This is a genomic window from Clostridium sp. AM42-4, assembly GCF_003480105.1.
In the GTDB taxonomy this organism is placed as follows: Bacteria; Bacillota; Clostridia; order Lachnospirales; family Lachnospiraceae; genus Brotaphodocola.
In genome coordinates, this window is sequence record NZ_QUIK01000001.1 from 84,387 (window position 1) to 199,729 (window position 115,343).

Sequence of the window (115,343 nt, forward strand, 5' to 3'; positions counted from 1 at the left end):
TTGCCTTTCGGCAACTCACACGGCCCTATTAAAGTGAAATAAATTGTTATATCTTACAGCAGCTTGTCCACCTCACCCATCAGCGCTTTTCCAAGTGCCTCGGACTTCGCGTCAGCATCCTCTAAGGAGGTTCCCTTGATTCCATAGTAGAACTTGATCTTCGGCTCGGTGCCGGACGGACGGATGCACAGCCATGCATTGTCGTTCATGTCGTAATAGAGCACGTTGGAGGACGGCAGGCCGGTCGGAGTTACTTCTCCGGTTGCCATGTTGCGGATGGTGTCGTTCTTGTAATCTCTTGCGGAGAGTACCTTGTAGTCGCCAAAGCCTTCCGGTGTATTATTGCGGAAGTGCTCCATGATGGACTGGATCTTTGCCAGACCTTCGATGCCGGACAGACCGATGGATTTTACAGCGTCTTTGTAGTAGCCGTATTTCTCATACATCTCTACCATGGCATCCCACAGAGTCATGTTTTTGGTCTTGTAGTAGGCAGCAGCCTCACAGAGGGCAACGGTAGCGGAAACGGCATCTTTATCGCGGGCATAGGTACCGATCAGACATCCGTAGCTCTCTTCCATGCCGAACATATAGTGACCAACGCCGGTGCGCTCTTCTTTTAAGATCTGCTGGCCGATCCACTTAAATCCGGTCAGGCACTCTACCAGCTTGCAGCCGTAGGAAGCAGCCACTGCGTCGATGAGGTTCGTGCTTACGATGGATTTTACAACTTCGCCGTCTGCCGGAATCGCGTTCTTTGCAGCCTTCTGGCTCAGCACGTACTCGCACAGCAGGGAACCGGACATGTTTCCGGTAAGGGAAATGTATTTGCCAGATTTGGTATCTTTTACATAAACGCCAAGACGGTCTGCATCCGGGTCGGTTGCAAGAACGAGGTCTGCCTTCTTCTCCTCAGCCAGCTTTAAGCCGAGTGCAAATGCTTCTGCTGCCTCCGGGTTCGGATAGCTTACGGTTGGGAAGTCACCGTTCGGAAGCTCCTGCTCCGGTACTACATAAACATTCTCAAAACCGATCTCTTTTAAGACTCTGCGCACCGGGATGTTGCCGGTTCCGTGAAGCGGGGTGTAAACGATGGTAATGTCCTTCTGCATCTTGTCGATGGCATCCTGGTTTACAACCTGTGCTTTAACATGTGCGATGTATTTGTCATCGATTTCCTTGCCGATCACCTGATAGAGGCCTGCTGCCATGGCATCCTCTGCGCTCATGGTCTTCACGGTGGACAGATCCTCAATGGCAAGAACCTCTTCGGTTACGCCTTTGTCGTGAGGCGGGGTAAACTGTGCGCCATCCTCCCAGTATACTTTGTAACCGTTATACTCCGGCGGGTTGTGGCTTGCCGTCACGTTGATGCCGGCGATACAGCCTAACTCGCGCACTGCGAAGGACAGCTCCGGAGTCGGACGAAGAGACTCAAACTTGTAAGCCTTGATGCCGTTGGCTGCCAGGGTGCGTGCTGCCTCATCCGCAAACTCCGGGGACATGTGTCTGGAATCGTAAGCAATGGCAACGCCTTTACTGCTGCCTCCCTGTTTGATGATGTAGTTTGCCAGACCCTGGGTCGCACGGCGCACTACATAAATGTTCATGCGGTTGATGCCTGCACCGATAATTCCGCGCAGACCTGCCGTACCGAATTCCAGATCCATATAAAAACGCTCTTTGATCTCGTTTTCATCATGTTCGATTGCCTTTAATTCTGCCTTGGTGTCCTCGTCGAAATACGGATTAGACAGCCATTCCTGGTAAATCTTCATGTAATCCTTCATAAAAAAACTTCCTCCTGTGCTCCCTCATGATTTCATGCTGTAACTGCCAAGTATCTTCACAGTTAACACTATCTTTATTATACCTCAGCAAGGGAAAAAAAGGAAGCCGAAGATGTCTGCATTGTCAATTTATGAACGACAAAACACGACAAAATTCCGATAATTTCAAATTCTTATAATCCTAGCCAGAAAAATCCGGATCTTGAAATACATTCTGCAAAAAACGGTTTCTTGAGCCCTGCTGTGCTTCCAGCGTCTTTAATTTTTCTACATTTTTTTCCGGGATCCAGGCCTTATTCGCATTGTAGTAGTAGTTCAGCTGTTTCCAGTATTTTTCCGGATATAAAAACAGGAAATACAGATAGTTCCGGTCATCCTCCGTCATAGGCAGCACAGCATTATAGGCCTCCAGCATGGCATATCCCAAAAATTCATCCCAGCCATGCTTTTCCATGACTTTCCGCATAAAACGGTACAGATCGCTCATCTGACGTCCCAGATGCATCTGGCTAAACCCGGTAAATGCCGCTGTCTGGCTTTCTGGCAAAAGCAAGATGTGATGCTGGTCTAAATCTCCATGACACAAAAAGAGCCGGTTTCCCGCCTGATCGTGATCCAGCGGCTCCAGCCCTTTTTCTGCATGCAGTGCCTGATGGTAATACTCATCAAAGTTCTGCATGACACGTAATTCAAATTCTGTTTTCTTTCGTTTCGTGCGGATAAAATTCCGCACCCGCTTCATTTCCCGGTTGTGACGCGCCATTTCCTCTGAAAGCGCCGGCAGCACCGTGGAGCCAAGGCTCCATTCCTCCCGCCACAGAATCTTCTGGAGTGTCTTGTGAAGCGCAGCGATCTGGCGAATACAAAAAAGGATCTCCTTCCGGTCACGCAGACTGCATTCGCGCTCAGAAAACCAGTTCTTTAAAACATACTTTACCCCATCCGGCCCAGCTGTCATCAGCCCGTCTTCCCGGTTTTTCACATAACTATCTACCCGGCAGACTGCCATCTGCAATAGCTCCTCCTGCACCGCACTCTCAAACTCCAGGCGTTTTTGTGTTCCCCGGTATTCCTTCAGAAGCCGGAGTCCATCCGGATACTCACAGATCCAGGCCCCACGTCCGCGCCGTACGCTTATTGCTTCTCCTTCGTACTGCTTTAAAACCTCCAGATAACTGTCGATCACGCTCACCCCTCCACTTCATATGCGGCAATCCGGCAGTCCCCCAAAACTCCGGACCAAACCTTCATTGCTGCCACGCCTTTCGTGAACAGTAATGTAACGTTTTCTCCAACCTATGAAATGGATTTCCGGATTATGCCAAGCAGCGTCTCCTTTTCATTATCCTGCGGTTTTTCCAGCACATGCTCTAAAAGCCCGTGCAGCATGGATCCCATCTCTTTTCCTGGCTTTACCCCTGCTGCGATCAGGTCCTGTCCCTTGACGGCAAGCTCTTTTAAGCCCAGACAGTCACCACGCTCACGGATGGTTTCCACCAGCGTGCGGATTTCCGGTCCATATCCGTTTAAATCCATCAGACTGTCCCAGACCTCCGGCTCCATGCGGCTCATCATGCGGCGCACCTCCACCTCACAAGCTTCCGGCACCACACCGGCCCAGGTAACCAGTGTCTTCACCTTGGAGATCGTGTCATTGTCCAGCTTTAAGTCGCGAAGCACCTGCACTGCCTGCTCCGGTCCCTTGCCGCAGCGAAGGAAAGCTGCCCAGCGCACATACTTTTCCTTTGGAAGCTCTGCCGATGTCCGTGCCTGCTTCCAGTCAAGCTGTGCAAACACCGGTGATACATAGGTGCTGATTCCGGTCTCATAAACTTCACGGATCTTTTCCGGGTGGTCGGAGCAAAGAAGCTTGGTCAGCTCCATCTGGATACGCTCCTTGCTGACCTTGGCCAGATTTGGCGCGATCACGGAAATGGCATCAAAGGTTTCCTTTTCAATCTCGAAATCCAGCTGGGCAGAGAAACGGATGGCCCGGAGAATACGGAGTGCGTCCTCCGTAAAACGCTCCATGGCATTGCCCACGCAGCGGATCCGGTGCGCTTTTAAATCTGCCATGCCATCAAAGGCATCTACAATCCCGGTTTTATGGCTGTAAGCCATAGCGTTGATGGTAAAATCCCTCCGCCGCAGATCCTCCAGAAGGTCAGAAGTAAATTCCACCTGTTTCGGATGCCGGCCGTCCTCATACTCCCCGTCGATGCGGTAAGTCGTCACCTCGTAGCCGGTGCGGTCCAGCATGATGGTCACCGTTCCATGCTGGATACCGGTATCGATGGTGCGGCGAAACAAGGCCTTTACCTGCTCCGGTCTTGCCGAGGTTGTAATATCCCAGTCTCCCGGCGTTCTTCCTAAGAGTGTGTCACGCACACAGCCGCCCACCGCAAAGGCTTCGTAGCCGTGGCTGTTTAAGGTCCGGATGATCTGCTCCACATGGGCAGGAATCTGCATGCTGTTCATAGTGTTTGTTCTCACTTTCTTTTCGTTCATAGTCTGTCACGGTTCACAGGCAGGAATTTTCTGAGCTGAATCTAGCCGTGAACAGCAACAATTTGCCATATCATTATAGTTGGCCTTTCCGTAAAATACAAGTTCCTGTTTCCATTATTCCTGTTCACACATTGCGCAAACAAGTATCTTTATCGTTACTTTTTTGTACGCTTGCGCATCTTTCGATTTACAAACACGTTCCCAAATTATATAATGAAAAGACATGCTTCATTTACAGTCAATCTTACAGAAAGGAAAACACGAACTTGATCATAAAGCTTATCGAAACCGTTTACGCCTTTTTATGGGGCGATCTGTTTACCATTCCAGTTATGGGAAGCTCCATCGGCATCTCCCTGATGCTTCTGCTTCTGATCCCGGCCGGAATTTACTTCACCATCCGCACCCGGATTCTTCCAATCCGCCTGTTCCCGGATATGATCCGGGCCCTGAAGGAAAAGAAGGAAACCCCAGACAGTCTCTCTTCCTTACAGACCCTGATCATTTCCACCGCTACACGCGTTGGTATGGGAAATCTGGTCGGAGTTGTGGCTGCCGTATCCTTAGGCGGCGCGGGTGCCGTATTCTGGATGTGGATCACCGCCCTGCTTGGCGCCTCCACGGCCTTTGTAGAAGCTGTTCTGGCACAGAAGTATAAGGAGCCGGACCTGCTTTACGGTGGTTATCACGGCGGCCCGGCTTATTACATTCATCACTTCGTAGAAGAAAAACGGAACAAAAACGCCACCAGCACTGCCTCTGCAGATACCTTTTCCTCAGATGCTTTTTCCGCAAATGACCGTAACTGCAAACGTTCTATCCTTGCCTGCCTGTTTGCCATCTCCGGCCTTATCTGCTGGTGCGGCATCAGCCAGGTCATCAGTAACTCCGTGAGCTCTGCGTTTGCAAATGCATTCCAGATTCCGCCGGTTCTCACGACCGTTGTCCTTGTGGTTCTGGCTGCAGTCATCGTACTCCAGAAAAATGCCACCGTAAAGATTCTGGATATCATGGTTCCGGTCATGGCGGTTGGCTTTTTCCTGCTGACCGTATTTATCATCCTGATCAACCTGCCGAAGCTTCCGTCCGTCTTTGTCCGGATCTTCACCGAAGCGTTTGGCATGCGGCAGGCCGTATCCGGTGGCTTCGGCGCAATCCTTATGAATGGCGTAAAGCGCGGCCTGTTCTCCAATGAAGCCGGATCCGGTTCCGCTCCCTGCGCGGCGGCTGCCGCCCAGAGCAAAGATCCAGTGCAGACTGGTCTGACCCAGTCACTTGGAGTCCTGATAGATACCATCGTCATCTGCAGCTGCACTGCCATGATCATGCTGCTGGCCCCGGAAGAAATCACGGCAGGACTTACCGGCATGGATCTTTTACAGACTGCCATGCACTACCACCTTGGCAGCGCCGGTGTCATCTTTATCGCCGTGACCCTGGCACTGTTCAGTTTTTCCACATTTATCGGCATCCTGTTTTACGCACGCTCCAACGTAGCCTACCTCTTTGGAAACCGCTGGTGTTACCAGACTGCTTACAAGGTACTGGCACTGGTCATGCTGTTTATCGGTGGACTTCAGCAGTATACGGTTGTCTGGGATCTGGGAGATGTAGGAATCGGACTTATGACACTGTTTAACATTGCAGTGCTGTATCCGATGTCAAAAGAAGCACTGGAATTGTTGAAGCAGTATGAAGAGAAGAAATATTCTAAATAATTAAGAAAATATAAGCAACCTGTATTTTTGCAACCGACGCAGCAAATACACAAAGCAATGGAACAGATTGCAAATTGTACGAACACAAGAAAAAGGGGGAATCATTCATGCCGCTGTCCGTCCTGATCGAGATGACCATCTCCGCCATCCTTACCGTGTGGTCACCCGGTCCCAACAATATCCTGCTGCTTTCCACGGCAAGCAAATACGGGGTATCCGGCAACCTGCGCTTTATGACTGGCATCTGGAGCGGTTCCCTCACGCTGATGTGCCTTTCCGGACTGTTCTGCAGCACGCTCGGCACGGTGATTCCAGGTATCCAGCCCGTTATGAAATATCTGGGCGCAGCCTATATCCTCTATCTGGCGTGGCAGACCTGGAAACGGTGCCCGCCGTCCGACCAGGTGCAGGAGAAAAAGCCCACCTGGCTGATGGGCTTTTTCCTGCAATTAGTCAATGTAAAAATCATCATTTACGGACTTACCATGTTTTCCGCGTACATCCTGCCTTACGAATCCAGAAGTTACATGCTCTTTTTCTTTGCCGTTTATCTGATGGTCCTTGGCGCACTCGGAAATCTGATCTGGGCCTTTGCGGGAAATGTGCTGAAGCGGTTTTACACCAGCTGCTATAAGCTGATGAACGCTGTTATGGCATTGCTGCTGGTGTGGTGTTCGCTGCGGATCATAGGTGTGTTGTAATCCACTCCCGCAATCCGGCAGCCACCCTTTTCACCAGACCATGATTCTTCCCACCTGCATTGATCCCAATCACAACCAAATCGTTTCGCACAATGGCAGGAAACTGGAAATCACACTGGTTCTGGTCACCGGCATGGTTGACCGGAATGCCGCGTTCATGGCAAAGACGTGCAATTTCATCGTTCACAGCCGAGTTATTGGTTGCTGCAATAACCAGAAATGCCTGTTCCAGATCCTGTTCTGTAAAAACGCGGCGTTTCCAGGTCAGAAGTCCTTTCTCCGCAAGTGCCGGAACCGGAACGATTCTACATTCCCCGATGGATTGTTGATTCTTGTCTGATTGGTCTGAAAACTCATTACCTTCCTCCGGTGCTACCACCGTCACATCCGCGCCAAATTCCACCAAAGCCGTGGCGCGCCGGGCTGCAATCTTCCCGGCTCCTGCAATCAGTATCTTTTTCCCGCGCAGATCTACAAATAGCGGGAAATATCCTATATCATATTCCATTTTTCGCTCCATGTTACTGTTTCCGCGTCCTGCAAACAAATGTGCCACGCAGCCACCTGACAGACCATCGTTCCCTCCGTGTTGCTCTTTCCACGCTGCACAGCCAGCAGCTGCCGGAATTCTATAACCGCTGTCCCTGCAGCTGCTGTTTTTTGTTTCAGACAGCTTACAGCATGCCTTCCACATCTGCCTGCATCACGGCCGCCATGCCCTCCGCTGTATACTCCACCGCATCTGCGTAAACCGGAAGTCCCAGTTCCTGAAGTGTTTTTGTGGTAGAGGGGCCGATGGAAATGAGCTTTGCAGTCATCTGCACCTTCACCTCCTGCTCCAGCATCGAGGCCAGCGCCTTGGCCGCAGAGCTGCTTGCTACGGTCACATAGTCCACCTCCCGGATCACCCGGTTTAATTCTTCTGCGCGTCGCAGGTCGGTCCAGGTTTCATAACAGCCGATATCATCGTATGCAATTCCTGCCTTTGCCAGTGCCTGCGGCAGTACCACAGAGCCGCGTTCAACGCGGAATAAGGCAACCGTTTCCTCCGGCTTTAAGGCCGGGATCCACTCTGCTGCCAGATCCGCCCCGGAAAAGCTTTCCGGCACAAAATCACTCTGGAAACCATGGCGTAAAAGTGCCTCCGATGTTTTCCGTCCAATGACTGCGAACTTTACATTCATGAGGCTGCGCAGGTCAATCCCCTGTTTTCTTAACATCTCAAAGAAGATATCCACTCCATTTCCACTGGTGAACACGATCCACTGGTAAGTTCCGATTTTCCTAAGCGCCTGCTCAATCTGTTCGTTCCACAGTGGTCTTGTTTCGATCAGGCTTAATGCGATCAGCTCCGCTCCAAGCGGATGAACCGTATCTTCCATCTCTTTTGCAAAGCCTCTGGTTCCGGTCACCAGGATCCGTTTTCCGGAAAGAGCCCCTTTTCCAAACCAGGAAAGGGAATCCTTTAAGTCCACTACCGGGCCTATCACGGAAATCGCCGGGGTTTTTAAACCGGCACGCTCTGCCGTCTCTGCGATATGGGCCAGATCGGCCTTCACGCTTTTCTGGGCTGCCGTGGTCCCTCGCTCCAGGACGGCAGCCGGTGTTTTCGGGTCTTTTCCATTAGCAATCAGATTTGAGGCGATCTTATCCAGATTTTTCAATCCCATGAGGAAAACCAGCGTTCCCTCTTCCTTTGCAAGGGTCCGGTAATCCAGTGCAGACTCTTCCTTGCTGATATCCTCATGTCCGGTGATCACATGGAAAGAAGAAGCCAGGCCGCGGTGTGTCACCGGGATTCCCGCATAAGCCGGTACACTGTAAGAAGATGACACACCAGGTACGATCTCAAACGGAATCTTTCTTTTTGCAAGCTCCAGTGCTTCCTCTCCACCGCGCCCGAAAATAAAGGGATCGCCGCCCTTTAAGCGGACAACTGCTTTCCCTTCCAGCGCCTTTTCCACCAGCAGCGCAGAAATCTCCTCCTGGCGCATGTGGTGATGACCGGAACGTTTGCCTGCATAGATCAGCTCTGCATCCAGCCGGGCCTCATTTAAAATAGAACCAGAGATCAGGTTGTCGTAAACGATCACATCGGCTTTCCGAACGCAATCCAGCCCTTTTTTCGTAAAAAGGCCGGCATCTCCCGGTCCTGCACCAACCAGATAGACCGGTTTGCAGCGGACCGCAACCGTCAGGTCGTGAGCCAGCTTTTTCGCACAATCGAGAGGTTCTGCCTCCAGCACACAGCTCTGGCTCCGGTACTGCGGGTGCACGCCGTCCTGTGCATACATCACATGCATCGTCAGCTTACCGGCTTTTCTATCCAGCCTGCAGTGCGCTCCGCACGGGGCATTGCAGCCACCGCCCAGGATTGTCAGAAACTCCCGCTCTGCCGTAAGCTCCGCCTCTGTCTCCACAGAATGGATGGCCTGCATGATCTCTGCCAGCTCTCCTTCCCGGATTTCCACTGCCAGGATTCCCTGCCCTGCTGCCGGCACGAACTGTTCCCGGTCAAGATGCTCAAAATACAGGGTATCCGCAGCCTCACTTCCCGCACTCAGTTTTTTCCCCTCGATCTCCAGACGCTTCAACCCCGCTGCAGCCAGCAAAATCCCGTCATACTGCCCGCTCTTTAACTTTTCCAGCCGGGTCTGTACATTTCCGCGCAGCAGCTTCACCTGCACCTGCGGGTTCATCTGCTGAATCTGGATCTGTCTGCGCAGGGAGCTGGTTCCAATTACACTTCCCGGCGCCAGTTTCCGGGCCGGAGTGCCGGTTGTCGTGACCAGCACATCGGACGCATCCTCTCGTGAAAGCACTGCTCCAAGAGCCAGTCCTTTTGGAAATTCCATCGGCATATCCTTGGCACTGTGGACTGCCATATCGATTTTTCCTTCCAGGAGTGCTTCCTCCAGTTCCTTAGTGAAGACTCCTTTTCCACCAAAGCTGGTCAGCGAACGGTCCAGGATTTTATCTCCCTTCGTGCTCATCGGCACAATTTCGATCTCTAAAAATGGAAAATGTGCCAGAATCACTTCCCGCACAATTTCCGTCTGGACCATTGCCAACCGGCTCTTTCTTGTTCCGATCCGCAATGTGTTGTTATTCATTTACAATTCCTCTGATTTCTCATTCACTTTTTGTGTTGCCACTCACGCACAGCGCAGACAACAGCGGATTTCCCGCACAGTCATGGCTTTTATTCCTGCAGTAATCCAAGCTTCTCCATGGCATACCAGATGCCGTCCTGCTCCACGGTTTTCGTCAGAAAACTGGCATACGGCTCCAGCTCCGGGCTATGTTTTCCCATAAGCACTGCATTCGGCACATGCTCAAACATGGCCATGTCGTTGGTGCTGTCGCCGAATACATAAGCATCCTCAAGCGTCAGTCCGTAATGCTTTAATACCACGTCAATGGCAGTTGCCTTGCTGAAGCCCTCCGGAACACACTCATAAAAGCCGTCTCCCCGGTCGATCACAGAAATATCCAGATCCAGGTTCCGGAAAAAGCCGGTCCGGTCACTCTGCCCGTCGGTCAGCACACAGAACTTATTTACTTCCTCATCTACCGCTTCCGGCGCAATCCACTCCACCAGCTTTCCGAAATTACTGCGGAGCTGCTGCCCAAACGGCATACGGCCGGAAGCGCTGCAGTAATAACAGGTTCCCGGTCCCTCCAGGAAGATATCCGCGTCAGAATCTACCGCAAGTCTGGCAATGCGCCGGACCTGGGCAGCTGGCATCAGCCGGTTTAAGAGAATGTTGCCTTCGGATTCCACATAGGTTCCGCAGCCGCAAAGCCAGCCATCTGCCTCGGCAATATTGTGGATCTGCTCCGTTTCCCCGTAGGAACGCCCGGTGTTGATAAAAACCAGATGTCCCAGTGAGCGGGCAATGGAAATGGCTTTCTTGGCACTCTCTGGAACCGTTTTTGTTACTTCACTGAGTAACGTTCCGTCAATGTCAAAAAATAACGCTTTTCTCTTACTCACGCTTCATCTCCGCGGAACACGATCGTGCCCGTTTTTTCATCCATACTGTCAACGATCGCAAGGGATTCCAGACGGATTCCCTTAGAACGGATGATGTCTCCGCCTACCTGGAAGCCTTTTTCGATGACAATGCCAGCTCCTACTAACTCTGCGCCGGATACCTCAACCAGGGCAGCCAGTCCCTCCAGGGCCTTTCCGTTTGCCAGGAAATCATCGATCAGAAGAACCTTATCGCCTTTTCCAAGGAACTCCTTGGAAACAATGATATCGTAAACGCGTCCGTGGGTGTAGGACTCTACCTGGCTGGTATAAACATCCCCGGCGATATTTTTGGTCTTGTTCTTCTTTGCAAATAATACCGGCACATGGAACTGCTGTGCAACCACACAGGCAATGCCGATTCCGGATGCCTCGATGGTGAGGATCTTGTTGATCTCACAATCCGCAAATCTGCGCTTGAACTCCTTACCGATCTCCACAAAAAGATCGGTGTCCATCTGGTGATTCAAAAAACTGTCTACCTTTAATACGTTTCCTGCCTTAATCTTGCCATCCTTACGGATTCTGTCCTTTAAGAGCTGCATCTGGATATCCCCCTTGTATTTTTCTGGTTGTCTCTTTTATTTTTCCCTGTAACTTTTTCTGTTACCATTCACACAGATAACTATTTATTTTACTACTGCATTATCAGCAATAAATTCAATTACCTTATAAATCATGGCTCTCTCGTCGATGCCATCCTCCCCGTAAGTATCCTGCAGGGTCTTTAGATCACTTCCATACTGCTGTGCAATGTTCTCACGGTCAGCATCCTCGATCGTGAGACCTTCCTTCTCTGCAATGGCGTCGATCAGAAGCTGCTGCTTAATTCCGTTTTCCGAATCCTTTCTTAACTGGTCTTTAAACTCGTCTTCGGTCATTCCGCTCATCTCTGCATAGCTCTCCAGGGTAAAGCCATAATAGGAGAACATATTTTCGTAGTAGCTGAGCTGGTTTTCGTATAACTGGTCTACTGCTGCCTCGTTCACACTGAATTCAGAATTGTCCATAGCTACCTGGAACGCATCGTTCTGCAGCTGCTGCTCGGCATTCTGCTCCTTCTCACTCTGAAGGGTGGAAAGGGTGTCGGCACGGAACTCATCGACCGTGGAGAAATCAGAAACACGCTGTACAAACGCATCGTCTAAAACAGCTGATTTCTTTTCTTCGATCTTGTTTACGGTTACATCAAATACAACCGCCTGTCCGGCCAGATCTGCATTGCCGTAATTTTCCGGGAAGGTCAGGTTCAGGCTGCGCTCTTCCCCGGTAGTGGCACCGATCAGACCGTCCTCAAAGCCATCGATAAAGGTACCGGAGCCAAGCTCTAAGTCATATCCCTCTGCAGTTCCGCCGTCGAATGCCTCGCCGTCCTTCATGCCTACATAATCAATATTTACCGTATCGCCTTCCTGAGCCGGGCGGTCGGTGATCTCAATGATCTCCGGGTTTGCTGCCAGGATATTCTGGATGCGGGCTTCCACTTCCTCATCGGTTACGGCAGTATCTGCCTTCGTCACCTCAACACCCTTGTATTCGCCAAGCTTTGTTACTTCACCCTTGTCGGTGATCTCAGCCTGGGTCTCGCTTGCTGCAGTGGTTGTCTCAGTTGTATCTGACTTTTTGCCGCAGCCTGCCGCCAGAAGTACTGCTGCCGCACAGCAAAGGGTCAGTTTCACATGTTTTCTCATAATTCTTGTCCTCATTTTGTCTTTCTCAATATTTCCTACAGTTATAACATATCGCAGGCATGAAAAAAAGCATTTCCTTATAATTTTATCATTTTTTTAGACAGACGGCTGCTGTTTGCACAAGCATCCCCAGCAGCCGTAAGTGATACGCATTCCCTATTTATAAAACGCGCAGAACGCTTTGTATGTATTGTATACATCCAGCTTGGAGGAAAGCTCAAACGGCGCATGCATGGAGAGGATCGGCACACCCAGATCCACCACATCGATGTTCATATGCGCTACATACTTGGCGATGGTTCCACCGCCACCCTGGTCTACCGCACCAAGCTCACCGGCCTGCCAGTACACTCCGTTTTCTTCCATGATTCCGATCACCTTTGCCATGGTCTCTGCGCTGGCATCGTTGGAGCCAGACTTTCCGCGTGCTCCGGTGTACTTGGTCAGGACACAGCCCTTGTTGATGTAGCAAGAGTTATTCGCCTCATACACATCCGCAAAGGTCGGGTCGTAAGCCGCGTTGACATCGGAAGAAAGGCAAAGTGCGTGCTCGCACAGATCCTTGACATCTGCCCCCTGCATCTGGGCCAGACGCTCCAGATAATGCTTTAAGAAATCGGAATTCATGCCGGTGTTGCCCTCGGAGCCGATCTCCTCCTTGTCAACCAGCGCCGTTACCGTGGTGTATTCCGGGCGCTGTGCCTGTATTTCTGCCATCAGCGCCGTATAAGCGCAGACGCGGTCATCCTGTCCGTAAGCACCGACCATGCTGCGGTCCAGGCCGATATCGGCAGCCTTGTATGCCGGGACCATGACGATCTCAGCCCGGTAAAAGTCTGCCTCGGTAATACCATATTTCTCATTTAAGAGCTTTAATGCCATCAGCTTCACCGGCTCTTTTACGCTGTCATCCACGAACGGAATGGAACTGATGATCACATTCAGTTCTTCTCCCTTTAAGCCTTCGCTTAGCTTGCGCTCATTCTGCTTTGCTGCCAGGTGCGGGAGCAGGTCACTGACGCAGAATACCGGATCGCCTTCTTCTTCACCAATTGAAATTTTTACGGTCTCGCCGTTCTTCTTAATGACCACGCCGTGCATGGCAAGCGGGGTGGTTCCCCACTGGTATTTACGGATTCCGCCGTAATAATGGGTCTTGAAATAAGCAATATCCGTTTTCTCATAAACCGGATTCGGTTTTAAGTCCAGACGCGGGGAATCGATGTGTGCGCCATTGATGCGGACACCTTCCTTTACCGGCTTTTCACCAAAGGTTGTCATGATGATCGCTTTTTTGCGGTTGATGAAGTATACCTTATCCCCCGGCTGGTACTGCTTTGTAAAGTCAATGGCATGGTAACCTGCTGCTTCCAGGCGGTTTACCGCGGCCTCTACGCACTCGCGCTCGGTCTTTCCTTCATTCAAAAATGCTTTGTATCCTTCGCAGAACGCTGCTGACTCGTCCACCTGCTTTGGTGCTTCCTTTCCGATATGTGGGAAAGAAAACGTCAGCTGCTCTTCTAACAGCTTTCCTGCGGATTTCTCTTTTTCACTCATGATGTCTGCTCCTTCTTCTGTTCCTGTTTGCGCAACGCGTGAACAAGAATCACTTTTTCTTTCATCTACGCATGAATGCCGTTTTCATCGGCATCCAGCACCAGCGTAAACGGCCCGTCATTTAACAATTCTACCTTCATGTCTGCGCCAAAGCTTCCATGCTCCACCTTCGGAACATACTGCCTGCAGCGCTCCACAAAATACTCATAAAGCTGGTTTGCCTTATCCGGCGCCCCCGCCTTGATAAAGCTCGGCCGGTTCCCCTTATGGCAGTCCGCATACAAAGTAAACTGGCTGACCACTAAAAGCTCCCCGCCTACATCGGTCAGGGACAGGTTTGTTTTCCCGTTTTCATCGGCAAAGATCCGAAGCTTGCAGATCTTATCTGCCATTTTATCGGCTACCGTCTCATTGTCCTCATCAGACACGCCAAGAAGGATCAGAAATCCGTTTCCGATCGCCCCGATGACCTCACCGTCGACCTTGACACTGGCCTGTGTCACTCTCTGTAAAACTACACGCATAGTATTCTCCTGTTGTAACGGTTTTCGATTCACCGTTGTTCTGTATTCTATTCTCTAGTCTGAAGCATCGCCCGGCACCATTCTAGCGTAATACCAGCTTCAAATACTCCAGCAGGGATTCCGTTGCCTCTTCCCGGTAGACGATCTCCCTCGCCAGCACCGGACGGTCTGTGATAATGCCGTCTACCCCGAGAAGGGTCAGCCGCTCCAGTTCGCTCTTGGTATTGACCGTCCATGCATAGACTGCCTTACCTTGTTCATGCGCATTCTGCATCAGGGCAGAGGTCACAAAACCGGAACGGATGCTGATAAAATCGACATCCTCATTGGAATAAAAATTTCCGTAAGCCGCAGAGATAATGTATCCGGTACGGATCTCCGGCAGCACCTCCTTCACCCGCTTTAAGTAAGACAGGTTGGTGGAAGTGATCACGCACTGGTTCTCCATTCCGTATTCTTTGATCATCTCCGCCGTTTTTTCCGGCAGCTCGCTGTTTTTTCCTACATATTTGATCTCGACATTCAGACCAATCTTCTGGCTGCACAGCTCCAGCACCTCGCTAAGTGACGGAATCCTGGTGCCCTCATATTCCGGTGAAAACCAGGAGCCCACATCCAGCTTTTCCAGCTCCGCAAAGGTCATCGATGCGATCGACCGGTTCACCCCTGCCACCCGCTTCAAGCTGGCATCGTGCCCCAGAACGATCACCCCGTCTGAGGTCATCTGTACGTCGATCTCCGCACTGTCTGCCATTTCCTCCATGGCTGCCTCAAGCGCCGGAATGGTGTTTTCCGGTGCAGTGACCGAGCTTCCGCGGTGCGCCGTGATCTCCGTTTCGATGAGAAGCTCTTCGGAAAGCTCCGAGCCGTTGCGGACCAGATCATAGATATAAAACATTCCGACACAGACTGCCGCGGTCAGGACAATCACCAGTGTTTTGCGGTTTATGCTTCCCTTTGCCGGATAACCAAAGTCCCATCGTTCTGTGTGGAACCGGCGGTTTCCATACTGGTAATAAGCCACGGAAAGTGCCGCATACACCGCCACAGTTGCAAAAATCGAAGCCAGATAGATGATTCCGGTCTCCAGCCGGCCAGCCGCGGAAAGGAGGATCGCCATAGACAGGCTCTGCCTGAAAAAACGTACCGCACAAATTGCAGCAATGCAGACGGAAGCCGCATACACCGCTATGGCAAACGCGATCACCACAAGCTCCCAGAACATGGCAAGCGAAGCGATCTTCCATTTCCGCTTGTGGGTCATCTGCCAGCTCCGCACTACCCCGCTGTGAAAATGCTTTTGCTCGATCATACAGCCGTAAGCCGTGAGACACCTTGGAATGAGCGCCAGTATCCCAAACAGCAGCAGGATCAGCAAAAATGCCACTGCGACCGGCTGCTTTTTCAGCTCCTGGAAAATAAAATTGGCCGGCTTATAGCGGACGATCGTCCGCAAAATAAACGGCAGATGGATCAACAGATACTGGGCTGTCACAAAAAGCGGCAAACGCCAGTTTCTCTTTAATATCTCATCCTTTAATTTCTGGATTCCGCCCCACAAAATATGCAAAGGGGTCAGCTTCTGATAATAGGCTGACCCCTGAAATGCAGTAATCAGTCCGGCCGTCTCCAGCGACAGCAGCAGGATCCCGGCAAACGCCACCGCGGCAAATATCAGCAGCGTCACCGGCCGTATCAGGAAGTTTCCGATATTAGCCGGTGTCAGATAGCTGTAGCCTGCCGCCTTCAGCGCAAGCCGGATTCCGCGGCTGACAAGCCGCATATAGACCGGTGTTGTGATTCCACGGTATAAAAGCTCGAACAAAAGAATATTTTTCCAGTTCTGCCGTATGATCTGCCAGGTATCTTTTGTCAATCTCTTCATAGATTACTCTTTCGGTTCCGGTTCGTCCTCCTGGGCCTTTCTGGTCTCCAGGATCGACTGATTCAAAGAAAACATCTTTGCATCCAGCATATCGACCATATCGGCGCATGCCTTCAGCTCAGCCTGCAGCGAATCCGGACCGCTTCCTTCAAACTTATAATAGATCTTGTGCTCCAGGCTGGCCCAGAAATCCTGCGCGATCGTGCGGATCTGGATTTCCACCTTGGTTTCCACCGGACCTTCCGTGAGATAAATGGGGATCGTCACCACCATGTGATAACTTTTGTAGCCGTTTGGCTTGGGTTTGCGGATGTAATCCTTCACATAAAGAACCGTAACGTCTTTTTGTCTGGCGATCATGTCCGCGATCTGGTAAATATCCTGGTTAAAAGAACAGATGATGCGGATTCCCGCAATGTCACTGAGTTTCTCTACCATGTTTTCAATGGTGACCTCATAGCCATTGCGCTTCATTTTCTTGACGATGCTGTCCGGAGTCTTGACCCTGGATTTGATGTGTTCGATGGGCGTATGCCCATACATATGGATGAACTCTTCGTTTAAGATCTCAATTTTGGTGTTGATTGCCTTCAGTGCCGATTCGTACAGAAACATGACAGAATTCCATTGATCCAGCTGACTGTAGGCATTTGGGATATATACCAACCCTATCCCTCCTTTGATTGATGCGCTGCAGCCGGAAAAAATCTTAGAACTTCAGGCCCTGCAGCAATGCGCCTAAACCAGTTGTTGCCTCGCCGGTCTCTTTGTAGTCGAATTTTTCTACCGGCTCTTCCGGCTCGCCGTCTGCAGTCAGAGCTTTCATGCTGAGGCTGATCTTGCCGTCTTTTACGCCGGTAACCTTTACGGTCACGTTCTGACCCTCTTTTAATACTACGCCCGGATGTTTGATGCGCTGGCTGCTGATCTGGGAAACGTGTAAGAGTCCGCTTAAACCATTCTCCAGATTGATGAATGCGCCGTAGTCCTTTAAGCTGTCTACGGTACCATTCACAACAGAACCAACTTCAACAGCAGCAAGTTTCTCTGCACGCTCTGCTGCCTTTTTCTCCTCCAGGACTGCTCTTGCGGAAAGAACCAGTCTCTTTTTCTCCATATCTACCGTGATCGGAACCACCTCGAGGTGCTGGCCTACCAGATCTTCCAGCTTCTCAACATAGTGATCTGCTGCCTGGGATGCCGGGATAAAGCCCTGAATATCGTCGACAAATGCAACCAAACCGCCTTTGACAGCCTCTTTTACTTTTACCTTTAATACGGTTTTATCCTGCATCTGCTGTGCAAGCTCTGCCCACTTCTCTGCGTCCGGGCCTTCCTGATCCTGATATGCATTACTGCGGCGTGCGTCATATTCCTTATAAGATGCCTCCAGCTCGCTGGCAAAATCTTCCATTGTTTCTTTTACTTCGCTCATGATGTTTACTCCTTTTCCCGTTCCCTCTGGGAACGTCTCAATACTACTACCCACTTTACCATATTTCCTGTCAATTTGCTATAGTTTTCTGGTTTTCTCCCGAAAAGCGTGTTATAATTTTCATGTTGGAACCGGACCGTCCTGCCCGGATCCGGCAGGCTTATTTTGATTACATCCATGTCATATTTTATCAGGAGAACTTACACTATGATCCACGATATTTTAGATCTTCATACCCATACGATCATGAGCGGACACGCCTACAATACCATGCAGGAAATGCTCCGCTCTGCATCCGAAAAAGGTGTGAAACTTCTTGGCATCACCGAGCATGCCCCGCGCATCCCGGGTGCCTGCCACCCCTTTTATTTTATTAACTTCAAGGTCGTCCCAAGGCAGCAGTTCGGCGTTAAGCTGATGCTGGGCTGTGAGCTGAACATCATCGACTATGAGGGGAACATTGACTTAGAACCCCGCTATGTGAACGGGCTGGACTTTGCCATTGCCAGCATCCACGATCCCTGCTATACCAGCGGCACCGTTGCCCAGAACACGGCTGCCTACCTGGGCGCCATGAAAAATCCGGCTGTTCAGATCATCGGCCACCCGGACGACGGACGTTTCCCAGTCGATTACGAGACCCTGGTCTGCGCCGCAAAGGAGAACCATGTACTTCTCGAAGTCAATTCCAGTTCCCTGCATCCGCAGTGCCACCGCCTGAACGCAAAGGAAAACTATATCACCATGCTGGAGCTGTGCCGCCGCCACAGGGTATCCGTCATTCTCGACAGCGATGCACACAGTGATGCCGACGTCGGCAACCACATCCGTGCCTGGGAACTGCTTCACGAGATTGATTTTCCGGAGGAGCTCGTTGTCAATTCTTCGATAGAAAAGGCGGCGCAATATATTCCTTACCTAAACCAGACACTTTATCTTGGAGGTAACGTCCATGATTAACTTTTTAAACCTGGAATATTTTCTGGTTGCCGCCGAGGAACTGAATTTTACCAAAGCAGCCAAAAAGCTTTTCATCTCCCAGCAGTCCTTAAGCAACCATATTTCCAATATGGAAAAAGAGTTCGATGTCATCCTCTTCAACCGCACCACACCCCTGACCCTGACCTACGCAGGCCAGGCTTTAAAGGAAAAGGCAAAGCAGATGCTGGAGCTGCGCGACGAGACCTACCGGCAGCTCGCCGATATCAAAGACTTCTCGGTTGGTCAGCTGACACTTGGACTTTCCCATACCCGTGGCCGTGTCATTCTGCCGGAAATCCTGCCTGTATTTAAGGATCGTTTTCCGAACATCGACTTAAAGCTGGTCGAGGGCAATTCCTCCGAACTGGCAGACGACCTTCTGCACGGCAACATCGACCTGATCATCGACATGCTTCCATTTAAAGTAGAAAATGTCGAAACCGTACCGATCTGCGAAGAGGAGATCCTGCTCGCCGTCCCGGACAGCGTTCTGGAACATGCATTTCCGGGGCGCTTAAAAGAGATCAAAGCCCAGCTTTCCAAACATACCGACTTAAAGCTTCTGGCAAACTGCCCATTTCTTCTGATCAACAAGGGAAACCGTGTCCGGACCATTGCGGACGAGATGTTTGAGGAAGCCCAGATCACACCGGATATCGTGCTGGAGACCGAGAATATCCAGACAGTCCTGGCTCTGGCCGAAAAAGGCATGGGTATTACCTTTTATCCGCGTATGTTCATCTCCGGCCAGGAGGAATCGCAGGAAAAAGCCAAGTCTGCGTTAAACTTCTACTCCCTGGACTATCCCAAAGCGCACGGAGTTTTAGCTATCGGTTACCACAAAGGTCATTATATGTCGCAGGCAACCAAAGAATTCATACAAACCGCAAAAGAAATGATCTAAGATGCCATGATAAACGGGAATCCCGGATCGAAAATAAGACAAAAACAAGATAACAAAAATGCAGTAAAAAATGCGGAGAAAAGGCTTGACAGTCTGCTCCGCATTTGCTATAATTCAATCATAGTAATTATTACTATTATTTATTGATGAAAGGAGCCGCGATGAAAACATTAAAATACAGCCGTCAGAGGGAATCCATCAAAGCTAGTCTCATGAACCGCAAGGATCATCCGACTGCAGACGCCGTATACGCAAGTATTCGCGAGGAATTCCCGAACATCAGCCTTGGCACTGTCTACCGGAACTTAAACCTCCTTGTAGCGTTAGGGGAAGTCCAGAAGCTCACCTTTGGTGATGGCAAGGACCACTTCGACGCAGACACCAGCCTGCATTATCACTTTGTATGCAGAAGCTGTGGTGCTGTCATCGATCTTCCCATGGAGCCGCTTTCCGATATTGACCAGAAAGCGCAGGCCTGCACCGCAGGCGAAGTGGACGCGCACACCGTATTCTTTTTTGGACGCTGCGCAGAGTGCCTGAAACAGGTACAGCATTAATACCAAACCGTATCTGAATCGCAAATGCGTGTTACCGTTTTGTACCTGACTGGACAATTTCCCGGCAGGTTCTGAAAATTTCGAGCTTCACTGAGAGATCCCGGCAGGTCAGTGCCGGAATCTCTCAACACAATAAAACCTCCAGCCAAAAAACAGCTGGATAATTACAAAATTCACATGTAAAGGAGAACTGAGTTATGAAGAAATGGGTTTGTACTGTATGTGGTTACGTTTATGAGGGAGATGCTGCACCGGAGTTCTGCCCGGTATGTAAGGCACCGGCTTCCAAATTTAAAGAGCAGGCTGGCGAGATGACCTGGGCTGCTGAGCATGTAGTAGGCGTTGCACAGGGTGTCAGCGAAGATATCTTAGCAGACCTGCGTGCAAACTTCGAGGGTGAGTGCTCTGAGGTTGGTATGTACCTGGCTATGGCAAGAGTTGCACACAGAGAAGGCTACCCGGAGATCGGCCTTTACTGGGAGAAGGCAGCTTATGAGGAAGCTGAGCATGCTGCAAAATTCGCAGAGCTGTTAGGCGAGGTTGTAACCGACTCCACCAAGAAAAACCTGGAGATGCGCGTTGCTGCTGAGCATGGCGCAACCGAAGGCAAGTTCGACCTGGCTAAGAGAGCAAAAGCTGCAAACCTCGATGCAATCCATGACACCGTTCATGAGATGGCAAGAGACGAAGCAAGACACGGGAAGGCATTTGAGGGTCTGTTAAAGAGATACTTTGGTTAATCGATAAAGCATCCGCATATATGGGCTGCAAAATAAGTCACTGATCAAAAAACGCCAGAATCGGGCATACCGGTTCTGGCGTTCTTCTTTCTCTGGTTCAGGCCGTTACAGGGCAGATAAAAATGTGCAATAAAAAACGAAGACCGTCTGATTCTATGACAGTCTTCGCTGCTTTAGCTTTGAATTCCTATGAATTTTGCCACCCTCATCTCCAAGCGTATTCCCGCAAACCACAGCTTCGCCAGATACTCCTGCCATGGTGAAACATTCAGATACCGCTTCATGTAATACAGCGTACTCTCTTCCCGGATTTTCTGGCGTTTCATGGCATCGGAAAAAGATTTGCTAATGGATGTGGAATGTTCGTGGTCATAATGCTGGTTTAACAGCAGCACACTGCGGTATCCCGCCTGCTGCATCCTGCGGCCCAGAACCTGCTCCTCCTCATAGAGAAAGATTCCTTTATCGTAGCCTCCGGCTTCCAGAAATTTCTCTCCGTCCACCATCAGCATGGAACCGTGCACGGCTCCCACATATACCGCATTCCTGCCCTGGAAGTAAGAATCCGGGTAATCAAATGATCTGCCAAACAGGCGTCTGCTCACCGGTCCCATGCTGAGAAGCTCCCGTGTAAAGCTTCGGAGCGGCCATCCATTTTTTAAATCCGGATAGCGGGCATCGTGAATCCGGGTCGTCACAATCCCCACCTCCGGATGACGGGCAAATACTGCCAGCATTGCTTTTAAAGACTGCTCGGAAAATACCACATCCGGATTTGCGATCAGCACATGGGTGGCACCGCCCTTCTCTACCGCATAACGGACACCAGTGTTGTTGCCGGAACCGTAACCGCCATTTTTTTGCGCAATCAGGATTTTGATTTTCTTAGTCTGGCTGCAGTTTTCCTGCCCTTCCAACTGTTTCAGCCGCTCCAGCGAATCGTCTGTAGAAGCATTATCCACCACAATAATCTGATGCAAACACTCGTAATCTGCAATTAACCTTACCAGTTTTTCCGTTGTCTCTGCATCATTATAATTTAAGATCACACAACTTAGTCGCATACTCATACTCCCGGCTTTTCCGGCCACTGCGCCCACTCCTTTGTTTCGGGATTTTCTGCGTTTTCCTCATCCACTTTCGGCTGGCGCATTTTCTCCGCTTTCGGGATCGTTACGCACATCGCCAGGGTCTGCAGCATGGAATTCTTATAAAAATGATTATAACGGATATTTTTCAGACGACCTGCCGCAGACTGGTATGGGAGTGCCAAAAAGGCTCGAAGTGTCATGCGCTCGCCCTTATCCATCTCTTTCCAGAACATGCGGCCAAACGCAATGCCCTGATTCAGCATCCGGCGGTAATTCCGCTCCACCTCTTCCCCGCGACCGAGGCGGGCCTGCATCTCCTCAAAACTACCTGCATCCTTTGCGCCCAATACATTATTTCCATGCTGGCGGTATTTGGATAAAGCCCTCGGTATAAATTCAATCACACCAAAGCAAGAGGCGGTAAGCGCGATCCACCAGTCATGCATACAGCAAATTTCCGGCTCCTTCGCACAGCGCTCAAGAAGGGCACGGTTGATCATCGAAGCGCCACCGGTCACCTGATTTTCCACCAGAAGCTCTGCAAAGCTGTTCCGGTCCGGATTCTGATGCGTATAGCCTGCAAAGCTCTCATGGATCTCATACATGTCCTCATCCACCACTTCCATATCCGAGTACAAAAGAATCGGACACTGCTTTCCCAGTCCCTTTTCCAGCACCCGCATCCGGTGCAGCATGACCTTTACCTTGTTGTTTTCCCATACATCATCCTGGTCACTGAAGAAAATGTATTCGTTTTTTTCATCCTTCAGGGCTTCTTTCATCAGCCAGAAAAAGTTTCCGGCAGCACCGCCTGTATGCTCCGTTCTGTGGTGCAAAAAGACCTGTTTCGGATACCATCCGGCATAATCGTTTAACATTTCCCGGGTTCCGTCATCGGAACCATCGTCGGAGATCAGGATCTTTACCGGAACCGTCTGCGCCAGAATCGAATCCAGCTGCTGCTCCAGATACTGCTTTCCCTGATATGTTGCCATCAAAACCGTAATCATTTATTATTTCCTCCGATTTTCCACAAGTTTCATTCCCAGCTTCCGGCTCACCATCCGCCGCACCGGCGGGCAAACGGCTGTCGCATAATCCAGCATATGGTAAGCCAGCATATACATCCGCTTTCCCTCTTCCTTCACGGCTCCTGCCCACGGAGTCTTTGCCAGATACAACTCGTAGGCCCTGCGGTAATGGTTAAAGTTTCCCGCGATCCATGGCCGCTCATCACCCATGTAATGGATGATCGACGGATGCTTTTTCGCGATCTGCAGCTCTCTCGGTGTGACTGCCTTATACGTTTTTCCCTGGCGCACCAGCTCCCGGTACGAAAAGTAGCGATAGTTGGTGAAGAAATTGTAGCGCGGCATCAGCGTATGGATCTGCCCTTTCAGCGTGCCATTAATCACATCCTGGTCGCTGGCAAACAGCTTTCCGCCTTTGCTCTTCCAAAACTCCAGAAGTTTTTTCTGAACTTCTTCTTCGCGCCATTTTTTTAAATCAACCAGAAGAACGCCGGAATTATAGTACGGATCTTCCTCGTCCAGGTCAATGGATTCCTTCACCGCCTGGTAGATCGTCGGCTCCATCACGGCTCCAACGATGTTCCCCTCCAGATTTTCCTTCCACAGATGCTTTAAAGACTGGAGCACCACCGTATCGCAGTCCAGATACAACACCCGCTTCACGGACTCCGGAAGCATATCGCCCATAAACAGGCGCAGCATCACACTGATATCGAAACCACCGGTATCCACCTCATAGCCGATCCGCTCCCGCAGGTCATCCATGTTAACGCAGACCAGTTCCCGTTCAAAATGCGCTGCGATCTCCTCTAACCGCTCCTGGTTTTCCCTGGAAAGGCCCAGTGTCAGGACATAAACCGTAATCTCTGCAAAGTCCCGGTTCCGGTCAAGCAGCGAGTACATTGACGTGCCTAAATGCCTTGCGTAAGCATCATTCGAGGCGTAAACCACATTCATACATTCCCGGTCCATCTTTATTCTCCCATGCACTCTTTCGTGCGCTTCAGCGCAGAAGCAATAACCTTATCCATGTCATAGTACTTATACTCTGCCAGGCGGCCGCCGAAGATCACATGTGCTTCCTTCTCCGCCAGAGCCGCATACTGCTGGTACAATGCCTGGTTCTTCTCGTCATTCACCGGATAATATGCCTCCATGCCCTCTTTCCAGTCAGCCGGATACTCTCTGGTGATCACAGTCTTTGGCTGCGTTCCAAACTCAAAATGCTTATGCTCGATCACACGGGTATACGGGGTCTCACGGTCTGTATAGTTGACCACCGCAACGCCCTGGTGATTTTCCTCGTCAAGCACCTCCGACTCAAAACGCAGGCTCCGGTACTCCAGCTTGCCGAACTGATACTGGTAATACGCATCGATGGTTCCGGTGTACACCACGGTTTCGCCAAGCGCATCGTAATGCTCCTTATGCTCCAGATAATCCACGCCGGTCTCAATATCGCAGCCTTCAAACAGCTTGTTGATGATCACATTATAACCGCCGATCGGGATACCCTGGTACAGGTCATTAAAGTAGTTGTTATCGTAAGTAAAACGCACCGGCAGTCTGCGGATGATAAAAGCCGGAAGGTCCTTGCAGTCTCTTCCCCACTGTTTCTCCGTATAGCCCTTCACCAGCTTCTGGTAGATGTCGGTTCCAACCAGGCTGATGGCCTGCTCCTCCAGGTTCTTCGGCTCCCCGGTCACTGCCTTCTTCTGCTCCTCGATGATAGCCTTCGCTTCTGCCGGAGTGCTGATGCCCCACATCTTGCTGAACGTGTTCATGTTAAACGGCATGTTGTACATTTCGCCCTTGTAATTTGCAACCGGGCTGTTGGTATAACGGTTAAACTCCGCTAGCCCATTCACATAGTCCCACACCTGGCGGTCACTGGTATGGAAAATGTGGGCGCCATAGCGGTGCACATGAATGCCCTCGACATCCTCACAATACACATTTCCGCCGATGTGATCGCGTTTTTCCACAACCAGACAGGTTTTTCCTCGCTTTTTTGCCTCATAAGCCCAGACACCTGCGTAAAGTCCGCTTCCTACCAGTACATAATCATATTTTTTCATAGTAAAATCCACCTTGTCTTTCTTTTGATCTGATAGTTTGTTGCTGTTCACATGCTGCGCAAACAGCAGCGACAGTTTCATTTTTTCTCTGGAAACTGCCATGATTTCTCTGTTATCTAATATACTATAGCTTCCCCAAAAAGTAAATTTGTTACTGTTTTCGCTTTGCCCTGATCCAGAAACTTCCTGCCTGTGAACAGTAACTCGTGGACACCTCTTCATTTTACTGTTATAATGGGAAGACGGAACAACTAAAAAAGCTGCCGTACACATATATGACGCATATATGGGCGGCAACGAAACGTGACATACAATGTAAAACAAACCGTAAATACGAAAGGTGGAAAAAATATATGTGGTTAGCAGATGGCTGGAAAGATTATCAGGTCATTGACTGTTCAAAAGGAGAAAAACTGGAAAGATGGGGCGAGTACCTCTTAGTCCGCCCGGACCCGCAGGTCATCTGGGACACTCCAAAGACACACAAAGGCTGGAAACATATGAATGGTCACTATCACCGCAGCGCCAAGGGCGGCGGCGAGTGGGAGTTTTTTGATCTCCCGGAGCAGTGGACCATCGGCTACAAGGGCCTTACCTTCAACTTAAAACCATTCAGCTTTAAGCACACCGGACTCTTCCCGGAGCAGGCTGCAAACTGGGACTGGTTCGGCGATAAGATCCGCAATGCAGGCCGCCCGGTCAAGGTCTTAAACCTCTTTGCCTACACTGGCGGCGCTACGCTGGCTGCTGCCAAGGCCGGTGCCTCCGTCACCCATGTCGATGCCTCCAAGGGCATGGTCGGCTGGGCAAAGGAGAATGCCGCATCCTCTAACTTAAGCGATGCCCCGATCCGCTGGCTGGTCGATGACTGCGTAAAATTTGTAGAGCGTGAGATCCGCCGCGGCAACCACTACGATGCCATCATCATGGACCCGCCATCCTACGGCCGCGGCCCGAAGGGCGAGATCTGGAAGATTGAAGATGCGATCCATCCGCTTGTAAAGCTGTGTGTCCAGCTCTTATCCGATGACCCGCTCTTCTTCCTCATCAACTCCTACACCACCGGACTTGCTCCGGCAGTCCTCACCTACATGATGAGTACCGAGATCGTACCGAAATTCGGCGGTCACGTGGAAGCCCAGGAAATCGGACTTCCGGTCACCGAAACCGGACTGGTGCTGCCATGCGGTGCATCTGGACGGTGGGAGAAGTAAATAACCATTTGATCCATGAATCACGAAAGGGCCGGAAGCTCCGCCCCGCCGCATGGCGGGTCAGGAGCTTCCGGCCCTTGTTCATTCCGTTAACACAATTGCTGTTTTACGCTTCCGGCTTCTCAACCTGTACGATTGCTGCCTTCTGCATCGGGATACGGCAGTTTTTGTTGTTGCCGAACTCGATGATCACGGTATCATCGGTCATGTCGATGATCACGCCGTAGAAACCACTGCTGGTTAATACGCTGTCACCGATAGCAAGGCTTGCCATCATCTCGTCGACTCTCTTTTTCTCTTTCTTCTGCGGACGGTATCCCATGAAGTAGAAGATACCACCAAAGATTACCACGTATAACACGATCATCATGGTCGGGTTCATGGTTGAAGTTGCTAATAACATGTTGTCCTCCTTGCGGCTGTACCTGCGCCTCGCCCGGGTCAGCCTACTTTCGTTTTTGTTTCAATCCCTTTGTGGAACACCCAAAAGCCATCCACAGATCCCGTTACTGTTCATGCATTACGCAAGCAGGAACCGGATCACTCCTTCGGGCCCTCCTCCATACCGGCAAGCTTCTGTGCTTTGTACTCTGCGTACCGGTGCTGTTCGATCGCGTCGCGGATCTCTTCCATCATTTTATTATAAAAATACAAATTATGCAAGACGCATAAACGCATTCCCAGCATTTCCTTCGCCTTGAACAGATGGCGGATATATGCTCTGGAATAGGAGCGGCATGCCGGACACTGGCAGCCTTCCTCGATCGGACGCGGGTCAAGCTCGTATTTCTGGTTTAACAGATTGAGCTTTCCGTGGTTGGTGTACACATGGCTGTGGCGGCCGTTGCGGGACGGATATACACAGTCAAAGAAATCCACACCGCGGTCTACTGCCTCTAAGATGTTTGCCGGGGTTCCGACACCCATCAGGTAGGTCGGCTTGTTCTGCGGCAGGTACGGAACGGTCACATCGAGGATGTGATACATCTCCTCGTGGGTCTCGCCTACAGCCAGGCCACCTACTGCATAACCATCCAGATCCATATCTGCAATAGTCTTTGCGTGCTGGATACGGATGGAATCTACCACGCCGCCCTGGTTGATACCGAACAGAAGCTGTTCTTTATTGATGGTATCCGGCAGGGAATTTAAACGTGCCATCTCTTTTTTGCAGCGCTCCAGCCAGCGGGTCGTGCGGTCAACAGAGTTCTGGATATAAGAAAGCTCTGCATGGCTCGGCGGACACTCGTCGAAGGCCATCGCAATGGTAGATGCCAGATTAGACTGGATCTGCATGCTCTCCTCCGGTCCCATAAAAATCTTGTGTCCGTCGATGTGGGAACGGAAGGTTACACCCTCCTCCTTGATCTTGCGCAGACCAGAAAGGGAGAATACCTGGAATCCGCCGGAATCTGTCAGGATCGGCTTATCCCAGTTCATAAACTTGTGAAGTCCGCCGAACTGCTTGATCAGCTTGTCGCCGGTCCGCACATGCAGGTGGTAGGTGTTGGACAGCTCCACCTGTGTGCCGATCTGGCGCAGGTCATCGGTGGAAACCGCACCTTTGATGGCGGCCACCGTACCTACATTCATGAAAACCGGAGTCTGGATCGTGCCGTGTACGGTCTCTACCTCAGCCCGCTTGGCACGTCCGTCCGTTGTGATCAGTTTATATCTCATAATTATTTCTCAGCCTTTTTCTGTTTTCTGGTTGTCAGGACATACCAGAGAGCACCGGTTACGCATACGGAAGAATAGGTTCCGCAAACGATACCAACCATCAGCGGCAGGGCGAACTCACGGATAGAGGATACGCCCAGTAAGAACAGGACAAATACCATGATAAAGGTCGTCAGGGAAGTGTTGATACTTCTGGTAAAGGTCTGGGTGATACTTAAGTTTACGATCTCCTCCAGGGTCTGCTTGCTTCCTGCCTTCTTCAGTGCCAGGTTCTCACGGATACGGTCGAAAATAACGATCGTCGCGTTGATGGAGTAACCAACGATGGTCAGCATACATGCGATGAACGTCGAACCAACGGACCACTTTGCAAGGGAATAGAAGGTTACAACAACCAGTACGTCATGTACCAGAGCCAGGATCGCGCTGGCAGCAAAACGGATATCCTTAAACCGGAACCAGATGTATAACAGCATCAGAACGGTTGCGATCGCAACAGCCCATACTGCATCCTTCTTCATCTCTGTGCTGACTGCACCGGAAATACTCTCAGCAGTGATCTTCTCAGCGTCAACACCGAAGTTTTCAACCATGGCATCCTCAAGCTGCTGTCTCTGGTCAACATCCAGGGTCTTAGTCTTGATGATAACCTCATTGGTACCTGAAACCTTCTGGGTCTGCACATCGGCATCGCCGGTGATCTTGGAAACAACCGGAACAACCTTTGCAGAGATGTCATCCAGACTCATATCCTCATTGAAGGTAACATTGGTGGAGGTACCACCGGTAAAGTCCATACCGTAATTTAAGATGTAGCCGGTCTGTCCCTTATGCAGAGCCATGCCAGCCCAGCCTGCAACGATCACAACGATGGAAAGGATGAAGCACAGGTTCTTCTTTCCAAGGAAGTTGATGGCCTTGCCATCCTTCTTGGTTCCGTAGAATTTCGGATTCTCAAAGCCGGCTGCATATAAAGCGTACAGGGCGCCCTTGGTGATAAACAGTGCAGTAAACATGGAAAGCACGATACCGATCGCCAGGGTGCTTGCAAAGCCCTTTACGGTACCGGAACCACGGAAATACAGGACTGCTGCAGCGATCAGGGTGGTGATATTACCATCCAGGATTGCAGACAGTGCCTTGGAGAAACCAGCCTTGATCGCAGATTTGACACTGTGTCCCAGACCGATTTCCTCTTTGATACGGGTGAAGATGATGACATTCGCATCCACTGCCATACCAACAGAAAGGATGATACCTGCAACACCCGGAAGGGTCAGGGTCACATCAAATGCAGTCAGCATGATCAGTACCAGGCCAACATACAGAGCCAGGGCAATGACAGCTGCAACGCCCGGGATCAGGTAAACCACCATCATGAATACGGCAACGATCGCAAAACCGATCGCACCTGCCTTTAAGCTGGTGGAGATTGCCTGCTGGCCAAGCTGTGCACCAACTACGTTAGAACGCAGCTCCTGCAGCTCCAGGGAAAGGGAACCGATACGGATGGTGGCTGCCAGGTTCTCAGCCTCGTTGTAATCGGTCATGCCGTCGATCTGGCACTGGCCTCCGGTGATTGCCTCACGGACTACCGGGTTGGAATAGATCTGGTTATCATAGATAATGGCAATACGCTTGCCCACGTTTGCGGAGGTTGCGTCAGCAAATGCCTTGGTACCCTCCTCAGTAAAGGTCAGGCTTACCACATAGGATTTCTGGCCATTCTGCTCAATGATGCCCGCCTTTGCGGATGCTACCTGGTCACCGGTTAAGATGGTCTTACCGGTTTCATCGGTAAAGATCAGGGAACCTGGCTTACCAAGCTCCTCCAGGATCGCGTTTGCATCGGAAACACCCGGGATATCGATGTTGATCCGGTTATTTCCCTCCTGGTAAACTGCAGCCTCTGTGCTGTAATTCTGTACACGCTGCTGCAGCTTGTAAATGGTATCGGACATTTCCTCCGATGTCGGATTCTCCTCTACTGCCTGATACGTGATGCTGACACCGCCAGCCAGGTCAAGACCCAGCTTGATGTCATCCATCGTATCATAGCCGAAGAATCCGAACAGCCCCACTGCAAAGAGCAGGACCAGCAGGCCAATCAGGCCTTTTACTTTGCTGTTCTTCATCATTCTTCTCCTTTTATTCTTCGTCGGCAAGAGCCGCCTTAATCATGATCGCACACTCGATACGCTTTTTCTGCATCTCGCATCCGATCTCATAAGCATCGGTAATAGTTCCGTGGAAGTTGTAGGAATTGGCTGCGCATCCGCCGCTGCAGTAAAATCTTGCAAAGCAGTTTCTGCACTTCTCTTTTGCGTAGACATTGCAGAGCTTGAACTCATCGCGGATATCGGTTCTGGTGATACCGGTGTCTACGTTGCCCATCAGGAAATCCTCCTGGCCTACAAACTGGTGGCACGGATAAAAATCGCCCCACGGGGTAACTGCCAGATACTCGGTACCTGAGCCACAGCCGGAAAGACGCTTTGCCACGCACGGACCCTGGTTCAGATCGATCATAAAGTGGAAGAAGTTAAATCCTCTTCCTTCTTTTTTGCGCTTAATATACTCAACAGCCAGCTTGTCGTACTCCTCCATGATCTTCGGAAGGTCTTCCTCGCGGATCGCATACGGCTCATCCTCAGAACCGACAACCGGCTCAATGGACATCTGGTCAAAACCAAGATCTGCAAAATGCTTTACATCCTCAGAGAAGTCCAGATTATTGCGGGTGAAGGTTCCGCGCACATAATAATCCTTGCCAGCGCGGCTCTTTGCGAACTTCTGGAACTTCGGAACCGTGATCTCGTAGCTGCTGCCGTGGCCGTTACGGGTCGGGCGCATGTAGTCGTTTACTTCCTTACGGCCGTCCAGGCTCATGACCACATTGCTCATCTCCCGGTTGCAGAAGTCGATGATCTCGTCGTTTAACAGCACGCCGTTGGTCGTGATGGTGAAACGGAAACGTTTGTTGTTCGGCTCCTCTAAAGAACGGCCATACTCAACCAGCTGCTTTACGACTTCCCAGTTCATAAGCGGCTCACCGCCGAAAAAGTCAACCTCAAGGTTGTGGCGGTTGCCGGAATTGGCTACCAGGAAATCCAGTGCCTTTTTACCTACTTCAAAGCTCATGAGAGCACGGCGTCCGTGATACTCACCCTCTTCTGCGAAGCAGTACTTGCAGCCCAGGTTACAATCATGGGCAATGTGCAGGCAGAGTGCCTTCACAACGGTTTTTCTCTTTTTGAAATCCGTTACATAGGTCTGGTAAATATCCTTTGTATACAGCTCCTCGGCATTGATCAGCTCCTGGACCTCATCCAGTGCTTCCTTGACATCCTCTGCCGGATAGGTCTTAGAAAGCTCGGCCTCCGCATTCTTTCTTGCGGTTTCCGGGATCTGTACCGGAGACATTACCTCGCCGATCACCGGCTCTAACAGTGCAACCGCATCGTAAACTACATCATCGACTACATGGACAGAGCCGCTGGCAATATCCATGACGATGTTATATCCGTTATTCTTATACTGATGAATCACTCGATTTCTCCTTCTAAATGAAACTTTTTCTTTCTTCTTATCACCAATCACCGCCATTTTCACACTCAAAAACCACGAAAACAACGCTATGTGTGTAAGTCCCTAACACACACATAGGCAGACGCAGACAAAAGTTCCGGTTTCTCCGGAACCTCTGTCTACCTCTGCCATCGTAAAAAACCGTTATATGCCAGTATCTAACAGACTGATTATCTGTTTGCGTTCTCGCAGCTCTGGTTGCCAACGGTGCAGGAAGTCTTGCATGCAGACTGACAGGAAGTCTGGCACTCGCCGCATCCGCCCTTCTTCATGGACTCCTTCAGAGTTTTATTGTTTAAAGTCTTAACATGTTTCATATTCTTAACCTCCTGTATTGTCGTTGCCTTTTGCTTATGCTCTTTTGGGATCAAATGCCTTTCTGAGTCAGCAAACGCACTACCTGGCGCCTCCGTGACTGCAAATGCACTCTGATCCGAAAAAGGCTGCAATGGCATATTTTCGCGTTGATTATACCATATACAGGGAGTGTCCGCAAGTTGTTTCCAACGACAGGCAGTAATTTGTCAGCAATTTCTTCCTGTTCACAGGTAGGAATTTTCTGAGTTAAAAATCCCGTTGCTGGACATGCATGCGTGAACAGTAACGGTTACAGCTCCGTTACGCCCACTGCTTTCAGGACAGTCTTTAAATGCTCCAGATCTGCCACGGAAACCTTCCCGCTTTTTTTCAATGCAGTAAATGTCTCGGCAAAAATTTCCGGTGCCCTTCCATGAAAAGAAGGAAGACGTTTTTTCCCGGCAAACTCCACACCTGCAATAAAACGTCCCACATTCATTTCCGTAGGCTCCTCCTTTGCTTTTAAGGCGAGCTGCATTTCCCAGTACGGATGCAGTCCCTTAAACGCCCGGAGCGCATAAACTGCAGCAGCAAAATCCAGAAGGAACGCGGCACCTGCTACCGGCAGTTCCCGGACACTTAAGAAAAATACCGCAAAGAATATGACAGAGAGCAAGATGAAAAAATAACAGGTGAAAATATTCTTCCGGTTCCTCTCATATTCCTTTTCCACAATAGTCTGATAATCTGAATATTTCATCTCATTCTTTTCCTTTCTGTGCTACTGGAAAATACTGTATCAGATACTATGCGAAATCAGCCTGGCAGTAAACACATTCCCCATCTTTAAAGGTCATTTGCGGAACAAATACCTGATTGCCCTTAAACTCATGTCCAGCAAGATCCGTGTACTGCATTTCTTTCTCTTTGTGCTTTAAGATCACAACGTCTGCAGTAGTTCCCTCAGCCATGGAAGCCAGCTCCGGCATACCGATCAGCTCAGCCGGCTTTCTGGTCGCGCAGTCCAGAACATCCATCCAGTCCATACCAAAATCCACAAACTTGGAAAGGATACGCGGCAGGGAATGCAGTGGCTGTAAGAAGCAGCTGGAGGAATTGATATCGCTGCTGATCACATCCGGGACAAAGCCCTGGGCTACTGCTGCCTGGCATACCTCCAGGTCAAAATTGCTTCTTCCGTTGGATGCATCGAAAAGCACGCCGCGTTTTCTTGCTTCCAGTAAGCCCGGAAGCACCTTGCCGTCCTCTCCTAAGCAGGTATGATCCTTGCCCTGGTAGATATGGCAGATCATATCGCCCGGACGCAGCCAAGATGCCAGCTCGGACAGTCCGACCGGACAGTCCGTCACATGGACAATGACTCTGGTTCCGGCCTTTTCGGCAATCTCAACTGTGCGGCAGATGGAAGCCTCTACCTTATCTGCCTCAATGATCCCATGGGAGATTCTGGTTTTCAATCCTACCAGGTTTTCCGGATATTTCTTAAAGAATTCCACGATCTTTTTCTCATCCATCAAAGCCGGATCCAGGTTTTCCGGATACTGATTATTAGACTGTCCGCCGGAAGCAACCAGAAGCATATTCAGGAAGCGCACCTGGGAATTTGCCACGATCGTGCGGTAAATATGCTCAAACATTCCAGTTCCTGCAGTTCCACCATCAACTACGCTCGTAATGCCGCTGCAGAAGGAAACAACATCTGCCTGTACACCACCTTCAGAAGCGCCGCGCATGTAATGCACGTGGTAGTCGATCAAGCCTGTCGTGACGATACAGCCTTCTGCATCGATGACCTGTCTGTACGAATGGTTTTCGGAAGGTGCGGCAATTTTTCCATCCACAAGGGCGATATCACCTTTCCATGTCTTATGCTGTGCAGGATCATAAATTGTTCCGTTTTTAATCAAAAAATCCATCTTTTATCCTCCGGCTCTTCTCAAAAGTTAATATCGTTTTAAAAACTGATGCTTTTAAAAGGGAGAGGCATTTCTGCCTCTCCGCATAGGTTTAACACTGTGAATTTCTTTTGTGATACTTAGTTTCTTGCTGCATCAACTGCATCCAAGAATCCCTGTACTACGTCATCGCCAAGGTCTTCCTTAACCATGTCGTATACAACCTGTGCTTTATCTCTTAATACAGCCAGATCATCATCGCTGAACTGTACGATCTCGCATCCTGCATCCTCAACAGTCTTCTTATCCTGCTCGATGGACTCACTTGCAACACCCTTAGCATACTCAGCAGCCTCAGCAGCACACTCGTCTAACAGGGCTTTGGTGTTGTCCGGAAGGCTCTGGTACAGATCATTGTTCATGAAGAATACGATAATGTGGCCTACATGGTTGGTCTCAACAACGTATTTCTGAACTTCCTGCAGGTTGTTACCAACGATGTTCATGTACGGGTTCTCCTGTCCATCAACAGTACCCTGCTGAAGTCCCATGAACAGCTCATTGAACTGCATCGGAACTGCAGATGCACCGATTGCGTTCCAGTATGCAATGTGGTATTTGTTGGTCATAACACGGATCTTCTGCCCAGCCAGATCTGCAACAGATTTGGTCGGAACGTTGGTGGTCAACTCACGGAAACCAGCGTCAGAGAAAGCAAGCATATGGATACCGGATGCCTCACAGTAATCGTTGATCTGCTTCTTTGCATAATCGCCTTCCAGGAAGTTTCTCATATGGTCGATGTTATCGAATACATTCGGCATATCGAACAGAGCCATCTCTTTTACGAAGTCAGTCAGATCAGCGGTCATACCGGTGACCATCTCGATAGAACCGGATACACAGGCCTCATCCTGCTCAGTGGTGTTTGCCAGCTGTCCACCCGGATACAGCTCGATATTGATGCTGCCGTTGGATTTCTCTTTTACCAGGTTTGCAAAGTACTCAACCATCTTATAGTTGGTGGTAGTCTCAGATACAGTCATAGCCAGGTTCCAGCTGTAATCACCGTAATCCTCGGAGGTGTCTGCTGCGGTGTCTCCACCCTCAGCCTTGGTCTCCGTTGCTGCTGCAGCTGCTGTGGTGTCTGCAGTGGTGGAAGATCCGGAATTTCCGGAGGAACATGCTACCAGGCTCATTGCCATGGTTCCTGCAAGTAACATAGATAACGCTTTCTTCATAATAGTCTTCTCCTTTTTAATATGTAAATATTATACTTTCCCTTTTGTTTCGTATTATCCAAGGATGGATGGAAGCCATAAGCTCAGTCCCGGAACAAATACGATGAGTGCCAGACATACCAGGAACGCGATCAGGAACGGAACCGTTGCCTTAGCAAGATTCAATAACGGGATCTTGGTCATGCCAGAAGCAACGAACAGGTTGATGCCCATTGGCGGGGTAACCATGCCCATTGCCAGGTTACAGGTCATGAAGATACCAAGGTGAACCGGATTAATGCCCAGTGCATTTGCGATTGGGAGCATAATCGGGGTCAAGATCATGATGTTCGGGATGTTATCAATGATCATACCACAGACGATCATGATCAGGTTCATTAACAGAAGAATCAGAATCTTGTTGTCTGTTACGGACAGTACCATCTTTGAAATGGACTGCGGGTACTTCAGCAGAGTCATGGTTCTTGCAAATGCGGATGCTGCTGCAATTACGAACAGAATGTTAACATAGGTCTTGGAACCTGCCAGGAAGATCTTCGGGATTTCACGGATCTTGATGCTCTTGTAAACCAGAATGCATACCAAGAAACCGTAGATAACGGAGATAACAGCTGCTTCAGTCGGAGAGCAAATACCAGAGTAGATACATCCAAGGATGATAACCGGAGTCATCAGGGCGAAAAAGCTTTCCTTGAATAACTTCAGGAATCCTTTTTCGCGGATCTTGTTGTAGTTCTCCTGCAGCTTTTCTTTGTCCTCACCGTTCTTTTTGCAGTAGTACCAGCAGTATCCCATCAGGAAGAAACCAATCAGACATCCAGGAATGATACCTGCAATGAACAGAGCAGACGGTGAAGCGTTTGCCGCTGCAGAATATACAATATAGGAAATGGACGGCGGGATGATAACCCCCAGCGCTCCGGCTACCGTAACGATTGCTGTGGAGAATACCACATCATATCCCATGTTTACCAGGAATGGAATGGTCATGGAACCTACTGCAGATACAGTTGCCGGTGCGGAACCGGAAATTGCTGCGTAGAACATACAGGTTACAACCACTGCACACGGGAAACCTGCAGTCTTGTTGCCGATGAAATATCCGAAGAACTCAAAGAGCTGTTTGGAAATACCTCCCTCTGCCATGATCATGCCGGAAACCATAAACAGCGGCACTGCTAACAGAGTGAAGCTGTTCATACCGGAGAACATTGCTCTGGCTACATCGATTGCTCCGTAATTCAGTGTTCCCATCATCCCTGGAAGGATTGCCATCAGTCCGAATACGGCACCAACCGGAAGACTGATTACCAGGAAAATTGCAAGAAGAATAAAGAATAATCCGATTGTCATTGTTCTTTCTCCTTTCCAGTCACATCAAGAAATACTACCTGAACTGCTCTGAGTACAGCCAGTACAAAGCAGATGGTCATAATCCAGTAGAAGTTTGCTACCGGAATCTGTAAAGCCGGGCTGCGCTGTCCGGTCTTTGCGGTAACGGCAATCAGATCAAATCCGCCCTTTACCAGAAGTACAGTGAACGCACCCACGATTACCGTACATACAATGGTGATGATCTTCTGCACCGGTTTGCTGAGCATGGTGGTAAAAGTATCCACACGGATCATAGATCTGTTCCGGATTGTTGCCGGCAAGGAAAGAAATGCGCTGATCGCCAGGCAGTAACAGCAGATCTCATCCGACCAGCTTAACGCATTGTTGAAGCAATAACGCATCACAACATTTGTGAATGAAAGGACTGTCATAATTGCCAGTAACACAGACATACAGCAGATTTCAAAATTCTTGTCGAGCCATTTTAAAGCTACCATTTTTTCCCCTCCTTAAGTAGTATTAAAACTGCTTTTTCTCACTTGACTGTATTCTATCATGCGAGTTAAAATAAGTAAAACAGCTAATAACGATACAGTCCAGAAGTTTTTCTTCTTTTTTGTTCATCTTATGAAAATATATTGAGAATTTTTGTGCATCTTGTCTGAAAACAGATCATATTGTAGCATTTGCCAGAAACTTTCAGGAGGGAATTTATTATGAACTTTAAAATACTGGAATACATTGTCGCGATCGCAGAAACCGGAAATGTCACCAAAGCAGCTGAACGCCTGTTCATCTCACAGTCCGGCTTAAACCAGCAGCTTATCAAGCTCGAAACAGAGCTTGGCACCCCTCTCTTTCACCGCTCCAAAAAAGAAATGCGCCCAACCCACGCCGGGCTCATTTATATCGAAAACGCAAGAAGAATTTTAAAGATGGCCCAAAACTGTATCAGCCAGATCAATGATCTGTCCGACAATCCCCGCGGCACCATTTCCTTTGGACTTCCCTATGAGCACGGAGCTGACCTATTCATTAATATTGCAAAGGATTTCAGCCATGCTTTTCCCAACGTAGCCATCACTCTGACTGAGCAAAATGTACGGGAGATGGAGGAAAATGTCCAGACTGACCGGCTAGATCTGGCCTTTGTCATGATAAAAGACAAGCCTTCTTCCCGCCATTTTGACTATGTACACCTCTGCACGGAACGGCTGGTTCTCGGCATTCCGCGTAAACATCCCATGGCACAATATGCCGCCCCCACGGGAAAACCATTAAACACAATGGACTTAAAACACTTTAAAAATGATCCCTTTGCCTTCATGTTCTCCGGTTCCACTATGCGAAACGTCATTGATCCGCTGTTTGAGGATGCTGGATATCTCCCGAAGATCCGCTACGAAACCCATATGAACAATGTGCTGTACCGACTGGTCAGCAACGGACTGTGCTGCACCATTATGCCACAGTCCTATGTACAAAATGGCAGAGGCTCCGTCTGGTTTTATCCGGAACAGGAACCATCCTGGGACTGGTATATCATCTTCTCCAAAGACCGTATGCTAACTGCGGCAGACAGGTATCTCATCCAGCTTTCTCAGAACTACGCACAGAAAATAAAAGATTACTGGAATCATTATGGTGTCGGCTTTCCTCCTGCTATCCTGCCAGACACTGACTACAGATGAAAAATGCGGCCTGCCAGCTTCCCCATCGTGAAAGCTGGCAGGCCGCATTTACCATCTGTTTTTATTTTTCATTTGTCTTCACTAGCCGAAACTGCGAATAGCTTTTTCCCGGTATCATACCGCCCCGGTAGGATGACAGCTCGCTGACCGTCACCAGCTGGAACCCGCGCTTTACCAGTTCCGGGATGATCATCTCGCTGGCATCTCCGGTGGCATCATACAAATCGTGCATCAAAATGATATCCCCGTCCTTTACCTTCTCAAGCACTGTCTGGATCGTCTGGGACGCGTCCCGGGTCTTCCAGTCCAGCGTATCAACACTCCACAAAATAGCCGGCATGGAAATCGCTCCGGCAATGTTCATACCCGCATCTGTCTTCGCTCCGCCGCAGGGGCGCATCAGCACCGGCGAGATGCCGCAGGCATCGGAAACCACCTGGTTCGTAGCCACCAGCTGATTCGCCAGATCGGTCGGAGACACCTTCGTCATAAGAGTATGGTCAAAGGTATGGTTTGCCACCTCACAGCCCTGCGCTACCATCTGTTTTAAGACATCCGGACTCTTAATAACCTTCTGTCCTACCATAAAGAACGTCGCGCGGCCACCGTTTTCTTTCAGACAATTCAAAATACGCGGCGTCACAGTTGGGGACGGGCCATCATCGTAGGTCAGCGCCACCATAGGGCGGTTCGGGTCAATATTTCCCGCATAAACCGTATCGCCGGTCCGCTTTACCACGGAAATACGCACGCCATCGACCCGTAGTCCCGCACCAACCGTTCCGGCTTCGGCTCCATCGGAAACCCAGTCTGTCCATTTAGAATCCTGGAGCACGCTGTAAAGCACCTCATAATAAGTTCCCAAGTCTCCGGTCAGTTCCATGGCAATGCCCTCAAGCGGGGCCGTACCAGCCGAATCCCCGGCCTCAGCGCCGTCCTCCTGCCAGTCCAGCCAGCCCGTACCGCTCAAATTCACGCGGTAGCGGATCGTGCCGCTCATGCCCTCCGGCTGGCCATTTAATGTCGCACGGATCGCTGTCACATAGGAGGTTGTCGGTGCCATGCTGTAGGAATTATCCGCAAAGAAATGGCTCCAGCCCACTTCACTGACCGCAATGCCGTAGATCGCGCCCACATCCGGCAGGGACTGGACATATGCTGCCCGTTCTTCCGCTTCCTTACTTTCTTCCTCGGCAGCAGACGCGCTCATGCTCTCCTGCAGAGCCGCAGCCTCCACAACCGCATTCTCCGCCTTCCGTTTCCGCACCGCCCCCGAGATTGCAGCCACCAGCACCCCCGTCAGAATGCAGACAGCAAGTAATCCCAGAATCAGAATGCGGCGCCGACGGCGCATGATCTTCATTTTCCGCGCTTTTCTCGCCCGCATCTGCCGGATCTCCCGCTCCGAAAGCGGCCGCCCCGGCTGCCAAGGTGCTTTTCCGCCTGTATTTTTCACAGAATTCCTGCTCGAATTCCGCTCCCTTCCCCCATGTAACTGACTCATATTTCTCCCATACTTTCTATAAAACGATATGTATGAAAACGACCTCCGGTATTTTCTGCATGAAAATATAGGAAGTCGTTTTCTTTTTACATGCCCGGACCTTCTGATATTACGGTCAGGCTATATTATTTTTTACTCTTCGCTATCGTCGATATCGAATACTTCCGGAGCTTCCTCCGCCATATCGTCATCGCCGGAAAGCAGGATCTCGTCATCATCCTCCAGAGCGATCTCTTCCTCTGGCTCAACATCTGTGTTGAGCTTTACGGAACGGTAACGCTTCATACCGGTACCAGCCGGGATCAGCTTACCGATGATAACATTCTCCTTCAGACCAATCAGATGGTCAACCTTACCGTTGATAGCCGCCTCGGTCAGAACCTTGGTGGTCTCCTGGAAGGATGCTGCAGACAGGAAGGAATCGGTAGCCAGGGATGCCTTGGTAATACCAAGCATAACCTGCTTGCCCTCTGCCGGCTGCTTGCCCTCTGCAATCAGAGCTTCGTTCATCTCGTTGAAGTCGAGGACATCCATGGATACGCCCGGCAGCACATCGCTGTCGCCGCTCTCCTCGATGCGGATCTTCTTTAACATCTGACGAACGATCATCTCAACGTGCTTATCGTTGATTTCTACACCCTGCAGACGGTATACACGCTGTACTTCCTGGATCATGTAATCCTGTACGGCACGGACACCCTTGATCTTTAAGATGTCATGCGGGTTTACGCTACCTTCGGTCAGCTCATCACCGGCCTCGATCACCTGCTCGTCCTGAACCTTGATTCTGGAACCGTACGGGATCAGATAGGTCTTGGAGTTGCCGGTCTCCGGATCGGTAACCACGATCTCACGTTTCTTCTTGGTATCTTTCAGGGTTACAACACCACCGAACTCGGTAATGATTGCAAGACCCTTCGGCTTACGTGCCTCGAACAGCTCCTCGACACGCGGAAGACCCTGTGTGATATCTCCACCTGCTACACCGCCGGTATGGAAGGTACGCATGGTCAGCTGGGTACCAGGCTCACCGATAGACTGTGCAGCGATGATGCCGACTGCCTCACCAACCTGTACAGGCTGGCCGGTTGCCATGTTGGCACCATAACATTTTGCGCAGACACCGATATGGGACTTACAGCTAAGGACGGTACGGATCTTTACGGAATCACGGCCCATCTTGTTCAGTGCCTTCATAACAGCAGCAGCACGCTTCGGAGTACACATATGGTTTGCTTTTACAACCACTTCTCCGGTCTCCGGATCAGTGATGGTCTCAGCGATATAACGGCCGGTGATACGCTCCTCCAGGCTCTCGATGGTCTCTTTGCCATCGGTGAATGCCTTGATCTCCATGTACGGGATATCCTTGCCTTCGCAGCAGTCTACCTCACGCACGATCAGATCCTGGGATACGTCTACCAGACGACGGGTAAGGTAACCGGAGTCTGCGGTACGCAGTGCGGTATCGGACATACCCTTTCGTGCACCATGAGCGGAGATGAAGTACTCCAGTACGTCAAGACCCTCACGGAAGTTGGATTTAATAGGAAGTTCGATGGTGTGACCGGTTGTATCTGCCATAAGTCCACGCATACCTGCCAGCTGCTTGATCTGCTTATCAGATCCTCGCGCACCGGAGTCTGCCATCATGAAGATGTTGTTGTACTTATCCAGACCGCCTAACAGGTCTTTGGTCAGCTGGTCATCGGTGGTCTTCCAGGTTTCGATAACCTCTTTATAACGCTCTTCCTCAGTGATCAGGCCACGGCGGAAGTTCTTTGCGATACGGTCAACGGTCTCCTGGGCATCAGCCAGCAGCTTCGGCTTGGATGCCGGCACGGTCATATCCGCGATGGATACGGTCATGGCAGCTCTGGTGGAATACTTGTAACCGATTGCCTTGATATCATCCAGGGTAACAGCAGTCTGGGTAGCGCCATGTACGTTGATGACCTTCTCCAGGATCTTCTTTAACTGTTTCTTTCCTACGTGGAAGTCAACCTCAAGAAGCAGCTCGTTGCCCGGAATGCTTCTGTCTACAAAGCCAAGGTCCTGCGGGATGATCTCGTTGAAGATGAAACGGCCTAAGGTGGATTCTACCACTCCGGTCATCTCGGTGCCATCCGGCATGGTCTTGGTGACTCTTACTTTGATGCGGGAGTGCAGGGTCACAGCAGCGTTCTCGTAAGCAAGGATTGCCTCGTTGACGCTCTTGAAGATCATGCCCTCGCCGGTTGCGCCTGGGCGCTCCTGGGTCAGATAGTAGATACCAAGTACCATATCCTGGGAAGGAACGGCTACCGGGCCACCATCGGACGGCTTTAACAGGTTGTTCGGAGACAGGAGCAGGAAACGGCACTCTGCCTGTGCTTCCTGGGAAAGCGGAAGATGTACTGCCATCTGGTCTCCATCGAAGTCTGCGTTGAATGCGGTACATACAAGCGGATGCAGCTTGATTGCCTTACCCTCAACCAAGATCGGCTCGAATGCCTGGATACCCAGTCTGTGCAGGGTAGGTGCACGGTTTAACATAACCGGATGCTCTTTGATAACATCTTCGAGGACATCCCATACCTCAGACTGCAGACGCTCTACCATCTTCTTCGCACTCTTGATGTTGTGTGCGGTTCCGTTCTGGACAAGCTCCTTCATAACGAACGGCTTGAACAGCTCGATCGCCATCTCCTTCGGAAGACCACACTGGTAGATCTTCAGCTCCGGTCCTACGACGATAACGGAACGTCCGGAATAGTCAACTCGTTTACCAAGCAGGTTCTGGCGGAAACGGCCCTGTTTACCTTTCAGCATATCGGAAAGGGATTTCAGTGCACGGTTTCCAGGACCGGTTACCGGTCTACCGCGGCGTCCGTTATCGATCAGGGCGTCAACAGCCTCCTGCAGCATACGCTTCTCGTTGCGGACGATGATGTCCGGAGCACCAAGCTCGAGAAGACGTGCAAGACGGTTGTTACGGTTGATGATTCTTCTGTATAAATCGTTTAAGTCAGAGGTTGCGAAACGGCCGCCGTCCAGCTGTACCATCGGACGGATATCCGGCGGGATAACCGGGATCACGGTCATGATCATCCACTCCGGCTTGTTTCCGGAGTTGCGGAATGCTTCTACAACTTCCAGTCTCTTGATGATTCTTGCGCGCTTCTGGCCGCTTGCGTCCTTCAGCTCGCGTTTGAGCATCTCAGACTCTTTCTCAAGATCAATGCTCTTTAAAAGCTCGAGAACAGCCTCAGCACCCATTCCAACACGGAAGTTGCCGTAGCCCCACTTCTCGACCTCTTCACGGTACTCTTTCTCGGAGAGTACCTGCTTGTACTGCAGGCTGGTCTGACCTGCATCCAGAACGATGTAGGATGCAAAGTACAGAACCTTCTCCAGTACTCTCGGGGAGATATCCAGAATGAGACCCATACGGCTCGGGATACCCTTAAAGTACCAGATATGAGATACAGGAGCAGCCAGCTGGATGTGGCCGATACGCTCTCTGCGGACGCTGGACTTGGTTACCTCAACGCCGCAGCGGTCGCAGATTACGCCTTTGTATCTGATTTTTTTATATTTACCACAATGACATTCCCAGTCCTTGCTCGGTCCGAAGATGCGCTCACAGAACAGACCGTCGCGCTCCGGTTTTAAGGTACGGTAGTTGATGGTCTCCGGCTTTTTTACCTCGCCGTGTGACCACTCCAGAATCTTCTCCGGGGAAGCCAGGCCAATCTTAATGGCATCAAATGTCAATGGCTGATAAGTTTCATTTGTCTCAGGCATGAGCGTTACTCCCTTCTATTATTCTTCATCAAAGGAATCGTCGGTGTAATCGTCGGATTCCCCTTCGAAATCATCGCTGCTGTCGTCGTTGTTATCGACATCAACCAGCTCTTCACCCTTGAACTCCTGCTTCTGGTAACCATAGTCACCGAAGGATTCGTCGCGGTTGTAATGGCGGTCGCCCTCGATGATGGCACGCAGGTCGGTCTCGCCGTAGTCTACGTTCTCGCCAATCTCAACCTCGGTTCCGTCATCACGCAGTACGCTTACATCCAGGCCAAGGGACTGCAGCTCTTTTAACAGTACCTTGAAGGACTCCGGAATACCCGGCTCAGGGATGTTCTCGCCCTTGATGATTGCCTCGTAGGTCTTCACACGTCCGACAACATCATCGGACTTCACGGTCAGGATCTCCTGCAGGGTGTAGGATGCACCATATGCCTCCAGGGCCCAAACCTCCATCTCACCGAAACGCTGTCCGCCGAACTGTGCCTTACCACCCAGAGGCTGCTGGGTAACAAGGGAGTATGGGCCGGTGGAACGTGCATGGATCTTATCGTCAACCAGGTGATGCAGCTTCAGGTAATGCATGTGACCGATGGTTACCGGGCTGTCGAAGTACTCGCCGGTACGTCCGTCACGCAGTCTTACCTTACCGTCGCGGCGGAGCGGAACGCCCTTCCACAGCTCACGGTGCTCCAGATGGGAACCTAAGTAATCCATAACTTCCGGTTTCAGGGTATCTTTGTATTTCTCTTCAAACTCCTCCCAGGAGGTGTTTACGTAATCGTTTGCAATTTCCAGGGTATCCATGATGTCTACCTCGTTCGCGCCCTCGAATACCGGGGTGGAAATGTTAAAGCCAAGTGCTTTACATGCAAGGCTTAAGTGCATCTCCAGGACCTGTCCGATGTTCATTCGGGAAGGTACGCCCAGCGGGTTTAAGACGATATCCAGCGGACGGCCATTCGGAAGGAACGGCATATCCTCTACCGGAAGTACGCGGGAAACGACACCCTTGTTACCATGACGTCCTGCCATCTTATCGCCGACAGAGATCTTACGCTTCTGTGCAATGTAGATGCGGACACTCTGGTTTACGCCAGGAGCCAGCTCATCGCCGTTCTCTCTGGTAAATACTTTTGCGTCGATGATGACGCCGTAAGCACCGTGCGGTACTTTTAAGGAAGTATCACGTACTTCTCTTGCCTTCTCACCGAAGATCGCACGGAGCAGTCTCTCCTCAGCAGTCAGCTCGGTCTCACCCTTCGGGGTAACCTTACCGACCAGGATATCACCGGCACGGACCTCAGCACCGATACGAATGATACCTCTCTCGTCCAGGTCTTTTAATGCGTCGTCGCCGACACCCGGAACATCGCGGGTGATCTCTTCCGGTCCAAGCTTGGTGTCACGGGCTTCTGCCTCATACTCCTCGATATGAACGGAGGTGTAGACATCTTCCATAACCAGTCTCTCACTTAAGAGAACCGCATCCTCGTAGTTGTAACCTTCCCAGGTCATGAAACCAATCAGCGGGTTCTTACCAAGAGCGATCTCACCGTTGCTGGTGGACGGACCGTCTGCGATGACCTCGCCTGCCTCAACGTGGTCGTTCTTGTAAACGAGCGGCTTCTGGTTGTAGCAGTTGGACTGGTTGCTTCGTGAGAATTTGATCAGATGATAAACATCTTTTGCGCCGTTGTCATCACGCTTGATGATGATCTCGTTGGAAGCGGAACGCTCAACAACACCGGCATGCTTTGCTACTACGCAGACACCAGAGTCGACAGCAGCCTTGCCCTCGATACCGGTACCTACTGCAGGCGCCTCGGTTCTTAAAAGCGGAACGGCCTGACGCTGCATGTTAGATCCCATCAGTGCACGGTTTGCGTCATCGTTCTGCAGGAACGGGATCATGGATGTTGCTACGGAGAATACCATCTTAGGAGATACGTCCATTAAGTCGATGGCTCTCTTCTGGAACTCGGAAGTCTCCTCACGGAAACGGCCGGCTACGTTATTGTTAATGAAATGGCCTTCCTCGTCGAGCGGGGTGTTTGCCTGTGCGACAACGAAGTTATCCTCCTCGTCTGCAGTCAGGTATACCACCTCGTCGGTTACACGCGGGTTAGCCGGGTCGGATTTGTCTACCACACGGTACGGAGCCTCGATGAAGCCGTACTCATTTACCTTTGCATAGGTTGCAAGGGAGTTGATCAGACCGATGTTCGGTCCCTCAGGAGTCTCGATCGGGCACATACGTCCGTAATGGGTGTAGTGTACATCTCGAACCTCGAATCCGGCACGGTCACGGGACAGACCGCCAGGTCCCAATGCGGAGAGACGTCTCTTGTGGGTCAGCTCAGACAGCGGGTTGTTCTGGTCCATGAACTGGGACAGCTGGGAACTTCCGAAGAACTCCTTCACTGCTGCGGTAACCGGCTTGATGTTGATTAAGGACTGCGGAGTGATGCCGTCCATATCCTGGGTGGTCATACGCTCTCTTACCACACGCTCCATACGGGACAGACCGATGCGGTACTGGTTCTGTAACAGCTCACCAACAGCACGGATACGGCGGTTGCCCAGATGGTCGATATCGTCTGCGTTACCGATGCCGCCTTCCAGATGCATGTTGTAGTTGATGGAAGCGATGATGTCTTCCTTGGTGATATGCTTCGGGATCAGCTCGGTGATGTTCTTATGAACCAGTTTCTTTAATGCTTCCTGGTCATCGCCAGCTTCTTCCAGAATAGTTTTTAATACCGGATAATATACTAATTCTGTAACACCGACTTCCTTCGGATCGAAGTCTGCATAAGCTGCCAGGTCAACCATTAAGTTGGACAGGACTTTGTAGTTGCGCTCCTCGGTCTGGATCATAACGTACGGAACTGCTGCGTTCTGCAGAGTGGTTGCCAGCTCTTTGTCGATCTTTGCGCCAGCCTCTGCTAAAACCTCTCCGGTGGTCATGTCCACTACATCCTCAGCCAGGATCTGGCCCTTGATGCGGTTTTTGAAGTGAAGCTTCTTATTGAATTTATATCTGCCGACTTTGGCCAGGTCGTAACGGCGCGGGTCAAAGAACATGCTGTTTAACAGGCTTTCTGCACTATCAACGGATAACGGCTCGCCCGGACGGATCTTACGGTAGAGCTCTAACAGGCCATCCTGATAGCTCTCTGCAGTATCCTTGCCAAAGCTTGCCAGCAGTTTCGGCTCCTCGCCGAACAGATCGATGATCTCTGCGTTGGTGCCATAGCCCAGTGCACGCACCAGTACGGTTACCGGAACCTTACGGGTACGGTCTACACGAACGTAGAAGATATCATTGGAGTCGGTCTCATACTCCAGCCATGCACCACGGTTCGGGATAACCGTGCAGGTGTACAGCTCTTTACCGATCTTATCATGGCCGATTCCGTAGTAGATACCCGGAGAACGAACCAGCTGGCTTACGATAACTCGTTCAGCGCCGTTGATTACGAATGAGCCGGTATCGGTCATAAGCGGAAGATCTCCCATGAAGATCTCGTGCTCGTTGATCTCTTCTTTGTCCTTATTGTAAAGTCTTACCTTTACCTTTAAAGGTGCAGCGTAAGTTGCGTCGCGTTCTTTGCATTCTTCGATGTTATATTTGACTTCATCTTTACATAATGTAAAATCAACGAATTCGAGGCTTAAATGACCTGCGAAATCGGAGATTGGGGAGATATCTTCAAATACTTCCTTCAATCCTTCATCGAGGAACCACTGATAGGAGTCTTTCTGAATCTCAATCAGGTTTGGCATCTCAAGAACTTCTTTCTGTCTTGAGTAGCTCATTCTAACGCTCTTTCCCGATGTTACCGGGCGCATTCTGCTTTTCTCCATTGACGTTTCACCCCTGTTTTCTAATCTAATTTCTGGCATATTTTTGGGCGCAAAAAGCCCAGAACGCCACAATAGTGCACACTCCATAATATCATACGTCTGTCAAGCTGTCAAGTTTTTCCTTGATTTTTTTTGCCGGAAATGCTATACTTTTTGTACAGGTTTGTCCTGTTACATAAAAGAACCTAATGGAGGTATTCCCCATGCAGACTTTTTTAAACGTTTTGCTGGTAATTCTGGTGATCGCAGTGATCGCCCTCGCGGTTCTGTACTTCTTAGGAAGAAAGCTCGAAAAACGTCAGGTAGAGCAGCAGCAGCTTCTGGAAATGTCCAAACAGACTGTATCCATGCTGGTCATTGACAAAAAGAAAATGAAGATCAAAGATTCCGGTCTTCCGAAAATGGTCTACGAGCAGACTCCGAAGTACATGCGCTGGGCAAAGGTTCCGGTTGTAAAGGCGAAGGTAGGTCCAAAGGTTATGACCCTGATGGCAGACGAGCGTGTATTTGCATCACTCCCGGTTAAGACCGAGGCAAAAGTGGTTGTGAGCGGTCTTTACATCACCGAGATCAAGAGTGTCCGCGGCGGAGCAATCCCGCAGGCACCGAAGAAAAAAGGTTTCTTTGCAAGATTTAAGAAAGAGAATTAATCTTGTCCGCATGTCCCACGGGGCAGAAAAAGAGGCAGTGCGTTTTGCGCAATGCCTCTTTTTTTTATGTTTTTTGTTTCTTTTCCTATTGTGCATTTCCCAGATCCAGCTTCGCGCAGTCCTTTGAAGTGATATCCAGGACAATGCGGCAATCCGAGACATGATCATAATTGATGTCGAGCGCATATTCCACCTCAACCTTCAAATGGTCATTCTCCTCCTCAAACCCGATCCGGCTGGTCGTCATTTCCACCAGCAGCTCTCCCATCGGGGTTACATAATGAGTCTGGGTCTTTTTGTCCAGCTCAAACACCATATTCGCAGATACCGGTCCGCTTTTTTTGATCTCCAGCTTCTCCGGAGTCAGCTTCATGGTGTTGCGGATGGCTCCATCCATCCCTTCCATCACCTCATCGTAGATCAGGTAATGCTTATTGTTTTTCCAGAAGTAATCCCCCGAGGTGATCACCTCCACCGTTCCTTCATCGCCCTCCATGGCCTGAAGGCCGCTTAAACGGATCAATACATCTCTTGTCATAATCTCAACTCTCTCATGGCATATCGTTTTGTTTCCCGTTCTGGCAGTTCTCTCCAGTTCTGCGTTTCACAGGCAGGATCAATATTCCTCAATGTTGATCTTCTTTGTCTCTTTCACGTCCTGCGGCAGGATCGAGCTTGCAAAATCCGTAAACTTTTCCGCAAGGTCACTGACATAAAACTGGTGCTTTTCCCCTGCAAACGGTGCAAATGGGTCGCGGCTTAAGCCCTTCTCCGCAAGAAGCCCGCGCAGCTCAATGGCGGTCTCGTAGGCCGGATTTACCAGCGTCACATCTTCTCCCATCAGCCGTCTCAGCGTCGATCGCAGAAGCGGGTAATGGGTGCAGCCCATTACCAGGGTATCAATATACTTTTCTTTCAGCACGCTTAAGTAGCGGGATGCGATCTCATCTGTCACCGGATCATGAAGCCATCCTTCCTCTACCAGCGGACAAAAGAGCGGGCACGACTTGCCAAACACCTGAATTCCCGGCTTCATCTTCTTCATCACTTCCGTGTAAATACCACTGCCGACCGTTGCTTCTGTTCCAATGACACCGATCCGCCCGTTGCGTGTTGCATCCACGGCGGCCCGGGCGCCGGCATTGATCACACCGATGACCGGAATATCCGACTCGGCCGCCACGGTATCCAGTGTCAGGGCTGTTGCCGTATTGCAGGCAATGACGATTGCCTTTACCTCCTTTGTCCTAAGGAAACGGATGATCTGTCTGGAATAGCGGAGCACGGTATCTCTGGACTTGCTTCCGTACGGTACCCGCGCCGTATCACCAAAATAGATGATCCGCTCGTCGGGCAGCTGCCGCATGATCTCCCTTGCTACCGTCAGGCCGCCCACACCGGAATCGAATACGCCCACCGGCGCGTTTTTGTCGATCATGTCGCTTACCTCTCAAACGCCAGGCTGATCAGACGGTCTACCAGCTCTGCCTTCGGGATGCCTGCTGCCTCCCAGAGCATCGGATACATGCTGATGGCGGTAAAGCCCGGCATGGTATTAATTTCGTTGAAGATGACCTCGCCTTCCTTTGTCACGAAGAAATCGACACGGGACAGGCCATAGCCATCGACTGCGTTAAAGATCTTTGCTGCTGCCTCGCGCACACGTTCAGCGGAATCTCCCGGAAGCTCCGGTCCGATGACAGTACGGGACTCTTCATTGTTATACTTTGCATCGAAATCATAGAACTCTGCTGCTGCCAGGATCTCACCGACGCCGGAAGCCTTAACCGGCTTCTGTCCACCGCCTAAAACTGCGCACTCTACCTCATGGCCCACAATAGTCTCCTCCACCAGGATCTTGCGGTCATGCTTTGCTGCCTCCTTCAAGGCTGCTACCAGGCCTTCCCGGTTTTCTGCCTTGCTGACGCCGCGGGAGGAACCAGCGTTGGACGGCTTTACAAAGACCGGATACTGGAAGCGTGACTCAACCTGCGCAACCACTGCATCCATATCCTTTTCCATCTTCCAGCGCATGACCGGAACATAAGCTGCCTGGCGGATACCCAGGTCATCTACAATGATCTTGGTGTAAAGCTTATCCATGGAAACTGCCGATGCCAGCACGCCGCAGCCCACGTACGGGATCTTAGCCAGCTCAAAGATTCCCTGAACGGTACCATCCTCGCCGTAAAGTCCGTGAAGGACCGGGAATGCCACATCGATCTTCTCTTCCCTGGTCACGCCATTTTCCGTGATCATGGCACACTTCTTGGTCGCATCCGGGGAGATGATAACGTCTGCCTTGCTCTCTCTCCACGCCCCGGAACGGATCTCCTCCACACTGTCAGCCTTGACCCAGTGGCCTTCCTCGGTGATACCGATCAGAAGCAGCTCATACTTTTCTTTATCTATCTGGTCAATCACATTTGCCGCAGACACACAGGATACAACATGCTCCGATGACTGTCCGCCGAACAGAACTGCGATTTTTTTCTTACTCATAACAAGATTTCCTTTCTTTATTCAAAATGTCTGATTAATTATAACATACCTGTCAACACTTAAAAAGTGACAGTACACAAAAAAAGATTGATGAAGCGGAGGTTTTTCCATGAAAACTAAATCTATGTCGCGTCCACTCTTTCCACCCTTATTTTTCCTGCTGCTTCTGTTCTTTCTGCTTCTCTCCATGGGAAGCCTGCAAAAAAGCCGGGAAGATCTGGCCGGACGCATCGCACCATCCATCCTGCGGTTTCACATTCTTGCAAACAGCGATTCCAAAGAGGACCAGGCCGTCAAGCTGGAGGTGCGCAGCTACCTGCTGGACTGGATCTGTGACCGGCTGCCCGAAACCGTAAACAGCAAAGAAAGCATGGTTTCCTGGCTGGAAGAAAATCAGTCCGGCCTGGAAAGTGCCGCCGGCCATTTTCTGATGCAAAAAGGGATATCTTACCAGGCGCATCTGTCTCTGGAGCGCACATACTTTCCCACCCGGGTCTACGATGACCTGGTCATTCCCTGCGGAACCTACGACGCTGCGCGGGTGATCCTCGGAAAAGGGAAGGGGCACAACTGGTGGTGCGTGCTCTACCCGCGCTTCTGCTTTCTGGATGAAGTGTGCAAAGAGATCCCCGAAGAAAGCCGGGATAAGCTCCGGGATAAATTAAATCAGGGCGATTACTCCCTGTTAGAGGATCATCGCCCTGATGTCAAAATCCGTTTTTTCTTTTTTCCTTGTCTTGATCCTGTGCTGCCATCACACGGCACAGGCCAAATGGCATAGCAGCTATTCCACGGTTGCCAAGCCTTCAATGCCCCAGTCATAGGCATTCATGGCCGACCACAGATCAAGCTCTGCCGCTTCCTTTGCAGCCTTCTTCTGGTTGTAGCTGATCTGAGTGCCGACGTACTGCATCTCAGACAAAAGACCGTTCTGGTACTGCCGCTGCGCTGCCCCATTGCTCTTTTCAGCAGCCGCATAGCCGGTCTGCGCGGCCTCGTAAGCAGCCTTTTTATCCAGAACATCCTGGTAAAGGCGTTGCATCTCGATCGTCAGCTTCTGCTCACCCTCGTTGATCGTGTTCAGTCGGGCTGCGATCTGGGCGTTGGTCTCGCCCTTAGCAGAGGTTCTCTGGCCGATCAGCGTATAGTTATTGCCGATTGCCTTCTTTGTGTCTGCTTCCAGATTCATGCCATCTAACCTGCCCATATCAAAAGCCGGAAGGTTCTGGATCTGCACACCGCTGTTAGTATCATAGCCAAGCAGCAGACACAGGGTACGATACACGCTGTCCTCCTGGGACTGCAGCGAGGCCAGCTGGGCCTTCGCCCCGATGAGAGACGTTTGTGCGCTGACTAAATCCGTCTGGTTTGCCAGTCCGAGTCCTGCCATCCGCTCATACATATCGCACTGTTTCTGGTACAGGTCCACCAGCGTCTCCAGCGTCGCCTTATTATCCACGATGGTATTGTAGCCGATCATGGCACTCTGGGCACCGGAGACCACCTGTTTTTCATACTGGCGGATCGTGGCCGTGTTGACCTTGCTGGTGTCCCAGTTCGTCACTGTATCCCGGATTCCCTGGACCAGACTGTGGTAACCGCTCTTTAAGCTTTCCATCTGCTTCACCGAACTTTTCAGCTGCGGCATCAGCTTTTTCGCCTGCTTTAACGGCTTTAAAACGTCATCAATATTGTCCATGGATTTATCATAGGTGCTTTCCAGCTCCGTCAGCATATTCTGGTAGTCTTCCTTCGACTCTCCATACTTTCTCCAGGCCTCCGAAATGTTCGGGTTATACTCCCGCACACGCAGGGTAAGCTCATCGTATTCCAGAACATTGTCCTGCAGCTTTGCCAGCGTTTCCGCATCGTATTTTTCAGGCCCCGGCTCTGCTCCGGGACCGGTAGGCGCATACCCGGCAAAGGCCGGAACCACCGATGCAGACGCAAGAACTGCCGCAAGCCCCAAAGCAAGGATCTGATGTTTTCTTTTCATATCACACACGCTCCTTATGAGGTACTTGCAAGACCGTTCACTGCCCAGTCATAGGTTTCCATGGTCTGGAACAGGGTCAGGTCTGCCGTCTTTAAGGCAAGCTCTGCATTTTCTACGGTGATCTGCTGGTTCTCCAGCTGGTTTCTGCTGGCCTTTCCCTGGTCAAACTGCAGCTGCATGCTGTTTAAATTCCGCTTTGCCAGATTCAGGTTTGCTTCTGCCTGGTCATATGCCAGCTTTGCAGTCAGCACATTCTGGTAATTAGTCACCAGGGCAGAGCCGATCTTTCTCTCATTATCCTCGATGGTCTTCTGCAGGCTTTCCTTCGTGTTAGCGCTGGTGGCATTTGCCAGCTTCTTTTTGTTTACCTTTAAGGTGTAATTGTTTTCCAGCGCCTGCGCCTTATCTGTCTCCGGGTTCATTGCCGCGATGCGGTTCATATCCGAAACAGGTACCGCTGTAATTTCCGGGGTATCGTTGTACTTCCATCCCAGCATAACCTGAAGCTTCTGGCGCACATTCTCAATAGCTGCTTTCGAGGACTCCACCGTGCGCTCTGCATTCTGGATGTTTTCCTGCGCATTTAAAACATCTACCTGCGTACTCATGCCAAGGGCTGCCTGCGTCTGTGTGGAGGTTAAGGAAATCTCTGCCTGACGCTTTGCAAGCTCTGCCTGCTTTAATGCCAGCTGGTCCTTCTCATAACTGATCATGTTGGACTGTGCCACCGTCACCAGCGTTTTTTCTGCGGACTTATAATTCAGGTAGACGATCTCACTGTCCTGCAGGTTATCATCTGCCTGCGATTCCATATTCTTTGCCTGGACCTCTGCCATGACAACCGAACCGACCATCATACCGTATGTCGCCTCGTCGCTGTCCGGGTAAGTAATGCTGGAATAGATTTCATCGGCCATATCACGGTATTTGGATGATACATCGTCCTTGGTATCACCATATTTCCGCTTAAACTCCGCCAGGTCCAGATTGTTGGTCTGCACGGTGGCGTTGTATTCCTGGATCAGGCCTTCCAGTTCATCGTACTCAATCGTATTGTCCCGTAATTTTGCCCACTCCTCAGCGCTGCGGGCGAACTCCGGGCTGGCGGCAAACGCCGTTACCGGCGCTGCCGTCACCATGACTCCGGCAAGTGCCAGAGACAATGTCTGTTTGAATCGTTTCATTATAAACATCCTCCGAAGCCGTCTGGCTTATTAATCGTAATGAGGTTCCGGTTTCTTTTTCGGGCTCATGACCTCGTAGTAGATCGGCAGCATTAAGAGTGCCAGAATGGTAGAAGCTACCAGTCCGCCTACATCTACCAGGGCAAGACCCTGCATGCTCTTACCACTGTCGCCGTAAGCAAATGCCATCGGGACCATGGATACAACGGTGGTTAAGGTTGTCATCAGGATCGGGCGAAGACGGGTCGCACCAGCCTCAATGAGGGCTGTGTCACGGTCCATTTTGGTCCGGTACTGGTTTACGGTATCAACATACAGGATACCATTGTTTACTACGGTACCGACTAACATCAAAAATCCAAGTAAGGATACCATACTGATTGGGCAGTCTGCAAGGAATAACAGTCCAAAGGAACCGATCAGGGAGAACGGGATGGTGGTCATGACCATCAGGGAGAACTTCGGTGACTCAAACTGTGCTGCCATGACAACGAAGATCAAAAAGATCGCGGTGATGATGGCGGTACCCAGGTTGCCGAACTCCTCCTTCATGCTCTCATCCTGGGAGTTTAAGGCACGGGTGATGGTCGGGGTCAAATGCTTGCTTACAACTTCATTATATAATTTGTTCTCGATCGCATCGATCTGGCGCGCATCGTCGGTCGGTACATCGCCGGTGATGGTCACCTGATACTGCTTATCTTTTCTGGTAATGGTATTCGGGCTATCCTGGAATACCACATCGGCTACATCAGCCAGGGCTACGGAACCGCCTGCGTTGTTCGGAAGCACAATGCCCTTTAACTTGTCGATGGTGTCGTACTCATCATCTGGGTACTCTACCATAACACTGACATCGTCACCGTCTACGTTTAAGGTTGTTGCCTCTTTACCACCCAGCATGGCACTGACCGTACCTGCGATCTGAAGCGGGGTAATGTTCTCTGCGTCCGCCTTCATGGCATCGATGTTCAGCTTAACAACCGGCGCCGCGTTCTCCAGGGTACTGTGCACCTTAGATACCTCCGGGCGCTCCAGAAGTTCTTTGGTGATCTGGTCAGATGCATCCTTTAATTCATCGTACTGTGTACTCTGCAGGATGTACTCAATGCCACTGCTGCTGGAGGAGGACATGCTGGAGGAGGATGCGATATCCATGGAGATGTTCGCACCTGCGATCTGGTTTAAGAGCGGCTTCCACTCCTTAATAACCTCGCTGGTCTCACGTTTTCTGTCATCCTTTAAGTAGGCAGTCAGGGTTGCACCTGTGCTGGTCATGGAGGACATACCGCTTCCGCCGGACGTCAGCATGTAGGAATCCAGGTCTTCGTCGGCTGTTACGATTTTCTCGACCTGTGCGTAGATCTTATCTTCTTCTTCCAGAGTCAGGCCCGGACGGGTCTCAATGGAAACGGAAATCTCACCGGTATCATCGGAAACCATCAGCTCCATGCGCAGCTGTGAAGCCATCCAGAAGGCAGCCACCAGAAGTGCGATGGAAGTAAAGATCACGGTTTTCTTTTTCGGAAGAAGAACCTTCATAATGCTGCGGTAACCGTTCTGCATCGCACGGATCAGGCCTCCCACCGGGGACTCCTCCTTCTCCTGCGGACGGTAGAAGCAGTAACACAGCGGAACGATGGTCATTGCGCTGATGAGGGATGCCACCATACAGAAGATGATGGTAAAGCCTAACGGTTTAAACATCTGTCCGGTCAGACCCTGTAAGAGAGCCAGCGGAAGGAATACAACGCAGGTGGTCACGGTACCACCGATGATGGACTGCAGCACGATGCCGCTTCCTTCCAGGGCAGCTTCCCGGTAGCCCACAATGCCTTTTCCTTTCGTTGAACGGAAGCAGCTCTCCAGCACTACGATGGAGTTATCTACCATCATACCTACACCAAGTACCAAGCTCGATAAGGTAACTACGTTTAAGGAGAAGCCCATAACCTGGATCAGGATCAGGGCAGCCAGGATGGAGATCGGGATCGAGGTACCAACGATCAGGGATGCCTTGATCTCACCAAAGAACAGGAAGATGATCAGCATGGAAACCACAACTGCCATCACCATGGTCTGCATAACACTCTTTAAAGAAGAAGTGATGTTGTCACTGGTATCGTTTACGGTAACGATCTCCAGGTTTTCATCGGCATCCATCAGGGTTTTGATGGTCTGCTTTACGGACTTGGAAACATCAACCGCAGATGCACTCTGCTGTTTCTTGATGCCGATGGAAATGGTATCCTCACCATTGTAGCGCGCGATACTGTCCGCATCCTCCTGAGCCGTCTGGACATTCGCAATATCAGATAAGTAAATGACATTGCCATTTCCAAGGTTCAGCGGAATGGTCTTTAATAATTCCTCTGTGTCATACTCGGTTCCGGCACTGACAGAAAGCTTCTGTCCACCCACGATGGTATCGCCGGACGGGTAAGTAAAGTCTGCACTTCCGATGGAGGATGCCACGGAAGCAAGGGTTAAATGATACTGTTCCAGCTTTTCCGGGATCAGCTCTACCTGGATGTACTCCTTCTGGCCACCACTGATGCTGACATCGGTAACGGTGGTGATCTTCTCAAACTCCGGAACGATCTTGTTGTTAACATAGTTATAAAGATTGGACTCTGCCTTGTTATTGATCACGAGAGACACGGTATCCATCTCATCGATGTTTAACTCCATGATGACCGGAGCATTGCAGTCGTCCGGAAGATCGCCCTCTATGGCGTCCATCTTTTTCTTTAAGTCGTCGTATGCTTCGTCAATATCTTTACCATAGTCATACTGGATGATGACCAGGGAAACGTTCTCCATAGAACGGGACTGGATCGTATCGACACCACTTAAGGAACCGATCTCGTCCTCAATCTTGGTGCTGACCAGATCATTGACGTCTTCCGGGCTGGCACCCGGGTATACGGAATATACAATAAGAACCGGCATATCCATGCTCGGCATTAGCTCCAGCTTAGATCCAAGCACGGACTGAAGACCGAACACGATCAGGCACAGGATTACCATGACCACGGTAACCGGCCGCTTCAGGACTGATTTTGTTAATCCCATTGATGTTTTCCTCCTTCTGCTTTACCCTTAGTTACCTTTTGTCTCGGCAGCTGCCTCAGTGCTTTCTGCATTTTCGGTGGTCTCTGCATTGTCTGCTGCTGCGCCCTGTGCATTGCTCTCAGAATCCGTGGAAGCTGCTGCATTTGCGTCTGCCTTCTGCACCTGAGAGCCCTCATACAGCTCAGAGCTCCAGGTGGTAATGATCTCATCGGAAGCATTGATACCAGAAAGAACCTGTGCCTTCTCAGAATCGTAAAGGCCAATTTCAACCGGAACATAATGCACTGTTCCATTGTCATAGGTATAAACGTAAGCGTCACCGCCGGAGTAGTAAACTGCGTCAACCGGAATGGTCAGCACATTGTCTGCGCGATCAGAAATGACAGACAGCTTCGTGGTAGATCCGGTCGGAAGCGCATCGCCGTTGTCCACAGATGCCTTGATCTTAAACAGGCCGGTGGAATCGTCGATCATGCTGCTGACCTCGTTGATGGTACCCTGGTAATCGGTTCCGTTTTTATCGACCGTAACCGGGTCACCGACATGCAGCTCAGAAGCGATCTTCTCCGGAACAGAGAAGGTAATGGACTTGCTGCCCTCGCCGGAAATAACAGCCAGCAGAACCTGGGATGCTACGTTGTCATGGACCTCGACGTTGCAGATCTCCACCTTACCGGAGATCGGTGCAGTCACATTTGCAAACTCCACCTGGTAATCGTAATTCAGCTTTGCGGAATCATAAGCGATCTGTGCATTCTTTGCCTGGGTCTGCGCCTGCTCAAATGCCACACTGGCGATATCGCCTGCCGCAAACAATGCCTGCTGGCGGGCCAGGTTGGTATTGGCATCGCCTAAAGCCTGCTGTGCAGATTCCATCTGGAGTCTTGCTGCCTCCACTTGCTTGGTATCGATCTTGCAGATCGGCTGTCCCTCCTGGACCATGTCGCCTGCTTTCACAAACACGTCGGTAATCTCACCGGCTGCCTTCGGGTAAATATAGACCACATCTGACGGCTCAACCTTGCCCACCAGGCTGCGGTACAGTTCAATGCTTCCGGTCTTTGGACTTTCCACATTTACAACCGGGATCAGGGTTTCTTCTTCGGTCTGCTTGCCGCGGGTCAGGCTAAGACCTGCCACAACCGCAATCGCCGCAACTACCACTCCTGCAATTACTACTTTCTTTTTCATAGCTGTCTCCTCTTATCCTCGTCTTTTTGTAACTGTTCAGTACCTTCACAGTTACGTCTTTTTTACTTTTATGGGTTATTTCTGCTGCCGGGCACGCTTACGTGAACAGCAGCTTACTTTTTTAACACGCCATACTTTAACACTTCCATCGTATCCCGGTAGCGGGTCCGGATTGCTTCCAGATCAGCCGGATTCTGATAGTAAGCCCGGATAGCCAGAAGAAGGGATACCATACCAAGCTGCATAACGGTATCGAGTTTCTGTTCCGACTGCACTGCAAAATCCTCCAGGCGGATTCTCTTTAACAACCATTGTACGGGGGACTCCTCTGGTTTTATTCCTCCCATCGGCGGTTTGCAGCCAAATTCAATACCAAATGCACTGGTATTCTCCTGGTAGGAAAATACATGCTTCACCACCTCGATCATTTCCTTCGACTCCGTCAGCTGGCGGATCGTAAACTCAAACAGCCAGTCTAACATGGTAAAAAAATCACCGCCATTACGGTTCAGCTCGCTTTCGCAATAATCCTTGAGCTGTGCTGCATGATCCTCAAAAATATAGCGGACCACATCCTGCTTGTCCTCGAAATATGTGTAAAAGCTTCCGCGGGAAATATCCGCATTCTGAATGATCTGGTTAATAGAAGCCTTATCAAACGGAACTCTTGCAAATTCCTTGATGGCTGCTTCCCGGATGATCTGCTTTTTCGCTTCCGGAAGACGGTAAAATCGCTCCGTAGGCATGCTTTGCACCTCCTTTTTGTCATTTTTATGACAAGCTGTCACTTTTTCACATGACAATATGTCACATTATAATGACAAGCTGTCATCTTGTCAAGTATCTGAATGCGATTTTATAATTTCTTTATGGTTTTCTTACGGAGTTCCCATGCAATTGTTTTTCCCAAAAATAAAACAACGACAGAAACTGACGCATCTTCTGCATCGGCTTCTGCCGTTATTTTCTAATATTCCCTATTCATTTTTACCCTATTTCAGGTATTTATCGAAGAATGCAACCTGCAGCTCCTTGGTGCTGTCCTGGAAGAACTCTCTGGTTCCATGGCCAGCGCCTGGGATCACATAAAACTCTGCCTTATCCTCCATGCCTGCTTCCACGATCTTCTGGTAGAGCACCTCACTGCTGATCGCTACCGGCACAAGCGGGTCGTTGTCGCCGTGAAGGATCTGGATTGGGCACATACCCGGATTTACCATATTGACCGGACTTGCCTTTGCCCCACGCTCCTTCATGGTAGCCGGGTCTCCGCCGATCAGGCAGCCTCCGTGTGTTTCCTCAATGCAATGCCAGCGTGCGGAAGGATTTGAAAACTGTTTTTCCTCGTTTTCCATCAGAGCCTTGATATCAACCGGTCCAAACATGTCACTGCAGGCCTGAACCTTAGAAGAATAACCGCTCCACTCTTCGCTGTCAAAGCCATCCTGGTTCATGGCCGCTGCAGCTGCGAGGTGTCCGCCTGCAGACCGGCCAAAAATGCCGATACGCTCCGGGTCGATCTCGTACTCCGCTGCATGGGCGCGAAGGAAACGGATCGCAGTCTTGACATCGATCAGCTGATCCGGGTAATGTCCCTGGGCACTGCTGCGGTAATAAATAGAAGCAACCACATAACCCGCGTTGGCAAACTCGGTCATCTCGCCAAGCATCATATTCTTATCTGTGCCTTTCCAGCCGCCGCCTGGTACCCATACCAGAGCCGGCTTCGGGCTGTGGTCCTCTTTCGGATCATCTTCACCCACAGCAGCACGCATCTCACTGTTTCCGTTCTGGAGCAGGACAGAAAGCTTTAATTCCAGCGGGTTGCCCTCCAGGTCTTTTACTGTAGAATATACGATATTATCAACCAGTGTTAAGGTCTTTTTCTTTGTACCCGGATCAAATACTTTTTTCATGATTCATTCTCCTCTTTTCGATGCAGGATTCTTTTCGCTGCACCTTCATTTTCATGCAGCATCGTGCATTCTCTTTCCATTATATTTCATGCAGGAAACCTGCACCCTCATCCGGATGCAGGTTTCTTTCTTCTTAACCGTAGATCGGGAAGAAAATATTAATGCCAATGATCAGTGCAATCAGCGTAAGAACCAGCAATGGCAGCGTAAACCTCAGTGTTTTTAACGGGTTCTGGTTTCCGATACCAAACGCCATCATGGTTCCGGAGCAGCCGGTCGGCATTACGAATGCCAGCCATGCAGATACGCAGCAGCAAAGAACAACTGCTTTTACGTTCATGCCGCCTGCCAGTGCAGTGGAAGCTGCAATCGGGCTCATCAGTGCCATGGTTCCCATGTTAGACATGAAGTTGGTCATCAGTGCGCAAGCTACGCAGAATACGATACTTACAAACAGTCCGCTCGGATGTCCGCCAAGGATGTTTAATACGGTCTGGCCGATCAGCTCGCCGACACCGGTTTTGGAAAGTGCGGTAGAAACAACGCTCATTCCGGCAACCATCCATACCATATCGCAGGTCAGGGTCTTCATAACCTCCGGGATCTCCAGTACCTTAAATACGATCAGGACCAGAAGTCCTGCAGACGGGATCACGTTGGTGATATCGCTGCCAAGCTGGTTGGTGAACATGAAGCCAAGCATGATCACTGCAAACACACCAAAGATCATGTACTCATCCTTCTTAGAGATCGGAGCTGTGTCCTTTACATCCTTCACCTGGCTCTTATCAATGGACCCATTCGGGATCAGGCGGTAGCACAGAATGCAGTAAATAGTTCCCACGATCAGCGGAAGGATTCCTGCTTTGAAGAAATCGGTGATCCCAAGACAATCCTCCGGACCAACCAGACCCTGATAATAGGAAGTAATGGTTCCCGGCATGGTTGCACCCATACCGATCGGGAACTTGGAAGTTGCCAGACAGTTGATGGTAGCAACCAGGAATAACAATCTGGACGGGGAATACTCGCTGTCATCATCAAAGGTCTGGATAAACAGGAGCATTACGGAAATGCAGGCAACCTGGCCCATCAGCTGGGACAGGATAATGGTCATTCCACATAAACCTGCGATCAGAAGAAAACCGCTCTTACCCTGAAGCTTGCCCATCACGCCTCTTAAACGGTGGATCAGGCTTGTCTTGCCGAGTGCGCTCGCAACTACGATCATCGGCGCGATCATCAGCGTAGTGCTGCTGGAAAGGCCGGAAAAGGCCGTCTTTAAATCTAAAACTCCGGTAAATACAAACAGAACACAGCAGATCATTGCTGTTACACCATATGGAAGCACATGGGTCAAAAGCATTACAACCATGAATACCAGGATACATAATGCCATAATCATCTGTACATTCATCTCAATTTCTCCCTCATTACATTTTTAGATAAAAAAGGATAGACTTTCTGCGCAGTTCATGATCATTGGCCTTACAGCACAGTACCTTTTGCTCTTTTATCTCTTTTGTTTATGTAGAGATTGTACCATTCTGTTATCTAATAAACAATCCATTTCTCGCTATATATATTATTACAAAAAACTATACATTGTTGACTTTCCAGGTGGGATACAGTATGCTGAAAGCATCCCAAAACACGGTTGTCCTGAAATTTCCAAGCTGTAAGCAAAGCGGAGACGGCTGCAGGCAACACAAAGGCAAATCGCAGGCTCTCATTGCCAAAGAACGAAAGGACCAGCACATGCAGATCAAAAATATGTCCTACCTCATTGCCCTCGCGGAAGAGGGTACTCTTTCCGGGGCCGGAAAGCGCCTCGGCATCTCTCAGCCGACCTTAAGTGTTTTTCTGTCCGGCTTAGAACAGGAGCTGGGAATGGATCTGTTTCTCCGAGACAAAAAGAAACTCATCCTGACCCCTGCCGGCCGGATCTATCTGGAGGCAGCAAAGCGCATTCTTGCCACACAAGAACGGACACTCCAGTCCATCCGCCAGCTCTCGGCCACGGCGCCCATAGAGCTTCTCATCGGCGTTACCCCACTGCGCGGTTCCGAGATCGCCTCCAAGGTGTTTTCCCAGTTTTCTTCCCGGTATCCCTCCATCCGCGTCAGCCTCCGCGATGGCTATATGCGGGAGCTTCGCCAGATGGTCCTTGAAGGCGTACTCTCCTTTTCCCTGGGAACCTGCTTTGACACAGAATCCGCAGACTTCGACTACATTACCCTGTTCCGGGAAGAGATCGTAGTCGCAGTTCCTGCCTTCCATCCGCTTGCCCTGCACAGCAGGCAAACGAGCAGCGTTTTGGATTCCCACAGTGAATTTCCACAGGTTAAGCCCGAAGAACTTTCCGATTCCCCCTTCATTCTCATGACCCCAGGCAATACCATCCGCAATATATCGAGTTATATTTTTACCCAGGCCAGGTTCACCCCCACGGTCGTATACGAGAGCAGCAATACCACCGTTATGCGCAATATGGTCCGCGGCGGTTCTGGAATCGCGTTTCTTCCCCGCTCTGCGGCCCAGTTAGATGATCCGGAGATTGCCTACCTGTCGCTCTCTCCCCGCTACTCCTTAGATCTGTGTATTATATTAAGAAAAGGAAAGGTGCTGTCCGAGAGTGAGCGCTATTTCATCTGGCTGATGATCATGGCCGACAAAGAGGTTCCCTATTATACGCTGGATCTTAACGAAGCCGGCAGATCCATCTGGAAAGAATTCCAGAGCGGACAGCTGCTCTGATAAACAGCCAGAAAAGCTGCTTTTGCCTTTTCATCAGACACCTGACACGAAACAGAAAGGAAACTACCATGAGATTTCAGACATTAGAGTATATCATTGCCATTGCCGAGGAGCGCTCCATGTCCCGGGCTGCCGACCGGCTCCTCATCTCCCAGCCCACTTTAAGCCGACAGCTCAAACGTCTGGAGGATCGCCTGGAGACAAAGCTCTTTGTGCGCGAACACAATGAGATGCGCCTGACCGACGCCGGGAAGATTTATGTAAATGGAGCCCGTTCCATCCAGAACATCCACGAGCACGCCTTAAGCGATATCCGCAAGCTCTCCCAGTCTGGAAAGCGCCAGATCACCTTAATCTACAACAATATTCTGCTGCCCAATTTTTCCGTGGACATCCTGCCCGCCTTCCGAAAGCTCCACCCACATACGCTGATCAGTACCATTGACGGAAATGCCTCCATTGCCAAAGACTATCTCTCAAACGGTATGGCCGATCTGGCTGTGGCTGCCACCGGGGAAGCGGCCCACACCATGCTGGAATTTCTCCCACTCCGGGAAGAAGAGCTGATGCTGGCTCTTTCCGTTTCCCATCCGCTTATTCCGTTCTTCGAGCAGCATGGAGCCGACCTCTCCCAGCTTTCCAGAGAGTCTTTTATCTTAAACCAGCACAACAGCTTTTTCCGCACTCTGGAACGAAACATTCTGTCCGGTCTTTCATTCGCTCCCGATATTCTCTGCGAGATCAGTGATATCAACGCAGCCGGAAACATGGTCGCACACCAGAAAGGGATCGCCTTTCTGCCCCGCTCCGCCGCCGGGCAGCTTCATGGCTGCCGCCTGTTTTCCTTGCAGCCACCGGTCCTTTTCCAGATTGTCATTGCTTACCCGAAAAGCAGTATCCTGACCGGTCCCGTGAGAGACTTAATCCTGCTGCTCTTGCAGGATGCAGAGTCCCATATCAACGGTGTCCGAACAAAATCAGCAGCAGTTTTCTAAAGAATCAGAAGTCATAATTTCCTAAACATTCAGAAGCTATGCCGCTCTCACCTGCTCCATACATCATACGAAATAAAAAGCCGCCCGCGCAGATTTTATTCCACGCGGGCGGCTTTTTTATCATATGTAATTAAGCGTTAGCTTTTTTTGCTGCTTCTTTTTTCTTGGTGTTTCTGTCATCGTAGATTGCGTATGCAATGGAGATGATGATCAGAACCCAGATGAACAGACCGATCGGTCTGGAGAAGAATACACCAAGGCTTCCGTTTGCTGCGGATACTGCCTGAATGAAGTAGTTCTCAAGGTCCTTACCAAGGATGAAACCGATTAAGTAGCAGGATGCCGGGATCTTGATCTTACCGAAGATATAGCCAACAACACCGAAGATGAGCAGTGCCCATACATCGAAGATACGGCCATTCTTGGTTGCGTATGCACCTACGATACAGATCATGATGATAACCGGGTACATTCTCTGACGCGGAATGTAGATGATCTTGCTGATCCACTTGATCGGGTAGAACATGCAGATGAACATTAAAATGTTACATGCAAGTAATGCAAGCAGGATGGTGTTCCAGGTCTCCGGGTTCTGGGTAATGAACAGCGGACCTACCTGTACGCCCTGCAGCATGAATGCACTGATCAGGACTGCAGTTGTGGAGTCACCAGGGATACCAAGGCTTAATAACGGGATTAATGCACCACCGGTCAGACCGTTGTTGGAAGACTCGGATGCTACCAGACCCTCTGCAACACCGGTACCAAGCAGTTCCGGATGTTTGGAGAAGTTCTTTGCCTGTGCGTATGCCAGAATGGAAGCAGCGGAACCGCCTACACCCGGAAGTACGCCCATGAAGGTACCGATTAAGGAAGAACGAAGCAGGTTGATGCCCTGACCCTTGAAATCCTTGAAGGAGAAGGTGGACTTGCCGTCCATCTCGCCGTCTACTTTGTCAATCTTGAAGCGCATGCCTTCCTCTGCCTCTTCGAAGATCTGAGCGATCGCGAACAGACCGATCAGAACCGGGAGCAGCTGGAAGCCGTCCTGCATTTTGGACTTGAACATAGCCGGAACCATACGGTAAGCGTTGTTTACGCTGAACATACCGATCAGGCTGGTTAATACGCCAAGGAAACCTGCGAATACACCACGAAGCATCTGACCCTTAGACAGAGCTGCGATAACGGTCAGTGCAAACAGGATGATCAGGAATTTCTCAACTGCGCTGAACTTCAGTGCTGCTGCACTTAAAAGCGGGGTGAACAGCCACAGGCAGATCAGGGAAATAAGACCGCCGATGAAGCTGGAGAAAATACCGATCTTAAGTGCTCTCTCACCCTCGCCGCGTTTTGCCATCGGGTAACCATCGAAGGTAGTGGTGATGGAAGACGGGGTACCTGGGATGTTGATCAGGATAGCCGGAACAAGTCCACCGGAAATACCGCCGACATACAGGCCAAGTAACAGATACAGTGCCATTTCAAGATCATAAGCATAAGTCATAGGCAGGAAAACTGCTACTGCCATGGTTGCTGTCATACCTGGGATCGCACCAAACACGATACCGGCAACAACGCCGAGTGCTGCAATCAATACATGAGCAATTGAAATCATTTATGTTTTCCTCCCTTCCTTAATATAAAGTGAATCCGAACTGCGGGAATGCCATGGTGCAGATACCGCTCGGCAGGGTGATGTTAAATACAACACCGAACAGAACAGCGATCACGATGGAACTTACCAGCGCAATGATAGCACTAACTAACAGAGACTTTGGTGCAACTCCTGCATAAAGAACGTTGAACAGGAACACGAAAACGATACTGGTTACAGTGAAACCGATCACATTCAGACATGCGATGAAGCCAATGAATAATACCAGAGTACCAAACAGCTTCACATAATCGCAGTTGTCGATAAAGAATTTTCCCGGTTTCTTAAAGAACGGCTCACCGTTTTTCACACGAGCCATACCTTCGGTCAGAATGATTGCTGCCAGAAGTACAACCAGAATACCCATAACAATGTGCGGAACGATCCAATGCTGGGTTGAGTATACGATCTGAATCATAGTTATCCCTTTCCTTTTGTTTACCTACATGTTAAATCTTTGGATGCGCGGCTGCTTTTGCAGCCATCCACCCTTGCGCCGAGTGCGCATCCTCGCGGAGCATTTCTCTATTTCATAGGAAACAATTTCCTATGAAATAGAGAAAATATGCCCTGCACACACTCCTGTAAGCCTGCGCAGGGCACTTTTTTAGTTTCTTGTGTTGTCCTGATACAGACAGATTACTGAGTCAGAGTATCCAGAGACGGAGCCTTCTCGATCAGGGCTTTACACATCTCACGCTTGTTGTAGATGAACTCCTTGGAAGCCTCTACGCCAACCTCGTCTGCGCTCAGTGCGTTGTAATACAGTTTCTGCATGTCTGCTACGAATGCCGGATCCTCGGTAACTTTCTTCATAGCTGCCTCGTACTCAGCCAGTACGCTTGCGTCCATATCTTTCGGGAAGTACATGCAGAAATCTTTTGCGAACTCAAACGGCTCACCATCAAAGGTAACGCCATCTTTTGCCATGGAGTCGATCTCTAAGCCCTCAACCTCGCCGCAGGAACCGAACATGGTCATCTTTAACTGGTTCTCAACACCATCTTTGGTGTACTGCTCAAATGCAGAAGTATCGCCGTAGATAACGTCTGCGTTACGATCCCACAGTCTCTGCAGTTTCTCAGCGGTGGTACCACCAACGATTGCTTTGATACGTCCAGCAACTTCATCGCCGTAGGTCTCCTGAACATACAGGTAGTAAGCAACGAATGCCAGATGAGAGGTTGCGCCGGACTCGATGTTGAAGGATACGGTAGCATCCGGGTTGTCCTGCAGATATTTGGTGATATCGCTTAAGTTGTTCCAGCCTTTCTCAGCTGCTGCACCGAAGCATGCGCCCGGGTTCTGGCCGATACGCGGACCAACAGTCATGTTCTCCAGAGCATACTGCTCATCAACAGAACCGAACAGAACGCTTAAGAAAGTCATGTCGTGGAACATCATAACAGTCTTGCCGTCGCCCTTTGCGTTCTGCATCTCGTCCAGGGCTGCTGCATTACCGATCGCATCAACTTTACCGTTGAAGCCCATCTCCTTGCTTAAGTAACGGGTTACCAGATCAGCGATCATGTAAGAGTCGCCGGAAGTAGAGGTAGAACCAATTACGACACGAACGTTCTGTCCCTTTAAGCTGCTCTCACCGCCGCCTACGTTTGCTGCCTCGGTAGCTGCCTCGGTAGCTGCTGCCTCGCCGCCCTGTGCTGTCTCAGATGCTGCAGCGGTGGTCTCGGTAGCTGCTTTGCTTCCGCAGCCTGCCATGGACATAACCATTGCTGCAGCTGCTACAACTGCTGTTGCTTTCTTAAATACTTTTCTCATTTTCCTTCTCCCTTCATAAATGTAAAAATGAAAAGTTTATAATATCTTCACCTTTCTGTGGCCTGCCTCACGGACCGCACCACCAGAAAGGGGATATTCCGGTTAATCGATGACTTTATTCTTTCTTAACAAAGTTTATCATCTTTTAACGATATATTTATCATATCGCATAGTCTTTTTTTCGTAAAGTATTATATTTTTAGGTTTCTCTAAATTTTTCTTATGGTATTTTAACGTGCCATACAGAAGATATTCAGATAGACCCTCGAATCCGTACAGATTCTGTTAATAATTATATTCCCTTTTGTATTCAAAGTAAATTTAATTATTTTACGAGTTCCGTTAATTTTTTTAATCGAAATAGTTTCAATATATGACAAAGGCCGTGTGAGCTGTCTTTCGGCAGCTCACACGGCCCTATTAAGGTTCAATCAATTGTTATATTGTTTATGCATTCTTTGCCTGTGCTTTTTTCTTGGTGTTTCTGTCATCGTAGATCGCGTATGCAATGGAAATGATAATCAGTACCCAGATGAACAGGCCGATCGGTCTGGAGAAGAACACACCAAGACTTCCGTTTGCTGCGGATACTGCCTGAATGAAGTAGTTCTCAAGGTCCTTACCAAGGATGAAACCGATTAAGTAGCAGGATGCCGGAATCTTGATCTTACCGAAGATATAGCCAACAACACCGAAGATGAGCAATGCCCATACATCGAAGATACGGCCGTTCTTGGTTGCGTATGCACCAACGATACAGATCATGATAATAACCGGGTACATTCTCTGACGCGGAATGTAGATAATCTTACTGATCCACTTGATCGGGTAGAACATGCAGATGAACATTAAAATGTTACATGCAAGCAGTGCAAGCAGGATGGTATTCCAGGTCTGCGGGTTCTGGGTAATGAACAGCGGACCTACCTGTACGCCCTGCAGCATGAATGCACTGATCAGGACTGCGGTTGTAGAGTCACCAGGGATACCAAGGCTTAATAACGGGATCAGCGCACCACCGGTCAGACCGTTGTTGGAAGACTCGGATGCTACCAGGCCTTCTGCAACACCGGTACCAAGAAGCTCCGGATGCTTAGAAAAGTTCTTTGCCTGTGCGTAAGCAAGAATGGAAGCAGCGGAACCGCCTACACCCGGAAGTACACCCATGAAGGTACCGATCAGGGAAGAACGGAATACGTTAATGCCCTGGCCCTTGAAATCTTTGAGGGAGAATGTGGATTTTCCGTTCATCTCGCCATCCACTTTGTCAATCTTAAAACGCATACCCTCCTCTGCCTCTTCGAAGATCTGGGCGATCGCGAACAGACCGATCAGAACCGGGAGCAGCTGGAAGCCGTCCTGCATTTTGGACTTGAACATTGCCGGAACCATACGGTAAGCATTGTTTACGCTGAACATACCGATCAGGCTGGTCAATACGCCGAGGAAGCCTGCGAATACACCGCGGAGCATCTGGCCCTTGGACAGAGCTGCGATAACGGTCAGTGCGAACAGGATGATGAGGAATTTCTCAACTGCGCTGAACTTCAGTGCTGCTGCACTTAAGAGCGGGGTGAACAGCCACAGGCAGACTAAAGAGATCATGCCACCGAAAAAGCTGGATAAAATACCGATCTTTAATGCTCTCTCACCTTCGCCGCGTTTTGCCATCGGGTAACCATCGAAGGTGGTGGTGATGGAAGACGGGGTACCCGGAATGTTGATCAGGATTGCCGGAACCAGTCCACCGGAGATACCGCCGACATAAAGACCAAGTAACAGATACAGTGCCATATTCAGATCATAGGCGTAGGTCATAGGCAGGAATACTGCTACTGCCATGGTCGCAGTCATTCCAGGGATTGCTCCGAATATGATACCTGCAACCACGCCGAGAAGCGCGATAAGTACATGAGCCAATGAAATCATAATCAAGCTCTCCTTTCCTTAATATAATGTAAATCCCCAGTCCGGGAACGGCATGGTGCACACTCCGCTCGGGAGAGTAATGTTAAACATTACGCCAAACATTACGGAAACCACCACAGAGCTGATCACTGCAATGATAATGCTGACCAGCAGGGATTTTTTCGAGGTTCCTGCATACAATACGTTAAATAAGAAAACAAAGATAATGCTGGTCACGGTAAAGCCGATCACATCCAGACATGCTATGTAAGCAATAAACAGGATCAGTGTGCCAAACAGCTTTACATAATCGCAGTTATCAATGAAGAATTTTCCAGGTTTCTGAAAGAACGGTTTGCCCTCTTTTACACGTGCCATTCCCTCTGTAATGATGATCGCTGCCAGAAAGACGATCAGGATTCCGATCACGATCTTCGGCACGATCCAGTGCTGTGTCGAATAAACAATATGGATCATAGATAGTTTCCCCTTTCTGCTTGTCTGCCGGGCAGTATTCCCGGCAGTGCATTTCTTTAAAAGCAATGCCTGTGGCTGTCATTTTTCCGGCAGGCACGGCATGTCATTTTGGTTTACTGGGTCAGGGTATCCAGGGACGGAGCCTTCTCGATCAGGTCTTTACACATATCACGCTTGTTGTAGATGAACTCCTTGGAAGCCTCTACACCAACCTCGTCTGCGGTCAGGGCATTGTAATACAGCTTCTCCATATCTGCCACAAATTCCGGGTCCTCGGTTACTTTCTTCATAGCTGCCTCGTACTCAGCCAGTACATTTGCGTCCATATCCTTCGGGAAGTACATGCAGAAGTCTTTTGCAAACTCAAACGGCTCACCATTGAAGGTAACGCCATCCTTTGCCATGGAGTCGATCGCTAAGCCCTTTACCTCACCGCAGGAGCCAAACATGGTCATCTTTAACTGATCCTCAACACCATCCTGGGTGTACTGCTCAAAGGAAGAGGTATCGCCGTAGATCACGTCTGCGTTACGATCCCACAGTCTCTGAAGCTTCTCAGCAGTGGTACCGCCAACGATCGCTTTGATACGGCTTGCTACGTCATCGCCGTAGGTATCCTGAATATACAGATAATAAGCAACAAATGCCAGATGGGAGGTTGCGCCGGACTCGATGTTGAAGGATACGGTAGCATCCGGGTTGTCCTGCAGATATTTCGTTACATCACTTAAGTTATTCCAGCCTTTTTCAGCTGCTGCACCGAAACATGCGCCCGGGTTCTGGCCGATGCGCGGACCAACCGTCATGTTCTCCAAGGAATACTGCTCATCTACAGAACCGAACAGAACGCTTAAGAACGTCATGTCGTGGAACATCATAACCGTCTTACCATCGCCCTTTGCATTCTGCATCTCATCCAGGGCTGCTGCATTACCGATCGCATCAACCTTGCCGTTAAATCCCATCTCCTTGCTTAAATAACGGGTTACCAGATCTGCGATCATGTAGGAGTCACCGGAGGTAGAGGTAGAACCGATCACCACGCGGACGTTCTGGCCCTTTAAGCTGCTGTTTCCTCCCCCTACATTTGCGCCTGCATCTGCTGCTGCAGTCTCAGACTGTCCGCCTGCTGCGGTGGTTGCTGCGCTTTCTGTTTTGCCGCCGCAGCCTGCCATAGAAAATACCATTGCTGCGGATGCCGCAACTGCGATTACCTTTTTGAATGTCTTTTTCATTTTCTTTCTCCCTTCCTGTTAAGAAAATTTAATATCTTCACCTTTCCAGATAACTGTGCTAGAATGAATACACAATTTTTGAAAGGGGATATTCACAAATGATTTCAGAAGATCTGACACTTGTTTCGCACGCCTACCGGCGTTACCGGCTGTGCGTACTCTTCATGCTTTTTTTCCTGATTGCCACACTGGCCATGTTTTTCATCACGCGCCCGCTGGTCTTCGTTATGCTTGCCATTGCAGTGGTATTCCACCTGTTTGTGCTGCGTCCGAACCAGAAGGCTTACACCAACGCATATTCAAACGCAAACTTAAAGCTGACCGTCTGCAAAAAGCTTGGAACTGACAAGATTCTGGAAAAAGCACACCAGAACATCACCGAGGAGACCTTAGAGCAGGCCCGCCTGATGCCGGTCCACAGTGAAAAGGGCGGTGCCCCGCTTTTTCGCTGGGAGGTAAGCGGAACTATCAAAGGTGTTCCTGTCACCCTGTGCGATGCCACCATCCCGCAGAGCTTTAAACTCGCCGCAAAGGGCAAACCCCGTGTCCACTTCGATGCCGGTGTCTGGGCCCATATCACACTGCCATCTGACTCCGGACTGCATTTTAGGGTACTGGACGAAACCTCGGTCCCGACCCCGATCCGCATGGAGTACTTTGCAAACAGCATCAGCTACGAAAATGCCCCGTTAGAGGATGAGGACTTAAAGTCTCACTGCGTGCTCTACCGTCCAAAGGGAACGGACCAGCAGCCTTCCTACTCCTTCTGTAAAAGCTTAAAGTCTCTTATGAAGTACACTCCCGGATACGTTGCGGTAAGTGTCCACGGTTCTTCGATGGATGTCTTCATCCGCGGACGGTTTTTAACCCGTGCGCTTTCCCTCACAGAGAAGCCTACAGAAAAAACGATCAGCTTCGATCCATTTCCGGAGCTTTCTTACCTGGTTGATCTTGCCAGATCTGTCTCTTAAAAGACTAATGTTACTCTGCAAATCCTGTTGCTGTTTGCGCAACGCGTGGACAGTAACAGGTCTGACAAGATTTCTTAACACCCATCTTTACATTTTTTTAATGCCAAACAAATTTTTCTTTACGCATTTTTAATAGTTTTGCACAAATTCTTGTCATTTTCTTCGGCATATTTTGATTATATTGCATAATACTTTTCTCGTAAAGTATATATTTTTTAGTTTTCTCTAAATTTTTCTTATATTAAATTGTCACAGCAGGTTTCCTGTGCTATAATTCCTATTGAAAATATTTCCCATCACGGTCCACGCATGCGTGCCCGGCAATACCTTCCGAAAAAATAGAAGCATCAGGCAGAGCCTGTCTGATATGGAGATTTCATATGGATTTAAAACAGATTGAATATATTTTAAAGATTGCAGAAGAAAACAACATTACCCATGCAGCAGAAAAGCTGTTCATCACACAGCCCGCGTTAAACCAGCAGCTCTTAAAGCTGGAAAAAGAGCTTGGCACCCCGCTGTTTCACCGTTCCCGCTCAAACTGGAGGCTAACCGAAGCAGGGGAGATCTATGTAAAGAACGCAAAACAGATCCTGCAGATCAAGAAAAATACCTACGAGCAGATCCGGGATGTGGCTAACCGGCAGAAAGGCATGCTCTCGATCGGCTTTACGCCGGGACGCGGCGTTGCCATTTTCGGAAATGTCTACCCGATCTTCCACCGGGAATTCCCGGAGATCACAGTTGTCCCAGTCGAAAAGCGGGTAAAGGAAATGCAGACCATGATTGCCGGGGACCAGCTCGATGTGGCCTTCATGACGTTAAACGAATACGACCGCACCAAGGACAACTACATCAACCTCTCCAGCGAGGAGATCCTTCTGGCTGTCCCGGACGGACACCCAATCTGCCAGTCAGCTGTTCCCTGTGCCGGACACCCATGGCCGGTCCTCGATCTAAGCCTGCTCAAATACGAGCCATTTGTGCTCATGGACAAGAAATCCACCATGTGGAGCCTGGTCGAGCATATTTTCCAGGAATCCGGGTTTGAGCCGAATATCTTATTCGAAACCCAGAACAACAACACCATTCTCACTATGATCCGTGCGAGGATCTGCTGCGGTCTCATTCCGGCCTACTACGTTCAGGGAGACCTAAGCGGCATTTCCATCTTTTCCATGCCGTCACACCCCTGCTGGCAGATTGCCGCAAGCTATAAAAAAGGGCGCTACTTAAGCCAGGCGGCCCAGCGCTTTATCGAGATTGCAAAAACCTTTTATATCTGTTAGTACGGCACCAGTTAATGTCACATTTATCGATTTTGTATCATTTGTAAATTTTGTATCATTTGTAAAAAAAGATGGGACCACCACATCATATGGCAGTCCCATCTTTTTTCATTTCTTATTCGATTACTTATTACATGCGCTGTTTTTCTCTGCATCTCGTTGCCGTTTCCCAGCGCAGCGTTCCTTTTTTATTTTGCAGAATAGGAATTAGCGCATCTGGCGCATTGCCTCGTGCAGGCATGCATAGCTCTCCTCGCTCTTCTCAACATACGGGGAGTCGATCAGGTAATCCTCAAGAATCTTTAAGTTCTCATCGGTACTCTCTACGCCGAGCTCATCGAAGGTCAGCGGCATATCCATGGACTTCATGTAAGCCTTTAACTGGTCCTTCTCCTCGATCAGATGATTGTAGTACAGCTGTGCAAACAGGCCAACTGCAACGATCTCGCCGTGAAGTGCCTTCTTTGCCTCCTGGGTGAAGAAGGTACGGGTTCCATCGTAGATCATGTGAGCCAGGGCAGACTGGCTGAAGCTCTTGGTGATGTTTGCGATGACACCGGTCACTGCGATATTCACGAAAGCAACCTCCTCTAAGATCTTGGTTACTTTATGCTGGCGGTTGTCCTCGATCGCCTGCTGGCCATATTTTTCCAGAACCTCATAAGTATTCTCAGCCATCTTGAATGCCATGTACAGATCGTATGGGTTGTCCTCCAGTCTCATAACCGGCTTTCCGTTCTGGATCTCGATCCGTTTTGCCATTGCATCCAGGATACCTGCTGCATTGTAGCGGATTGGGCACTGCGCGATCACATCCATATCAACCAGGACTGCATCGATCTCATGCTCATATCTCCAGCAGTTCTTCTTTGCGCCTTCCGGTGTGTACATAACGCTCATCGTGGTGAACGGTGCGCAGGTAGACATGGAAGTCGGGATGTTGACTACGCCAAGACCTGCAGACTCACCAACAGCCTTTGCAAAGTCCATGATCTTGCCGCCGCCGATGCCGACAACCTCATCACAGCCCGCTGCAAGAGCCTTATCTCCGTACTCTTTTGCGCCCTCGTAGCTGCATGCTCCCTCGTAAATCTCGACTACGTATTCCAGACCTGCTTTCTCAAATCCCGGGATCAGGCGCTCTTTGACTGCTGCAAATGCGCGCGGACCTGCAACGATATAAGCTTTTTTACCAAAACGCTTTACTTCCTCGCCGCACTGCTCTAAGAGCCCCTGCTCCTGACGGTATCTTCCTGCTCCAAATTTGATTGCTGTGTCTAATACGATTTTTTCCATTTTCCTCTACCCCTGTCTTTTTGTTTTGTAATACTTTTTGTTTCTGGCTTCATTATAGCGTCCGGCGTACTATAAGTAAAACTCATAGTTTTTAGAATTCTCTAAATAATTCTTTGTCAGTACAAAAAGGAGACCCTGCTTTCGCAGAATCTCCTCAGTTTTACTGTGTGTCACTGACAATTTACAGCTATTTTCTGCCCTCACACAGTTACAGGCAATTCTATTTTCTATCAGCCGTATGCCTTAGCCCAGCCCAACCGGGGTAATGACATTGCCGTTCTCATCGAACTCCAGCGGCTTCGGCTCGTCCAGAGCCTCTACGCCCGGGTACTTGCCATTCTTAACATCCTCGTAGTAGGACTCAGACAGCATGATCTCACCAATATGAAGGCTGTTTGCGATACGCACCATTCTTGCGTGTTCGCGGTCGATCTTGTTGCAGGTGCGGACACAGATCTGCATTGCTTCTTTATCGTTGGCAACGATGCATGGAATCCGCGCGGATGCCAGTACGGTACTGGTAATGCAGTTCGGATACATCTTCTCGACATCCATCTCATCGAAGATCTTCTTGGTAATGGCAGAAGCCAGACCACAGCCCAGTGCGTTTCCGTGAGACTCCTCACTTAAATTCAGGAAGCAGGTACGCTGAACCTTGATACCACCGGTTGCGTATGGGGTAGAGAAGGTTCCGGTGATGTTCGGGTCTACGCCGGTGCCGCTGAAGTTCTTGCCAACCTCATCGACTACCAGGACATCGGTCTCCTCCACAAGAAGCTTTGGCATATTGGAGAAAGCGAACTTCAGAAGTTCCGGCTCTCTTGTCATAATGTCTTTTGCCAGGATTGCCTCGATCTTGCAGGTCTCATCGTATGCATTCTCGATGCACGGGATCGCAAACAGGATCTTTGCCTTTTCCAGAACCACCTTTGCCATGGTCGGGATGTTCTTGGAGATAACATCCATACCATCGGTATGTACCAGGGAAGCGCCTTTCTGCTTGCCCAGACCCACGGTCATCATCTTGCATGGACCGCTCTCATACGGGCCGCGGAATGCATTGTGCGGTTTTAAACGGCAGGAAACGATAATACCGTCTGCCTCATATGCGTTCTTATCCAGATATACGGTTCTGCCGCGCTCGGAAACACCAAGCTCTACCACCTCCATGGAGGACTTGATCGGGCAGCCCATGGTCTCCGGAGTGATGTTGTAGCCTGCCAGGATTTCTAACTGTCCCTCTGCGGTTGCGCCGCCGTGACTTCCCATAGCCGGAACGATAAACGGATGTGCTCCCTTTGCCTTTACAAAGTCAACGATTGCCTTTGTGATAATGTCTACGTTGCGGATTCCGCGGCTTCCTGCGGTAATGGCGATCTCCATCCCCGGTTTGATCAGGGAAGAAAACTGCTCCTGCCCCATCTCGCGGTTTACCACTGCCGGAATATCCTCCGGGCGGATGAAATCACGCGGGAATGTCTGTCTTGCGTGGAACATTTTCGGAATGCTCACATCGCGCAGTAACTCAGAAACCTTGCCGTTTGACTGAATCTCTTTCATAGTACCCTCCTAATTTATAAAAAACACTTGTGACAGTTCTTATTTTTTCTGATACGTTTATCATATCAGCCCTATATAAGAAAGTAAATTTAAACCTTCTTGTGTTTTATTTAGTTAATCTTAATGTAAATCTTGCCTGTCGCCGTAAATCCGATTATACTGAAACTATCCATTTCGCATATCATTCCATACAGAAAGGAGTCCTGATTCTCATGAACCTCAAGGAAATCGAATATATCGTCACCATTGCCGAAGAACAGAAACTGAACCGGGCCGCGGAAAAACTCTTTGTTACTCCATCCGCCCTGACCCAGCAGGTGGCAAACCTGGAACGGGAAATCGGCGCTCCGCTCTTCTACCGTTCCCGCAATGGCTGGACCCCCACAGAAGCCGGCAACGTCTACCTGACATCTGCCCGGGAAATCTTACAGATCCGCCGCGAAACCGACAAACGGCTTCAGGATCTGGTAAACGCGCACCGCGGCACGCTCACCGTAGGCATCACTTCGGAGCACGGAAGCACGATGTTCACCCATATCTACCCGCTGTTTCACCAGGACTACCCGGAAGTCACCATCAGCATTTATGAGAACAGCGTCCGTGACCAGCAGCAGATGCTGCGAAACGGAGAACTGGATCTTGCGTTTCTCACCCTATCCGAAGACCAACGCACCGATGACATTTATACACCGTTGGCAAAAGAAGAACTCCTTCTGGCCGTCCCCGCCTCACATCCGGCCTGCCGGTACGCCCGTGAAACAGAAAAGAGCCGCTATGCAGAACTCGATCTTTCCCTTCTGCAAAGCGACCCCTTCGCCATGATGTACAAGCAGTCCACAATGTTTCGCATGCTGGCAAATCACTTTGAGACATGCGGCTTCTCCCCAAGAACCCTGTTCTATACCCAGCGTTCCGTCAATGCCCTGGAAATGGTCTCCGCCAACATCTGCTGCACCGTGGTTCCTGCGTTTTTCGCCGCCGGTGCCCACCGCAGCACCTTTGAAAATGTGGCATTCTTCTCCATGCCCTCACATCCGGTCTGGGACGTCACCGTCAGCTGCAAGCGGGGCAGCTACTTAACCGATGCCGCCCACGCCTTTATCAAGCTGGCAAAAGAATACTGGGGGGCACTGGAACTGCGCTGAGGCAATTACCGCGCAAGCCGATATCCCGGACTTCATCCACCGCAGGGCCTTTCTTTGGCTTCTAGGCCTGCGGTGCCTCCATAAGTTCCCCGCGCATATATTTGTCCATCGCGTCAGCCACCATCTTGGCATAAGCCGTTGCCTGCACCACGGTCTTGGCACCCAGCACGACATCTCCTGCCGCAAAAATGCCCGGATGCGTGGTCTCGCCAAAACTGTTGGTCACCAGAAGTCCATTCTCGGATGCTTTCAAGCCCTCAGTGGTATTGACCAGCTTGCTCTTCGGTCCCTGGCTGATGGAGATGATCACGCTATCCGCATGAACCTGAACCGGCGTCGCATCTACGCCGGTCTGTTTGCCTTCTTCATCAAATAATACCTTTTTAAACACCGGGCCGTCATCATTGATTTCTACCGGCTGCCAGCCAAACGCAAGCTGCGCGCCGTCTAACTTTGCGTAAGCCGTCTCGTCTTCGCTTGCCTGACTGGTCAGTCCGCGCGCATACAATGTTACGCGGCGGCTTCCTTTTCGAAGCGCGGTTCTCGCCACATCCATGGCAGAGTTTCCCATGCCAATGATTGCCACGCTGTCTCCCAGTTCATAAGAATCCGGGTTTGCCAGATAATCAATCGCAAAATGCACATGTCCCAGAGACTCTCCCTTGATACCCAGAGTCTTCGGTCTCCACACACCGGTACCAATGAAAATACTCTGATAACCGTCACGGAACAGATCCTTGATCTCCAATGCTCCGCCAATGGTGGTGTTCGGACGAATCTTAATGCCGATCTCACGAAGCTTTGTTTTATAACGCTCCAGGATCGACTTTGGAAGACGGAATGCCGGAATACCATACTGCAGCACACCGCCGATCTTATCTCTGGAATCAAAGATCGTCACGCCATATCCCTTTTTTGCCAGCAAGATCGCAATCGTAATTCCTGCAGGACCTGCGCCAATAACTGCCACTTTCTTGCCATTCTTCGGCTGGCACGGAATCTGCATTTTATCAAAATAAGTATCGGAAACATAATTTTCAATGCTGCTGATGTGTACCGGCTCGCCTTTGCGTCCCAGAACACAATGTCCCTCACACTGGTTTCCATGGTTACACACCAGGGAACAGATCATGGACATCGGGTTATTCTCAAACAGCATCTCCCCGGCCTCATTTAAGTTTCCTTCTTTAAACGCCTTGATCATCATCGGGATCGGGGTATGGATCGGACATCCCTGCATACACATCGGTTTCTTACAATTCAGACAACGGTTTGCTTCATTAATTACATGTACTGCCATAACATTCTCTCCCTTTCATCTTGACCAGTAATCAGACAACTGGCCTGTTTTTCATTTTTATACTCATATTCTCAACTTCAGTCTTATTCTACACCTACTGTATTCTGTATACAAGTTAAGTTAAAAAGGCATCAAGTATTTTTGAATTTCGTACAATGTGCAGAATTCCTATGCCGGGAATGCACGAAAAAATGGCCTGAAACCGTTGGTTCCAGACCATTTTTTCTAATTTGCAACAGAATTTTTCAGCTGTTAATTAACAAACAGATTCCTTCTCCATCTATCTCCCAAAGAAACACTTCGTTCTAATGATCAGAAGTGCCGGTGATCGGCATGTTCATATAATAGGAAGTGCCGTCACTGCCTCTGGAATAGCTGCTCATGAAGTCATATAACGTATACACTTCATCCGGCAGCATTGCGTGGATTTTATCTTTTACCCACTGTTCACGCACTAAGGTAATGCCCTGCGTATTCTTAAAATCGTAACCATGGAAATTACCATTCTGATAAGTATAGGTGTTGGACTCATCTGCCGAAATATCATAGCGCACGCGCCACTCTCCAATGCAGGCAGGAACTTTTCCGTAGTCCTTTCCGCCCTCAACAAAATACTTATCTTTCTCACCGACAGACCACATATACGGCATAACCAGGGATGTGTTGACATTGGCAGTTTCGCTCGGCATAACACGCGCAGAGGTCGCTGCGCATGCAGCAATCCATTCCGGATGTGTTAAGGCGATCGTAGAACTCATGAAACAGCCCATAGACTGTCCGCTCACATAAATACGACTTGCGTCAATGGAATAGTTTCTCAGCATATAGGCACGCATTTCAGAGAAGAATGGAAGATCATCCACCTTCCAGGTTGTACTTGCCTTAAACTTACTGTCACTTCTGCATCCCGTTGGGAATACCACAATGAAGTTTCTCTCTTCCGCTACTTTGTCCCATCCGGAACGTGCCGCAAATTCCTCACCAGAACCGCCGCCTCCATGAAACGCAAATACAACCGGCACATTCTTCATGCTTCCATTCTTCACTGCGGTCGGAACATAAACATAAAACTCGCGAAGCGTTCCATTGGATTTCATGGTTTTCCGTTCAATTCCGCGCTCCGCATTGGTGCCAAATGCCCGCAGCGCGTTGATATCACCGCTGTCCTGACGGCGTGTCCGTTTCAGGAAATTGTTATACAGATTACTTGTAAATTCCGGTTTCTGCGTCTGATCCAGACCAAGCGTTACCATAACCTTGGAGCAATCCTGGTAAGTAATCTGATTGGTCTTTGCCAGATAGCCGACCGGCTGATAAATCATGGATGCATACTGATTGGATGAAACCTCGTTTCCACAGGAATTAGCCTGTTTCCAGAACTCAACCAGTTGATTTACCGGCTGTGTAACAGACTCTGCGCCAATCCACATCGGAACTGCCACTTCACTCTTCATAACTCCTTTTGCGTTGCTTGGCGCGGACTTGGCTGCTTCCAGCAAACGCACATCAAAGTTATCTACACCAAATGCGGCAAAACCGGCAAATAATTCCGACTTATCCAGGGCAGCACTCATAACGGTATTTGCGCCATCCCCATAGCCTGCCATATAAAAAGCCGAATCCTGTGTCTGAAGATATTTGCGGCCATCCATGAACTCTACAACGGCATCCGTATACGCAGACTCATCCGCTTTCCAAGCGCCATTTTCCGCTGTCATCAATACAAGGCAGATTCCATTTTCATCCGCTACCGCTTTCCAGCCGGAATCAAGAATAAACTGGCCGGCTTCCGCTCCAGACGGCACTGCAATGGCTACTTCCGGCTGTCTGTATCCTACGGTTTTCGGCACATACTGATACGCGGTTCGGTTGCTTCCATTCTCCAAAGCAAGATCCACGGAATAATACCCGCCTGCCAGCGCCGTTCCCAATGGATTGTTCGGATCCACTGTTACCGTCTCCTGTACTACAGAAGTGAGCGGTACCGGATCCTGCAGCTGATTGCCGCTTGTGACGGTTGCCCCAAAGGCTGTCAGCGGGAATGCCGCCATGATCAATGACAATGTTGCTGTAAATACTCTTTTTGCTTTCATAACCTTCTCCTTCCCAATACGTTCTGTTCCCAGTTTAAAAAATCTCGCCTGAAAAAGCAAATCATAAACCGTTATCCATTCATCACGAATTCTTATTTCTTATTTTTTCTAATGATATTCTTAAAAAACGGATCATTCATTTGCATTCTAACCTGTTAATATATATATGTACATTTAGACTGTAATCCACTACAGATATTTTTTAGAAAACTTCAAAGCAGGGAACCAACATTCAGAAGAACCAGAACAGGAAGGGATATTATGGAATTCAACCAGTTAGAATACGTTGTAGAAGTTGCGGATACAGGCAGTTTTTCCAAAGCTGCGGAACACCTTTTTTATTCTCAGCCTGCTCTTACCCAGCAGATTATCAAGTTAGAGAAAGAACTCGGTGTCCAGTTGTTCCACCGCTCGCACGGAAATGTTACCCTGACGGAGGCCGGAACTGTTTTCGTAAAATACGCCCACTCCATCCTTTTGAACAAAAATGACGCACTGTCTGTCATGAATGATTTTTCCCAGAATCAGACCGGTTCTCTTTCCGTCCTCCTGCCCATGGAGCGCGGAACAGAGATCATGACAGCCATTTTCCCGGATTTTCACAGAAAATTTCCCCACATCACGATGAATGCCATCCAAACCAGCGTGCATCGTCAGTTAAACCGTATCATCCGCGGGGCCGCTGATCTGGGTTTTGTCCTGCTTCCAGACCATTCAGAATTAAATGGGATTGCGTATCATGCACTGACAGAAGAGCAATTTCTTTTTGCCGTTTCCAGGGAAAATCCGCTGTCCCAGGGCGCCGCGGCAGGCAGCACCGCCCTTGCGGATCTTTCTGTCTGCGACTGCAGCCAGCTCTCCCAGGCATCTTACATTTTAACATCACCCTTTACTTCATCCAACAAGATGATCCTAAACTACCTTGCAGAATTGGGCATAACCCCCAATGTCATTCTGCATGTAAATGCCAACCAGTCAATTCTGGAACTTATCCGGAATAACGTTGCCTGCAGCATTCTTCCCGCCTGGTACCGTTCCTTTGATGATGAAATTGCGTACTTTCAGCTTCCGCAGAAGCTGAGCTGGTCCATGTACGCAATCTGGAAAAAAGGATACTACCGGACCAATGCTTCCTTTTTGACCGAAAATCTGATTATGAATTATCTGTCTAAAAAATAAGGTTTCCCCCTCTTTTAAAAAAACGGACCGAAAAGCTGCTGCGGCGGCTTTCCGATCCGTTTCCAATCCTTTTTCTATTTTCTCTAACTAGTTAACCGGAACAAATGTTTTCATAACATCTTCTTCATTGTTGATGATGTCACCGGTCTTCTTTAAGTTTACCGTATAGCTCTTGCCCTGCTCCAGGGAAGCAGCAACTGCCTCTGCCTGCTCTTTGGTCATGGCGCCGGTACGGATAATCTCTGTCCATCCGGTTCCGCGAAGGGAATCTACCGGACCGCTCAGCAGCTCAACACCCTGGTTTGCTTCCTGATTGCTGTAGACATTTCCATCGTAGCCATCATTCACATGCGCAGCGATCTGAACATACCACTTGTCCGGGTCATAGACATAACCGTCTTTTGCAAACGCAAAACCTTTTACTACATTCCAGTTGCTCTTGGCAATTCCGGTATCTGCAGATTTTGTCATGATCTTTGCACTCTCCGGTACTACGCCCTTATTCAGGAATACATCGTATCCATGCATAACCAGAATATCTGCCTGATCACTGATCTGAATGGTTGTCTGGCCGCCATTATGCTTGTACGGACCAGCATCCTCCAAGGTACTGTCTTTCAGCTTCGGACTTGTGATATCAGTCTTGATCTGAATTCCGTCATAGGTATAGAAAGGACTGCTGTTGCCATTTGCTTCGTAATCCTTCATATACTGTTTGGTATAGTCACTGTACAGCATAGCAGAAGCTCTCTTCTCACAGAAGTTGATGATCTCTTCCCGGCCTTCTCTCATGAAATGAAGGAAGCTATAATTCTGACCAGTTGCCTTATTGTACTCTTTCATAACTTCTGCAGTTTCCGTATACGGATACTGATTGGTATGCTGGGCAAGATTGTAAACGCCATCTGCCTTCCGGCCCTTCTGTCCCGGAACATCCATATTGCTGAAGACGCTCTCAATGTAACGCAGAGAACTTACAAAAGCAGTTCTCCGGAATCCGGCTGTTTTTGCGCTGTCCAGACCATTGATGCCGTAACCGCCCATATACGCGAACATGATGTGGTCACCAGGTTTATAGTCACTGTATTTGCGGACATAACCCTCGGAATCTGCAGCCGCATTGCCCGGCTCATACTCATAAGTCAGTTTTGCGTCTTTCATGGTTTCCTGCACCTGTACATCGAATACAGCAGAACCACAGCCCTGGGAATGACCAGGTGTCAAAGTCACCATCATGGATAATCCGTCGCCCAGCTTATTCCAGGTATCATTCGGATACCAGTTTGTGATGATGGAGCGGACAGACTGGTCATCATAGATTCCCTTGATCTCCGGGAAGTTATGAACATCAAAACCAATCGTATCCTCATAACTTTCGTAAACGATCGGGCTGATCTCATTATTCACATTATTTTTTGAACGCACAATGGTTTCCCACTCATCATACAGAGAACCATAGTGATCGCCATGTCCATGCGGAACCAGAAGCATATCCAGATCACGAGGATCGTTGCCGGTCTTCTCAATGTTCTTCATGTACTGATAAGCGTTACGCGGCCATCCTGTATCAAACTGAACCAGGAAGTTTCCGCCATTTTTATCGGTACCTCCTTTGAAGATCGGACAGTTGTCTTCAATATCTCCAATTGTCCACATCTTATTTCCAACAACTTCAATCGGACTTGCTGCCACAAGGAACGGTGCATTCGTCGGTTTTGGACTTCCCTGCTCTTTTGTAGAGAAATCACTTCCAATCCGCACGATTTCCGGCTTAAGTCCTACAAACTTGCTGACATCCTCATGTCCCTCATATTCATAAATCTCGGTTACCACAGCATCTCCGGAATTCTCACCGAAATGCTCATAATCCTGATCAAAGATTACCACAACCTGTGTACGCTTCTCTGACGGCGTATCATAAATAAAACCGTTTTTCAGTTCTGATGCAGTCAATACCTTCGATACGTCTGCCGGCGCGCTGCCCTCCTGCTCGGTATCCGGCACAACAGCCTCTCCGTTGAAGCTGATCTTCGTTGCGGAAAAATCCCCATCCGTCTTAATGCTGTATACTTTTACATTATCTGCAACCTTATAGGTTTCATTGAATACATCTGTTGTCCGGTTTCCATCGCCAACTGTGATGGTACGGTCAACTCCGTTTTTATTCAACAGCCATCCCATCGCTACCATTCTTCCGGCCGTACCGGTCAATGCGCCGGTTTTTCCGGAATCATCGCGGTAGATGTCGGAATAATTTACGCCTTTGTTTGAAACCGTGCTGCCAATTGCAGTCAGATCTCCGCCATATTTTGCGGTATCAAAGTTCAGTCCGCTCTGGAGTACTCTCCGGATATCAATGACCTGTCCTGCTTTGTTCAGGCAAATCTCAACAAAACTGCCTTTCGTACACCGGTTGACAATGCTTCCTGCCTGAGATGCTTTCGTCATGTCGTTCGAAGAGCCGTATCTCACTGCTGTGGTATACTCTGCCTCTTTGGTTTGTCCTGCTGGCATGATCCTGATACTGATAGTATGGTCGCTGTTTTCTGCTGCATCCTCTGTAACCCAGCCATAAACACTGTTTGCTACCACCATATCATCTGCAAGTCTTGTCACAATTCCGCTGGTTACCGCAGCTACTGCCGGAAACGGCTGTACGGAAGCCAACGCACCAATTGCCATCGAAGCACTCAGTGCAACCGATAATGCTTTTTTCATTCTTTGCTTTCCCATAATACCCTCCTGATTAATCTTGTTACCATCAGTTTAAGAATTTTGTCAGGAAAAAGCAAATCACGGTTCGTTATTCTTTTATTGTAAATCCTTATGCATTCATATTTTTTATAATGCTCTAAGAAAAATTTATTTCTCTGCTTCCACAGTCCTGGTCACAATGACATTGCTGCCCAGTCCCAGCACATTCTCGATGACAACCTCGCCCTCATGAACCGGCGCAGTGCGTTTTACCTTGCGGATCTCGTTCATGACATCGAAGATCTTTGCTTTCGGGATCGGTGCGCTTAATCGGACACTGGCAAGCGGCATCTCTCCGCCCTCCACCAGAATGGAGGTTGCAATGTTTCGCATCGGGTTTACCAGCTCCTGCTCAACATATTCATGACCCCGTTTGCACTTATTGCCGGTAATGGTATATGGTGCTTCATTTCCCTCCGCAGTGATCTCGCAGCCCTGCGGACACATAATACAGGTAAAGGTTCTTAACATACCACTCTCACCTCCAGGTTATCCTTTTCGTTCAGCTCTTCCGGTTTCAACGCGATCTGGATCATCTCAGCCGGAAGTGCCTTCGGGAACTTCTTCTGTTTTACCAGATGGTCACCCTGCCACAGCTCTACGGTACAGTTTCTCACCGGTTTTCTCATACGGAAGGACACGGTCACATTGCCGGTTCCGCTGAAACGGGCCGGGGTTAACTGACCTACCATGTTATCTCCGGTGATTGCAAGTCCGCACTCCGGAAGAGAACCCTCTTTGATGTAGCGGGCTGCTCCGTCTGCCAGCTCCTCTGCCTCCATGGAAACGAAATCTACCAGGTCATGCACATGGAGCACGTTTCCTGCTGCAAACACACCAGGAACGGTGGTCTGGAAGTTCTCGTCAACGGATGCGCCTTTGGTGCCCAGGTCTTCTTTCGCGCCAGCCATCCAGGTCAGCTCGTTCTCTGGGATCAGTCCGACAGAAAGAATCAGGGTGTCACACGGATACTCCTTCTCGGTTCCCGGAATCGGCTGCAGCTTGTCATCCACTTCGGAGATCACAACGCTCTCCAGGCGGTCCACACCGCGGATCTCGGTTACGGAGTGGCTTAAGTGCAGCGGAATGTTGTAGTCGTTTAAGCACTGCTCAATGTTTCTCGGAAGTCCGCTCGCATAAGGCTGGATCTCAAATACGCCAAGTACCTTCGCTCCCTCCAGGGTCATACGTCTCGCCATGATCATGCCGATATCGCCAGATCCGAGGATCACGACATTTTTACCCGGCATGCGGTTCTTTAAGTTGATGTAAGCCTGTGCCACACCTGCTGTATACACGCCAGCCGGACGGGTACCCGGTGTGCTGATGGCGCCGCGGGTGCGCTCTCTGCAGCCCATAGCCAGGATCACAGCTTTCGCCTGGATCTCCAAAAGTCCCTCCGGAGATGCCGCGAACACCTGCTTGTCCGGTGTCAGCTCCAGGACTGTGGTATCTGTCATGTACGGAATGCCCAGCTCTTTCACCTGCTTTGCAAAGCGGGAAGCATATTCCGGTCCGCTCAAGGTCTCGCCGAAACGGGTCAGACCAAAACCATCGTGGATACACTGGCGCAGGATTCCGCCCAGTCCCTTTTCCCGCTCTAAGATCAAAATATCATGAATACCCTTTTTCCAAAGCTCCAGGGCTGCCGCAAGGCCAGCCGGGCCGCCGCCGATAATTACTACATCTACATTTCTCATTTTACGTCCCTGACCTTTCCTGTGAAAATATAAGAATCACGTTTGGAATAGCGTACCTCTTCCGGAGCAAGATGCTTCTCCTGCTCAATCATCTCGGTAATGCGGGTCTCGCAGTAGCCGCCCTGGCAGCGTCCCATGGTCGCGCGGGTGCGGTTCTTGATGCCGGTTACCGTGCAGACACCAAGAGGATTGCGGATCGCATCCAGGATCTCAGCCTTTGTCACGGTCTCACAGCGGCAGACCACCTCGCCGTACAGCGGATTCTCTTTGATTGCCTGCTGCTGCTCTTCATGGCTCATCTCGTGGAAGCGCTTCTTCACCGGACGTACCGGGTTAAAGCTTTCGTTCTTCTGCGGCTGCTCCTTCTGAACTAACAGTGCTACTGCACGTCTTGCTAACGGCAATGCGCAGGTCACACCCGGAGACTCAATGCCGACCAGGTTTACGGTATGCGGATGCGCATCATCGGACTCTAACAGGAAATCCAGGATCTCGCCAGTCTCCGGATTGTAACGTTTCCAGCGGATACCGGCAAAATTGCGGATAAAGTATTCGCGCTTCATCTGTTTGAACATCTTGCTTCCGTCACGGAACAGTCCGTCCATATGCTCCTTGGTCACCACATAGTCCTCGCGGCCTTCTGTCACATAGGAGTCCGGTCCTACCAGCACGTTTCCGTCAACCGTTGGGGTTGCGTGGGTGGAGAAACCGCCCTTGTCATTCGGCGCCGGGTAAACCGGGATGGAAAGGAACTTTCCTGCCTTTTTATCCAGCACATAATACTCACCCTTAAAGCCCTTTACCGGGTAATTCGGGTAACCCAGCATCTCAGAAATCTCAGATGCGTACATACCGGCGCAGTTGATGACCCACTTCGTCTCAAAGGTGTCGGTCTCAGTCGTTACTACCCAGACATCCTTTGCCTCATCTCTCGTGATGCCGGTTACCTTCTGTCCAAAATGGAATTTCACACCGTTCTGGCATGCATTCTCAGCCAGACCGATGGTGTACTGCATCGGATCGAGGATACCGGAAGACGGCACATACATGGCAAACTCACCGCCTGCGTTCGGATCGATGCGGTTGATCTCGTCCTTGTCGATCATGCGCATACCCTTGACACCGTTCTGCTCACCAATCGCTTTGTACTTTAAGATATTCTCGCGGTCATGGTCGGTAAAGCCGACAACCAGTTTTCCGGTCCGCTTGAACGGAACACCCAGCTCCTTAGCCACCTGGTCAAACTCCTGGTTTCCTTCCACCGCACACTCTGCCTTTAAGCTGCCTGGTTTGTAGGTAAATCCTGCGTGGAGCATACCGGTGTTGCGGCTGCTGTTTCCGCATGCCACATCCAGCTCCTTCTCCAGCACTGCCGCGTTTAACTGATAGCGTGATAACTCACGTGCCACAGCCGAACCGACAACTCCCGCGCCGATTACGATCACATCATAGGACATCATACTGATCCATCCTCACTTTCTCACTTCGTTCCTGCAAAAATCCACTGCGCTCACCGCTGCCCCGGATTTTCACTGTTCCAGCTGCGCTGCCTTTCCAGCACAGCTTGTCTTATTGATAATCACATTGTATAATAACCAGGTATGTCAGTCAAATTTATATAAATAATACTTATATTAGTTTTTCTAACATTTGTAATTCCATATAACATCACCCGGGTTCCTGCGCCAGATTTCTGCGCAGCCTGTATTTTTATTATAGGAAAGGAAATATGATCTTGGATACCAGACAACTAGAATATATCATTCAGATCAGCGAAGAACACAGCATCACCAAAGCTGCCGAAAAGCTTTTTATCACGCAGTCTGCCTTAAACCAGCAGCTGCAAAAGCTGGAAAACGAACTCGGCATCGCCCTGTTTGTCCGGAACCGCTCCGACTGGCAGCTGACTCCGGCCGGGGAAATCTATGTGCGGACCGCCAGACAGATCCTGAATTTAAAGAAAGATGCTTACAGCCAGATTGAAGATTTAAAAGAAAGCGGCAGCCGCCGCATCACCCTGGGGCTCATCCCGGAGCGCGGTGTCAACATGTTTACAGCCATCTACCCGGAGTTTCACCGGAAATTTCCGGACATCCGCATTGAGCCCGTAGAATGTAATGTCCGCACCATGCAGAATCTGATCACACGGGGAGAACTCGATCTGGGCCTCATCACCCTGGTCCAGGCCCAGAAGGATGCTAACCAGTATTTCCTTATGAAAGAGGAAGAAATCTTTCTGGCCATTCCAACCTCGCACCCACTTGCGCAAAGCGGAAGCAGTGAAGCAGCCCTTGCGCCCCAGATCAGTCTTTCCCGCTTTGCACAGGATTCCTTCATCCTCATTGCACGCCGCTCTACCATGTATCAGCTGGAGGAAGCACTGTTTTCCCAGGCCAAATTCCAGCCACAGGTGCTCTTTTCCACCAGCAGCAACGTCAGCAAATACCGCATGGTACTGGCCGAGGTAGGGTGCGCACTGCTTCCGGAAGTATTCGCCAAACCAGATCCAGGAATCCGCTATTTCCGCCTGGAGGAGCGTCCCAGTTGGGAAGTTACCATGTGCTGCAGAAAAGATGCCTACTTAAGCCATGCAGAGGAATATTTTCTGGAGTTATGCAAGAAATACTGGGAAACATAAATGCAATCTGGTAACTGCCGCAAAATGTCCACCGTCAATCACGATATGCACTGAAGCAAAAACGCCAGGTTCCGGCGATTTGTCGGAACCTGGCATTTCTTTTTATTAAAACTTCTATTGAATATTTGCGCTTGATTAGCGAACCAGACACGGTTTCTTGTTATCGAAGGTCCAGCCCGGGATTAAGTACTGCATACCAACAGCGTCGTTACGAGCGCCCTTACCGTAGCACTTATCCATGTACAGCTGATGAGCCTTCATAACCTGGTCACGGTCAACCTCTACACCAAGACCCGGCTTCTTCGGCAGGTCGATGCAACCGCCAACGATCTGCATCGGCTCTTTGGTCAGGCGCTCACGGCCCTCCTGCCAGATCCAGTGGGTATCGATACCGTTCATCTTGCCCGGGATTGCAGCTGCACACTGTACAACCATAGCCAGGGAGATATCGAAGTGGTTATTGGAATGGCAGCCCCACATCAGACCGAAGTCGTTGCACAGCTGGCCAACACGTACGGAACCTTCCATGGTCCAGAAGTGCGGATCTGCTAACGGGATATCTACGCTCTGCAGAGCGATTGCGTGGCACATCTGGCGCCAGTCAGTGTTGATCATGTTGGTAGCGGTCGGCATCATGGTTGCTTTTCTGAACTCAGCCATAACCTCACGGCCGGAGAAACCATCCTCTGCACCACACGGATCCTCACAGTAAGCAAGAACCTTCTTTAAGTCCGGAGCAACTTCCAGAGCCTCTTTTAAGCTCCAGCAGCCGTTCGGGTCAAGGTCAACACGTGCCTCCGGGAATGCTTCCTTGATTGCAGCTACAGCCTTAACCTCTTCCTTCGGAGCTAAAACGCCGCCCTTTAACTTGAAGTCTACGAAGCCGTATTTCTCGTTGGTAGCCTTTGCCAGTGCCACGATAGCCTCTGGAGTCAGAGCCTCCTCGTGACGCAGACGGTACCAGTCGCAATCTGCATCCGGTTCTTCCTCGTACTCAAGGTCAGTTTTCTTGCGGTCTCCTACATAGAAGAGGTAAGAAAGGAACTGAACCTTCTCACGCTGGATGCCGTCGCCCATCAGAGCAGCTGCCGGAACGTTTAAGAACTTACCAAGTAAGTCAAGAAGCGGAGCCTCTACTGCGGTAACTACATGTACGCCTACACGCAGGTCGAAGGTCTGAAGACCACGCTTGTCGTCTTTGATGTTAGCTGCCAGCCAAGCACGGATTTTGTTTAAGGTCTGCTTGTAATCGCCGATGCTGCTGCCGATTACGAGATCTTTGATCTGCTCTAATGCTGCAGTGATCTTCTCACCACCAGGAACCTCACCGATACCCTCGTTACCGGTGCTGTCGGTCAGGATGACGATGTTACGGGTGAAGTACGGAGCGTGTGCGCCGCTTAAGTTCAGCTCCATGCAGTCATGTCCTGCAACCGGGAAAACTTCCATCTTTGTGATTGTTGGAATCTGATTCATTGAAATACCCTCCTTAAAATTATATGAAAAATTTATTGAGTTCTTATTTCTCTTGCTGATGTTATCATAGCACCTGCAAGCAAATAAGTAAAATTAATAGTTTTTATGTTTCTCTTAATATTTTTATTTGTTTTATTTCTGCTGCAAACCTGTTATAATCGGTTCATGACAATTCTGTGGCCTGACCGCCACATCTGTTTATGGATTCTATTTACAATCGCGGCGTACCGCAGAAAAGCACCGTATTTCAACCTACATTATATATGGAAGAAACTCCGGTCCTGCGTATCTGCATGAGGAGGTTTACATGGATACCAAACAAATTGAATATATCTTAAAGATTGCGGAAGAAAACAACATTACCAAAGCCGCAGAAAAACTTTTTATCACCCAGTCTGCTTTAAATCAGCAGCTACTCAAGCTGGAAAAAGAACTGGGCACCCCGTTATTCCACCGTTCCCGCGCCAACTGGCGCCTGACGGAGGCCGGGGAAATCTACATCGAAGGAGCCAAAACTGCCCTTCAGATCAAAAACACCACCTACAACAAGATTTACGATGTTGTCAGTGCCCGCAAAGGCCACCTGACCATCGGCCTGACTCCGGGACGCGGCCTGCGCATGTTCACCGCCATTTACCCCGAGCTGCACCGCAACTACCCAAACCTCGATGTACGGCCGATCGAAATGCGGGTACGCGCCCAGCAGGAGGCCATCGCAAGGGGAGAGGTCGATGTAGGCCTTATGACCCTCCGGTCCATTGACCGCACGATCGATACCTACTACCCTTTAAAAAAGGAAGAGCTGGTACTCATGATCCCGGCAGCCCACCCGCTCGCAGAAAAAGCCGCTGCGCCCGGGGAGCCACTTGCCACCATGGACCTGACTGCCCTGCGCTATGAGCCCTTTGTACTGATGGATAAATCCTCCACCCTGCGTTCTGCATGCGACACGCTGTTCGAAAAAGCCGGCTTTGTTCCCAATATCCTGTTCGAGACCAATAACACCGGCGGCATTGCCGCTATGGTGCAGTCTACCTTGTGCTGCGGTATCATCCCAAGATACTATACCCTCGGACTGGGCGATGGGGTTGCATGCTTTTCCCTGCCGGAGCGCCCTGCGTGGGAAATCGCCATCTGCTGCCAGAAGCACGGCTACTTAAACTCCGGTGCCAGAGAATTCATCCGTCTTGCACGGGAATACTGGGAGAACTCCGCACCGCTCTATTAAGCACGTTCCAGACGCCTTGCGAAGCAGTCCAGCTAAGATACACTATTAATTTTTTTAAGAGATGGCTTAGTACAGTTAATTTTACTTATGTATTAAATTTGGTTATAATGCCTCTTGTCTTTATTTTATCACTTACCGCAGTTCCTTTCAACACAAGGTTTGCGGCCGCATCCCCCAATATTTGGTGCGATAAAAGCCCTGGTTCCTAAAACCATGTTTCTGCTGGAAAATTTTTCCTGGTCTTCTGGAACAGACAGGGACAAAAAAGTGAGCAAACTTGTTACTGTTAGGCAACGCCAAAACGGTAACAGCACATTACAGAAAGAGGTATAAATATGTCACATGAAACCCAGATGCTGCTTGGCCTGTTCTTAGGCATCGCGATCATGATCTTCCTGGTTATGAAGACCAAGACCCACACCTTCATCGCGCTGCTGCTTGCTGCACTGATCACAGGTCTGATCGGCAAAATGTCCCCGTCTGATGCCATTACCGCAATTCAGGATGGCTTCGGAAACACCTTAAAAAGTACCGGTATCATCATTGGCCTCGGCGTTATGATGGGCGGTATCCTCGAAAAGACCGGCGCTGCAGAGCGTATGGCTTATTCCTTCATCAAGAAAATCGGAAACGGAAAAGAGGAGCTTGCCCTTGGTATCACCGGATGGCTGGTATCCATCCCGGTTTTCGCAGATTCCGCAATCGTAATTTTCGCACCGTTATGTAAGGCAATGTCCCGCGTAACCGGTAAATCCGTTATCGCTCTGGCTCTGGCTCTGGCCTGCGGTCTGCAGTGTACTCACGTAATGGTTCCGCCGACTCCGGGTCCGTTAACCGCAGCCGGAATGATGGGCGTAGATGTTGGCCAGATGATCATCGCAGGTGCCCTGATGTCTGTTCCGATCCTTATCGCAGCTCTGCTGTATGCACACTGGGTCGGCAAGAAAATCTACCAGATCCCGCGTGAGGATGGTACCTACGACCGCAAGGAGTTCAAGAAAGAGTACTTAAAATCCATGGATCAGTTAGATGAAATCATGGGCAGCAAAAAGCTTCCGGGCCTGGGCGAGTCCCTTGCTCCGATCCTGATCCCGCTTGTTCTCATCCTGAGCAAGACCGTATGCGACTTCGTAGGCGTTGACAAAGAAAGCTTCGTTTACAGCATCATCACCCTGGTAGGTTCCCCGATCGTAGCCCTGGCTCTTGGTACCACCATTGCTGTTTACGGCATCGGTAAAGATATCCCGAAGGATGAGCTGATGAACATCATGGGCGACAGCATCAAGGATACCGGTATGATCATGCTGATCACCGGTGCAGGCGGCGCTCTCGGAAACATCATCAAAGTCAGCGGTATCGGCGATGTACTCGGCGCAACCGTAGTTTCCTGGCCGATCCCGGCTATCCTGATCCCGGTTCTGATCGGTGCCCTGATGCGTCTTGCACTTGGTTCCGCAACCGTAGCGATCACCACCGCAGCATCCCTGACTGCTCCGCTCATCACCACCCTGGGCTTAAATCCGGTTCTGCTGGCACAGGCTTCCTGTATCGGCGCGATCGCATTCAGCTACTTCAACGACAGTGGTTTCTGGGTGTTCAACGGTATGTTCGGTCTGAGCGAGATCAAAGACCAGCTTCGCTGTAAGACAGCCGTATCCTTCATCATGACAGGTGTCGGTATCGTTGAGCTGCTGATCTTAAATATGATCTGGAAATAAAATATTGCTTTATCATGAAACAAAAAAGAACCTTGCCCGATGGAAATATATCCATCAGGCGAGGTTCTTTTTTGCATCTTGTCATTTTTAATTTTTTAATACGCGGCGCGCACTGCAAAATTTTTCCGTGCTCCATCCACCTTGAAATACCTTACACTGTGGCGGTATTTTAAAGAAATGGCAGTTGACCGTCCTTGATCACCATTTTCAATTCCAGGTCTTCATCCAGCAGTACGATATCTGCTTTTTTCCCTTCCGAAATGGAACCGTAGGTGTCATACACACCCAGGCACCGGGCCGGGTTGGCTGTTGCGCAGGCCACTGCCGTTTCCAGCGGGATCTTCATAACCTTCACTACCGTGCGCATGCAGTCCATCAGATTGGTCACGGAACCGGCCAGTGCACCGCCATCCACCAGGGTTGCCCGGTTTCCGTTCACGCTGACATCCAGGCCGCCCAGCGTGTAAGTACCGTCCGGCATTCCGGTGGCCCGCATGCTGTCACTGATGAGGATCATCCGGTCCGCTCCCATCATGGCAAAGGTAGCCCGCACCACCGCCGGATGAATGTGTACATTATCACAGATCAGTTCCACCATTACATGCCTGCTGTCTGCCACCGCACCGATGACTCCCGGGGCCCGATGGGTAAAGGCCGGCATTGCATTGTACAGATGCACTGCATGGTTTGCCCCGGCCGCAAAGGCTGCCATGGCCGTATCATAATCTGCATTGGTGTGCGCCAGGGAGATATCCACGGAATCTTTCATTTCCTGAATAAAGGCAACTGCCTCGCTGCTCTCCTCCGGCGCAATGCCAATGAATTTCACCAGACCTTCAGATGCTTTCAGGAAACGTTTTGCAATTTCCACGTTGCAGGGAACAATGTTTTTCTCATCCTGCGCACCCTTCTTGACCGGGCTGATGAACGGGCCTTCCATATTCAGGCCGAGAAGATCTGCCTCCGGAAATTCCAATTTTCCTTCTGGCATCCCGTCTGCTTCCTGTTCTGCCTTCTGCACACTCTGGCCTGCTGCCGCATTCGCCGCCCTGTGTTCGTCCTGCGCCCGCTTATAAGCCGCCGCATTCTGCAATATCTGCTCCAGCTCCTCCACCGGCAGCGTCATGGTAGCCGGAGCAATGGCTGTAACTCCAACAGATGCCTCATACTGTGCAATCTTTTTCAGCGCCTCCGGTGTTCCATCGCAGACATCTGCCCCCACGCATCCATGGAAATGCAGGTCAATAAGACCCGGAATGGCGTAAGCGCCTTCCCCGTCCACCACGACCTCTTCCGCTTCTTCATCTTCCGAAGATCCGTTTACTGAAGGCTCCGTTTCCAGAGCTTCTGCGGCAGTCTGTGTCTTCTTCCCATCTGCACGCACCTCTGTGATCCGGTCTCCCAGAACCACGATTTCGCCAGGTACAAATTTCTGTTCTTCTGTGTAAATCTTTACATTTTTAATGATCATGCGTATGCACCCCCTATGGGCGTAGTATAGTTGACTCTGCGCAGAATTACAATAGTTTTTGCTGAACTGTTTTTTCTATTGTATTTCCGCCAAAAACCGATATACTTAAGGTGGAAGGGGTATTTTATAATGAATAAGGGGGTATTACTTACTATGAACATCTGCAAAGCAAAAAACTATCAGGACATGAGCCGCAAAGCGGCCAACATCATCTCCGCACAGGTTATCATGAAACCGCACTGTGTATTAGGTCTGGCCACCGGTTCTTCCCCGATCGGCACCTACAAACAGCTTATCGAGTGGTATAACAAGGGCGATCTGGATTTTGCCCGGGTTAGCAGTATCAATCTGGACGAGTACAAAGGCTTAAGTCCGGAAAACCCGCAAAGCTACCGCTATTTTATGAACACCAACCTGTTCGACCATGTCAACATTGATAAAACCCGCACATTCGTGCCTAACGGTCTGGAACCGGACCCGGAAAAAGCCTGCGCGGCATATGAAGAAATCATCCGTCAGTCCGGCGGCATAGACTTACAGCTTCTCGGACTTGGCCGCAACGGCCACATCGGTTTCAACGAACCGGCAGACTCCTTCGCCCGCGAAACCCACTGCGTCAACCTGACCGAAAGCACCATTGATGCCAACAAGCGCTTCTTCGAGTCTGAAGATGATGTTCCGAGACAGGCCTACACCATGGGCATCGGAAGCATCATGAAGGCCAGGAAGATTCTGGTGGTAGTCAGCGGCGAAGACAAAGCCGATGCATTAAAAGCCACCATCTGCGGACCTATCACTCCGCAGGTACCGGCATCCATTCTGCAGCTGCATAATGATGTCACGATTGTGGCAGATGAAGCGGCCTTAAGTAAAATGGAGATCTAAATCAAATATGGGATGAAGTCCACTGTGATACATGATCGCAGCTGAACCTCATCCCATATGTTATTTTTCATTTAAATAAGATTACCAGTTTAATCTGCTTTCCTGATTCCCAGAATCTTCTCGGCCCGCTCCACTTCTTCCTTCGTCGGAGCCGGTACACTTTCCAGCGTGTACGGAATTCCCAGATTCTGCCACTTGAACAGTCCCAGACTGTGATACGGCAGGATTTCTACCTTTTTCACGGTCTTTAATTCATCAAGCATACCTCGCATAGCCTTAAGATCATCTTCCTGGTCGGTGAGCCCAGGTACCAGCACATGGCGGATCCACATATCTTTTCCGGTGTCGGAAAGATACCTTGCCAGATCCAGAATGTTGTCATTCGCAACACATGTCAGTTCTTTATGGCGCACGCCATCCATCTCTTTAAAATCCAGCATGACCAGATCCGTCAGTTCCATTAATTTCCGGAACTTACCAAAGAACGGCTCTTCTCTGGTAAACGGATTTCCTGCCGTATCCAGTGTCGTGTGAATGCCTTTTGCCTTCGCCAGCTTAAAAAATTCCAGCAGAAAGTCGATCTGCAAAAGCGGTTCTCCGCCGCTCACGGTAATACCGCCGTTATTTTTCCAGTACGTACGGTAGCGGTACACCCGGTTGAACAGATCCTTTGCGGTCCATTCTTCGCCGCCGGACATACTCCAGGTCTCCGGGTTATGGCAGTAACGGCAGCGCATTCTGCAGCCCTGCAAAAATACCACGGTGCGGACACCCGGTCCGTCTACCAGACCAAAGGTCTCCAGGGAATGCACATGACCCACAAGTGCTTTGTTCTCTTCCATGAACTCTCCTCCTGTATTGTTTCTATGATTATAGTATCTCCCGAAAAGTAAAAACACTCCGGTATAGGGAAATTTTCGTTCCCCCCGGAGTGTTTTTTATCAGACTTCCGTCCGTAAATTACATGCTTGCGTGGCAGGTTCTGGAGATTACATCCATCTGCTGCTCTCTGGTTAAGTCGATGAACTTAACAGCATAGCCGGATACACGGATGGTGAAGTTTGCATACTCCTCTTTCTCCGGATGCTCCATAGCGTCGATCAGCTTCTCGGTACCAAACACGTTTACGTTTAAGTGATGAGCGCCCTGATCGAAGTAGCCGTCCATAACCTGTACCAGGTTGTCGATACGCTCCTGAGCGTCGTGACCCAGTGCGTCCGGATTGATGGTCTGGGTATTGGAGATACCATCCAGAGCCCACTCGTACGGAAGCTTTGCAACAGAGTTTAAGGAAGCAAGAAGTCCGCTCTTCTCTGCGCCGTAAGACGGGTTTGCACCAGGAGATAACGGCTCGCCTGCTCTTCTTCCATCTGGCATGTTACCGGTTGCCTTACCATATACTACGTTGGAGGTAATGGTCAGGATGGAGGTAGTAGCCTCGGAATTTCTGTAAGTGTGGCGTTTCTTTAACTTCTCAAGGAAGGTCTTTAACAGCCATACTGCGATATCATCTGCACGGTCATCGTCGTTACCATAACGCGGGAAGTCACCCTCAGTCTCGAAGTCCATGATCATGCCTTCCTCATCACGGATTGCTTTTACCTTTGCGTACTTGATTGCGCTTAAGGAGTCAACAACGTGAGAGAATCCAGCAATACCGGTAGCGAAGGTACGGCGTACATCGGTATCGATGAGTGCCATCTCAGCTGCCTCATAGAAGTACTTGTCATGCATGTACTGGATCAGGTTTAAGGTATTTACATACAGACCTGCCAGCCAGTCCATCATAACATCGTATTTTCTGATGACCTCATCATAATCAAGATACTCGGAGGTGATCGGTCTTAACTCCGGACCAACCTGCTCTCTGCTCTTCATGTCGCGGCCGCCGTTCATAGCATACAGCAGGCACTTAGCCAGGTTTGCACGTGCGCCGAAGAACTGCATCTCTTTACCGGTCTGGGTAGCAGATACGCAGCAGCAGATGGAGTAGTCATCGCCCCATACCGGCTTCATCACGTCATCGTTCTCGTACTGAACAGAGCTGGTGTTAATGGAGATGTGAGCTGCATACTTCTTGAAGTTCATCGGAAGGGCGGAGGAGTACAGAACAGTCATGTTCGGCTCCGGGCTCGGTCCCATGTTCTCTAAGGTATGCAGGAAACGGTAGTCGGTCTTGGTTACCATGGAACGGCCATCTACGCCGATACCACCGACTTCCAGGGTAGCCCATACCGGGTCACCGGAGAACAGCTGGTTGTAGGACGGGATTCTTGCGAATTTAACCATACGGAATTTCATTACCAGATGGTCGATCAGCTCCTGTGCCTCAGCCTCGGTGAGTACACCGTTTGCAAGGTCACGCTCAATATAAATATCAAGGAAGGTGGAGATACGGCCGACACTCATTGCGGCACCGTTCTGGGTCTTAACTGCGGACAGGTATCCGAAGTACAGCCACTGAACAGCCTCTTTTGCGGTCTTAGCCGGCTGGGAGATATCGTAGCCGTAGGACTGAGCCATAACCTTCATGTCTTTCAGAGCTTTGATCTGCATGGACAGCTCTTCTCTCTGACGGATTACTTCATCAACCATGGTTCCATCGCCGCAGTTTGCGAAGTCATTCTGCTTCTCCTGGATCAGGAAATCGATACCATACAGAGCCACACGGCGGTAGTCGCCTACGATACGTCCACGGCCGTAGGTATCCGGAAGTCCGGTGATGATCTTGTTGTGACGTGCCTTTTTCATCTCAGGAGTGTAAGCATCGAATACACCCTGGTTGTGGGTACGGCAGTACTCGGTAAAAATCTTGTGCAGCTCCGGATCCGGCTCATAGCCGTAGTTCTGGCAAGCCTGCTCAGCCATCTTGATACCGCCGTAAGGCATGAATGCTCTCTTTAACGGCTTATCGGTCTGAAGACCAACGATCTGCTCTAAGTCCTTATCAGCCTCGCTGATGTAGCCCGGGCCATGGGAAGTGATGCCGGAAACGATATGGGTATCCATATCCAGAACGCCGCCCTTTGCGCGCTCCTCTTTCTGCAGACCCTGCAGGATTCCCCACAGTTTGTCAGTAGCCTCAGTCGGGCCAGCCAGGAAAGACTCATCGCCATCATACGGCTTATAGTTCTTCTGAATAAAGTCACGAGTGTTTACTTCCTCTTTCCAGAGGCGGCCATCAAAACCATCCCACTGCTCAAAGTTCGTCATTTGGTGTTTTCCTCCTTAAAATTGTACTGTGTTCACACAACCTGTGTGTGAAACAATTGTCTGTATTTTTGCATACTGTATACATTACTGCCAGAAAAAAATATAACCTCTCAAATATTTCGCTATCTGATTAGTCATATCGTCTGTCCGTCACGGGCCGCTGCCTGTTTTTGCAGACCAGCAACGCCTTTGTATACATCAATACCGCCATGATTTGTTAAATTCATAACGATTCATTCTATAGCAGGCCATTCATCTGACCTGCATATAGAATATCATATTTTTTCTAAATTGCAAGCGGTATATTTGCGTTTTTTTCTCAACTTCCGGGAAGTATCTGTTTTTGTACAATCAGTTTTTTTGTTAGAGTAAATAACTTTTTTTCTGCAAAATCCGGTGTAAAAATCCTACAAACTACGCCAGGCTCTCCCTGACCAGCTTTGCTGCCTGGATCACTACAGTTGGCACAAATGCGCATACCCCTACTGCAGTCACCTGGCGCAGGCTCAGATCAGCAGCCGCAAACAATACCTGCAGACCCGGCAGAAACAATACGGCTGCCAGAAGCAGCACCCCCGCCTCAAACGCCATAATGCTCCACATATTGCTGCGCAGTCCAAGGCGCAGCACCGAACGGCTGCTGCGACAGTTAAAGCCGTGAAACAGCCGGGCAAGCGTCAGGGTAGAAAAAGCCATGGTACTTGCTGTTCCCGCCCCTCCTGTTTCCCTTCCCATATGGTAAGCCGCCATGGTGCCTGCCGCGATCAGCAAGCCCTGTGCAAACAGGCGGATGAAAAAAGGAAGCGTCAGGATCCGCTCCTGCGGATTTCTCGGCGGCTGCTCCAGTAAACCTTCCTCCTGCGGCTCCATGCCAATCGCGATGGCGGGCAGGGAATCCGTGAGAAGATTGATAAACAGCAGATGGACCGGGGCAAAGGGCATCGGGAAATCCAGAACCGACGTATACAGCACGCACAGAATTCCTGCCATATTCCCGGAAAGCAGAAACTGGACCGCATTCCGGATATTCCGGTACACATTCCTGCCGTTGGCCACCGCCTTGATCAGGGTCGCAAAATTATCATCTGTCAGGATCATGGACGCCGCATCCTTGGAAACCTCGGTTCCCATCAGCCCCATTGCCACGCCGATATCGGCTTTTTTTAAGGCCGGGGCATCGTTCACACCGTCTCCGGTCATCGCTACAATCCGTTTTTTCCCCTGCCAGGCCTCCACAATGCGGATCTTATGCTCCGGTGAAACCCGTGCATAGACAGCAATGGAAGAAAGCTTCTGATTAAGCACCTGATCATCCATCTGGTCTAATTCCTGCCCGGTCACCGCCAGATCTCCCGGTTCCAGGATCCCCGTTTTTTCTGCAATCGCCAGCGCGGTCACCAGATAATCCCCCGTGATCATCACCGGGCGGATCCCCGCCCGCTTTGCCGCCAGAACCGCAGGCTTCGACTCAGGCCTCGGCGGGTCCGCCATCGCCGCCATTCCCAGAAAGATTCCCGAATCCTCCAGCTCCAGGCTGCAGGCCTGCAGCTGCTCCAGCGGATGATAGGCCACCGCCAGTACTCGCAGCCCCTGCATGGCCCAGTTTTCATTCTGCTTTAAGACCTGTCGTTTTTGCTCTGCCAGAAACGGCCTTATCCCGTTTTTCGTCAGGATTTTTTCTGTCCGCTCCAGAATAACATCCGGTGCTCCCTTCATAAACAGCACACAGGCTCCGTCACAATGGTGCATGGTACTCATCCGCTTTCTTGCAGAGTCGAACGGAAGCTCCCCAAGCCGCGGCATCTCCTTCCGCACTGCTTCCGGGGAAACTCCCGCACGGAGAGCCATCGACAGTAGCGCTGTCTCAGTTGGGTCCCCGGTAAACACATCTCCCTGCACAGCGGCATCATTGTCCAGCACGGCTCCATACAAAAAATACCGATGCACCGGGTCGTATACCTTAAGCTGCGGCGGTGTCAGCTCCCGCCCATCCACAAATACCTGCTCCACAGTCATGCGGTTCTGCGTCAGGGTCCCTGTCTTATCGGAACAGATCACCGACACACATCCAAGACTCTCCACCGCCTTTAAATCCTTAATGATGGCATGCTCCTTCGCCATCTGCTGGGTCCCCATGGCCTGCACGATCGTCACGATAGAGCCAAGTGCCTCCGGAATGGCAGCCACCGCCAATGCCACCGCAAACATCAGCGATTCCAGGACCGGGGTTCCACGGTACAGACTCAGCCCAAACACCAGCGCACAGATTCCTAAGATCAGCGCAGCTAGACGTGCGCTGAATTCGTCCAGACTGATCTGCAGGGGTGTTTTCTTCTCCTGCGCTGCATTCATAAGGCGGGCGATCTTTCCAAGCTCCGTATCCATCCCCGTCGCAGTCACCACAAACGCTCCCCGGCCTCCTGTCACCAGAGAGCCCGCAAAAACCATATTCTTCTGGTCCCCCAGGGCAATCCCGGATTCTTTTTCCTGTTTGTCCCCGGCATCTTTTTCCCGCCCGGCCTCCACCGTTTTTTTCAGCCTGGCTGCTATAGCATTCTCCGGTCCATCGCCTGCTTCGCCTTCTGCCTCTTCGGCCGCCCTTCCTGTCACCTTTTTCAATCTGGCTGCTGCAGCATTTCCCCTAGCACCGCGAAAACGAAGTGCTTCTGCACACTTCTCCACCGCCAGGGACTCCCCCGTCAATGAGCTTTCATTCACCTGGAGATGATAGCATTCCAGCAGCCTTCCATCTGCTGCCACCAGACTGCCCGCATTTAACAGGACTACATCTCCCGGCACCACCTTTGCCGCCGGAATTTCCTTTGGGACTCCATCACGCAATACCTGTGCGGCTGGTGCGGACAGCTTTTTCAGACTCTCCAGTGATTTTCTGGCCTTCTCATGCTGGACCGTCCCCAGCACCGCGTTCATAAAAAGCACCGCAAAGATCACCACTGCGCTCTCCCCGCTGCCGGAAACCACAGAAATTGCGGCTGCCGCGATCAGGATCAATACCAGAAGATCCTGAAACTGCTCCAAAAACACCTGCCAGAGCTTCTTCCCGGAATGCTCCTGCAGGATATTTTCCCCATACTGTCCGCAGCGCACCTCCGACTGCTTCCAGGAAAGGCCACTGTGGCTGCTTTCCATTCCGCGCAAAACCTCCTCTGGTGTCATCCGATACCATTCTTTCATTTTGCCACCGCGTTTTTCTTTTCCGGCCACGGCCTGCGACACCGTTACTGTCCATGAAGCGTAACACGGCACCTGCCAGCAGCACTCTTACTTTTTATCATATGCGGCGGGCAGAGCATTCATCCCTTTTTACCATTCTTTCTTTCCCAAAGCTTCCTCCACACCTGTAACAATGCCATCACCAGAAGTCCACCAAAAAAGAAGATTGCTCCAATGCTCACTGCAACCAGAAGAATTTTGGTTACCTTCTCTAAAAACTCCTGCAGTCTGGATTTTTGCCGTTTCGATTCCAGTTCTGCTTCCTTTTCTTTCTCTTCTATCTGCACCATTGTCTCCTGCCGGAGCGGTGCTTCTGTCTCTTCCTCAGTTTCAGGTACTTCGGCTTCCTGCACCAGAAGCTCTGTTTCCTCTCCCTGCACTGCACGCTTCAGCTCATTCCAGCGCTGTGGATCCACATATCCCTCATACACCACGCGGTAATCCCGGAGCAGACGGCTGCCATGCCCCACAGCATCCCGGCAGATCACGCCTTCTTCATTCACATAAGCCTCCCCGGACCAGGATAGCCCGGATATCTCGTACTCATCTGCCGGAAGATCCATGCTTTCCAGTAATTCCTCGCCATACTCCTCGACGATATCTGTTAGATTTTCCGCTTTCAAGGTCTGTTCTCCAAGCCAGTACTCCTCTGCCCCATAATCATAAAAGGTCAGTGGAAACGAAAAGTCATCCTGCCAGTAAGCATTCTCCTCCATCTGCTCCACAGCCCGGCATGCCACCAGCTCCTCCTCATTTCCTGCCAGAACGGAAACATCGATTTCAGACGGCAGATCTGCTTCCCCCTCAATTGCCTCATAGGTCACCTCACGGCGCACCATCTCTGCGTGAACCTCCAGACACCCGACCACTGCCATCTGGACCAGAACCAGGCCCACCCACAGCGCAGTCTGTATTGCTTTCACATTTTCCTTTGTCATGCTCTTCCCCCGGATCAGTCTCCATTGCTATTTCCTCATGGTTTCCTTACCCGCATTCTACTTCGGGCCGGAACACGCGTCAAGCGCATTCCGGCCCGGTCCACACATTCCATGCCGCAAAATTCGACAATTCTTTTTTTCATCTACTGGCTTTCTCTGGCCCTTTCTCGTTTTCTTTGGCTTTTCCTGGTCCTCTCTGCATTCCTCTGGCTCACCCTGATTCTCTCTGCGTTCCTCTGGCTCCCCCTGCTTCTCTTTGTTTTTTCTGGTTCTCTCTGTTCCCTTCTTCTTTTTTCTGCCTTTCTCTACAGTTTCTTCCGCAATTCAGGCTTCGTACACCATATGGTACAGCCGCTCTAACTCCTGAAACTGGGCCAGCTCCCGCAGCTCCTCAAGTCCGTCCAGAATTCCTTCCAGATACCAGCGGTGGGATTCGCGGTGTTTTTCGTTAAACCGCTGCCAGATCTCGTCGCCGATCACCATGTAATCGCGGGCCGTGCTGCGCATATTGCTCAGCTTGTCTCCCAGAGTCAGCAGCTTCACCTCCCGCGGTGCCCGCTTCAGATGCGCCACCGTGTTGGCTTTGCGCTCCTTCCAGGTCAGTGATTTATCCTCACTCTCTGCCTGCACCAAAGATAATACCCGCGCACCAAACTCACCTTGGATTTCATCCGGTGTCACGCTGGTATCCTCCAGCACATCATGCAGGTACGCCGCCGCAATGACCTCCGGGTCATCCGTCATCTGTGCCACGATCAGCGCCACCTCCATTGGGTGATAAATATAAGGAATCCTGCTCCCCTTCCGCATCATGCCCTCATGGGCCTTTGTCGCAAATGCTGCCGCTCTCCGAATCATCTGCTTATCCCCATTCTTATTTTCAGTTACTGTTCACACCTGTGTACCAGCAACCCTTTTATCCAGTTTCATAGAATCCGTTACTGTCCACGCACTACGCAAACAGCAACTCCCCTGCCACTTCTGTATTACTAATTGCTATGATTCCATTTTATCACACTCCCACACTCCCCGAAAGGGGAAAGTTGCAAATCCCATCAAATGAATTTAGAACCCCAAAAAATCTGAAAATAATATAGAAGCTCTTTCGTTCACACAGACAGGCCCGGTAAATCAGAGGTAAGGCAGAATCATGGAATCGTAAGAAAAGTTGCCTTGTAAAAACACTATTTTTCTGCTATGCTATTGGACAGATCATCGGGCATTTTGCCTTGCGATAAAAGGAGATTTTATGGAACAGAACCAACAGCCTGCGTCCCACCGCGACCGCCGGTACCGCAGGAAAAAACAAAGTGAATGGCCACATATCCTCTTATTTTATGTGCTTCCATTCATCGTATTCAACAGCATCTTATTTTTCTGCTTAACAGCCAAACCAAAACTCAGCGTTGTCGTGGAGGACACCAACGACTATCTTTCCACTAACGTTGTCCTGACTGTCAGATCCTTTTTCCCGACCAAGTCCATCAGCATGACACTGGACGGCGAAGCACTGGAGCTGGAAAAGGGCAAACACCGCACCTACACCGCAACCGTTTACAAAAACGGTTCCATCGAAACCACTGTCGTGAACTTAAACGGCATGCCATCCACCGTGTTTGAGCATGTCAATGTGCTGGATGACAACCCGCCGGAGTTCTCCCAGACCGATATCCAGGATGGCATCGTTACCATTACCGTTGCCGACAGCCAGTCTGGCATCAACTTCGATTCGATCTATGCACTAAATTCCGCCGGTGAGCGCGTGGAGCCATCCAGCGTAGACCGCGCCAGCAACACCCTCTCCTTCGAGATGGACCCGGCCGGACTTCATGTTTATGCCCGCGACAAGGCCGACAATGAAGTACAGGGCACCTTCACCTCCCACAAGGAAGGCAGCGTAGAAACCCTGGAAGGCGGAGCAGTCGACCCGGAAGAGGCTGCAAATGACAACAGCGTGGCAGAAGAAACTACCGCAGTGTCCGTACAATAAACAATACCGCACAGTACATATCAAAGGGGCGAAAGCTCCCGCAGCCGCTATATCTGACGGCTGCGGGAGCTTTCGCCCCTCGTTCGTTAAGTAACGATATGATTTATTTTCTGACACGTCCGTACGTCTCTGCCAGCTCCCGGCACCTTGCAAGAAGCTCCGGAGTCAGATCATCCTTCTTCATACGCCAGCGCCAGTTTTTCCCAAGAGTAGACGGCTCGTTGATGCGGGCCCGGTTGCCTAACCCCAGATAATCCTGAACCGGGATCACTGCCAGCTTTGCCACACTGGCCAGTGCCAGACGGATATAGTCCCAGTGGATCTCGCCCTCCGGTGTATGGGAATTCCCAAGATAGCGCACGGCAAACGCCTTTGCCTCCGGTTCCAGGCTGCGGTACCAGCCCTGCAGGGTCATATTGTCGTGGGTCCCGGTATAGACCACACAGTTTTTCGGATAGCGGTGCGGCAGATACGTACTCTCGCCGCTGGCATCGAACGCAAATTCCAGAACCTTCATGCCCGGGAAACCTGTTTTCTTAACCAGTTCCAGAACCGACGGAGTCAGAAAGCCCAGGTCCTCCGCAATGATCGGAAGCTTTCCAAAGCGCTTCTTCATAGCTTTAAACAGCGCATAGCCCGGTCCCTTCTCCCAGTGGCCAAACTCCGCAGTCTTGTCCTTTGCCGGAATGGAATAATACTCATCGAAGCCGCGGAAATGATCCACACGCACTACATCATACAGGCGGAAGCTGTACTCCATGCGGGCCAGCCACCACGCATAGCCCGTCTTCTTGTGATAATCCCAGCGGTACAGCGGATTGCCCCAGAGCTGTCCCGTCTCAGAAAATGCATCCGGTGGACACCCGGCAACAGCCTCCGGCTGTCCATCCGCAGAAAACTGGAACAATTCCGGATGCGCCCAGCTGTCTGCGCTGTCCATGGCAACATAGATCGGGATATCCCCAATGATCTTCACACCCTGTTCATTTGCATAGCGCTTTAGCTGTGCCCATTGCTCCTGAAACTCGTACTGCAAAAATTCATAAAACAGGATTTCATCCTGACAAAGCTCCTGATACTTTTTCACGGCTTCCGGCTTTCTTGTCCGGATATCTTCATCCCACAAAAGGAAGCTTTTTCCCTCAAAATGATTTTTCACCGCCATGTAAAAGCAATACTCCCTGGTATCTGCGGTAAGCGCATACTCAAACAGCTCCCGCAGCTTCTTTTCGCCGCGTCCTTTCTTTTTCTGCTGCTTTTTCCAGCGCTCAAATGCCTTTTTCAAAAGCGGGAAACGGTTAAAATACTGCTTCTCGTAATCAATATCCTGCGCATCGGAACCGAGGTCTGCCGCATCGCATTCCGCTTTCATCAGCAATCCCCTGGCAATCAGCACTTCCAGATCGATAAAATACGGATTCCCCGCAAATGCGCTGAACGACTGGTAAGGAGAATCCCCGTAGCCGGTCGGCCCCAGCGGCAAGATCTGCCAGTACCGCTGACCGGCCGCCGCCAGCTGGTCCACAAAATCATACGCTTCCTTTGAAAATGCACCGATTCCATACTCCGATGGCAGACTCGCCACCGGAAGCAGCATACCACACGCCCGCTTCATACCCATTTCCTCCTGTTTCTTTCACTTTCAAAATTCTGTAACTGTTTCGTGCCTGCTCACCGCTCAGACCTGGCGCACCCGCGCCGAGAATCCCTTAAACCTCCATACAAATACTACCAGACGGAAGATCCAGTCCACAAACATCGCATACCAGATTCCCAGGACACTCATATGAAGTCCCTTTACAAACACATAGCCAAGACCAATGCGGAACATCCACATGGAAAAGACTGAAACCATCATTGTAAATTTTGCATCCAGACCGGCACGCAGTGTATTCGGCAGTGCAAAGGCCAGCGGCCAGAGCACCATGCCACAGGAATGCGCCAGCAAAAGCTTCTGCGCCAGGTCCGATGCCTCCGGAGACAGATTATAAATTCCGACCACAAAGCTCCGGAACACCGCCATCGAGGTACAGATCACAAGCAGCAGCCCGTAATTGACTGCGATCACCTTCTTTGTATGCCGCTTTGCCTGCTCCGGCTCGCCCGCGCCCACGCACTGCCCCACAATCGTAATGAGGCCCAGTCCAAGCGCCACACCTGGCAGATACTGGAATGTCACCAGATTCGTTGCCACCGCATAACCGGCGATCGATGCCGTTCCCAGCGTCGAAACCAGACTCTGCAATGCAATCTTTCCAAACTGGAACATGCCGTTCTCCAGTCCGCTCGGAACTCCAACGGCCAGGATCTTGCCGATCATATCCAGCTGCGGGACCAGCTGGCGGAAGCTGTATACCCGGATGCTGTTCTTCGGGCTGCGCACCAGGATCACCATTACCACCGCCGCAAACATACGGGAAACCAGCGTCGGGATCGCCACACCCTCCACTCCCATGTGAAGTCCGAATACGCAAAGCGCATTGCCCGCCACATTGATGGCATTCATCGCCAGAGAAACCTTCATGGAAACCTTCGAATTTCCCATAGAGCGGAACAAGGCCGCCCCGGAATTATAAAGTGCCAGAAACGGATACGACATTGCCGTAAACCAGAAGTAAGTCTGTGCGTTATCCATGACCGATGCTTCCACCGAGCCAAAGATCAGCCGCAGCAAATGCCGGTTCCCAATAAACGCCACTGCCGCGATCAGCAAAGAAAGCGCCGCCGTGATCAGTACCAGCTGCCCCGCCGCCCGGCACGCCTGCTCCGGCTTTTTCTTTCCAATATACTGGGAGCAGACCACCGCTCCACCGGTTGCCATAGCCGACAGCACCTGAATGATCAGCACGCTGATGGAATCCACCAGCGCCACGCCGGAAACCGCCGTTTCCCCTACTGCCGCCACCATGACAACATCCGCCATGCCCACTAAAACAGCCAAAAGCTGCTCTACCAGAAGCGGGGCAAACAGATGGACCAGATCCTTCCTAGAAAACATATCCATGAATTTATCCCCTGAGTTTCTATAATTTATAAACAAATCTATAAACAGATATCTCAATGATACCTATTTTGCCAAAACTTTACAAGTATTACTTTTCAGAAAAGCAATTCTGGGATATACTAGGAATGTTGTTTACGCTATATAGATAATCAGAAAGAGAGACCCTATGATCAATCCAATGAAATTAATGAAAATGAAAAATGCATGGTCCCGCTTCGCGGCCAACCATCCTAAATTTCCGCTCTTTTTAAATGCTATCGTCAAACGTGGCGTCCAGGAAGGAACCATTTTTGAATTCAAGGTCACCTCACCGGACGGCCAGGAGCTCGTAACCAATATGCGCCTCAGCGCAGACGATATCGAACTGTGGAAGGAACTGTCCGAGGCCATGCGGTAGGCATGGCAAGCAGAATTTCCGAAGCCATGCGACAGGCAACGACAAACAAAACTGCCCAAGGCCATGCGGCAGGCAATGACAAACGAAACCGCCCAAGGCCATGCGGCAGGTGATGGCCGCATGCCAGACAAAAAGGAGGATACCATGGCCAGAATCCGCAATCGCGCCACCGGCGCCTTTCCAACCTGCACTATAAAAATACTGGCGATGCTTCCCTCCGTCGCCATTGCTGCTGCCATTTTTTATTTCTCCAGCCAGCCAGCTGACCAGTCCACCCTTATGAGCAACGGTGTCACCCAGATGCTTTTATCCATCGCAGATAAGCTCCATCTGCTGGAACTTGAACAGATCAATGTGCCTGCCATCTGCGAATTTCTCAGCATGCCGGTGCGAAAATGCGCCCACATCACCGAATACACCGTACTCTTCCTCTCCCTGGTCTTCGGTCTGCGAACCTGGGGACTGCATGGAAAACGCCTGTTGAACGCAGCACTCGCCGTCACCTTTTTCTATGCCTGCACCGATGAATTTCACCAGCTGTTCGTGCCGGGGCGGGCCGGACGCTTCAGTGATGTGCTGATCGACAACATTGGGGCGGCTGGGATCAGGCTGATGGTGCTGATTTTTTATCGCTAAAGAAAAAAACTACAAGGAATACTCCTGTATTGCCGCAACAATGGCACTGCGCTGCCACTTTACTGTCACCCGGCAATTGATCTGCATCCACTTCGGCGCCGGACTGTCATCGCGCGGGCGCACCCCGATCAGCGGTTTATGGAATTCATTCGCAAATTCAATCGCAAAATCCGCCCATTTTCCATACTCCCCATACATTTCTGCAAAAAGCACCACACAGCTGCACTCCGAAATGCGGTGACGCAGAAGAAGCTGGCGCCGCTTCCATTCCTGTTCATCCAGCCCATTATTAAAGCTCACCGAATCATCCGTCCATTTAAAATAATTTGTCGTATTCAGCCACCCACACACCGTATCATAAAGCTCACGGCAATTTTTTGCACGACTGATCACAAGATGTCTATTTTTCAGTACCGGCATCCTCATCCCCCTTTGCCCCCAATTTTCCTCTTTGACAATCGTCTGTTAAATAAAAAAGAATACACATCCCAGCGGAGCGTTTTTGTTCCATAAGACGCAGATTCCCCTGAAACGCAAAAAGACAGTTCACTACGGACTGTCTTTTGTAATGTAATGCCTTTATTCTACTGTACTTTTCTGAAAAGAGACACCTTGCTGTCAACTTTCCCTGTTATTTGTCACCTTTTGTGTTACTGCTCGTGCGGTATGCCCGGCAATGCATATTTTCCTGCATTTCCTGACGTGAAAAGAATATGCCTTGGCACATTCTCGCGCTGAAACACGATTGTTTCAACAACGCAGTTTCCGCTCCGGGAAGTTCCTCCCTGTATACAGTAACTACCCTACATATTTAAAATGGCAACACCTGCAAACAGATTCTCTGATTTCAGAATTCCTACCAGCCAGCCTCCATGCGGGAAGCAATCTTCTCCCGGTATTTCGGGCTGATGCGGAACACCTCGCCATTCTTCATGCGGATTGCCTGACTCTTCACCGCATCCACATATTTTAAATTCACCAGATAGCTGACCTGAACCCGCACAAAATTATAATCCTGCAGGATCTTCTCCATGTCATCCAGCTTACCGCGGACCAGCGGCTTGTTGCCATTCGCCATATACACATCGATGTAATGGTTGCGGCTCACCAGATACATGATATCATTTACGTCCCACACATGGTACTTTGCACCCTCCGGCACGATCACCTGTGTCGCAGCAATCTTTCTTTTATAGGAAATGATTGCCTGCTCCAAATCCTCATCCAGGTTATTTTTTCGGACGAAATAAAGCGGATTTGTGTCAAACGAAGCAAACACCTTATCGTCGTATGCGGAAACAAAAACCACTTCCCCAAAGCGGCCGGAATTCTTCCACTCTCTTGTAATATTGATTCCATCCTGCTCCGGCAGGACAATATCCATAAATACCAGCTGATACGTTTTCTCACAGGATTCCAGCTGTTTAATGCTATTCATACGGTCTACCTCAAACTCCAGATCGTATTTCCGAAATAAAGCTTCCACCTTCAGCTGTACAAGTTCTGCCAAAATTTTATTATCATCAAAAATTAACGCATTTCTCATAGCTACTCTTTATCTCCCCAGTAAAGCTCCTATCCTGTTACTGTTCACGCATACGCGCCCAGTAACCCTATCCCTTATTAGTGAAACGAATTCATTATACTAAAGGGAAATATTTTTGTAAAACGGATTTCAAAGATTCAGAACATCGCACAAAGGAATGTAGGAGAAATGCGGGAAAACTGGGGGATTTTGCCATATGAAATTTGTCAAAAAATGTCGTGCATCCTATCTGCGTGGGATTCCGAAATAGCATAGGCGTACATCTGGAACAAATGCATATGAAAAGTGTTACACTTCCTGCTTCCTTTGCAGACTTTCAATCCCACTTCTTACCAGAGAATCAAGCAACCGTTCCCCAGATTCATTCATCTCCAGCCAGAGCCTGTAACCATTCTTCTCCCCATCTTTAAAATCATAAAGTTCTCCGCCTCGGGCGATCAGCTCCCGGGATTTTCCCTCATGTTTATAATCCCGATACTGGATCCGGTAACGCTGTGTCCAATTAACCAGGCAATAATATCCCTCCTCGTGGACTGCATTCTGTATGATCTCTTCCCATCGTGCAACCGGCTCCGGTGATTCCTCACCAAAAACCTCAAACCAATCTCTCTCAAAATCATATGGAACCCTTGTTATCTCACTATATCTATCCCAAAGAAGTGTTCCCATCTCCTGGGCACGATCATCGAAGATCCGAATTTCACATACTGGATCAAACGACAAGCTTCCATCACGGATGTCACCTCCGGTATTTCTGATAATATAGTGATTATCCGCCCCCGTCAGTTTCTGGTCCCAGGCAAACGAAGGCTGCTTTTCCTGCTCTAGGGCCAGTCTTTCCTGTGCCAATGCTTGTCTTTCCTGCTCCTGTTTCACGGATGCTGATATGCTTACATGGTAATTGCCCCATGTGAGCAGAAGAGCAAAAATAGCTACCACGGTTCCTATTGGACCAGCATTTTTCTGAAAAACCTTCCATAGTTTTTTGAAAGACTTTTTTGTATTTCCTTTTTTAATCCGTTCCTTCCGGGTATTTTTCATAAACCACCTCTTTTATGGTCTTCGCGCCTTTCAACGCCTCATAGTACTTCTGCATTCTTCTGGAAAAAGAAGCATTTCTGTTTGATGTTTCTACGTCCAGTGTAACACTGCCCATGATTTCTTTATCCATAGTTGGCCCTCCATCGGATAAACCTGGTTATGATTTATCGATTTTCTAAAAAACCGCATGATTGAACGATACCTGCCAGCGTTCTCCACACTTAGGTACCGCAATTCAATCAGCGGTGAAGTGATTAAATCTATTTAAAATTGTCCACAGCGATGGAATGTATATCTACCAATCCATGTTTCCACACAATCCATTTTTCACTAACCATCTTTTCTCATGCACACGCAACGCCAGTTGCAATCGCAAGAAGAATAAGAATTGCAATATAAGTCCATAAAAATTTTTTATCTTTTGCTTTATTGACTAATACAAGGATGATTCCCATTAAAATTACAATACTAAGAGCCAGCGTGAGATTCATCACCAAAATAAAATGTGCTGTAATTTCAGCTTTCTGAAAGGCCTGATAGTTGATCGTCAAAAGCCCAAACACTGAAACCAGAATTCCCATAAGCGTTAATACATTGGCATAAATTTTATGGGAAATTTCTTCCACATCTTCTTTTGCTTTTTCTACCTGATTAATCGTTTGTTGTTCGTACTCTTCTTTGTAATTTCCTAATCCTCTATACTTTTCTTCATCCTGAAATGAAGCACCTGGCTGTTTATCATATGACATATCTGGAATGTCAGATAACTGTTCAAACATAATCTGAGCAATTTTCATTCCCTTATGAAGTGAAAATATACTTTCAGAGATATTTCTTACCCGTAAAAAAGCATATGTGTGATGACCAGGCTGATAATGCGGTCCCGCAACAACCAGTCCCTGCCTCATTAAAGAATTTTTTTCTGCAATACGCCCCAAAATATTATGCGGAATAAGCAGCCTTTCCTCTGTCTTTACAAATACGGTTTCTCCTGGCTTTAGTTCATATATTGGATGAGTTTTCTCTTCTTTATCATATATAACGTCTATAGTCAGGTCATAAGACACTCCATTTAGATTGGATTTCTTATACTCTTTAGGATCAATCAATTCTCCTTTTTCCCGAATCCTCTCGTCTATGTCTTTATCCACTAGGATCATGACTTATCACCTCACTTTTTAATGCACTCATTATAGCACTTTCCCACAAAGCCTACAAGCCATTCTTTTACTCCATCCTTACTGCCAAAAGACGCACGGGTCTTCGGCACTCTTACCATCAAATGTGTCCTTTATTACGATTGAACCAACTACTACTTTGAAATTGAACAGGAAGATGGCAGAAAAAATACGGAAAGAGCAAAGCGCACCGCCCAAATCCGATTGTGCAGATGGGCCTCTTTACTGACGGAGACGGAATCCCGCTTGCGTTTAGCTTATTTCCCGGAAATCAAAACGAGCAGGCATCTCTGAAACCTCTTGAGAAAAAAGTAATTGATGAGTTCGGCTGTGAAAAATTTATTTTCTGTTCAGATGCAGGACTTGCTTCCGAAAGCAATCGCTTTTTGAATCATACCCAAAACCGTCAGTTCATCGTGACACAATCTATTAAGATTTATCGAAAAAGAAGCTGTTACAGAAGACGAAGGAATCGCAGATATCTTATATTTTCTGGATGAAGAAAAGATTGCCCAGGAGGCTCAATACAATGGTCTCTATGCTGTCTGTACAGATTTCTTTGAGGACACACCAGAATCCATCCTGAAGATCAGCGAGAGCAGATGGCAGATATAAGCCTGTTTCCGGATCATGAAAACTGATTTTTCCGCAGGACCCATTTATGTTCAGCGAGAGGACCGAGTCCGTCAAGTTACGGCTGCAGCGGATCAATTTTTTGATTCGCAGAGCAATCTTTAAATTAGAAATGCTCTGTGAATAATTCAGGATAAATTATAAAATCAATTGTTCGCCATTATATCAACATTGTATTTTTAACTTTTTAGATAGCTTAAAAAATCGTTCTGTAACAGGCATATTTACTTCTTACCAACTAATTTTTCAATATCATTGATGAAAAATGATAACATATCTCCTTTTCCAAGTTTTTTTCTTTGTCCAACATCTTTTCTGATTTCGTATATGATGTCTTCTAACAATAAAAGAGTTTCTGGATTGGCTTGTTCTATTGATGCCTTTCTATATTTCAGCCATTTTTTTACTACCTTATTAGATCCCCATAATGTTAATCCTTTGGAAAACTCTGCTACCATTTTACTCATTTCAGCTTCCGTCATACGCTCATTTAATGGCTTTTTCGTATCTGCCATAATCGTGTAAACCATACTTATAAACTGCTCATACGGTACTTCTCTTTTATCATACAAGTATTTTTTTACATTATATCGATAGTCAATAATTTTCGCTATTACAGATGTAAAAACAACACCTATTATAGATACTGTACCTGTTATCATTGCTACAATAATAACTTTATCTGTTGTACTTACAAACTTTTTTAAGAAAATAACTATTTTATCAATTCCTTTTCCACAGCTAGAAAGAACAAACCAGATCAACCATATCGTGATAAGCACAATCAACACTAGTAAAGCCAATCCCATCATAAAATTAATTCTGGGATGTCTCTGTGAAAATGGCAATTGTTCTTTTATTGTGCCTGAGTCTTTTTTTCTGTTTTTCATATTTTTTATTCACAGTCTCCGTTCATGTGTAAAATTACCTGTTTTTTTTATTTTCTATTAAGCTTTATGGTTCTATATTAACAAAACATTTGTTCTTTTTCAAGTCTAATACCTCATTTTCATGTATTTTTTAATTCCCGTTTGCAAAACTGCTATTATAAAGACTTGTCCTTTGCCGTCGCAAACGCAACCGAATCATCAATTTCCATTTCCAGACAAAGACACCGAACCAGAAGCGAGCCTGTAAAATCATAAAATTTTTTTCAAACCATATCTGTTAGAAAAAAAATATATAGTAAAACAAAAAAACACCGCTGAAAAAGCTATATAAAATAAGGCTTCCAGCGGTATTTTTCAAATTTGGGCTATCAAAGAAAAGGGCGGTTTACACGCAATTATTTGGAGAAAAACAGCACTTTCTAAAGTCAGGTACAAAAAACACTATCTAGCTCTCAGCTATCTGATTATCATACCATTTTTCCGACGATTCACCCCCTTTTCTTTCCGCTTCTCAAACTATCCAATTCTTCCTGTATCCTATCTTCACTGATTCCGTACTCTGCATCGGCATATTCTTTTTTCTGTTTTCTCTTCAATAAAAATGTTACGATGTTCCGCTGATCTTCTTCTGATAAAAGTTGAAACAGTCGCTTCTTTACTAAATTTTGCGCTTTGTGATCAGCATCCTCCAGTGAAATAAATGTTTCCAAACATTTCAAATCAATATGCCTTGTTTGCTTAACTGTCATGCCAATTTCTGCAGCTCCAGAGGAACAGCAATAACTAATAATTTTTGCAAAAGACCAGTTGTCTGAGATTAGTTTCTTTTTCCTATCTGATACGATCTCTGGAGCAATCTGTTCTAGCAACCACAAGAAATTCAGCCCATCTTGCTGTTCTAATGCAATTCCAGAATCCAAGGCTTCTACTCCCCGCGATTTAAAAATTTTTTCCAGTTCCGAAACATGCTCTAATATCAGCAATGTTTCTCTTTCTGATTCTTTTCTATCCGTAAAGCGCCCGTGTTGCTGCTCTAGCTTCTGAAGTATCAAAGCCAGCGTAGGAATCTGGATCTTTTTATTTTCAAATATCTGCCTTAAAAGAACATATCGTTCTGGCTCTTCCATTCCTTTTAACAGTGCCTCTACACAGGATATCAAGCGCCATGCAAACGGATAACTGAACAGACCTGTTTCTTTTACTTTAAACAAATGCCACTGTTCCATCAAGCATCTTATTATAAGTTCGCTGCGTACCAACGGT

93 protein-coding genes (1 of these 93 only partly in view) are annotated in these 115,343 nt (G+C 49.6%); 23 read left to right on the plus strand and 70 right to left on the minus strand.

Annotated features, from left to right (window positions below; genetic code table 11):
• Positions 1-53: 53 nt before the first annotated feature.
• The 3 genes from DW922_RS00425 to DW922_RS00435 all read right to left on the minus strand — a co-directional run bounded on the left by DW922_RS00425 (position 54) and on the right by DW922_RS00435 (position 4,268).
• On the minus strand, positions 54-1,790 hold the full coding sequence (locus DW922_RS00425) for a phospho-sugar mutase (protein ID WP_118725451.1): 1,737 nt from the start codon (positions 1,788-1,790) through the stop codon (positions 54-56).
• Between the two features lie 181 nt (positions 1,791-1,971).
• Positions 1,972-2,976, minus strand: coding sequence for a spore coat protein CotS (locus DW922_RS00430; RefSeq protein ID WP_118718273.1), 1,005 nt, complete (start codon positions 2,974-2,976; stop codon positions 1,972-1,974).
• A 110-nt stretch (positions 2,977-3,086) separates the two neighbouring features.
• A complete protein-coding gene (locus DW922_RS00435; protein WP_347560238.1) occupies positions 3,087-4,268 on the minus strand; it encodes a CCA tRNA nucleotidyltransferase in 1,182 nt (393 codons plus the stop codon).
• A 296-nt stretch (positions 4,269-4,564) separates the two neighbouring features.
• Here DW922_RS00435 and DW922_RS00440 point away from each other — a divergent pair, with 296 nt between their 5' ends.
• Together DW922_RS00440 and DW922_RS00445 are read left to right on the plus strand one after the other, a co-directional pair.
• A complete protein-coding gene (locus tag DW922_RS00440; RefSeq protein WP_118725452.1) occupies positions 4,565-6,016 on the plus strand; it encodes an alanine/glycine:cation symporter family protein in 1,452 nt (483 codons plus the stop codon).
• Between the two features lie 107 nt (positions 6,017-6,123).
• Complete coding sequence (locus DW922_RS00445) at positions 6,124-6,717, plus strand: LysE family transporter (protein WP_118725453.1); 594 nt, start codon at positions 6,124-6,126, stop codon at positions 6,715-6,717.
• Here DW922_RS00445 and DW922_RS00450 read toward each other — a convergent pair.
• The 10 genes from DW922_RS00450 to DW922_RS00495 all read right to left on the minus strand — a co-directional run bounded on the left by DW922_RS00450 (position 6,701) and on the right by DW922_RS00495 (position 17,845).
• On the minus strand, positions 6,701-7,237 hold the full coding sequence (locus DW922_RS00450) for a bifunctional precorrin-2 dehydrogenase/sirohydrochlorin ferrochelatase (protein WP_207666278.1): 537 nt from the start codon (positions 7,235-7,237) through the stop codon (positions 6,701-6,703). The genes DW922_RS00445 and DW922_RS00450 overlap by 17 nt on opposite strands.
• Before the next feature lie 154 nt (positions 7,238-7,391).
• On the minus strand, positions 7,392-9,830 hold the full coding sequence (hemC, locus tag DW922_RS00455) for a hydroxymethylbilane synthase (RefSeq protein ID WP_118725455.1): 2,439 nt from the start codon (positions 9,828-9,830) through the stop codon (positions 7,392-7,394).
• An 89-nt stretch (positions 9,831-9,919) separates the two neighbouring features.
• Positions 9,920-10,714 (minus strand): HAD family hydrolase, encoded by a 795-nt coding sequence (locus DW922_RS00460; protein ID WP_118541333.1) that lies wholly within the window; start codon positions 10,712-10,714, stop codon positions 9,920-9,922.
• Positions 10,711-11,298 carry a xanthine phosphoribosyltransferase gene (locus DW922_RS00465; RefSeq protein ID WP_118725456.1) on the minus strand — a complete coding sequence of 196 codons (588 nt, stop codon included), beginning with the start codon at positions 11,296-11,298 and terminating at the stop codon, positions 10,711-10,713. Before DW922_RS00465 ends, DW922_RS00460 begins: the two co-directional genes overlap by 4 nt.
• 84 nt (positions 11,299-11,382) lie before the next feature.
• On the minus strand, positions 11,383-12,444 hold the full coding sequence (gene tig / locus DW922_RS00470; protein WP_182436763.1) for a trigger factor: 1,062 nt from the start codon (positions 12,442-12,444) through the stop codon (positions 11,383-11,385).
• A 156-nt stretch (positions 12,445-12,600) separates the two neighbouring features.
• Positions 12,601-14,001, minus strand: coding sequence for an aminopeptidase (locus DW922_RS00475; protein WP_118725457.1), 1,401 nt, complete (start codon positions 13,999-14,001; stop codon positions 12,601-12,603).
• A gap of 65 nt (positions 14,002-14,066) precedes the next feature.
• Entirely contained in the window at positions 14,067-14,525 is a 459-nt protein-coding gene (gene dtd, locus DW922_RS00480) for a D-aminoacyl-tRNA deacylase (protein WP_118718283.1), read from the minus strand.
• An 82-nt stretch (positions 14,526-14,607) separates the two neighbouring features.
• Positions 14,608-16,410, minus strand: coding sequence for a glycerophosphodiester phosphodiesterase (locus DW922_RS00485; protein WP_118725458.1), 1,803 nt, complete (start codon positions 16,408-16,410; stop codon positions 14,608-14,610).
• 3 nt (positions 16,411-16,413) lie between these two features.
• Positions 16,414-17,076: a GTP pyrophosphokinase family protein gene (locus DW922_RS00490; RefSeq protein ID WP_118541321.1), complete on the minus strand. Its 663-nt coding sequence runs from the start codon at positions 17,074-17,076 to the stop codon at positions 16,414-16,416.
• Positions 17,077-17,119: 43 nt separating this feature from the next.
• Positions 17,120-17,845 carry a S1 RNA-binding domain-containing protein gene (locus DW922_RS00495; RefSeq protein ID WP_118725459.1) on the minus strand — a complete coding sequence of 242 codons (726 nt, stop codon included), beginning with the start codon at positions 17,843-17,845 and terminating at the stop codon, positions 17,120-17,122.
• 207 nt (positions 17,846-18,052) lie between these two features.
• On the opposite strand from DW922_RS00495, the gene DW922_RS00500 reads away from it, so the two are divergent.
• The 4 genes from DW922_RS00500 to DW922_RS00515 all read left to right on the plus strand — a co-directional run bounded on the left by DW922_RS00500 (position 18,053) and on the right by DW922_RS00515 (position 21,027).
• On the plus strand, positions 18,053-18,805 hold the full coding sequence (locus DW922_RS00500) for a phosphatase (RefSeq protein ID WP_347560239.1): 753 nt from the start codon (positions 18,053-18,055) through the stop codon (positions 18,803-18,805).
• Positions 18,798-19,730, plus strand: coding sequence for a LysR family transcriptional regulator (locus DW922_RS00505; protein WP_118725460.1), 933 nt, complete (start codon positions 18,798-18,800; stop codon positions 19,728-19,730). The genes DW922_RS00500 and DW922_RS00505 overlap by 8 nt, the downstream gene beginning before the upstream one ends.
• Positions 19,731-19,891: 161 nt before the next feature.
• Positions 19,892-20,287, plus strand: a complete 396-nt coding sequence (locus DW922_RS00510) for a transcriptional repressor (RefSeq protein ID WP_118725461.1) — start codon at positions 19,892-19,894, stop codon at positions 20,285-20,287.
• 197 nt (positions 20,288-20,484) lie between these two features.
• A complete protein-coding gene (locus tag DW922_RS00515) occupies positions 20,485-21,027 on the plus strand; it encodes an NADH peroxidase (protein WP_118531709.1) in 543 nt (180 codons plus the stop codon).
• A 173-nt stretch (positions 21,028-21,200) separates the two neighbouring features.
• Here the strand turns inward: DW922_RS00515 and DW922_RS00520 are convergent, their stop codons facing one another.
• The 4 genes from DW922_RS00520 to glf are packed head-to-tail and all read right to left on the minus strand — an operon-like array spanning position 21,201 to position 25,227.
• The gene (locus DW922_RS00520; protein WP_182436764.1) at positions 21,201-22,091 is read right to left on the minus strand and encodes a glycosyltransferase family 2 protein; all 891 of its coding nucleotides are present in this window, start codon (positions 22,089-22,091) and stop codon (positions 21,201-21,203) included.
• A gap of 2 nt (positions 22,092-22,093) precedes the next feature.
• A complete protein-coding gene (locus tag DW922_RS00525; protein WP_118725463.1) occupies positions 22,094-23,128 on the minus strand; it encodes a glycosyltransferase family 2 protein in 1,035 nt (344 codons plus the stop codon).
• Positions 23,129-23,131: 3 nt separating this feature from the next.
• A complete protein-coding gene (locus tag DW922_RS00530) occupies positions 23,132-24,121 on the minus strand; it encodes a glycosyltransferase family 8 protein (protein WP_243031953.1) in 990 nt (329 codons plus the stop codon).
• Positions 24,122-24,123: 2 nt separating this feature from the next.
• Positions 24,124-25,227 (minus strand): UDP-galactopyranose mutase, encoded by a 1,104-nt coding sequence (glf, locus tag DW922_RS00535; RefSeq protein ID WP_118725579.1) that lies wholly within the window; start codon positions 25,225-25,227, stop codon positions 24,124-24,126.
• 353 nt (positions 25,228-25,580) lie between these two features.
• On the opposite strand from glf, the gene DW922_RS00540 reads away from it, so the two are divergent.
• On the plus strand, positions 25,581-26,441 hold the full coding sequence (locus DW922_RS00540) for a class I SAM-dependent methyltransferase (RefSeq protein WP_118718289.1): 861 nt from the start codon (positions 25,581-25,583) through the stop codon (positions 26,439-26,441).
• 106 nt (positions 26,442-26,547) lie between these two features.
• On the opposite strand, the gene yajC is transcribed toward DW922_RS00540, so the two are convergent.
• From yajC to DW922_RS00590, 10 genes are all read right to left on the minus strand, one after another.
• Positions 26,548-26,823, minus strand: a complete 276-nt coding sequence (yajC, locus tag DW922_RS00545) for a preprotein translocase subunit YajC (protein WP_118718374.1) — start codon at positions 26,821-26,823, stop codon at positions 26,548-26,550.
• A gap of 158 nt (positions 26,824-26,981) precedes the next feature.
• Entirely contained in the window at positions 26,982-28,121 is a 1,140-nt protein-coding gene (gene tgt, locus DW922_RS00550; RefSeq protein WP_118541299.1) for a tRNA guanosine(34) transglycosylase Tgt, read from the minus strand.
• A gap of 2 nt (positions 28,122-28,123) precedes the next feature.
• The gene (gene secD / locus DW922_RS00555) at positions 28,124-30,256 is read right to left on the minus strand and encodes a protein translocase subunit SecD (protein WP_118725464.1); all 2,133 of its coding nucleotides are present in this window, start codon (positions 30,254-30,256) and stop codon (positions 28,124-28,126) included.
• 13 nt (positions 30,257-30,269) lie between these two features.
• The gene (gene scfB, locus DW922_RS00560; RefSeq protein WP_118725465.1) at positions 30,270-31,670 is read right to left on the minus strand and encodes a thioether cross-link-forming SCIFF peptide maturase; all 1,401 of its coding nucleotides are present in this window, start codon (positions 31,668-31,670) and stop codon (positions 30,270-30,272) included.
• Positions 31,671-31,879: 209 nt separating this feature from the next.
• The gene (gene scfA / locus DW922_RS00565) at positions 31,880-32,026 is read right to left on the minus strand and encodes a six-cysteine ranthipeptide SCIFF (protein ID WP_118531699.1); all 147 of its coding nucleotides are present in this window, start codon (positions 32,024-32,026) and stop codon (positions 31,880-31,882) included.
• 290 nt (positions 32,027-32,316) lie between these two features.
• Positions 32,317-32,766 (minus strand): hypothetical protein, encoded by a 450-nt coding sequence (locus tag DW922_RS00570; protein WP_118718290.1) that lies wholly within the window; start codon positions 32,764-32,766, stop codon positions 32,317-32,319.
• A 46-nt stretch (positions 32,767-32,812) separates the two neighbouring features.
• Positions 32,813-33,943 carry a metallo-dependent hydrolase gene (locus DW922_RS00575; RefSeq protein WP_118725466.1) on the minus strand — a complete coding sequence of 377 codons (1,131 nt, stop codon included), beginning with the start codon at positions 33,941-33,943 and terminating at the stop codon, positions 32,813-32,815.
• A 119-nt stretch (positions 33,944-34,062) separates the two neighbouring features.
• Positions 34,063-35,163, minus strand: a complete 1,101-nt coding sequence (locus tag DW922_RS00580; protein ID WP_118725467.1) for a TRAP transporter substrate-binding protein — start codon at positions 35,161-35,163, stop codon at positions 34,063-34,065.
• 54 nt (positions 35,164-35,217) lie between these two features.
• Positions 35,218-36,516: a TRAP transporter large permease gene (locus DW922_RS00585; protein ID WP_118725468.1), complete on the minus strand. Its 1,299-nt coding sequence runs from the start codon at positions 36,514-36,516 to the stop codon at positions 35,218-35,220.
• Entirely contained in the window at positions 36,513-36,995 is a 483-nt protein-coding gene (locus DW922_RS00590; protein WP_118718294.1) for a TRAP transporter small permease, read from the minus strand. Before DW922_RS00590 ends, DW922_RS00585 begins: the two co-directional genes overlap by 4 nt.
• A gap of 219 nt (positions 36,996-37,214) precedes the next feature.
• Between DW922_RS00590 and DW922_RS00595 the strand changes: the two genes are divergently transcribed.
• Entirely contained in the window at positions 37,215-38,189 is a 975-nt protein-coding gene (locus tag DW922_RS00595; protein ID WP_118725469.1) for a LysR family transcriptional regulator, read from the plus strand.
• 61 nt (positions 38,190-38,250) lie between these two features.
• Here DW922_RS00595 and DW922_RS00600 read toward each other — a convergent pair whose 3' ends face one another.
• The 3 genes from DW922_RS00600 to DW922_RS00610 form a co-directional block, all read right to left on the minus strand.
• Complete coding sequence (locus DW922_RS00600; RefSeq protein WP_195714967.1) at positions 38,251-39,645, minus strand: polysaccharide deacetylase family protein; 1,395 nt, start codon at positions 39,643-39,645, stop codon at positions 38,251-38,253.
• 180 nt (positions 39,646-39,825) lie between these two features.
• Positions 39,826-43,479 carry a DNA-directed RNA polymerase subunit beta' gene (rpoC, locus tag DW922_RS00605; protein WP_118725471.1) on the minus strand — a complete coding sequence of 1,218 codons (3,654 nt, stop codon included), beginning with the start codon at positions 43,477-43,479 and terminating at the stop codon, positions 39,826-39,828.
• Between the two features lie 18 nt (positions 43,480-43,497).
• Positions 43,498-47,355, minus strand: a complete 3,858-nt coding sequence (locus DW922_RS00610; protein WP_118725472.1) for a DNA-directed RNA polymerase subunit beta — start codon at positions 47,353-47,355, stop codon at positions 43,498-43,500.
• Between the two features lie 203 nt (positions 47,356-47,558).
• On the opposite strand from DW922_RS00610, the gene DW922_RS00615 reads away from it, so the two are divergent.
• Complete coding sequence (locus tag DW922_RS00615; RefSeq protein ID WP_118718299.1) at positions 47,559-48,005, plus strand: hypothetical protein; 447 nt, start codon at positions 47,559-47,561, stop codon at positions 48,003-48,005.
• An 85-nt stretch (positions 48,006-48,090) separates the two neighbouring features.
• Here the strand turns inward: DW922_RS00615 and DW922_RS00620 are convergent, their stop codons facing one another.
• The 3 genes from DW922_RS00620 to DW922_RS00630 form a co-directional block, all read right to left on the minus strand.
• On the minus strand, positions 48,091-48,543 hold the full coding sequence (locus DW922_RS00620) for a DUF1934 domain-containing protein (RefSeq protein WP_118725473.1): 453 nt from the start codon (positions 48,541-48,543) through the stop codon (positions 48,091-48,093).
• Positions 48,544-48,621: 78 nt separating this feature from the next.
• Complete coding sequence (gene murI, locus DW922_RS00625; RefSeq protein WP_195714968.1) at positions 48,622-49,443, minus strand: glutamate racemase; 822 nt, start codon at positions 49,441-49,443, stop codon at positions 48,622-48,624.
• Between the two features lie 5 nt (positions 49,444-49,448).
• Complete coding sequence (locus DW922_RS00630; protein WP_118725474.1) at positions 49,449-50,507, minus strand: D-alanine--D-alanine ligase family protein; 1,059 nt, start codon at positions 50,505-50,507, stop codon at positions 49,449-49,451.
• Between the two features lie 109 nt (positions 50,508-50,616).
• On the opposite strand from DW922_RS00630, the gene DW922_RS00635 reads away from it, so the two are divergent.
• A complete protein-coding gene (locus tag DW922_RS00635; RefSeq protein WP_118718301.1) occupies positions 50,617-51,288 on the plus strand; it encodes a stage II sporulation protein R in 672 nt (223 codons plus the stop codon).
• A gap of 3 nt (positions 51,289-51,291) precedes the next feature.
• On the opposite strand, the gene DW922_RS00640 is transcribed toward DW922_RS00635, so the two are convergent.
• The 7 genes from DW922_RS00640 to DW922_RS00670 form a co-directional block, all read right to left on the minus strand.
• Complete coding sequence (locus DW922_RS00640; RefSeq protein ID WP_118718302.1) at positions 51,292-52,503, minus strand: TolC family protein; 1,212 nt, start codon at positions 52,501-52,503, stop codon at positions 51,292-51,294.
• Between the two features lie 14 nt (positions 52,504-52,517).
• Positions 52,518-53,687: a TolC family protein gene (locus DW922_RS00645; RefSeq protein ID WP_118725475.1), complete on the minus strand. Its 1,170-nt coding sequence runs from the start codon at positions 53,685-53,687 to the stop codon at positions 52,518-52,520.
• 30 nt (positions 53,688-53,717) lie between these two features.
• Positions 53,718-56,762 carry an efflux RND transporter permease subunit gene (locus tag DW922_RS00650; RefSeq protein WP_118718303.1) on the minus strand — a complete coding sequence of 1,015 codons (3,045 nt, stop codon included), beginning with the start codon at positions 56,760-56,762 and terminating at the stop codon, positions 53,718-53,720.
• A gap of 27 nt (positions 56,763-56,789) precedes the next feature.
• Entirely contained in the window at positions 56,790-57,953 is a 1,164-nt protein-coding gene (locus DW922_RS00655; RefSeq protein ID WP_118725476.1) for an efflux RND transporter periplasmic adaptor subunit, read from the minus strand.
• Positions 57,954-58,066: 113 nt separating this feature from the next.
• Positions 58,067-58,699, minus strand: a complete 633-nt coding sequence (locus tag DW922_RS00660; protein ID WP_118718304.1) for a TetR family transcriptional regulator — start codon at positions 58,697-58,699, stop codon at positions 58,067-58,069.
• A gap of 246 nt (positions 58,700-58,945) precedes the next feature.
• Entirely contained in the window at positions 58,946-59,869 is a 924-nt protein-coding gene (locus DW922_RS00665) for an alpha/beta hydrolase (protein ID WP_118725477.1), read from the minus strand.
• 133 nt (positions 59,870-60,002) lie between these two features.
• Entirely contained in the window at positions 60,003-61,286 is a 1,284-nt protein-coding gene (locus DW922_RS00670; RefSeq protein ID WP_118725478.1) for an SLC13 family permease, read from the minus strand.
• A gap of 215 nt (positions 61,287-61,501) precedes the next feature.
• Here DW922_RS00670 and DW922_RS00675 point away from each other — a divergent pair, with 215 nt between their 5' ends.
• Complete coding sequence (locus DW922_RS00675; RefSeq protein WP_118725479.1) at positions 61,502-62,626, plus strand: LysR family transcriptional regulator; 1,125 nt, start codon at positions 61,502-61,504, stop codon at positions 62,624-62,626.
• A 68-nt stretch (positions 62,627-62,694) separates the two neighbouring features.
• Entirely contained in the window at positions 62,695-63,621 is a 927-nt protein-coding gene (locus tag DW922_RS00680) for a LysR family transcriptional regulator (protein WP_118725480.1), read from the plus strand.
• 130 nt (positions 63,622-63,751) lie between these two features.
• On the opposite strand, the gene DW922_RS00685 is transcribed toward DW922_RS00680, so the two are convergent.
• From DW922_RS00685 to DW922_RS00710, 6 genes are all read right to left on the minus strand, one after another.
• Complete coding sequence (locus tag DW922_RS00685; protein ID WP_118718310.1) at positions 63,752-65,239, minus strand: tripartite tricarboxylate transporter permease; 1,488 nt, start codon at positions 65,237-65,239, stop codon at positions 63,752-63,754.
• Between the two features lie 19 nt (positions 65,240-65,258).
• Positions 65,259-65,696, minus strand: coding sequence for a tripartite tricarboxylate transporter TctB family protein (locus DW922_RS00690; protein ID WP_118718311.1), 438 nt, complete (start codon positions 65,694-65,696; stop codon positions 65,259-65,261).
• Positions 65,697-65,917: 221 nt separating this feature from the next.
• Positions 65,918-67,057, minus strand: coding sequence for a hypothetical protein (locus tag DW922_RS00695; RefSeq protein WP_118725481.1), 1,140 nt, complete (start codon positions 67,055-67,057; stop codon positions 65,918-65,920).
• A 447-nt stretch (positions 67,058-67,504) separates the two neighbouring features.
• Complete coding sequence (locus tag DW922_RS00700) at positions 67,505-68,986, minus strand: tripartite tricarboxylate transporter permease (RefSeq protein WP_118718312.1); 1,482 nt, start codon at positions 68,984-68,986, stop codon at positions 67,505-67,507.
• 18 nt (positions 68,987-69,004) lie between these two features.
• Entirely contained in the window at positions 69,005-69,442 is a 438-nt protein-coding gene (locus DW922_RS00705) for a tripartite tricarboxylate transporter TctB family protein (RefSeq protein ID WP_118718313.1), read from the minus strand.
• A 113-nt stretch (positions 69,443-69,555) separates the two neighbouring features.
• Positions 69,556-70,677: a hypothetical protein gene (locus DW922_RS00710; RefSeq protein WP_118718314.1), complete on the minus strand. Its 1,122-nt coding sequence runs from the start codon at positions 70,675-70,677 to the stop codon at positions 69,556-69,558.
• Between the two features lie 98 nt (positions 70,678-70,775).
• Here DW922_RS00710 and DW922_RS00715 point away from each other — a divergent pair, with 98 nt between their 5' ends.
• Positions 70,776-71,648: a hypothetical protein gene (locus tag DW922_RS00715; RefSeq protein ID WP_118718315.1), complete on the plus strand. Its 873-nt coding sequence runs from the start codon at positions 70,776-70,778 to the stop codon at positions 71,646-71,648.
• Positions 71,649-72,028: 380 nt separating this feature from the next.
• Complete coding sequence (locus DW922_RS00720; protein WP_118718316.1) at positions 72,029-72,937, plus strand: LysR family transcriptional regulator; 909 nt, start codon at positions 72,029-72,031, stop codon at positions 72,935-72,937.
• A 207-nt stretch (positions 72,938-73,144) separates the two neighbouring features.
• Here DW922_RS00720 and DW922_RS00725 read toward each other — a convergent pair whose 3' ends face one another.
• Together DW922_RS00725 and DW922_RS00730 are read right to left on the minus strand one after the other, a co-directional pair.
• On the minus strand, positions 73,145-74,233 hold the full coding sequence (locus DW922_RS00725; RefSeq protein ID WP_118718317.1) for an iron-containing alcohol dehydrogenase family protein: 1,089 nt from the start codon (positions 74,231-74,233) through the stop codon (positions 73,145-73,147).
• A 243-nt stretch (positions 74,234-74,476) separates the two neighbouring features.
• Positions 74,477-75,793, minus strand: coding sequence for a lactate racemase domain-containing protein (locus DW922_RS00730; RefSeq protein WP_118725482.1), 1,317 nt, complete (start codon positions 75,791-75,793; stop codon positions 74,477-74,479).
• A gap of 212 nt (positions 75,794-76,005) precedes the next feature.
• Between DW922_RS00730 and DW922_RS00735 the strand changes: the two genes are divergently transcribed.
• A complete protein-coding gene (locus DW922_RS00735; RefSeq protein ID WP_118725483.1) occupies positions 76,006-76,938 on the plus strand; it encodes a LysR family transcriptional regulator in 933 nt (310 codons plus the stop codon).
• Positions 76,939-76,999: 61 nt separating this feature from the next.
• On the opposite strand, the gene DW922_RS00740 is transcribed toward DW922_RS00735, so the two are convergent.
• Together DW922_RS00740 and DW922_RS00745 are read right to left on the minus strand one after the other, a co-directional pair.
• Positions 77,000-78,238 (minus strand): NAD(P)-dependent oxidoreductase, encoded by a 1,239-nt coding sequence (locus tag DW922_RS00740; RefSeq protein WP_118718320.1) that lies wholly within the window; start codon positions 78,236-78,238, stop codon positions 77,000-77,002.
• 305 nt (positions 78,239-78,543) lie between these two features.
• The gene (locus DW922_RS00745) at positions 78,544-80,331 is read right to left on the minus strand and encodes an alpha/beta hydrolase-fold protein (RefSeq protein WP_118725484.1); all 1,788 of its coding nucleotides are present in this window, start codon (positions 80,329-80,331) and stop codon (positions 78,544-78,546) included.
• A gap of 261 nt (positions 80,332-80,592) precedes the next feature.
• On the opposite strand from DW922_RS00745, the gene DW922_RS00750 reads away from it, so the two are divergent.
• Positions 80,593-81,510 (plus strand): LysR family transcriptional regulator, encoded by a 918-nt coding sequence (locus tag DW922_RS00750; RefSeq protein ID WP_118718322.1) that lies wholly within the window; start codon positions 80,593-80,595, stop codon positions 81,508-81,510.
• 87 nt (positions 81,511-81,597) lie between these two features.
• Here the strand turns inward: DW922_RS00750 and DW922_RS00755 are convergent, their stop codons facing one another.
• From DW922_RS00755 to DW922_RS00770, 4 genes are all read right to left on the minus strand, one after another.
• Positions 81,598-84,243, minus strand: coding sequence for a hypothetical protein (locus DW922_RS00755; protein WP_118725485.1), 2,646 nt, complete (start codon positions 84,241-84,243; stop codon positions 81,598-81,600).
• 129 nt (positions 84,244-84,372) lie between these two features.
• Positions 84,373-84,735: a DUF1667 domain-containing protein gene (locus DW922_RS00760; protein ID WP_118542411.1), complete on the minus strand. Its 363-nt coding sequence runs from the start codon at positions 84,733-84,735 to the stop codon at positions 84,373-84,375.
• A complete protein-coding gene (locus DW922_RS00765; RefSeq protein WP_118725486.1) occupies positions 84,729-85,964 on the minus strand; it encodes an FAD-dependent oxidoreductase in 1,236 nt (411 codons plus the stop codon). Before DW922_RS00765 ends, DW922_RS00760 begins: the two co-directional genes overlap by 7 nt.
• Positions 85,961-87,424 (minus strand): NAD(P)/FAD-dependent oxidoreductase, encoded by a 1,464-nt coding sequence (locus DW922_RS00770; RefSeq protein ID WP_118542407.1) that lies wholly within the window; start codon positions 87,422-87,424, stop codon positions 85,961-85,963. The genes DW922_RS00765 and DW922_RS00770 overlap by 4 nt, the downstream gene beginning before the upstream one ends.
• Before the next feature lie 269 nt (positions 87,425-87,693).
• Between DW922_RS00770 and DW922_RS00775 the strand changes: the two genes are divergently transcribed.
• Entirely contained in the window at positions 87,694-88,602 is a 909-nt protein-coding gene (locus tag DW922_RS00775) for a LysR family transcriptional regulator (RefSeq protein ID WP_118725487.1), read from the plus strand.
• Between the two features lie 135 nt (positions 88,603-88,737).
• Here DW922_RS00775 and DW922_RS00780 read toward each other — a convergent pair whose 3' ends face one another.
• Positions 88,738-90,078, minus strand: coding sequence for an enolase C-terminal domain-like protein (locus DW922_RS00780; protein WP_118718327.1), 1,341 nt, complete (start codon positions 90,076-90,078; stop codon positions 88,738-88,740).
• A gap of 307 nt (positions 90,079-90,385) precedes the next feature.
• On the opposite strand from DW922_RS00780, the gene DW922_RS00785 reads away from it, so the two are divergent.
• Both DW922_RS00785 and DW922_RS00790 read left to right on the plus strand, forming a co-directional pair.
• Entirely contained in the window at positions 90,386-91,306 is a 921-nt protein-coding gene (locus tag DW922_RS00785; protein WP_118718328.1) for a LysR family transcriptional regulator, read from the plus strand.
• A 335-nt stretch (positions 91,307-91,641) separates the two neighbouring features.
• Positions 91,642-93,024 carry a gluconate:H+ symporter gene (locus tag DW922_RS00790; protein WP_118725488.1) on the plus strand — a complete coding sequence of 461 codons (1,383 nt, stop codon included), beginning with the start codon at positions 91,642-91,644 and terminating at the stop codon, positions 93,022-93,024.
• 169 nt (positions 93,025-93,193) lie between these two features.
• On the opposite strand, the gene nagA is transcribed toward DW922_RS00790, so the two are convergent.
• Entirely contained in the window at positions 93,194-94,495 is a 1,302-nt protein-coding gene (nagA, locus tag DW922_RS00795; protein ID WP_118725489.1) for an N-acetylglucosamine-6-phosphate deacetylase, read from the minus strand.
• A 153-nt stretch (positions 94,496-94,648) separates the two neighbouring features.
• Here nagA and nagB point away from each other — a divergent pair, with 153 nt between their 5' ends.
• Positions 94,649-95,380: a glucosamine-6-phosphate deaminase gene (gene nagB / locus DW922_RS00800; RefSeq protein WP_118725490.1), complete on the plus strand. Its 732-nt coding sequence runs from the start codon at positions 94,649-94,651 to the stop codon at positions 95,378-95,380.
• A gap of 89 nt (positions 95,381-95,469) precedes the next feature.
• Here nagB and pflA read toward each other — a convergent pair whose 3' ends face one another.
• The 5 genes from pflA to DW922_RS00825 form a co-directional block, all read right to left on the minus strand.
• Positions 95,470-96,222 (minus strand): pyruvate formate-lyase-activating protein, encoded by a 753-nt coding sequence (pflA, locus tag DW922_RS00805; protein WP_118725491.1) that lies wholly within the window; start codon positions 96,220-96,222, stop codon positions 95,470-95,472.
• Between the two features lie 118 nt (positions 96,223-96,340).
• Positions 96,341-98,593: a formate C-acetyltransferase gene (gene pflB, locus DW922_RS00810; RefSeq protein ID WP_118725492.1), complete on the minus strand. Its 2,253-nt coding sequence runs from the start codon at positions 98,591-98,593 to the stop codon at positions 96,341-96,343.
• Between the two features lie 414 nt (positions 98,594-99,007).
• Positions 99,008-101,788: a cation-translocating P-type ATPase gene (locus DW922_RS00815; protein WP_243031954.1), complete on the minus strand. Its 2,781-nt coding sequence runs from the start codon at positions 101,786-101,788 to the stop codon at positions 99,008-99,010.
• Positions 101,789-101,907: 119 nt separating this feature from the next.
• Positions 101,908-102,765 (minus strand): hypothetical protein, encoded by an 858-nt coding sequence (locus tag DW922_RS00820; RefSeq protein WP_118725493.1) that lies wholly within the window; start codon positions 102,763-102,765, stop codon positions 101,908-101,910.
• Positions 102,766-103,089: 324 nt separating this feature from the next.
• Complete coding sequence (locus DW922_RS00825) at positions 103,090-103,623, minus strand: HD domain-containing protein (RefSeq protein ID WP_118725494.1); 534 nt, start codon at positions 103,621-103,623, stop codon at positions 103,090-103,092.
• A 391-nt stretch (positions 103,624-104,014) separates the two neighbouring features.
• Between DW922_RS00825 and DW922_RS00830 the strand changes: the two genes are divergently transcribed.
• A complete protein-coding gene (locus DW922_RS00830; protein WP_118725495.1) occupies positions 104,015-104,755 on the plus strand; it encodes a hypothetical protein in 741 nt (246 codons plus the stop codon).
• A gap of 103 nt (positions 104,756-104,858) precedes the next feature.
• Here DW922_RS00830 and malQ read toward each other — a convergent pair whose 3' ends face one another.
• On the minus strand, positions 104,859-106,370 hold the full coding sequence (malQ, locus tag DW922_RS00835; protein WP_118725496.1) for a 4-alpha-glucanotransferase: 1,512 nt from the start codon (positions 106,368-106,370) through the stop codon (positions 104,859-104,861).
• A gap of 63 nt (positions 106,371-106,433) precedes the next feature.
• Positions 106,434-107,759, minus strand: coding sequence for an MATE family efflux transporter (locus tag DW922_RS00840; protein ID WP_347560240.1), 1,326 nt, complete (start codon positions 107,757-107,759; stop codon positions 106,434-106,436).
• A 166-nt stretch (positions 107,760-107,925) separates the two neighbouring features.
• Here DW922_RS00840 and DW922_RS00845 point away from each other — a divergent pair, with 166 nt between their 5' ends.
• Positions 107,926-108,156 carry a hypothetical protein gene (locus DW922_RS00845; RefSeq protein WP_118725497.1) on the plus strand — a complete coding sequence of 77 codons (231 nt, stop codon included), beginning with the start codon at positions 107,926-107,928 and terminating at the stop codon, positions 108,154-108,156.
• A 75-nt stretch (positions 108,157-108,231) separates the two neighbouring features.
• Positions 108,232-108,792 carry a VanZ family protein gene (locus DW922_RS00850; protein WP_195714970.1) on the plus strand — a complete coding sequence of 187 codons (561 nt, stop codon included), beginning with the start codon at positions 108,232-108,234 and terminating at the stop codon, positions 108,790-108,792.
• Positions 108,793-108,801: 9 nt separating this feature from the next.
• On the opposite strand, the gene DW922_RS00855 is transcribed toward DW922_RS00850, so the two are convergent.
• From DW922_RS00855 to DW922_RS00885, 7 genes are all read right to left on the minus strand, one after another.
• Positions 108,802-109,212: a hypothetical protein gene (locus DW922_RS00855; protein ID WP_118718338.1), complete on the minus strand. Its 411-nt coding sequence runs from the start codon at positions 109,210-109,212 to the stop codon at positions 108,802-108,804.
• A 436-nt stretch (positions 109,213-109,648) separates the two neighbouring features.
• A complete protein-coding gene (locus DW922_RS00860; protein WP_118725499.1) occupies positions 109,649-110,338 on the minus strand; it encodes a LytTR family DNA-binding domain-containing protein in 690 nt (229 codons plus the stop codon).
• A 288-nt stretch (positions 110,339-110,626) separates the two neighbouring features.
• The gene (locus DW922_RS00865) at positions 110,627-111,187 is read right to left on the minus strand and encodes a hypothetical protein (protein WP_147353348.1); all 561 of its coding nucleotides are present in this window, start codon (positions 111,185-111,187) and stop codon (positions 110,627-110,629) included.
• A gap of 163 nt (positions 111,188-111,350) precedes the next feature.
• Positions 111,351-111,509, minus strand: a complete 159-nt coding sequence (locus DW922_RS17405) for a hypothetical protein (protein WP_154106734.1) — start codon at positions 111,507-111,509, stop codon at positions 111,351-111,353.
• Positions 111,510-111,723: 214 nt separating this feature from the next.
• Positions 111,724-112,539, minus strand: a complete 816-nt coding sequence (locus DW922_RS00870; protein ID WP_118725501.1) for a hypothetical protein — start codon at positions 112,537-112,539, stop codon at positions 111,724-111,726.
• Positions 112,540-113,414: 875 nt separating this feature from the next.
• Entirely contained in the window at positions 113,415-114,080 is a 666-nt protein-coding gene (locus DW922_RS00880) for a hypothetical protein (protein WP_118725502.1), read from the minus strand.
• Between the two features lie 488 nt (positions 114,081-114,568).
• On the minus strand, positions 114,569-115,343 hold the 3' portion of the coding sequence (locus DW922_RS00885) for a hypothetical protein (RefSeq protein WP_118725503.1). Its footprint extends 665 nt past the window's final position; the window shows 775 of its 1,440 coding nt (coding positions 666-1,440); its start codon lies off the right edge, out of view; it ends in the stop codon at positions 114,569-114,571.

Coding starts and splice junctions, on each gene's coding strand:
- hemC (WP_118725455.1), bottom strand. CDS start 9,830: ATGAATAACAACACATTGCGGATCGGAACAAGAAAGAGCCGGTTGGCA.
- DW922_RS00525 (WP_118725463.1), bottom strand. CDS start 23,128: ATGATTACGGTTTTGATGGCAACATATCAGGGAAAGCAGTATCTGGAG.
- DW922_RS00435 (WP_347560238.1), bottom strand. CDS start 4,268: ATGAACAGCATGCAGATTCCTGCCCATGTGGAGCAGATCATCCGGACC.
- DW922_RS00705 (WP_118718313.1), bottom strand. CDS start 69,442: ATGATCCATATTGTTTATTCGACACAGCACTGGATCGTGCCGAAGATC.
- DW922_RS00595 (WP_118725469.1), top strand. CDS start 37,215: ATGAACTTTAAAATACTGGAATACATTGTCGCGATCGCAGAAACCGGA.
- DW922_RS00820 (WP_118725493.1), bottom strand. CDS start 102,765: ATGACAAAGGAAAATGTGAAAGCAATACAGACTGCGCTGTGGGTGGGC.
- DW922_RS00830 (WP_118725495.1), top strand. CDS start 104,015: ATGGAACAGAACCAACAGCCTGCGTCCCACCGCGACCGCCGGTACCGC.
- DW922_RS00840 (WP_347560240.1), bottom strand. CDS start 107,759: ATGGATATGTTTTCTAGGAAGGATCTGGTCCATCTGTTTGCCCCGCTT.
- DW922_RS00665 (WP_118725477.1), bottom strand. CDS start 59,869: ATGAAAAAAGTATTTGATCCGGGTACAAAGAAAAAGACCTTAACACTG.
- DW922_RS00630 (WP_118725474.1), bottom strand. CDS start 50,507: ATGAGTAAGAAAAAAATCGCAGTTCTGTTCGGCGGACAGTCATCGGAG.
- DW922_RS00645 (WP_118725475.1), bottom strand. CDS start 53,687: ATGAAACGATTCAAACAGACATTGTCTCTGGCACTTGCCGGAGTCATG.
- DW922_RS00640 (WP_118718302.1), bottom strand. CDS start 52,503: ATGAAAAGAAAACATCAGATCCTTGCTTTGGGGCTTGCGGCAGTTCTT.
- DW922_RS00610 (WP_118725472.1), bottom strand. CDS start 47,355: ATGGAGAAAAGCAGAATGCGCCCGGTAACATCGGGAAAGAGCGTTAGA.
- DW922_RS00580 (WP_118725467.1), bottom strand. CDS start 35,163: ATGAAGAAAGCGTTATCTATGTTACTTGCAGGAACCATGGCAATGAGC.
- DW922_RS00700 (WP_118718312.1), bottom strand. CDS start 68,986: ATGATTTCATTGGCTCATGTACTTATCGCGCTTCTCGGCGTGGTTGCA.
- DW922_RS00715 (WP_118718315.1), top strand. CDS start 70,776: ATGATTTCAGAAGATCTGACACTTGTTTCGCACGCCTACCGGCGTTAC.
- DW922_RS00650 (WP_118718303.1), bottom strand. CDS start 56,762: ATGGGATTAACAAAATCAGTCCTGAAGCGGCCGGTTACCGTGGTCATG.
- DW922_RS17405 (WP_154106734.1), bottom strand. CDS start 111,509: ATGGATAAAGAAATCATGGGCAGTGTTACACTGGACGTAGAAACATCA.
- DW922_RS00770 (WP_118542407.1), bottom strand. CDS start 87,424: ATGATGTCCTATGATGTGATCGTAATCGGCGCGGGAGTTGTCGGTTCG.
- tig (WP_182436763.1), bottom strand. CDS start 12,444: ATGAGAAAACATGTGAAACTGACCCTTTGCTGTGCGGCAGCAGTACTT.
- DW922_RS00825 (WP_118725494.1), bottom strand. CDS start 103,623: ATGATTCGGAGAGCGGCAGCATTTGCGACAAAGGCCCATGAGGGCATG.
- DW922_RS00735 (WP_118725483.1), top strand. CDS start 76,006: ATGAACCTCAAGGAAATCGAATATATCGTCACCATTGCCGAAGAACAG.
- DW922_RS00725 (WP_118718317.1), bottom strand. CDS start 74,233: ATGGAAAAAATCGTATTAGACACAGCAATCAAATTTGGAGCAGGAAGA.
- secD (WP_118725464.1), bottom strand. CDS start 30,256: ATGAAGAACAGCAAAGTAAAAGGCCTGATTGGCCTGCTGGTCCTGCTC.
- dtd (WP_118718283.1), bottom strand. CDS start 14,525: ATGCGTGTAGTTTTACAGAGAGTGACACAGGCCAGTGTCAAGGTCGAC.
- DW922_RS00855 (WP_118718338.1), bottom strand. CDS start 109,212: ATGCCGGTACTGAAAAATAGACATCTTGTGATCAGTCGTGCAAAAAAT.
- DW922_RS00575 (WP_118725466.1), bottom strand. CDS start 33,943: ATGGATTTTTTGATTAAAAACGGAACAATTTATGATCCTGCACAGCAT.
- DW922_RS00685 (WP_118718310.1), bottom strand. CDS start 65,239: ATGATTTCAATTGCTCATGTATTGATTGCAGCACTCGGCGTTGTTGCC.
- DW922_RS00745 (WP_118725484.1), bottom strand. CDS start 80,331: ATGAAAGCAAAAAGAGTATTTACAGCAACATTGTCATTGATCATGGCG.
- DW922_RS00780 (WP_118718327.1), bottom strand. CDS start 90,078: ATGAATCAGATTCCAACAATCACAAAGATGGAAGTTTTCCCGGTTGCA.
- DW922_RS00485 (WP_118725458.1), bottom strand. CDS start 16,410: ATGAAGAGATTGACAAAAGATACCTGGCAGATCATACGGCAGAACTGG.
- DW922_RS00655 (WP_118725476.1), bottom strand. CDS start 57,953: ATGAAAAAGAAAGTAGTAATTGCAGGAGTGGTAGTTGCGGCGATTGCG.
- rpoC (WP_118725471.1), bottom strand. CDS start 43,479: ATGCCTGAGACAAATGAAACTTATCAGCCATTGACATTTGATGCCATT.
- DW922_RS00515 (WP_118531709.1), top strand. CDS start 20,485: ATGAAGAAATGGGTTTGTACTGTATGTGGTTACGTTTATGAGGGAGAT.
- DW922_RS00880 (WP_118725502.1), bottom strand. CDS start 114,080: ATGAAAAACAGAAAAAAAGACTCAGGCACAATAAAAGAACAATTGCCA.
- DW922_RS00740 (WP_118718320.1), bottom strand. CDS start 78,238: ATGGCAGTACATGTAATTAATGAAGCAAACCGTTGTCTGAATTGTAAG.
- DW922_RS00750 (WP_118718322.1), top strand. CDS start 80,593: ATGGAATTCAACCAGTTAGAATACGTTGTAGAAGTTGCGGATACAGGC.
- DW922_RS00585 (WP_118725468.1), bottom strand. CDS start 36,516: ATGACAATCGGATTATTCTTTATTCTTCTTGCAATTTTCCTGGTAATC.
- DW922_RS00635 (WP_118718301.1), top strand. CDS start 50,617: ATGAAAACTAAATCTATGTCGCGTCCACTCTTTCCACCCTTATTTTTC.
- malQ (WP_118725496.1), bottom strand. CDS start 106,370: ATGAAGCGGGCGTGTGGTATGCTGCTTCCGGTGGCGAGTCTGCCATCG.
- pflB (WP_118725492.1), bottom strand. CDS start 98,593: ATGACGAACTTTGAGCAGTGGGATGGTTTTGATGGCCGCCTCTGGAAA.
- DW922_RS00850 (WP_195714970.1), top strand. CDS start 108,232: ATGACAAACGAAACCGCCCAAGGCCATGCGGCAGGTGATGGCCGCATG.
- DW922_RS00500 (WP_347560239.1), top strand. CDS start 18,053: ATGATCCACGATATTTTAGATCTTCATACCCATACGATCATGAGCGGA.
- DW922_RS00730 (WP_118725482.1), bottom strand. CDS start 75,793: ATGAAAGAGATTCAGTCAAACGGCAAGGTTTCTGAGTTACTGCGCGAT.
- DW922_RS00570 (WP_118718290.1), bottom strand. CDS start 32,766: ATGAAATATTCAGATTATCAGACTATTGTGGAAAAGGAATATGAGAGG.
- glf (WP_118725579.1), bottom strand. CDS start 25,227: ATGAAAAAATATGATTATGTACTGGTAGGAAGCGGACTTTACGCAGGT.
- DW922_RS00620 (WP_118725473.1), bottom strand. CDS start 48,543: ATGACAAGAGATGTATTGATCCGTTTAAGCGGCCTTCAGGCCATGGAG.
- DW922_RS00520 (WP_182436764.1), bottom strand. CDS start 22,091: ATGCGACTAAGTTGTGTGATCTTAAATTATAATGATGCAGAGACAACG.
- DW922_RS00450 (WP_207666278.1), bottom strand. CDS start 7,237: ATGGAGCGAAAAATGGAATATGATATAGGATATTTCCCGCTATTTGTA.
- tgt (WP_118541299.1), bottom strand. CDS start 28,121: ATGAGATATAAACTGATCACAACGGACGGACGTGCCAAGCGGGCTGAG.
- DW922_RS00425 (WP_118725451.1), bottom strand. CDS start 1,790: ATGAAGGATTACATGAAGATTTACCAGGAATGGCTGTCTAATCCGTAT.
- DW922_RS00815 (WP_243031954.1), bottom strand. CDS start 101,788: ATGAAAGAATGGTATCGGATGACACCAGAGGAGGTTTTGCGCGGAATG.
- murI (WP_195714968.1), bottom strand. CDS start 49,443: ATGATCGACAAAAACGCGCCGGTGGGCGTATTCGATTCCGGTGTGGGC.
- DW922_RS00710 (WP_118718314.1), bottom strand. CDS start 70,677: ATGAAAAAGACATTCAAAAAGGTAATCGCAGTTGCGGCATCCGCAGCA.
- nagA (WP_118725489.1), bottom strand. CDS start 94,495: ATGATCATTAAAAATGTAAAGATTTACACAGAAGAACAGAAATTTGTA.
- DW922_RS00870 (WP_118725501.1), bottom strand. CDS start 112,539: ATGATCCTAGTGGATAAAGACATAGACGAGAGGATTCGGGAAAAAGGA.
- yajC (WP_118718374.1), bottom strand. CDS start 26,823: ATGAACCCGACCATGATGATCGTGTTATACGTGGTAATCTTTGGTGGT.
- DW922_RS00670 (WP_118725478.1), bottom strand. CDS start 61,286: ATGAATGTACAGATGATTATGGCATTATGTATCCTGGTATTCATGGTT.
- DW922_RS00505 (WP_118725460.1), top strand. CDS start 18,798: ATGATTAACTTTTTAAACCTGGAATATTTTCTGGTTGCCGCCGAGGAA.
- DW922_RS00465 (WP_118725456.1), bottom strand. CDS start 11,298: ATGCAGCTCTTAAAGGACAGAATCCGTAAGGATGGCAAGATTAAGGCA.
- DW922_RS00720 (WP_118718316.1), top strand. CDS start 72,029: ATGGATTTAAAACAGATTGAATATATTTTAAAGATTGCAGAAGAAAAC.
- nagB (WP_118725490.1), top strand. CDS start 94,649: ATGAACATCTGCAAAGCAAAAAACTATCAGGACATGAGCCGCAAAGCG.
- DW922_RS00590 (WP_118718294.1), bottom strand. CDS start 36,995: ATGGTAGCTTTAAAATGGCTCGACAAGAATTTTGAAATCTGCTGTATG.
- DW922_RS00695 (WP_118725481.1), bottom strand. CDS start 67,057: ATGAGAAAAGTATTTAAGAAAGCAACAGCAGTTGTAGCAGCTGCAGCA.
- DW922_RS00860 (WP_118725499.1), bottom strand. CDS start 110,338: ATGAGAAATGCGTTAATTTTTGATGATAATAAAATTTTGGCAGAACTT.
- scfA (WP_118531699.1), bottom strand. CDS start 32,026: ATGAAACATGTTAAGACTTTAAACAATAAAACTCTGAAGGAGTCCATG.
- DW922_RS00785 (WP_118718328.1), top strand. CDS start 90,386: ATGGATACCAAACAAATTGAATATATCTTAAAGATTGCGGAAGAAAAC.
- DW922_RS00540 (WP_118718289.1), top strand. CDS start 25,581: ATGTGGTTAGCAGATGGCTGGAAAGATTATCAGGTCATTGACTGTTCA.
- DW922_RS00760 (WP_118542411.1), bottom strand. CDS start 84,735: ATGTTAAGAACCTTTACCTGTATTATGTGTCCGCAGGGCTGCGAGATC.
- DW922_RS00690 (WP_118718311.1), bottom strand. CDS start 65,696: ATGATTCAGATCGTATACTCAACCCAGCATTGGATCGTTCCGCACATT.
- DW922_RS00495 (WP_118725459.1), bottom strand. CDS start 17,845: ATGAGCGAAGTAAAAGAAACAATGGAAGATTTTGCCAGCGAGCTGGAG.
- DW922_RS00510 (WP_118725461.1), top strand. CDS start 19,892: ATGAAAACATTAAAATACAGCCGTCAGAGGGAATCCATCAAAGCTAGT.
- DW922_RS00675 (WP_118725479.1), top strand. CDS start 61,502: ATGCTGAAAGCATCCCAAAACACGGTTGTCCTGAAATTTCCAAGCTGT.
- DW922_RS00755 (WP_118725485.1), bottom strand. CDS start 84,243: ATGGGAAAGCAAAGAATGAAAAAAGCATTATCGGTTGCACTGAGTGCT.
- DW922_RS00775 (WP_118725487.1), top strand. CDS start 87,694: ATGATCTTGGATACCAGACAACTAGAATATATCATTCAGATCAGCGAA.
- DW922_RS00790 (WP_118725488.1), top strand. CDS start 91,642: ATGTCACATGAAACCCAGATGCTGCTTGGCCTGTTCTTAGGCATCGCG.
- pflA (WP_118725491.1), bottom strand. CDS start 96,222: ATGGAAGAGAACAAAGCACTTGTGGGTCATGTGCATTCCCTGGAGACC.
- DW922_RS00660 (WP_118718304.1), bottom strand. CDS start 58,699: ATGCCTACGGAGCGATTTTACCGTCTTCCGGAAGCGAAAAAGCAGATC.
- DW922_RS00845 (WP_118725497.1), top strand. CDS start 107,926: ATGATCAATCCAATGAAATTAATGAAAATGAAAAATGCATGGTCCCGC.
- DW922_RS00680 (WP_118725480.1), top strand. CDS start 62,695: ATGAGATTTCAGACATTAGAGTATATCATTGCCATTGCCGAGGAGCGC.
- DW922_RS00475 (WP_118725457.1), bottom strand. CDS start 14,001: ATGAGTGAAAAAGAGAAATCCGCAGGAAAGCTGTTAGAAGAGCAGCTG.
- DW922_RS00445 (WP_118725453.1), top strand. CDS start 6,124: ATGCCGCTGTCCGTCCTGATCGAGATGACCATCTCCGCCATCCTTACC.
- DW922_RS00530 (WP_243031953.1), bottom strand. CDS start 24,121: ATGGACCGGGAATGTATGAATGTGGTTTACGCCTCGAATGATGCTTAC.
- DW922_RS00615 (WP_118718299.1), top strand. CDS start 47,559: ATGCAGACTTTTTTAAACGTTTTGCTGGTAATTCTGGTGATCGCAGTG.
- DW922_RS00765 (WP_118725486.1), bottom strand. CDS start 85,964: ATGAGAAATGTAGATGTAGTAATTATCGGCGGCGGCCCGGCTGGCCTT.